Below are 114615 nucleotides of genomic sequence, written 5' to 3' on the forward strand. Positions count from 1 at the left end.
CTGATCCATCAGGCGTCTAGACGCCGCCACAGCGCGTGCCGACAGTGTATACTCGCCAATTAGCACAGGCAGGGCTCCTTGGCATCGCGTCAGGTCATGCCCATAAAACAGAAAAGCCCGGCGCGAAGCCGGGCTTTTCTGTATCCTGAGGAGCTAGGCCCAATCAGTGATCAAACGCCTTGACGATTTCCTCGGTCATCTTCTTGGCGTCGCCGAGCAGCATCATGGTGCCGTCCTTGTAGAACAGCGTGTTGTCGATGCCGGCATAGCCGGAGCCGAGCGAGCGCTTGACGAACAGGCAGGTGCGGGCCTTGTCGACGTCGAGGATCGGCATGCCGTAGATCGGCGAGGACTTGTCGTCGCGCGCGGACGGGTTGGTGACGTCGTTGGCGCCGATGACATAGGCGACGTCGGCCTGCGCGAATTCGGAGTTGATGTCCTCGAGCTCGAACACCTCGTCATAGGGCACGTTGGCCTCGGCGAGCAGCACGTTCATGTGGCCGGGCATGCGCCCGGCGACCGGGTGGATGGCGTATTTCACCTCGACGCCGTTGGCCTTGAGCTTGTCGGCCATCTCGCGCAGCGCGTGCTGCGCCTGGGCGACCGCCATGCCGTAGCCCGGCACGATGATGACCTTCTGCGCGTTCATCATCAGGTAAGCCGCGTCGTCGGCCGAGCCCTGCTTGACCGTGCGCTCGATGCCGTCGCTGGCCGCCGCGGCGGTCTCGCCGCCGAAGCCGCCGAGGATCACGGAGATGAAGGAGCGGTTCATGCCCTTGCACATGATGTAGGACAGGATCGCGCCGGACGAGCCGACCAGCGCGCCGGTGATGATCAGCGCCAGGTTGCCGAGGGTGAAGCCCAGCGCGGCAGCCGCCCAGCCGGAATAGGAATTCAGCATCGACACCACGACCGGCATGTCGGCGCCGCCGATCGGGATGATCAGGAGCACGCCGAGCACCAGCGAGGCGGCGACGATGAGCCAGAAGACAAGCTTGGATTCGGTGGTCACGAGCAGCACGATCAGCGCCACCAGGGCAACACCCAGCGCGATGTTGATCATGTGGCGGCCGCCGATCATGATCGGCTTGCCGGACATGCGGCCGTCGAGCTTGAGGAAGGCGATGACCGAGCCGGTGAAGGTGATGGCGCCGATGGCCACACCTAGGCTCATTTCGATCAGCGCCTGGGCGTGGATGTCGCCTGCCGTGCCGATGCCGAAGCTTTCCGGCGCGTAGATGGCGGCTGCCGCCACCATGACGGCGGCAAAGCCGACGAGCGAGTGGAAGGCGGCGACCAGCTGCGGCATCGAGGTCATGGCGATGCGCCGCGCCACATAGGCGCCGACGCCGCCGCCGATGGCTAGCCCCAGCACGATCAGGCCGAAGCGGCCCGCCGAGGGCAGCGCCAGCGCCAGCGTGGTGCAAAGAGCAATGCCCATGCCGATCATGCCGTAGAGATTGCCCTGCCGGCTGGTGGTCGGGTGCGAGAGACCGCGCAGCGCCAGGATGAAGAGGATGCCGGAGACCAGATAGAGGAAGGAAGCGAGATTGACGGTCACGTCACTTTTCCTTCTTCTTGTACATGGCGAGCATGCGCTGGGTGACGAGGAAGCCGCCGAAAATGTTGACCGAGACCAGGACCAGGGCGATGAAGCCGAAGCCCGCGGCAAGGCCGGAGGCCGCGATGCCGACGGCGAGCAGCGCGCCGACGACGATGACCGAGGAGATGGCGTTGGTGACGGCCATCAGCGGCGTGTGCAGCGCCGGCGTCACCGACCAGACGACATAGTAGCCGACGAAGATCGCCAGCACGAAGATGGCGAAGCGGAAGACGAAGGGATCGATGGCGCCGCCAGAGAGCGCATGTGCGGCGTTGCCGGCAGCCTCGGCACCGGCGGGCGCGTTGGCGAGGTCCTGCACGGCAAGGCGAACGGCGGCGGTCGCCTGATCGAGCTGGTCGAGGGCTTTCTGCAGCTGTTCCATCACGCGCTCCCCTTCGGATTGGCCGCGGCCTTCCTGTTGTTGGTTTTCCGGGGTGCCGGTTTGGTGTCGCCAGCGCCGGCAACCATGATCGTGGCCGGGATCGCAGCCGGCTCGGTGCGCGGCGCATCGGCGGCCTTGGCGAAATTGGGATGCACGACCTGGCCAGCGTCGGTCAGCATCGTCGCCTTGACCAGCTCGTCGTCGCGCTTGATGGCAAGCTGCTTCGCCGCCTTGTCGACCATCGTCTCGAGGAAGGCGTAGAGGTTCTTGGCGTAGAGCAGCGAAGCCGATGCCGCGACGCGACCCGGGACGTTGAGATGGCCGACGATCTTGACGCCGTTTTCGGTCGTGACGACCTTGCCGGGCACCGCGCCCTCGACATTGCCGCCGCGCTCGACCGCAAGGTCGACGATCACCGAGCCCGGCTTCATCGAGGCGACCATGGCGGCCGAGACCAGCTTCGGCGCCGGACGGCCGGGGATCAGCGCCGTGGTGATGACGATGTCCTGCTTGGCGATGTGCTCGGCCGTGAGCGCCGCCTGCTTGGCCTGGTATTCCTTCGACATTTCCTTGGCGTAGCCGCCGGCCGTCTCTGCGGCCTTGAACTCCTCGTCCTCGACGGCGAGGAATTTCGCGCCGAGCGACTGCACCTGCTCCTTCACCGCCGGACGCACGTCGGTGGCGGTGACGACGGCGCCAAGCCGGCGCGCGGTGGCGATCGCCTGCAGGCCGGCGACGCCGACGCCCATGATGAAGGCTTTCGCCGCCGGCACGGTGCCCGCCGCCGTCATCATCATCGGCAGCGCGCGGTCATATTCGGCGGCCGCATCGATCACCGCCTGGTAGCCGGCGAGATTGGCCTGCGAGGAAAGCACGTCCATCACCTGCGCGCGGGTGATGCGCGGCATGAACTCCATCGAGAAGGAGGTGATGCCGGCCTTGGCCATCGCCGCCACCGCCGCATCGTTGCCGTAGGGATCCATGATGGCGATGACAGCCGCGCCCGACTTGTAGCCCTTCAGCTCCGCGTCCGTCGGCCGGCGCACTTTCAGCACCACATCGGCCTTCGACGCGTCGGCAGCCTTGCCGATCGCGGCACCCGCCGCGGCAAACTCCTGATCGGTGATGCGCGAGCCGAGGCCCGCGCCCTTCTCCACGATCACCTCGAAGCCCAAGCCCACCAGCCGTTTCACCGTCTCAGGCGAGGCCGCGACACGCGGCTCGTTCGCATCAAGCTCACGAGGGATGAATACCGTCTGCCCCACCGCATGATCCTTTCGGCTGGAACCTCGATGCGCAAGGCCTCGGCCGGTATCTCCAGCGAGACGTCGAACGCAATCGCTTGGAAAGACTAACGCAGAATGAAATAGCCGACGGCCATGATCAGGATGAACAGGATGGTCGCCGAGAAGAAGCCACCCGCGAAGAAGCCAAAGGCCATGGCCAGCAGCAGGGCGGCGCAGATGAGCGAACCGTATTTGGCGAGCGCGAGGAATGCCTTGTAGGTGCGATCATGCTCGGCATAGTCCATCTGCGCACCCAGTTCGACAGGACCGGTCGGCGTGTGATCAGCCATTAGGAATACCCCTTCGAAAATGCCTTCGAGGCACATAGCGAAAAGCCAGGGCAAGAGCAATGGCGCTATTGACGCACGGCCGGCGACAACAGCCTCAAATGAAAGTTGAAATTGGAACGGGGCGCTCTCACCGCGACGGAGAGCGTTACCGACCTTCAGCCGGCGAGGTGCGGAAACAGCCCGAGCAAGCCGACGACGATCAGATAGAGCGCGACGATGTAGTTGAGCAGGCGCGGCATCACCAGGATCAATATGCCGGCGATCAGCGAGATCAGGGGCGTGAGCGCAAGCGAGTGGATGGTCACGATCGTACTCCTTCCCATGAACAACCCGACATGAGCCCGGGCGAAACGCCAGTTGGGCGGGACCGCAGCGACACTCGATCGCGACGCCGCTATTGATAACGGCGAAGCGGTTGGAAAGGTCCACTGGACGTGGAAGAGCGGCCCTTCAGGCGGCGTCGCGATAGTATTTCGCCGTCGGGACGATGGACAGCGGGGTCAGCCGGTTGATGGCCGGATTGGCAAACATCAGCCGCTGTTCCACCGGCGTCGACTTGAAGAACGGGAAGCGTTCGAGCGTCTGGCGCAGATTTTCGCCGCAGGGGATTTCGAACAAGGCGATCGGCGCGAGGACACCCGGGAACACCTTGCCCTCGGTCCTCTGGATGGCATGGAAGATGCGGGCGTAGTAAGCGGAATGCTCGACCTTGACCGGCGTGAGCACCGCGGTCTGGCCAAAGTAGCAGGAGGCCACCATGCCGAGCCTGAGCGTCAGGAAGGGCAGGACTCCGGGCGCGGGCGCGCTGTCCGGATCGGTTGCGAAGCGGGTTCCGTCAATGAAACTCTCTCCGCGGGCAAGCCGCTCGGCCAATATTTCCGGATAGGCGTCGACCGAGGGCGAATAGGGGTGCTCGCGGGAAATGTAGTGGAGCCGCAGCGTGCTGACCAAGTGGCCGTCGAAGTAGACGCCGAACCGATAGGAATTCGGCAGGTTGTCCCAGCGATCCTCGAACATTCCGCTGGCGATCGGACCGCACATGCCTGAGCGCAGGTAGGATTGATAGCGAAGGCGGTAGATCGCCTCCAGATCCTCGCCCCCCGTGATGAGACGATAATCGACATGCTCCAGCAACTGCATGATCGAACGATTCAGCGCCGACCCAGCATTTGCGCCGGCGCCAACCTGCGCATCGTTTCCCGAAGCGTCCATTCTCAAGTCCTCGTATCCGCCTGTGAACAGGCTATTCGAGTTGGAATGAGACACAAGCCGAAAATTCGATCCTGCTGATTTACCCTTCGTTAACCTTAACAATCTCGGGAACTGCCGCTGGCAGAGTTGCGCCGAAAAAGCGGTTGGACGCTCCTGATCTAAGCTAACCTTCGCTGTTAACGACGCCGCCAGTTCGGCAACGAGAAGCACATGATCGGATTCGTCTTCCAGTTCAACAGCAGACTCTCTGAAGATATACGGTTTCATTTGGTTTCGATCAGAATAATTTCCGATCGATTTGCCCATAATTATTTCAAAAAATGAATTCTAACTTGCATCAAGGCTTCAATCCCGTGCAAATAGCCGAACAGTACAACCAACGTGCATTATCAATATCGATCGTCGAAAGTTTGCGATTACAGCTATCTGGCTGTCCGCTTGGCGGCGAGACGCAGGTCCGCGGCGAACGGCCAGGTGACGTTCGACATCGTCTCGATGCCGGAGGCGCTGAGCGCGGCGCCGAAGAGGAAACCCTGCACGAGGTCCGGTTTGACCGAACGCACCAGTATCTTCAGCTGCTCGAAGGTCTCGACCCCTTCGATGGTGACGACCAGGCCCAGCGTCCGGGTCAAGCCGACGATACCCTTCAGGAGGTCGAGCGACTGGGGGCTCTGGGTTACGTCGATCAGGAAGGAACGGTCGATCTTGATCTTGTCGAGCGGCAGCTTGTGCAGATAGCTGAGGCTCGAATAGCCGGTGCCGAAGTCGTCGAGCGCGATGCGGACGCCCAGGGTCTTCAGCTCTTCGATCAATTCGCGCGTCAGCGATTTGTCGTCGAGCAAGGCGGTCTCCGTGACCTCGATTTCGAGCCGGTGCGGCGCGAGGCCCGATGCCGCCAGGGCATCGCGCACCTTCTGCACGACGTCGCGGTTACGGAAATCCTTGGCCGAGAGGTTGATCGAAACGCTGGTCTGCGCCGGCCATTTGGCGCATTCGGCGCAGGCTGCCTGCAGCACGAAGGTGCTGATGTCGGAGATGATGCCCATCTCCTCGGCCAGCGGAATGAAGATGCTCGGCGAGATCGGACCGAGATCGGGATGATCCCAGCGGCAGAGCGCCTCGCAGCTGGCGATGCGCATGGTGCTCATCGAAACGATCGGCTGATAGACGACGCGCAGCTCCTTGGCCTGCACGGCACTGCGCAGATCGGCCTTCATCAGCTGGCGGTTGCGGAAGGCGGCATCCATCGATGCCTCGAACAGCCGCCAGCTGTTCTTGCCGAGTTCCTTGGCCTTGTAGAGGGCGAGGTCCGCTTTGACGATCATGGTATCGACGTCGGTGTCCTTGACGACAGACAACACCGCGCCGCCGCTGGCCTGGATGCGCAGGCCGTGTCCGGCAACGTCGACTTCGCCCTGCAAGTCGGCGAAGATCTCGTCGAGCAAGCCGCCGAGATGGCTCTCATCCTCGATGCGGTCGAAATAGATCATGAACTCGTCGCCACCGAAGCGGCTGACATTGATGCCGGGCCCGGCAACCGCCGCCAGCCGCTCGGCCACGGCATAGATCAGCCCGTCGCCGACCGGATGGCCGAGCGTGTCGTTGACGCTCTTGAAATCATCGAGATCGAGCACCGCAAGGCCGCAGAGCCGGTCACGGTCGCCGGACGCCATGGCCTCGCCGGCCAGTTCGTGGAAATAGGCACGATTCGGCAGGCCGGTGAGGTTGTCGTAGCGCGCCATGAAACGGATCTTCTCCTCCGCCTCGACGCGGGCCGTGACGTCCTCGAAGGTGACGACGCCGAGTTCCTGGCTGCCTTCGCGCGCGGAGAATTCGTAGTGCTGGCCATTGGCGAGCGAAACCAGCACCTTGCGGTCGCGGCCCTCGCGCAGGGCGCGCGTCAGCTGCGCCTCGATATAGCGGCAGTCCTTCGGCGCCAGCATGCCGCCGGCGACGCCGCGCATCAGAAGGCCGTGGATCGAGCGCCCGAGCAGCGCGTCGGCCGATTTCAGCGACATCAGATGGGCGGCCTCGGCATTGGCGACCGCGACGCGCCCGTCCGGGCCGAGCATGACGAGGCCGTGCGACATGGTGTTGAGCGCGCGGTCGAACCTGCGCGTCAGGTTCCTCGCCTGCTTGTGGCCGATAACCGCCGAGAACAGCACGTTGCGGACATGGTCGGCGCCGGTGATGGTGATGAACGTCATCGGGATGATCATCAGGCCGAGGACGACGGAAGGCGCATCCATGCGCAGCAGGAGCGCAAGCGCCGCCGGGCCGATGAAGGTCACCGAGAAAATCCGCACCATGCGCGGCGAGCCGTAGTTGCGGGCGACAACCGTGACCAGGGTCGCCAGGGTCAGCGACATCGCCGCCAGCTCGGCGAAGGGATCGGGATACACGTAGATCGATACGAAGCACAGCGCGCCCAGGCCGAGGCCCTGCAGGCAGCCCTTGAGGATGTAGCTGCGCTCCAGCCGCTGCGCGTGCTCGACGTCGGCAATCACGCCGCCTGTCTTCAGGAAGCTGCGAATGCCGAAGTAACGGATGAGGCTGACGGAAAGCAGAGCAAAAGAAAACGCCAGGAACAAGGGATTGTGCGTGCGCAGATAAATCATGAATCCGAGGATCCAGTAGCACGCACCACCGATCAACAACATGTGCGCGTTGTCGAACAACGACCGCACAAATTGGATATAAACATCCGCGGGGATGCTTTCGGTCTTTGTTCTGCCCATAGGGTCGGCCCAACGCTAAGCCTTGTCATGACACAACCGCCTTAAGAAAGGCTTAGAACAGGGATGGCTTAAGCAGCGGCTTCGCCCCGGCCGCCAAGGCAAGAGGCCCTAAAGGCGCGTCGCGACGAAACAGATTCGGGCGACGCGCAGATCGGCGAGCCCTTCGGGCAAGCCGTCAGCACAATCACTCAGCGGCGCTGAGAACCGGCGCCGGCTTGGTTTGGGTCAGCCGCTGGAGCAGTCTGGAGCGTTCCTCCCCCGCCTTTGCGGCACTGGCCTGCCGGACATGGCCATAGCCGCGGACGAGCGCCGGCACGGAGGCGAGAGCTGCGGCGGCATCTATCCTGCCCGGCGCCAGTGCCGCGGCGATCAGATCGAGATCCGCCTCGTATTGCGCAAGCAAGCCTCGCTCGGCGCGCCGTTCGGCGGTATGGCCGAACGGATCGAATGGCGTGCCGCGCAGGCCTTTCATGGCCGATAAAAGGCGAAATGCCTTCATCATCCACGGGCCGAAGCTCGATTTCCTCGGCTTGCCGTCGTAGCCGCGCCGGCCGAGAATTGGCGGCGCAAGGTGGAATTCGAGCTTTTCGTAGCTCTGGAACTGCCTTGCGAGGTCGGCGGCGAAGGCGCCGTCGGTGTAGAGCCGCGCCACCTCATACTCGTCCTTGATCGCCATCAGCTTGAACAGGTTTTTCGCGGCGGCCTCCGTCACAGCCGCCGAGCCGGGAACCGCCCGTGCCTCGGCGGCACGCAGCGCGGCGATCCTGTCGGCATAACGCTTGCCATAGGCGGCGTTCTGATAAGCGGTGAGGAAGGCAACGCGGCGGGCGATGATGTCGTCGAGCGTTTCGGCGGGCGCGGACGCCGGCTTGCCGGTACGGCCGACCAGGCCGCGCACGAAATCCGGCTGGTGCGCGGCGCGACGGCCCCAGCGGAAGGCAGCGATGTTCATCGCCACCGCTTCACCGTTCAATTCTATAGCCTTTTCAACAGCTTCTGCCGACAGCGGCAGCCCTCCATGCTGGAAGGCGAAGCCTAGCATGAACATGTTGGCGCCGAGCGAATTGCCGAACAGCGCGGTCGCCGTGCGGGTGGCGTCGAAGAAGTGGGCCTTGTCGTCGCCGGCGGCGGCGCGGATCGCCTTCTTCAGCCGCTCGACCGGCAGCGAAAAATCGGCCGAACGCGTGAATTCGCCAGGCATGATCTCGGCGGTATTGGCCAGGAACGTGGTGTGTCCCTCGCGCACCGCGGCGAGCACTTTCTTGGCGCCGGAAACGACGAGGTCGCAGCCGAGCACGAGATCGGCCTTGCCGGCCGAAACGCGGATGGCGTGGATGTCCTCGGGCGTCGCGGCAATGCGGACATGGGTGAAGACCGAGCCGCCCTTCTGGGCGAGGCCCGCCATGTCGATCATGCCGCAGCCCTTGCCCTCGATATGGGCGGCCATGCCGAGCACCGCGCCGATGGTCACGACGCCGGTGCCGCCGACGCCGTCGATGATCGCCGCCCAGCCCTGGTCGCCAAGCGGGAATTCGGCGGGCGACGGCACGCCGTCCAGCGGATCGCTCTTGCCGGCAATGCCGTCGGCCTTCCTGATCTTGCCGCCATGCACCGTCACGAAGGAGGGGCAGAAGCCGTTGAGGCAGGAAAAATCCTTGTTGCAGCTCGACTGGTCGATGCGGCGCTTGCGGCCGAATTCGGTTTCGACCGGCTGGATCGAGACGCAGTTCGACTGCACGCCGCAATCGCCGCAGCCTTCGCAGACCAGCTCGTTGATGAAGACGCGCTTGTCGGGGTCGGGGAAGGTGCCGCGCTTGCGGCGGCGGCGCTTCTCGGCGGCGCAGGTCTGGTCGTAAAGCAGAACGGAGACGCCCTTGACCCCGCGCAACTCGCGCTGGACGAGGTCGAGATCGTCGCGGTGATGGATGGTGGCGCCGGCCGGGAAATCGGCCTTGCCGGCATATTTGTCCGGCTCGTCGGTGACGACGGCGATGCGGTCGACGCCTTCGGCGCGCACCTGCCTGGCGATCATGCCGACCGTCAGGCCGCCTTCATGCGGCTGGCCGCCGGTCATGGCGACCGCGTCGTTGTAGAGGATCTTGTAGGTGATGTTGGCGCCGGAGGACAGCGCGAAGCGGATCGCCAACGCGCCGGAATGGTTGTAGGTGCCGTCGCCGAGATTCTGGAAGATGTGGCCGCGCTTGGAGAACGGCGCCTGGCCGACCCATTGCGCGCCCTCGCCGCCCATGGCGGTGAAGCCGACGGTGTTCCTGTCCATCCATAGCGCCATGAAGTGGCAGCCGATGCCGGCGGCGGCGAGCGAGCCCTCCGGCACCTTGGTCGAGGAATTGTGCGGGCAGCCCGAACAGAAGAAGGGCGTGCGCGAGCCGATGTCGACGGTGTCGGCGAGCATGGCCTGGAACTGGCGCAGCTTCGCCACCCGGGCCGCGATCTCTTCCGAGGGGCCGACGGTGCGCAGGATCCGCTCGCCGAGCGCGATCGCGATCTCGTTGGGGTCGAGCGCGCCCTTGGCCGGAAACAGCCAGTCGCCGCGCTCGTCCTTCTTGCCGACGATGGCCGGCTGGATGGCGGAGCCGTAGAGGTTCTCGCGCAGTTGCACCTCGATCAACGAGCGCTTTTCCTCGACGACGACGATGGTGTCGAGGCCGCGGGCGAAGTCGGCGATATGCTGATAATCGAGCGGCCACGGACAGCCGACCTTGAACAGCCGGATGCCGATGCGGTTGGCGGCCCGCTCATCGATGCCGATGTCCTCCAGCGCCTGACGGACGTCGAGATAGCTCTTGCCGATGGTGATGACGCCGAGCTTGGGATTGCGGCCGCCGGAATAGACGATACGGTTCAGTCCGTTGGCCTGTATGAAGGCTGAAGCCGCGGCGCGCTTGTGTTCATGCAGCCGCTCCTCCTGCCCGAGCATGTCGATCTCGTGGCGGATGTTGAGGCCGCCGGGCGGCATGTCGAAGTCGGGAATGACGATGTTCAGCCGATCGATCGAGGCATCGACCGAGGCCGTCGATTCGATGTTGTCCTTGACGCATTTGATCGCCGCCCAGGTGCCGGCGAAGCGCGACATGGCAAAGCCGTAGAGGCCGTAGTCGATGATCTCCTGGACCCCGGCCGGGTTGAGGATCGGCACCATGGTGTCGACGAACAGGAATTCGGTGGCATGCGCGTTGGTCGAGGATTCGGCCATGTGGTCGTCGCCCATCAGGGCGAGAACCCCGCCATGCCTCGACGAACCGGCGAGGTTGGCGTGGCGGAACACGTCGCCGGAGCGGTCGACGCCCGGACCTTTTCCGTACCAGACCGCGAAGACGCCGTCATGCGTGCCCTCGCCGAGCAGCTCGGTCTGCTGCGAGCCCCAGCAAGCGGTGGCGGCCAGTTCCTCGTTGAGGCCCGGCTGGAAGACGATATCGGCTTGCGCAAGCTGCCGCTTCGCCCTCCAGAGTTGCATGTCGAGGCCGCCGAGCGGCGAGCCGCGGTAGCCGGAAACGAAGCCGGCGGTGTTGAGGCCGGCGCGGCGGTCGCGCTCGCGCTGCATAAGAAGCATGCGCACGACGGCCTGCGCCCCTGAAAGGAAAACGCGCTCCTTGCCAAGGTCGAACTTGTCGTCGAGCGCGACGTCATGCAGCGTCATCAGGCATTTCCTCTGCGGAGGCACGCCTTGGATCGGCGGCCAACGTCGGAGTGGGAGGCCGCAGTCTTTCTTCCCTTGCCGGAGAGGTCAAACAAAATCGCAGAGGCCAGGGCGGACGCAACAAATGGTCCGGGTGAAACTGCCCAGCGCATTTAAGAAGAAGCTAAGGGCCTCACAAAGCACGAAAATTTCGAGCGGCTCTCGCCTCCAGCTTGAGCACGATCATTTCCGTATCGAAGGCCGGCGAAGCAGAAATCGCTGCGCACCTTTCGAGATCATGCTTAAGCCCCTCGACACGGGGATTTTGAAAGGTTGCTGGCAGGTCAGCAGGCGAGATTTTCACCGTTCGTCTCGGTGGAATCAGCGCAGGCGCTGGAGATTAGCTGAAGCCGCCCCAACCTCGTCATCCCAGGGCGAAGCAGGAGCGTAAGCTCCGTTGCGGAGACCCTGGGATCCTGCCGTTACCTTGATCGAAGGGTGCAGCGGAGCAGAATTCTGCACCGCTGCAACGCTCGTATTTCACGGAATGGATCCTCGGGTCTGCGCCGCGTCGCTACGCTCCTTGCTCCGCCCGAGGATGACGATCGCGATGGGCGTTTCGGCCAATCGCAAAAGCATGCGACCTGCCGATGGAAACATAGCCGACCGGTCAAAAATTTCGTGCCAGGGGCTCAGGCCGCCTTCGAGCAATCCGGCTTCGGCTCGTCGGGCAGCTTGCCGTCGGGATGGCCGGCGAGGTCCGGGTTGAGCTCGTATTTCGGCCCGATAACCAGCGGCCGATCCGGCAGCATCGTCTGATCCTCCGTCGAGGTCATGGTCGTCTCGAGGCTCTGCAGCAGCGTGCCGCTCGAATCCTCGATGCGGATCGAGACGGAATAGGGCTTGTCCTTGACCACGCAGGTGAGCGGCGGGCTGGTGAGCGTGATGTGGGGAAGCTTCGGCCAGATCTTCTGGTTGACGATGAGCGGATCGCCGCCGGCCGGATTCTGGAAATTCACCACGGCAACCTGTCCCTCGGCCATGGGCCGCAGCGGCCTCAGCGTGACGACATAGGTGGCGATGCCGAGCCGGTAATTGAACTCGAACAGCTTGCCGGAGATGGCGAAGAGCTGCTCCTTGCCGGTGTCGCGGCAGGCGCCGAGCGCCGTTGCGGCAATCAGGGCCGCACCGAGAGCGATCGAACGGAATTTTCTAGAGCGTTTCACCGTTTCACGGAAATGGCGAACCGCTCTATCTCTTTGTTCTGACGCAGTTCCGAACGGAAAACCGTTACGCACTTTTCCTGGAATTGCTCTAAGCATTGGTGACCTCCCTGGCCGCCGTGCGGCGGCGATAATAGCGGTTCGCTTTCTGGCGGTTGCCGCAGACGGCCATGTCGCACCAGAGACGGCTGGCGTTGCGGCTGCGATCGACGAAGAGCCAGCTGCAGTTCGGACAGATCCTGAGCCTCGCGACGGTGTCGTCTCGCAACAGCGAAAGCGCCGAGACGGCCAAGGCCGCCTCGAAGGCGATCGGCGTCGCCGGATCGCCGAACGGCTGGCCCGGCGCGCCGATCTCGGTGGCGCTGCCGGAAAGGCCGCTGGCGCAGGCCGTCAGGAAATCCGGCAGATGGCCGGCGGCGATCGCGCCTTTCGTTATGGCATGGCGGAACAGGCGGTCAGTCGCCTCGCGGATCGACAGCACGACCGGGGCGATGTCGCCCGGTTCCGGCGCCTGCAGCCGCCGGCCGCCGAGCTCGGCGGCGCGGAAGCCGCTTGCCGCTTCGGCGAAGCGGGCGATCTCGGCGGGATCGTCGAAACGATCAAAAGTCTTTTCCGGATCGTTGCGCAGCACGACCGTGTTCGCCGTGTCGAGCGCAAGGATGCCGCCGGTAAAGCGGTGCGGGGTCCAGGATACCGTCATGGGAGAAATCTAACCGATAAAACGTATTTGACAAGTTAGATTCCTGATGCAAGGCTCGCCGCTAAATCAAAGTGCTCCAGCGTCCTTTGCGCGTCCCAAAGGACGTAGCGCCGCAGGGATGCTCGATGCTCTATTTCTACCAGCAGGTGCTCAACGGGCTGCATTCGGGCGCGCTCTATGCCTTGCTCGCCTTCGGCTATGTGTTGACCAATGGCATCCTGCATCGCACCAACCTCGCCTATGGCGCGCTGTTTGCCTTTTGCGGCCACACGATGATCCTGACCGCTGCCTTCGGCTACCAGGCGCTGTGGCTGACGCTGTTCGCCTCGGTCGCGCTCGGCATCGTTGCCGCCCTGCTCTATGCCGTGCTGATCAGCCAGGTGCTGTCGCGCAGCGTCTTCGAAAGGCTGGCCGACAGGTCGCCCAACGCCATCGTGGTGACGACGCTCGGCATCTTGCTGTTCCTGTCGGAAGCGAGCCGCATTGCTGCCGACACCCATGATCTCTGGCTGCCGCCGATGCTCGCCCAACCCATCATCTTCGCCCAGGATGCCGGCTTCAAGGTGACGCTCACCGTCATTCAGCTTTTGGACTGCGCGGCGGTGATAGCGGTGGTGGCGCTGGCGGCCTGGACGTTTTCGCATTCGCGCTTCGGCCGCGCCTGGCGGGCAGTGTCGGACGATCCGAAGGCGGCCGCGATGTGCGGCATCGACGTGCGCGCCGTGTTTCGCCGCGCGGTGCTCTATAGCGGCTTCTGCGCGGCTTTTGCCGGTGTTCTCGCCGGCCTCTATTACGGCAACATCAGCTTCGGCACCGGCCTCGTCTATGGCCTCAAGATCCTGTTCGTGACGGCGGTCGGCGGTTATCTGTCGCCGCTCAAGGCGGCTCTCGGCGCCGCGGCCTTCGGCATGGCCGAATCGCTGTGGGCCGGCTATTTCCCGATCGAATGGCGCGAAGGCTGGATATACCTCTTCCTCGTCGCCATGCTGGTGCTGATCGGCGCCAGCCGCGACCAGGCCAAGGTCGCCTGAAACCATCAGACTTTGGTTGCATGACGTTCCGTGAGGCGTCGGTACTCGCCGCCCGGCACGGTGCATCGGCGCACAGCCGGTGCTTTGTCATGTTGACCTGCCGGACCACGCACTGCATACCGTTGGGCCAGGCGACGCGCCACCGGAGGGGAATCGGGCGCGGCGGGCACTTTTTTAGTCTACGCATCGTGCCTTCCGAAAGTCGGCGACGATCTTCGGGCCGATGCGCGAGGGAGGAAAATGCATGGCAGGGCTGCTCGCTCTATCCAGGACGATCGACCGCATCAACGAGTTCATCGGCCGCTGGGTCTCGTGGCTGATCCTGCTTGCGATCCTGGTGAGCGCCGGCAACGCCGTCATCCGCAAGGTGTTGGACACCTCCTCCAACGCCTGGCTCGAACTGCAATGGTACCTGTTCGGCGCGGCCTTCATGCTGGCGGCCGCCTACACGCTGAAGCAGAACGACCATATCCGCATCGACGTCGTCTACGGCATGTTTTCCCGCCGCGTGCAGCACCGGATCGACCTCTTCGGCCACCTCTTCTTCCTGATGCCGTTCGTGGTCCTGATGGTGATCTATTTCGTGCCTTACGTGTCGCTGTCCTTCCACAGCGGCGAGATGTCGACCAATGCCGGCGGCCTGATCGTCTGGCCGGCCAAGGCCATCCTGCTCGTCGGCTTCTTCCTGCTGGCGTTGCAGGGCGTTTCCGAGATCATCAAGAAGATCGCCATCATGCGCGGCGACATGGACGATCCCAATCCCTTCATATCGGCGCACGAGCAGGCCGAGCTCGAGGCGAAGGCGCTCGCGGAAGAAGCCAAGGCGCTGTCCGGCGAGGTGCGCTCATGATCGAGTTCATCGCGCAGAACATGGCGCCGATCATGTTCGCATCGCTGATCATCTTCCTCTTGATCGGCTACCCCGTCGCCTTCTCGCTTGCCGCGAACGGCCTGTTGTTCTTCTTCATCGGCGTGCTGCTCTCGCCATATTCCGGCGGTTCGATCAACCTCGCCTGGCCGCTGCTGCACGCGCTGCCCGACAATTTCTACGGCACCAGGGTGATGTCGAACGACACGCTGCTGGCCATTCCGTTCTTCACCTTCATGGGCATCGTGCTCGAACGATCCGGCATGGCCGAGGATCTGCTCGACACGGTCGGCCAGCTGTTCGGCCCTATCCGGGGCGGGCTTGCCTATGCGGTGATCTTCGTCGGCGCGCTGCTTGCCGCGACCACCGGCGTGGTGGCGGCTTCGGTGATCGCCATGGGACTGATCTCGCTGCCGATCATGCTGCGCTACGGCTATGACCGTCGGCTCGCCTCAGGCGTTATCGCGGCGTCCGGGACGCTTGCCCAGATCATCCCGCCCTCGCTGGTGCTGATCGTGCTGGCCGACCAGCTCGGACGCTCGGTCGGCGACATGTATGCCGGCGCGCTGATCCCTGGCCTGGTGCTGACGGGTATCTACATGGCCTACATCCTGATCATGTCGATCATCCGGCCGAACTCGATGCCGGCGCTGCCCATCGAGGCGCGCACGCTCGGCCACGGCGTGATCTCGCTGATCGTGGCCCTGCTGGTCGCGGTCGCGGTCTCCTATGCGGCCTATCGCTACCTGGTGCCCGCCCATGGCGACAATGCCGACATACTGGGCGCCACCGTCGGCGTCATCGTGATCTACGTCGTGGCGGTTGCCGACCAGCAGCTCGGAATCAACATGATGTCGAAGCTGGCGCAGCAGGTGGTGATCGTGCTGATCCCGCCGCTCGCGCTGATCTTCCTGGTGCTCGGCACCATCTTTCTCGGCATCGCGACGCCGACCGAGGGCGGCGCCATGGGCGCCGTCGGCGCGCTCATCATGGCGGGGCTGAAAGGGCGACTGACGCTCGACGTCATCAAGCAGGCGCTGGCCTCGACGACGCGGCTCTCCTCCTTCGTGCTGTTCATCCTGATCGGCGCGCGCGTCTTCTCGCTCACCTTCTACGGGGTCAACGGGCATATCTGGGTCGAGCATCTGCTGACCTCGCTGCCGGGCGGCGAGACCGGCTTCCTGATCGGCGTCAACATCCTCGTCTTCGTGCTCGCCTTCTTCCTCGATTTCTTCGAGCTCGCCTTCATCATCGTGCCCTTGCTGGCACCGGCGGCCGACAAGCTCGGCATCGACCTGATCTGGTTCGGCGTGCTGCTCGGCGTCAACATGCAAACCAGCTTCATGCATCCGCCCTTCGGCTTCGCGTTGTTCTACCTGCGCTCGGTGGCGGCGCGCGTGCCCTATCTCGACCGCATCACCGGCAAGCAGATCGCGCCGGTCACCACTGGCCAGATCTATTGGGGCGCGGTGCCCTTCGTCTGCATCCAGGTGATCATGATCGGGCTCACCATCGCCTTCCCGCAAATGGTGATGCGCTACAAGGGCGCCGCGGTCGAACCCAGCACGATAGACCTGAAGCTGCCGGAGATGCCGGGACTGGCGCCGCTCGGCACGCCGCCGGCGGACAATGGCGCGGCGCCGGCCAATGGCGGTTCGGCGCCCGCGGCGCCTGGCACGCCCGACCTGTCACAGCCGCCGAATTTCGGCGACACGGCACCCACCAAGCCGGCGGCGCCGGCGCCCGACCTTTCGAAGCCGCCGAGTTTCAATTGAGGTGACCAAGTCATGAAAGCCGTACGGCTGGAAGCAATCGGCAGCACCGCGCTTCGCGAGGTCGACAAACCCGCGCCGGGGCCGGAGGATGTTCTTGTGCGGATCGAAGCCTGCGGCGTCTGCGGCACCGACCGCCACCTTTTCCATGGCGAGTTCCCGTCAAGGCCGCCGGTGACGCTCGGCCACGAATTCTGCGGCATCGTCGAGGCTGTCGGAGACGCCGTTGCCGATATCGCCGTCGGCGACCGGGTCACCGGCGACCCCAACATTTCCTGCGGGCGCTGCAGCCATTGCCGCGCCGGCCGCGTCAATCTGTGCAGCAATCTCAGGGCCATCGGCATCCACCGCGACGGCGGCTTTGCCGACTATGTCGTGATGCCGCAGAGCCAAGCCTTCCTTCTGCCCGCCGATCTCAAGCCGACGCATGGCGCCTTCTGCGAGCCACTGGCCTGCTGCCTGCATGGCGTCGACCTCGCCGCCATCAGACCCGGTGCCTCGGTGGTGGTGCTCGGCGGCGGCGTCATCGGCCTGCTCACGGTGCAATTGGCGAAGCTAGCCGGCGCTGCGACCATCATTCTGTCGACCAGACAGGCCTCGCGCCGGGCGCTTGCCGAGGAGCTCGGCGCAACGGCAACGGTCGACCCAAGCTCGGTCGATCCCATCGAGGCCATCGCCGGGAAGACCGGCCTGGTGCCCGGCGGTGTCGACGTGGTGCTCGAATGCGCGGGCGTCCCCGATACCGTCCAGCAATCCATGCGGCTGGCCAAGGCCGGCGGCACGGTGGTGATCGTCGGCGTTATGCCGCAAGGCGAGAAGGTGGCCTTCGAGCCCTTCGACATCCTGTTCCGCGAGTTGAAGGTCCTCGGCTCCTTCATCAACCCCTTCACGCATCGGCGCGCCGCGGACCTTGTGGCGTCGGGAGCGATAGAGGTCGACAAGCTGATTTCGAGGCAAGTGTCTCTCGAGGAGGCACCGCAGGTGATCTCGAACCCCGCGGCCCCGGGTGAGGTCAAGGTGCTGGTGGTGCCAGGCCGGGGCTGAGGGGCCGGCCTTTGCGCTCAGTTCTTCCCTTCTCCCCTTGTGGGAGAAGGTGTCGCCGAAGGCGACGGATGAGGGGTGCTCCAGCTTGGCGCCGACGGCACTCCGGCCAACACCCCTCATCCGTCTCGGCGCTGCGCGCCGATCCACCTTCTCCCACAAGGGGAGAAGGAGGGCCTCGCTTACAGCTTGCCGTTGCGCTGCTGCACCATCATGAAGGTGTCGTAGTTGTATTCGGCGACCTGGGCCCAGAGATAGTGCTCCTTGCGGAAGCCCTTGATCGATTCCCAGATCTTCTTGAACGGCGCGTTGTTGGCTTCCATTTCGGCGTAGACTTCGTTGGCCTTTTCGAAGCAAGCCGCCATGATCTCCTGGCTGAAAGGCGCCAGCTTGGCGCCGCCCGCGACCAGCCGCTTCACCGCGGCCGGATTGAGGTAGTCGTATTTCTGCAGCATGTTGGCGTCGGCAGCTTGCGCGGCCGTGTGCACCAGCGACTTGTAGGCCGGCGACAATTCCTCGTATTTGGCCTTGTTGAACATCAGATGCACGGTCGGACCGCCTTCCCACCAGCCGGGATAATAGTAATAAGGCGCGACCTTGTAGAAGCCGAGCTTCTCGTCGTCATAAGGGCCGACCCATTCGGCGGCGTCGATCGTGCCCTTTTCCAGCGCCGGATAGATGTCGCCGCCGGCGATCTGCTGCGGCACGACGCCGAGCTTCTGCACCACCTTGCCGGCGAAGCCGCCGATGCGCATCTTGAGGCCGGAAAGATCGGCGACCGTGTTGATCTGCTTGCGGAACCAGCCGCCCATCTGCACGCCGGTGTTGCCGCCCGGCAGGCCGAACAACCCTTGCGTGGCCAGGAATTCGTTGAACAGGTCGATGCCGCCGCCATGATAATGCCAGGCATTCATGCCGCGCGCGTTGAGCGAGAACGGCACCGCGGCGCCCAGCGCCCAGGTCGGGTCCTTGCCCCAGTAATAATATGCCACCGTGTGGCAGGCCTCGACGGTGCCGGCCGTGGTGGCGTCGGCGGCCTGCAGGCCGGGCACCAGCTCGCCCGAGGCGAAGACCTGGACCTGGAAATTGCCGTCGGTCGCTTCCGACAGCATCTTGGAAAAGACTTCGGCGCCGCCATAGATCGTGTCGAGCGATTTCGGGAAGGACGATGCCAGCCGCCACGTCACTTTCGGATTGGATTGGGCGATCGCCGGCGCGGCAAGCGCCGCGGCCGCCGCCGCGGCGCCGACACCGGACGCACCGGCCTTGCGGATGAATGAACGACGATCCATGCAGTTTCCTCCCGTTTTGGATCAACAGACCGACATTCGGACATCGTCGCTGCCCGGGTCGGCTGCGCGAAACAATACACGGGCAAGATGTCGAGTCCAGCATCGTGGGCAACGTGCAACTATAGTCTAACGCCAAGCGCCTTGGCCCATCCGGAGAGACGAAACTTGCCATGGCAAAATGCCGTCGGATCGCCTATTTTGTAGGCAGAATAATTCGTTAGCCCTCGATGGAACCCGTATCAAAAATGCAGCAGCCGCTCGTTGCCGTCTCGACCGATGTCCGCCAGTTCGACAACTACACCTGGCATGCCGCGCCGCAGCAATATCTCGAGGCGGCGGTCACCGGCGCCGCTGTGTTCCCGGTGCTGGTGCCGTCCTTCGGCGACCGGCTCGATCTCGACGAGCTGCTGTCCTCGGTCGACGGCGTCATGGTGACGGGATCGAAGTCCAACGTGCATCCCTCGCTCTATGGCGGTGATCCCAGCGAGGCCAACGGCCCCTACGATCCGGCGCGCGACGCCACGACCCTGCCGCTGATCCGCAAGGCGATCGAGCGCGGCGTACCGCTGCTTGCCATCTGCCGCGGCATCCAGGAACTGAACGTGGCGCTGGGCGGCACTTTGGCCACGGAGATCCAGGAGCGCGAGGGATCCCTCGACCATCGCGCGCCGGTGAGCGACAATCAGGACGAGCGTTTCATCATCCACCAGAAAATCTCGATCAAGCCCGGAAGCTGCCTCGCCGGAGTGTTCGGCGCCGGCGACATCAAGGTCAATTCGCTGCATCGTCAGGCGATCGACCGGCTCGGCACCAGGCTGCAAGTCGAGGCGCTCGCTGCCGACGGCACGATCGAGGCCGTCTCGGTCAAGGATGCCCGCGCCTTCGCGGTCGGCGTTCAGTGGCACCCCGAATATTGGGTGAAGTCGGACAGCAACTCGGCGAAGATCTTCCGTGCTTTCGGCGATGCCGTGCGCCTGCATGCGGCTGCGAAAGCCGGGGCGCGCGCGGCGGCGGAGTAAGCCCGCCTCTGGAATCCTGCCCGTTATTCGTCGTTGTCCAGCGCCAGCAGCGGCGCGGCCGGCGCGTAAGATTCGTAGCCGTCGCCATCGGCGACGCTGAACGTGACGACCGGATCGATGCCGTTCTCGCTGAAGGCGACCGTGCCGTCCGCCTGCTCGCGCCAGAATTTCACCCGCTCGATGCCGGGCATCAGCGCGCGGCAGTCCGGAGCAACGCTTAGCTGGGACAGGCCGTCCGACACCTCGGCGCCGCGTTGGACGGCGCATGCCGCTTCATCGCCATTGGCCGTCAATCTGTAGGTGCTTGATGCGGCCGGCTCGATGGCCGCGCTTTGGCCATCATCACCATGCAGGAGCTGCACGCCCCCGAACAACGCAACCGACGCAACCAATCCGGCCAACAGCTTCACTCTGCCTCTCCGCACCAAAGCGCGCCGCGCTTGCCTCTGGTCGATGTATGTCGCCGCCCTCGACCTCGCGCGACATGCATAACTGAGTATGCACAATGATTCCAAAGGGTTAAGCAGGCGTTAATAAATGTGGCCGATCAGGCGCGCGGCTTGACGTTGACCGTCTCCGGCACCGGGGTCAGCGGCCGGCGCTCGCCGAACCATGAGACCAGATTGTCGACGCAGAGATCGGCCATGGCCCGGCGGGTATGGTCCGACGCTGAGCCGACATGCGGCAGAAGCGAGGCGTTTGGCGCATCGAGCAGCGCCTTCGGCACATTCGGTTCGTCGGCAAAGACATCGAGCCCGGCGGCTGCGATGGCGCCACTCTCGAGAGCGGCGGCAAGAGCCGCCTCGTCCACCGTGCTGCCGCGGCCGATATTGACGAAGACGCCGTTCGGACCCAGCGCCGACAGGATTTCGGCATTGATGGCCTTTTCCGTGGCCGCACCGCCCGGCGCCACGCAGATCAGCGTATCGACCGCCTCGGCTAGACCCTTCAGCGTCGCATGGTATTCGTAGGACAGGCCCTCGACCTTGCGTCGGTTGTGGTAGGCGATCGGCATGCCGAAGGCTTCCAGGCGATGAGCAACGGCAAGGCCGATGCGGCCCATGCCGAAGATGCCGACGCGGCGGCCGCGCAAGGTGAGCCGGCTCAAGCGATAATTGCCCTTCCTCACCCAGTCGCCGTCGCGCAGCCATTTCTCGGCGGCGTACAGTTCGCGCACGGTGTTGATCAACAGACCGACCGTGGTGTCGGCGACCTCCTCGGTCAGCACGTCCGGCGTGTTGGTGACCATGACGCCGCGCCTGGCCGCGTGATCGGCATCGACCGAATCATAGCCGACGCCGAAATTGGCGATGATTTCGAGATTTGGCAGCGCGTCGATCATAGCCGCGCTGATGCCGCCGAAGGAGGCGATGCCACGCACGGCCTCACGCATCTCGCCGGTGACGAGTGCCGGATCGGCACGCTCGATCCGCACGCGCCGAAACGCCTTGTCGATGCGGCCTATCGCATGATCGTTGAAATGGCCCGGCACCAGAATGGCGACCGGAAACTCCGCTTCCGTCTTTGTCATTGACGCTCCACCGGCTTGCCGGTGGACTGGCGCACGTGCAGCTCCGGCTTGATCAGTTCCTGGGACGGCCGAACGGCTTGCCCGTTCAGCTTGTCGAGCAGCGCGCTGGCGGCGCGGCGGCCGACCTCGCGCTGGCCATTCCAGACCGTTGTCAATGCCGGAGTTGCGATTGCCGCCTCCTCGAGATCGTCATAGCCGGTGACCGAGATGTCGACGCCCGGCACGAGCCCAGCCCGCGCAATACCGTTCATCAGTCCGATGGCGACGAGATCATTCCAGCAGCAGGCGGCGGTCGGCTTGTCTTTCAGCGCCAAAAATTGTCCTGCGGCCTCGAATCCGGCCTGCTTGGTGCGCGGCCCGGGAATGCGCCAAGACGGCCTCACCTCCAGCCCGGCCGCTTCCATGGCGTTGAGATAGCCCTGATAGCGGTCGCGGCCGGTCGAGGTCTGGTCGGTGCCGCCGATCATGGCGATGCGCTTGTGGCCCAGCGAGATCAGGTGGTTGGTGGCGAGCGCCGTGCCATAGGCATCGTCGCCGCGGAAGACCGGCACATCGGCTCCGGCGACGGTGCGCGCGATCAGCACCGCAGGCAGGCCGTTCTCCTCGGCCATGATGATGTCCTCGGCCGGCGTGCCGATGGCCGGCGACATGATGACGCCGTCGGCGCCCAACTGCAGCAGCGTGTCGATGAAGGTGCGCTGCTTTTCGAGCTGATCGTAATGGTTGGACAGGATGAAGGTCTGGCGGCTGCGGTCGAGCTCGCTCTCGATCGAGCGCAGGATCTCGGCGAAGAACGGGTTCATGATGTCATGCACGACGACGCCGACAATGCCGGAGCGCGAGGTGCGCAGCGACGCGGCGCGGCGATTGTAGATATAGCCGATGGCGCGGGCATGCTCCTTGATGCGCTCGCGTGTGGAGCCTGCGACCAGCGGGCTGTCGCGCAGCGCCAGCGATACCGTTGCCGTGGACACGCCAAGCGCATCCGCGATCGTCGAAAGCTTGATCTTCTGTGCCAGTGCCCTTCGCTCCCCAGGGTCTTTAAATTGTTTAAATTCGGCCTTATGCCATCGTTCGAGGGCAATTCAAAGTTTTTTCGCCAAGGTCTCGGCCTCGGTGTCCAGCAAGGCGGAATTGCGCAGCCGCAGCCTGTGCTCGCGGTGGATGATGTAGAGACCGCTGGCGACGATGATGGCGGCCCCGAGCAGCGTCCAGCGGTCGGGAAACTGGTGGAAGATCAGCCAGCCGGAAATGATCATCCACACCATCTGCGAATAAGGGTATGGCGCCAGTGCCGTGGTCGTCGCCAGGCGATAGGCCTGGACCAGCAGCCAATGCCCGCCGGCGCCGAAGACACCCAGCATCAGCAGAATCACCCAGTGCCAGCCGTCCTGCGGCAGCGACGGTGAGAAGGGCAGCATGGGCAGGAGCAGCACCGCCGGTGCCAGCGCCGAGAACAGGATCAGGCTTTCGGACGTCTCCGTCGACGACATGCGCCGGGTCATGATGACGTAGAAGGAGTTCGACAGCATCGAGCCGAGCGCGAAGAGATGACCGATGCCGAACACGCCGACGCCGGGCCGGGTGATGATCAAAACGCCGACGAAGCCGGTGAGGATCGCCAGCCAGCGCCGCCAGCCCGCCCATTCGCCGAGCAGCGGCCCGGCCAAGGCGGTGATCACCATCGGGCCGAAGAAATAGATAGAGGTGGTTTCGGCGAGCTGCAGGGTCCTGAGCGCCAGGATGTTGAACATGGTCGAGCCGAAAAGCAGGCATCCGCGCAGAATGTGCGCGGGCAGGTTGTTGGCGCGGAAGCGCCAGGGCTCGCGCCAGCCGCGCAAAAAGACGCCGACAAGCAGGACATGGACGGTGAAGCGCATCCAGGCGACGATCAGCGCCGAGACGCCGGCGAGCACCAGATATTTGCTCGAGGTGTCGAGAAAGGTGAAGCAGACATAGACGCAAAGCATCAACAGCATCGCCGCGGGCGGCGTTGCGCTGTCGTCGTTGTTTTTGGGAACGTTCAAAGTCGGGCCGGGGGAAAGTAGACGCCACCCTTTTGCGGCAATCGCCGCTGGCCAGCAAGCCAAAAGCGACTGGCCCAACAAGCGCTTTGGACAGGCTCAGAGCACTTTGCCGTTGGGTGATTGGCTTGAACGCTCCTCGCAGTCGTCATCCACGGGCGAAGCAAGGAGCGAAGCGACGCGCCGCAGACCCCGTCCATGCCGTTACATTGACGCTCTGCCAACAGTGCAGAATTCTGCTCCGTTGCACACTTGGGCGAAGGTCACGGCATGGATCCCTTGGGTCTTCGCTCCGCTTCGCGTCGCTACGCCCAAGGATGACGAAGTTGGCGAGGTTGCTGCCAATCTCGAACGTTCGAGATGGCATAAAATCAAGCATGCATGCGGGCGCCCTTGGTAATCTTGTCGACCAGCTTCTTTTCGGCACGCAGCGCGATGCCGACCATCTTGGCGTCGTCGGGCGCGAATTCGGCGAAGGCGGCACGGTTGGCCACGTCATGGCCGGTCGAGAACATCTCCTCGACATAGGCAGATGTCGTCACGCCGCGCTCCAAGGCCCGGCGATGGATCGCGGCGAGCGTCGGCCCGTCCGCCGACAGCACGATGACGGGCTGGATCGAGAGCGGATTGAAGAGATTGCCGGCGCGGTCGCGGTAAGGCTCGCCGATGATCTCAGGGAATTGCGCGACGATGCCGCTGGTGAGGAACGCGGTGACGTTGAGCTTCTGCCAGACGGCGAGGTCTTCCTTGAGTACGATTGCAAATTTCGTGTCGAACAGCAAAATGTCTCTCCGAAAGAAGGCCCCTGACGGGCGTTGATGAAGGCGATGGCGCACGGTCTAGGCGGTGAGGCGCTGGAAGGTCTTGAACGTTCGTGCGCGGCGGACGACCGGATCGTTTCGGCGCCGGGCGCCGCCGGCCTCGAGCGCATCGAGGCGCGCTTCCACGGCAATGCCTTCGAACTGCACCGCCACGATACCTATGCCATCGGCGTGACGCTCGACGGCGTGCAGCGCTTCCACTATCGCGGCGCCGTGCGGCACAGCCTGCCCGGCCAGGTGATCGTGCTGCACCCCGACGAATTGCACGACGGCGGCGCCGGCACCGAGGACGGCTTGCGCTACCGGATCCTCTATCTGGAGCCGTCGCTGCTGCTCGATTGCCTGGGTGGCGCGCCGCTGCCTTTCGTACGGGATGCCGTGGTGAGCGATCCTCGGCTGCGCGGCACGCTGCTGTCGGCTCTGGCGCCGCTCACTGAGGAACTCGACGACCTGTTCGTGGCGGACTTCGTCGCGCAGCTGGCGCAGCAATTGAAACGTCATGCCGGACAGCCGGCAAAACCGATGGGAAAGACGGCATGGCGCGCCGCCACGCTGGCCCGCGACTATCTCGAGGAGAACATGGAGCGACCGGTGCGCTCAGACGAGCTGGAGGCGATCACCGGCCTCGACCGCTACGCCCTGTCACGCCATTTCCGTGCGACCTACTCGACCAGCCCGCATCGTTTCCTTTTGATGCGCCGGCTGCAGCGGGCACGGCGCATGATCGAGGCGGGGGAACCACTGGCCGAAATCGCGGCCGGCGCCGGTTTCAGCGACCAGAGCCATTTCAACCGGCATTTCAAGAAGGCATTCGGGCTGACGCCCGGGCGCTGGGCGGCACTGGTAAGCGCGACGCGTTAGCGTCGTCGCTCAGGCGCGAGACGTCCGGTGATAGCTGAGGCGCGACGCGCAGCGTCGTCGCCCTTTCCGCTAAGCCGCCGATGGGTGGTGTGTGGAGCGACGACGCTGCGCCTCACGCCTGCCGGGCAACATTGGCGCGGTGCCTGAAGCGACGACGCTGACGCGTCGCGCCTGCGCGTCGCGCTTAATCATCCAGTTCGGCGTCGTCGTCGATGAGGACCAGATCTTCGTTCGACAGGTTGGCCTCGATGCGGGCGAGCAGCTTGAACAGCGCCTTCTGATCCTTCTTGTCCAGGCCCTTCAGCGCCTGCTTCTCGGTCTTCTTGACCGACTTCTCGATGGCGCGGATGGTTTCGCGGCCGCTATCGGTCAGGAAGATGTGCGCCTGGCGGGCATCGGCGTTGGAGGCGCGCTTTTCGAGAAAACCCTGCGCCTGCAGCCTATTGATGGTCTTGGTGATGGTCGGCGGACGCACGCCCAGCCTGCCGGCGAGATTGCCCGGGGTCTGGCCATCCTCACGGTCGAGCGCCAGCATGATCTGGTCCTGGCCGGCGTAGAAGCCATGCGCCAGAAGCCGTGCCGCGAGCGCTGTTCGCGCCAGCCGCGCCGCCGAATGCAGCCGGCTCATTGTCGCTGTTTTGTCCGCCTTGGCCATGGTCATTCCCTCTTCGGCCGAACCGGTGCGGTCAGCATAAAGGCTGTCCGGCGGCCGGCAAATGACGATTTCAAGAGTCCGGCTTGCAGAACGCTTTGCCGGCAAGCATTGCGGTGCCCGCGCAGGTGATGCCAGATGTTTATTTCAGTTAGATGACAAACGACTTTCGAACCGGCGAGATTCAGGGTGGAAAGCCCGCGGGGTCGAGGTGACGCCCGTGCGGCTGCCCCATTTGGCCAACTTGATCGCCGCCATTCCGTCCGCGGCGCCGGCTTCGATCGACGGATCGGCTGGCCCATTGGTTTGGCGCGTGCAAAAGCGTGGTTCACACCCTATATGAGGCCGACAAATTCTCCAGGACACAGATTTTCGAGGCAAGCCATGAGCGATGCACAGACGCAGATCCCCGTAACCGTTCTCACCGGCTATCTCGGCGCGGGCAAGACGACGCTGCTCAACCGCATCCTGTCGGAGAACCACGGCAGGCGTTACGCCGTCATCGTCAACGAGTTCGGCGAGATCGGCATCGACAACGACCTGATCGTCGAATCCGACGAGGAAATCTATGAGATGAACAATGGCTGCGTGTGCTGCACGGTGCGCGGCGACCTGATCCGCGTCGTCGAGGGCCTGATGCGCCGGCCCGGCCGCTTCGACGCCATCGTGGTCGAGACCACGGGCCTCGCCGATCCGGTGCCGGTGGCGCAGACCTTCTTCATGGATGACGACGTACGCTCCAAGACCAAGCTCGACGCGGTGGTGGCGCTGGTCGACGCCAAGCACCTGCCGCTGCGGCTGAAGGACTCCAAGGAGGCCGAGGACCAGATCGCCTTCGCAGACGTGGTGGTGCTGAACAAGACCGATCTCGTCACGCCCGAAGAGCTGGAAAAAGTCGAGGCGACGATCCGCGCCATCAATCCGGCAGCCAGGATCCATCGCACGGAGCGCGCCGGGGTGGCGCTGGGCGAAGTGCTCGATCGCGGCGCCTTCGACCTGTCCCGCGCGCTGGAGAACGATCCGCATTTCCTCGAGGCGCACGATCATGATCATGACCACGACCACCATCACCACGATCATGACGGGCACGATCATCACCATCACGACCATGCTTCGGATATCCACGACGTGACGGTCAAGTCGGTGTCGCTGCGCGGCGGCGAGATGGACCCGAAGAAGTTCTTCCCCTGGATCGAGAAGGTGACGCAGATGGAAGGGCCGAACATCCTCAGGCTAAAGGGCATCATCGCGCTCAAGGGCGACGACGACCGCTATGTGCTGCAAGGCGTGCACATGATCCTCGAAGGCGACCATCAGCGCGCCTGGAAGGACGGCGAGAAGCACGAGAGCCGGCTGGTGTTCATCGGCCGCGATCTCGACGCCGAGCGGCTCAGGAAGAGCTTTGAGGCCTGCCAGGCGGCTTGATTTCTTAACTTTGCAACGTTAGCGCTGCCCCTCATCCGCCTGCCGGCACCTTCTCCCCGTAAAGAACGGGGAGAAGGGACGCGCTGCAACGCAGGCGATCCCCTCTCCCCGTCCTTACGGGGAGAGGGTAAGGGTGAGGGGCAGCGCCAACTTGGATAATGTCTCCCATGCCCACAGTCGCCCCGCTTGATCTCGAAAGCCATTGCGTCGCCGCCGTCTTCCTCAACGACGTGCCGCATTTCGCGCTTGCCGACGGGACGATCCACCGGTTGGACAATGGGCACAAGACGACGCAGGCCAATGACGGGCTGCTCGCAGCGTTCCACGACGCGGCCAACGACCGGCTGATCACCGGTGGCGAGGACGGCAAGGTGTTTGCCGTCAAGGCAGGCGGCGAGGCGAGCGAGCTCGCCAGCGCCGGCAAAAAGTGGATCACCAGCGTCGCCGCCGGTCCACAGGGCGCGATCGCCTTTGCCTCCGGCAAGAGCGCGTTCGCGCGCTTTGCCGACGGCAAGGTCAAGGAATTCGCCCATCCGCGCTCGGTAGAAGGCCTGGCCTTCTCGCCGAAAGGCATGCGCTTCGGCGTCGCCCGCTACAATGGCGCGACGCTGCATTTCCCGGCCGCCGAGGGCAAGCCGGTGGAGCTCGAATGGGCCGGCGCCCATACCGGCATCAGCTTTTCGCCGGACGGCGCCTTCGTCATCACCACCATGCAGGAGAACGCGCTGCATGGCTGGAAGCTTGCCGACGGCAAGCACATGCGCATGAGCGGCTATCCCGGCAAGGTGAAGAGCCTGTCCTGGAGCGTGAAGGGCAAATGGCTGGCGAGCTCGGGCGCGCCGGCGGCGATCGTGTGGCCATTCGCGAGCAAGGACGGCCCGATGGGCAAGGCGCCGCTGGAGCTCGGCACGCGCGGCAACACCATGGTGACCTGCGTTGCCTGCCATCCGAGCCAAGAGGTCACGGCCATCGGCTATGAGGACGGCATGGTGATAGCGGCGCGCTTTGCCGACGCCAAGGAGGTGCTGCTGCGCCGCCCCGGCAAAGGCGCCATCACCTCGATGATGTGGGATAAGGAGGAGCGCCGCATCGTGTTCGGAAGCGCTGCAGGCGATTGCGGCGTCATCGATATCACTGCGTAAGGGAGTAGGGGAGTAAGGCAGTAAGGGAGTAGGGAAAAGACTGCAGTTGAACGCCTCCCCTACTCCCCTACTCCCCTACTCCCCTACTCCCCTACTCCCCTACTCCCCTACTCCCCTACTCCCCTACTCCCCTACTCCCCTACTCCCCTACCTGAGCCAACGCCCGGCCCCTGCGCGGCCAATTGCGGTTTTGCCGACCGGTTGGCAGAGTGCCGCGCGAGAAAGTGGGGCCTTCATGCATTCAATCGACCGGACTTCCATCGGCGGCATCGCTGTCGCCCGCATCGCCGAATTGCGCGAGGCGGAAGCGGCCGCCTTCCGCAAGGCGCGGCCGAAATCGGAAGCCAAGGTGGGCAACGGTATCGCCGGCTTCCTCGGCGGCGTGCCGATGCACTGGATGACCGATTGGCCGACGCCGTTCCCGATCCTGGTCGACGGCGCGAAAGGCGCCACGATCACCGACGTCGACAGCAACAAGCTCGACGATTTCTGCCTTGGCGACACCGGCTCGATGCTCGGCCATTCGCCGCCGCCGGTCGCCCGCGCCATCCGCCGGCAGGCCGGGCGCGGACTCACCTACATGCTGCCCAGCGAGGATGCGCTGGCTATCGGTCCGCTCCTGCAACAGCGCTTCGGCCTGCCTTACTGGCAGATCGCAACCACCGCCACCGACGCCAACCGCTTCGCGCTGCGCGTCGCCCGCGCGGTGACAGGACGCGAAAAGATCCTGGTCTTCAACGGCTGCTATCACGGCTCGGTCGACGAGACGATGGTGCGGCTGATCGACGGCAAGCCGGTCAATCGGCCCGGGCTGGCCGGCGAGTTCCGCGACCTGACCCGGGCAACGAAGATCGTCGAGTTCAACGATGTCGCGGCGCTGGAAGGGGCGCTGGCAGATCGGGACGTCGCCTGCGTGATCACCGAACCGGTGCTGACCAATTCCTGCATGGTGCTGCCGGAGCCCGGCTTCCACGACGCCCTGCGGCGCCTGACCCGCGCCGCCGGCACGCTGCTTCTGATCGACGAGACGCACACCATTTCCACCGGCCCCGGCGGCTTTACGAAGAAGCACGGGCTGGAGCCGGACCTGTTCGTGCTCGGCAAGCCGGTGGCCGGCGGCGTTCCGGCCAGCATCTGGGGCATGAGCGAGGAGGTCGCCACCCGCTACGGCGCCTATAACAGGGCGAAGGAGCCCGGCTATTCCGGCATGGGCACGACGCTGTCGGCCAACCCGCTGCAATTCGCGGCGATGCGGGCGACGCTGGAAGAGGTGATGACCGAGGAGGCTTATGCCCATATGGACCGGCTGGCGCGCCGGCTCGACGCCGGGCTCACCGCCGTCATCGACCGCTGTCATTTGCCCTGGCATGTCGCGCGGGTCGGCGCCCGCGTCGAGTTCATCTGCGCGCCCGGCCCGCTCAGGAATGGCGGCGCAGCGGAGAAAGCGCATGCGCCGGAGCTCGAGGCCGCCATCCATGTCGCGCTGGTCAATCGCGGCGTGCTGATCGCGCCGTTCCACAACATGATGCTGATCTCGCCGGCGACGACGTCCGCGCAGGTGAGCCGGCTGATCGCCGCCTTCGCCGCGGTTGCGGCAAGGCTCACGGCGTGAGACAAGCAGTTGGAAGATTGGCGGCCATGGACAATCCGAACACAGTAGCGACCTCGCCTTCCGGCTCGACGCCCGCCGAGGCGAAAGCCTTTCTCGATGCCCATCCCGACATCGAGGCCTTCGACATCGTGCTCACCGATGCCAACGGCATCGGCCGCGGCAAGATCGTGCGGCGGCACGAGCTGATGAGCATTTTCGAGGGCGGCCGGCACATGCCGATCTCGATCCTCGGCCTGGACATCACCGGCGAGGACGTCCACGACACCGGGCTGATCTGGGACACAGGCGACGGCGACCTCAGGGCATGGCCGATTCCCGGCACGCTGGTGCCGCTCTACGGCACCAAGCCGCCGCGGGGCCAGGTGCTGATGGCGATGTACCACCTCGATGGCCAGCCGATGTCGTCCGACCCGCGCCTGGTGCTGGCAAGACAGGTAGAACTGCTGGCGGCGCGCGGCCTGCATCCGGCGGGCGCCTTCGAGCTGGAATTTTTCCTTCTGGCCAACGAGCGCGACGCGGACGGCAAGGTGCAGGCGGCGCGCGCGGTGCTCGACGGCCGCCGCTCGGCCAAGACCGAGGTCTACTCGGTCGACCATCTGCACGGCATGGAGCCGCTGTTTTCCGACATCTACGCCGCTGCCAGAGAGCAAGGCATTCCGGCCGAGACGGTGATTTCCGAATATGCGCCCGGCCAGTACGAACTGACGCTCAACTACCGCAAGGACGTTATGCGGGCGGCGGACGACCTGGTCATGCTGAAACGGCTGGTGAGGGCGCAGGCGCGCCGGCACGGCGTCACCGCCTGTTTCATGGCGAAACCTATCGAGACTTATGCCGGCTCGGGCATGCATTTCCACGTCTCGCTGCAGGACGACGCCGGCAAAAACGTCTTCACCGAATCTGCCGGCGAGAAATGGTCGCCAAAGCTGCTCAACGCGCTTGGCGGGCTTATCCACACCATGGCGGAATCGATGCTGGTGTTTGCGCCGCATGCCAATTCGTGGCGGCGCTTCGTCTCGCAATCCTATGCGCCGGTGGCGCCGAGCTGGGGCGTCAACAACCGGTCCGTGGCGCTGCGCGTGCCGGCGGGCGACGCCAAGAACCGCCGCATCGAACATCGTCCGTCCGGCGTCGACGCCAACCCCTATCTGGTGGCGGCGACGGTGCTGGCCGGCATCGTCAAGGGCCTCGACGAGGGCCTGGACCCCGGCCCGGAGACGACCGGCAACGGTTATGAGCAGGCAACGGATGCGTCGATCATGCCGGCGGACTGGCGCGCCGCGATCGAGGCTGCACGGGCATCCAGCTTCCTGAAATCGGCGCTCGGCCCCGACCTGCATCGGACCTTCGTGGCGATCAAGCAGGCGGAATATCTGCGCGTGGCTCGCACCGTCAGCGAGCTGGATTACCACCTCTACCTGCACGAGGTGTGAGGATCGGGAACCATCGCCGGGCTCGCCCATTTCAAGTTTGAAAGCGGGCGAGACAGAACCATGGCGACAACACCGTCAACAACGGCCTTGCAGCGCGAAGCGAGGCGCACGGCCAGGCGCATCCATGCGTCCGAGGCAGAGCCGGCACTCGGGGAAAATGCCGCCTCCATCGGCGAGGCGCGCGAAGCGGCAAAAGCCTGCCGTCGCTGCCCGCTTTGGCATGACGCTACGCAGACCGTGTTCGGCGAAGGACCGGAAACCGCGGATGTGATCTTCGTCGGCGAACAGCCCGGCGATCAGGAGGATCTGGCCGGCAAGCCGTTCGTCGGCCCGGCCGGCAGGATATTCGACAGCATCCTGGACGATGCCGAAGTCGACCGCCGCAAGGTCTATGTGACCAACGCCGTGAAACACTTCAAGTTCGAGCCGCGCGGCAAGCGGCGCATCCATTCGAAACCCAATGCCGGCGAGATCCAGGCCTGCCGCTGGTGGCTGGACAAGGAGCTCGATTTCATCAAGCCGAACCTTGCGGTGGCGCTTGGCGCGACAGCGGCGCAGTCGCTGCTCGGCAAGGCGGTGCCGGTGTTGAAGAGGCGCGGCGACGTGATCGAACGCAGTGACGGGCTGCGCGTCTTCATCACCATCCACCCTTCGCTTATCCTGCGCATTCGCGAACCGGAGGACAAGGCTGCCGAGCGCGATCGGTTTTTGAAGGATATGCGGAAGGTGAAGCAGCTGATGGCGGCTTGAGGTTCTACGCGCCCTAACGGGACCCCCAAGCAGACATACCATGAATGCTGTTGCACAGGGTTAGCGCGGCCTTGGAGATTGGCCGAAACGCCCGTCGCTTCGTCATCCACGGGCGGAGCAAGGAGCGAAGCGACGCGCGCAGACCCGAGGATCCATTCCGTGACTTCGACGCCGCCGCAACGGTGCAGAATTCTGCGCCGTTTGCATCCTTCGGCCAGGGTAACGGAATGGATTCTAGGGTCTGCGCGCGTCGCTTCGCTCCTTGCTCCGCCCTAGAATGACGACCTCTGTGGGGCTCCGCGCTACCTAACCAGTATCGCCCTTAGATCATTCACATTCGTGCCCGTCGGACCCGGCACGAACAAATCCTCGACAGCATTGAATGCCGTCCAGGCATTATTGCCGGCAAGCATCGCCTTGGCGTCGACGCCCGCGGCGCGCATGCGCGCAACCGTCGAGCCGTCGGCGAAGGCGCCGGCATTGTTCTCCGACCCGTCGATGCCGTCCGTGTCGGCGGCCAAAGCATGGATGCCGTCCACGCCATCGATGCCGATGGCGAAGGCGAGCAGGAATTCGGAATTGCGGCCGCCCTTGCCCTTTATGCCGTCAATGGGGGCCCGCAAAGTGACCGTGGTCTCGCCGCCGGAGAGGATCAGCACCGGCTTGGCGAAAGGCCGGTTGCGGGTCGCCACCTCGCGCGCAATCGCGGCATGGACACCGCCGACCTCGCGCGCCTCGCCCTCGATCGAATCCGAAAGGATGACGGCCTCGATGCCTTGACGCCTCGCTTCGGCGGCCGCCGCTTCCAGCGAGACTCCTGCCGAGGCGATCAGATGCACTTCATTGCCGGCAAAGCGCGGATCGTCTGGACGAGGTGCGTCGGCGGCAGGCGACTGGATGTGCGCCATCACCGAAGCCGGCAGCTTCATGCTGTAGGCCGCAATCGACGCAAGTGCATCCTCGCGGCTGCCGGTATCGGGAACGGTCGGCCCCGAGGCGACCAGCGCCGGATTGTCGCCGGGGATGTCGGAGACGACCAGCGACACCACCCTGGCCGGATGAGCGGCGGCGGCCAAGCGGCCGCCCTTGATGGTCGAAACGTGCTTGCGGATGGTGTTCATCGCCGCGATCGGCGCGCCGGAGGCGAGCAGCGCCTCGTTGACGGCGATCTCGTCGGCCAAGGTCAGGCCAGGGGCGGGCGACGGCAGCAGCGCCGAGCCGCCTCCCGAAATCAGCGCCACGACCAGATCGTCGCGCGTCAGGCCGCGCACCTTCTCCAGCAGCCGGCGCGAGGCCTCGAGACCGGCCGCATCAGGGACAGGATGCGCCGCCTCGATGATCTCGGTGCGCTCGCATTTTGCGCCATAGCCGTAGCGGGTGACGACCAGCCCGTCGATCGGACCATCCCAGACCTTCTCGAAGGCCGCCGCCATCTGCGCGGAGCCTTTGCCGGCGCCGATGACGATCGTGCGGCCCTTCGGCTTTGCCGGCAAATGGTTGCGGATCGTCCTTTCCGGGTCGGCGGCAGAGACGGCCGCGTTGAAGATCGCGGTAAGGAAGGTTTTTGGGTCGAGCACGGTCATCCTTGGCTGCCATCGGCATTGCGCAGATTTTTCCGACGCCGGCGCCGCCCCTCACCCTTACCCTCTCCCCGTGAAGAACGGGGAGAGGGGGTCGCCAGCGTTGCGGCAATCTCCCTTCTCCCCGTCACTATACGGGGAGAAGGTGCCGGCCCACCTTCCGCAGCTGCAGCGCAGCTGCTGCGGAGGATGGGCAGGCGGATGAGGGGCGGCGCCGGCGTCACGATTTCTCTTCCGGCGGCAGCGCCAGTTGCTTCCGATCGACGCCAAGATGCGCGCAGAGCGCATCGACCACGACGCCATGGTCCTCGCGCTCCGGCAGACCGGAGACGGCAATGACGCCGATGACGCCGGCGCCCTTGACCGTGACGGGAAAGCCGCCGCCGGCGAGCACATAGTCGGCAATGTCCAGCGCCTCGCCAACCTTGAAGGTGCGGTCCGGCCGCTGCTGCTCCAGTACCATGCGGTAGGTGCTTCTCAGATAACGCTTCACGACATTGATCTTGCGCCGTGCCCAGTCGGGATTGGAGGCGTTGGAGCCCGGCATCGCGGCATAGAACAGCGGCCGGTCAAAGGTCCTGATGTCGACGATGATCGGCAGGTTTTCCTTGAGCGCCTGGGCCCTGATCGCCGAGCCGATCTCGAAGGCCACGGCCTCGTCGAAGGCCGGAAAGACCAGCGTGGCTTCCTGTTTCTTGATCAGAGCGATGTCGGCGGCGGCAGCCATGGCGTTTCCCCTGTCAATGTCGTCGCACGCTTTGGCCGATGGCTGACGTGGGGTCAAGCGACGAGCGCATTTAATCTATGCGACAATCGCGCTCTTCGCTGGCCGTCCCGCCACATAGACCTCACGCACGGCGCGATCGTCGCCCAGCGTCTGCAGCAGGAAAAGTTCTTCCGCCAGCGTCTCCACCGTCTCCATCCTGAGCCGCATCGCCGGCGTGGCATGGGCGTCGAGCACGACGATGTCGGCGTCCGTGCCTTCTTCCAGCGTGCCGACCTTGTCGGCGACAGACAGCGCCTCGGCATTGCCGCGCGTCAATTGCCAGTAGGACTGGAACGGGTTCAGCTTCTCGCCGTTCAGCGCAATGACCTTGTAGCCCTCGTCCATGGTGCGCAGCATGGAATAGTTGGTGCCGCCGCCGACATCGGTGGCTGCCGCGATCCTGAGCGGCTTCTCGCGCCGGCTATAGCGCTGGTAGTCGAACAGGCCGGAGCCGAGGAATAGGTTGGAGGTCGGGCAGAACACCGCCACCGAGCCCGACTGCGACATCGCATCCGCCTCGCGTTCCGACAGGTGGATGCAGTGGCCGAACAGACTCTTTTTCCCCAGCAGGCCGTAGTGCTCATAGATATCGGTGTAATCGCGCGACCAGGGATAAAGCTCCTGGGTGAAGGCGATCTCGGCGTGGTTCTCCGACAGATGCGTCTGCATGTGGAGATCGGGATGTTCGCGGCAGAGCGCGCCGGCCATCTCCATCTGCTCGGGCGACGAGGTGATGGCGAAGCGCGGCGTGATCGCATAGAGCTGGCGACCCTTGCCGTGCCATTCGACAATCAGCGCCTTGGTGTCGTCGTAGCCGGACTGTGGGGTATCGAGCACGCCGTCCGGCGCGTTGCGGTCCATCATCACCTTGCCGGCAATGTTGAGCATATTGCGGTCATGCGACTCCGTGAAGAAGGCTTCGGCGGAAGATTTGTGCACCGAGCAATACGCAGCAACCGTCGTCGTGCCATGGCGCAGCATCTCGTCAAGGAACAGCCGAGCGATGCGGCGGCCGTGCTGCGCGTTGCGGAACTTCGTCTCCTCCGGAAAGGTGTATTTGTTCAGCCAGTCGAGCAGCTCGGCGCCGTAGGACGCGATGACCTGCATCTGCGGAAAATGCACATGGGCGTCGATGAAGCCCGGCAGGACGAGATGCGGACGATGATCGATCGTCTCAACGCCGGCTCCCGCACGCTTCGCGACCTCGGCATAGGGACCGGCGGTAACGATCCTGCCGCTGTCGATCAGCAGCCCGCCATCCTCCTCGTAGCGCCAGGCGGAATGGTCGTCGATCGCTTCGGGCCAGCGCAGGAAAGAGAGCGTGCGGCCGCGCAGGAGTTTCGATGTCATGCTTACTTTCCGGCGCCTTCGAACCAGGCCACCAAAAGGGCACGTTCCTGGTCGGTTATCTGGGTGACGTTGGCGGGCGGCATGGCATGCGCCCGGCCGGCCTGCAAATAGATCTCGTGGGCATGCTCGGCAATGCGCGTGTCGGTGTCGAGCATCACGCCCTTGGGCGCATGATAGATGCCCTCGTAGACGGGCTCCTCGGCATGGCACATCGAGCAGCGGCCGAGCACGGTGTCGCGCACGGCAGGGAAGTGCGCCGAGGCCATATAGATCCGCGCCGCAGAGGATGCGGCGGATGTCTTCGGCTCGCCGGTGAGTACCTTCGGCACGGTCGACAGCCAGATGATGATCATGAACAGGACGGCGGCGCCGAGCCAGGTCCAGGTCGGGTTGCCCTTCCGCGCATGCACGGTGTTGAAATAGTGCCGGATCAGCACGCCGATGATGAAGACCAGCGAGGCGATGACCCAGTTGAACTCAGTGCCGAAGGCCAGCGGATAGTGGTTCGACAGCATCAGGAACAGGACCGGCAAGGTCAGGTAGTTGTTGTGCAGCGAGCGCTGCTTGGCGATCTTGCCGTATTTCGGGTCCGGCTTGCGGCCGGCGATCAGGTCGGCGACGACGATCTTCTGGTTGGGGATGATGACCATGAAGACGTTGGCCGACATGATCGTGGCGGTGATGGCGCCGAGATGCAGGAAGGCTGCGCGGCCGGTGAAGAGGTGCGTCAGCCCCCAGGCGATGAATACCAGCACGCCGTAGAGCACCAGCATCAGGCCGGTATCGCTTCTGCCGAGCGGCGAGCGGCACAGAAGATCGTAGACGATCCAGCCGACGCCGATGGTGGCGAGCGACAGCAGGATGCCGACCGGCACCGAGACGTCGAGCACGTTGGGGTCGATCAGGAACAGGTCGGCGCCGGCGTAATAGACCACGCACAGCATGGCGAAGCCCGACAGCCAGGTGGCGTAGGATTCCCATTTGAACCAGGTCAGGTGCTCCGGCATCTCGGCCGGCGCCACCAGATATTTCTGAATGTGGTAGAAGCCGCCGCCATGCACCTGCCACTCTTCGCCGAAGGCGCCGGCGGGCAGGCCGGGACGCTGGCGCAGCCCGAGATCGAGCGCGACGAAATAGAAGGACGAACCGATCCAGGCGATGCCGGTGATGACATGCAGCCAGCGGACCGCAAAACTCAGCCAGTCCCAGAAAATCGCAAAATCCGTCATCCGTGTCGCCCCTGGGAAATCGTCCCTGCCGATCAGGTGACTTTACGGTCTGAGGCGCAAACGAAAAGAGGCGAGGCCCGCGATGACTTTCAAAAAAAAATGGAAAATACTAGTTTCACTGCACATAGACGTTTGAGAGCCACGAAAGCCGCATGGCCTATCTCGACAACATCGCCGTCTTCGTCCGTGTCGTCGAACTCGGCAATCTGTCGGCGGCCGGGCGCGACATGCGCATCTCGCCGGCAGTGGCCTCCAACCGCATCAAGGAGCTGGAGAAGCATCTGGGCGTGCGGCTGTTCAACCGCACGACGAGGCAGTTGATGCCGACCGAACATGGCACGGTGTTCTACACCGGCGCCAAGCATGTGCTGGACGCCATCACCGAGGCGGAAGCGGCGGTTGCAGCGCTTTCCGGCCAGCCGCGCGGCACGATCAAGGTGACGGCGCCGCTCGGCCTCGGCCGGCGGCTGATCGCCTCCGGCATTCCGGACTTTCACGACAAATACCCCGATATCGAGGTGCGGCTCAGGCTCTCCGACCACAATGTCGACATCATGAAGGAAGGCATCGACGTCGCCTTCCGCCTCGGCATCATCGAGGATTCGAGTCTCAGGATGCGCGGCATCATGGACTGCGAGCGCGTGCTGGTCGCAGCGCCTAAATATCTCGAGGCGCGCGGCGAGCCGGTCGAGCCGCAGGAATTGATCGGCAAGAAGCACGACTGCCTGATGCTGCGCTATGCCGGCACGCGCGAATATGTCTGGACGCTGCAGACGCCGAACGGCGTGCAGAAATTCGAGGTGCATGGACCTTACGACACCGACGACGGCGACGTTTTGACCGGCTGGGCGCTGTCGGGGCGCGGCATCATCAACAAGCCGCGTTTCGAGGTCGAGCCGTTCATCCGCGACCAGCGGCTGAAGGTGATCCTGGCCAAGACCCCGCCGACACCGGTGCAGCTTGCCGCCGTCTATCCGCACAAGAAGCTGCAGGACCCGAAGGTGCGGCTGCTGCTCGACTTCATGGCCGACCGCTGCCAGCGGCTGATCAAGGACATTTTGGCTGGGAAGTAGGTATCAGTAGCGTTTCACAGCTTCGGGATTGGCCGAAGCCTCCCCGACGTCGTCATCCACGGGCGGAGCGACGCGAAGCGGCGCGCAGACCCGAGGATCCATTCCGCGACCTTCGCCGAAGAGCGCAGCGGAGCAGAATTCTGAACCGTCGCAACGCTTTGACGTCACGGCATGGATCCTATGGTCTGCGCTGCGTCGCTTCGCTCCTTGCTCCGCCATAGGATGACGACGGGATAGGCGCCTCAGCCAACCACCGAGGTATGCGCCACGCAACATTGGTTCGGCAGGACTTCTACCTCGCCGCTAATACGGTGACTGGTCGGCAAGTGGGTTGTGTGCGTCAAGTTCTGCAAAAAGGGGCGGCCATGAGGCTGGTCATGCGGCTTGGCGCAGAGCGAGCTTCTTGTGCTCGCGCAGGTCGTCCATGTTGATGTAGCGGTTGGCCTCCATCCAGTTTTCGTTGGTTTCGACGGCCAGCGCCCTGACCAGGCGCAGGCAGCTTTCGGCGTTGGGAAAGATGCGCACGACATAGGTGCGGCGCCTGATCTCTTCGTTGAGGCGTTCCAGCATGTTGGTCGACTTCAGGTGCTTGTGGTGCTGGCGCGGCAGGCGAAAGAAGGTCAGCGTGCGCTCGATGGTCTCCTCCACCCACGTCGTCAGCCGCGGATAGCGGCCCGACCATTTGGCCAGCCACGCGGCGAGATCGGCCTTGGCCTCGGCGAGATCGCGCCGGTCGTAGAGCCATCTGAGCTCCTGCAGGCAGTCGTCGCCGTGCTTGCGCGGCAGGTGATCGAGCGCGTTCCTGAGGAAGTGCACGTAGCAGCGTTGCCAGGCCGCTTCCGGAATCACCTCGCCGATCGCCGCGACCAGACCGGCATGGTCGTCGGACACGACCAGTTCGACGCCCCTGAGACCGCGCGCCTTGAGCGCCACGAGGAAGTCCTTCCAGGCCGAGCGGCTCTCGCGATTGGCCATCTCCACGGCCAGGATCTGGCGCCGCCCGTCCCAGTCGATGCCGACCGCGATCAGCACCGCCTGGCTCATGACGATGCCGGCCTCGCGCACCTTCTCGTAGCGGGCATCGAGCACGAGGTAAGCAAAGGGCTCTTGAAGCGGGCGCTCGGCAAAGGCCTTCAGGCTCTCGTCCAGGCGCTTGTTGATGGCCGAGATCGACGAGGCCGAGAAGGCATGCCCGCACAGCTCCTCGGTGATCGCCTTGACCTTGCGGGTCGACACGCCTTGCACGTACATCTCGGCAAGCGTCGCCACCAAGGCCCGCTCGGAGCGCTGGTAGCGCTCGAACAGCTCGGTGGAGAAGCGCCCCTGCCGGTCCTGCGGAACCCGCAGCTCCAGCTTGCCGACACGGGTGACAAGCGTGCGGCCGTAATACCCAGAGCGATAGCCGAGCCGCTCCGGTGTCCGTTCGCTCTTCGAAGCGCCCAGCGCCTCGTCCATCTCGGCCTCGAGGACCTCCTGCATCACTGCGCGGATCACTTCGTGCAGCCCATCCGGGTTCGAAAGCAGAATGTCTTTGACGGCAGCTATGGCGGATTTATCTTCGATCTTGGTCATGGTGGCGTTCCTTCGCGGGAATCAGGTGACGTGAACAATCACCAGCCTGCCATGACCGCCCTCTCTCAGCGAATTTGCAGAACTCTCAGCACACTACCGGCAAGTGACAGCTTGGTGACCCACTCGCCTCCCGTTGCCTTGCACAAAAGCGAGCCTAGGTTGGTAGCGACATCGCTGGCAGCCAATGAGCACACAATGCATCTCGCCGTTTCGCTCAACATCGCTTCCGCTACCGGGCAGGCCGGCCTGACATTTGCAGAGATCGCCGGCTTCGCGCGGAAGGCGGAGGCGGCCGGGATCGATATGGTCGTCATCTGCGATACGACGGAGGAGCGATCGAGCAGCCCTTTCGAGGCGACCACGCTTCTGGCGGCACTCGCCACCGTGACCGAAAGGATCGGGCTGGTCGCCGGCGCCTCGACGCTCGCGCACCAGCCTTACAATCTGGCACGCCGGTTCGCGTCGCTCGACATCATCAGCCATGGCCGCATCGGCTGGAACGCAACGTTGAGACAGAATTCGCGCGAAGCGGCGAATTTCAGCCGGCCGGAAGGTTTCTCGGACGACGACTTTCGCCGCCGCGCCAAGGAATTCATCGGCATCGTGCAAGATCTGTGGCGAGGCTGGGATGCGGACGCTTTGCTGTTCGACAAAGCCGGCGGCCGGTTCCACGATCCCGACAAGATGCATTTCCTCGACCACAAGGGCGTGTTCTTCTCCGTGCGGGGGCCGCTCAACGTCGCCCGCTCGCCGCAGGACACGCCGGTGCTGGTCATGTCGGGCCTGGGGGAGGCCGATCTCGATTTCGGCGCCAAAGTCGCCGATGTCGTGCTGATCGAGGCGGAGGGCGCCAAGGCAGCCTATGACGATCTCAAGCGCCGCGCGGTTGCCGCCGGACGCGAGCCGGAAACCATGAAGGTGTTGATGACGGTTGGCGTGGACGAGCATGCGGCTGGCGGGATGGAGGCTTGGCTCGACGGCAAAAGCTGCGATGGTTTCAATTTCGCTTTGCAGGCCGATCTTTCGACGCTCGATGACTTCACCGACCGCATCCTGCCGGAGCTTCGCCATCGCGGCATGGCCCGATCGGCTGATGCCGGGGCAACACTGCGCGGACATCTCAGGCTTGGCGCGGGAGGCGCAAAATGAGCGCGCGTTAGATGAAGCTCGGCTTGTTCCTGTGGGCGACAGGCCACCATATCGCCGCCTGGCGCCATCCGGATTCGCATGTGACGGCCGGCATCGACATCGATCATTACATCGAGCTGGCGCGGACTGCGGAAGCGGCGAAATTCGACATGGTCTTCTGTGAGGACGCCGCCGGCCTGCGCGAAGCCAATATCAACATCGCCAGCCAGACCTCGCGCTCGATCGGCTTCGAGCCGATCAGCCTGCTTTCAGCCCTTGCCGTGCAGACCGAGCGCATCGGCCTCGTGTCGACGGCCTCGACCAGCTACAACGAGCCTTACGGGCTGGCGAGGGCCTTCGCCTCGCTCGACAATCTGAGCGGCGGCCGCGCGGGCTGGAACCTCGTCACCTCCGCCAACCCCATCGAGGCGGCGAATTTCGGCGCGACAGGTCTCAGGCCGCATGCCGACCGCTACGAACGCGCCCGTGAATTCGCCACCGTCGTCACCGGCCTGTGGCGCCGCAAGGCGGCCGGCCATGACGGCCAGAGCTTTTCGGTGCGCGACCCGCTCGACATCCCGCCCTCGCCGCAGGCCGCGCCGGTGATGGTGCAGGCCGGCGCTTCCGACGACGGCAAGGATCTTGCCGCGCGGACCGCCGATGTCGTGTTCAGCGCGGCGCAGACCCTAGAGGAGGCCAAGGCCTTTTACGACGACCTCAAGGGACGGCTGGCCGCCTATGGCCGCCAGCCGGACGACGTGAAGATCATGCCCGGCGTGGCGCCGATCGTCGCGGCAACCAAAGTCGAGGCTCAGGCCAAATACGATGCGCTGCAGGAACTGATCCCCGACGATGTCGGCGTCGCTCTGCTTTCCAGCTATCTCAGCATCTCCGACCTCTGGCGCTATCCGATCGACGGGCCGTTGCCGGAACTGCCGGAGAGCCAAGGCATGAAAAGCCGGCAGGCGCTGGTCATCGAGCAGGCGCGGCGCGACGGTCTTTCAATCCGCGAATTGGCGCGCTATTTCGCCGGCGCGCGCGGGCATTGGCGCGTCGTCGGCACGGCGGCGCAGATCGCCGATGCGCTGCAAGAGCGGTTCGAAGGCGGAGCGGCCGACGGCTTCAACGTCATGCCGTCCTGGTTTCCGGGCGAATTGGACGCCTTCGCGACAATGGTCGTTCCGGAGCTGCAGCGGCGCGGCCTGTTCCGCAAGGACTATGAGGGCCGCACACTGCGTGAGCACCTTGGCCTCAAGCGGCCGATGCAAGGCGATTAGTCCATCTGGCGAGCCGTCCAGCATAGCCATGGGGCGCGACTGGCCAAGGACCACCTCAACCGGCCATCGCCTTTTCGGGCGCGGCCGATGCCTCGGCGGAGTGCGACGCCAGCGCCGTCATGATCTCGGCCGCGGCGAGCGCGGCGATCACCGGCGGGCGCTTGTCTTTCACGGCATTGCCGCCGATCGGCGAAATGAGGCGGTCGAACTCTGCCTCACTGCCCTCGGCCGACTTCAGGAACCAGTTCTTGAAGGTCGCCTTCTTGGTCTTCGAGCCGATCATGCCGACATAGGCGGTGTCGTCGCGCTTCAGCGCCTCGGCAACGATCAGGAAATCGAGCGCATGGTCGTGTGTGAGTATGGCGAAGGCCGATCCCGCCGGCGCCTCACGCACGACGCTTTCGGGCATCGGCGTCAGCCGCGTCTCGACCGTTTCCGGCATGCCCTCCAGCGCATCCGCCCGCGTCTCGACGACGACAGCATGGACGGGCAGGAGCGCGAGCGACGCGGCCAGCGCCTGGCCGACATGGCCGCCGCCGAACACATAGACATGCGGCAGATGCGCATCCTCGGCCTCGGCCTTGCTGATGAGCTGTTGTTCGAGCGCTGCATCGACCGGCCGGATCAGCACCTCGACTCGCCCGCCGCAGCATTGGCCGATCTCAGGACCTAACGGCACATCGAGTGTAGCGACAACTTTGTCAGCGTCGCGCTGCCCCTCACCCTTACCCTCTCCCCGTAAGAACGGGGAGAGGGGGTCGCCAGCGTTGCGACTAGCCCCCTTCTCCCCGTCACTATACGGGGAGAAGGTGCCGGCAGGCGGATGAGGGGCTGCGCTGACGTCTGCAATTTCCAGGGAACTGCACTTTGATGAGGCAAGTCGACACAACATCTGCCGCGCCTTGTCGATCGCCATGAACTCGAGCTGGCCGCCGCCGATGGTGCCAAAAATCGCCGATGCCGAGACGAGCATGAAGGCGCCGGCCTCGCGCGGCGTCGAGCCTTTCGTCGCCGCGACCTCGACGAGAGCGACCCGGCCGGCACGGCCGAGAAAGTCCTTGAGGCTTTGCGCTTTCGAGTTCATCGACTGCATGTCCTGCACGGGAATGTAGGCCTTTCCGGCCGGATTTGCACCTTTTGGCTCGTTCAGGCCGGTTTTGCGGCCTTTAGCCGCTCGATCGCCATCAGCACGCGCTCTGGCGTCGCCGGCGCGTCGAGACGCGGGCAGACCTTGTGGTCCGCGACACTCGCCACGGCATCGGAAAGCGCATGCAGCACCGACATGCCGAGCGGGAACGGCGGCTCTCCGACCGCCTTGGAGCGATGCACGGTAGGCTCGTTCGCCTCGGACCAGTCGGCGAGCGTCACGTTGAAGATCTTCGGCCGGTCGGAGGCGAGCGGAATCTTGTAGGTCGACGGCGCATGCGTGCGCAGCCGGCCCTTGTCGTCCCACCAGAGTTCCTCGGTGGTGAGCCAGCCCATGCCTTGGATGAAGCCGCCCTCGATCTGGCCGAGATCGATGGCGCAGTTCAGCGAGCGGCCAGTCTCGTGCACTATGTCGGTGCGCTCGACCACATATTCGCCGGTCAGCATGTCGACCGACACCTCGGAGCAGGAGGCGCCATAGGCGAAGTAGTAGAAGGGTCGGCCCTCGCCTTTGTCGCGGTTCCAGTGAATCTTCGGCGTCTTGTAGAAGCCCGCCGCCGAAAGCTGGATACGGGCCATGTAGGCCTGCTTGACGAGGTCGGCGAAGGGGATCTCCTGATTTCCGATGCGCACCCGGTTGGGCAGGAACAGCACCTGGTCGCGCGGCACCTGGTATTTCTCGCAAGCGAAATTGATCAGCCGGTCCTTGATCTGGCGGGCGCCGTTCTGCGCCGCCATGCCGTTGAGATCGGAGCCGGACGATGCCGCGGTCGCCGAGGTGTTCGGCACCTTGCCGGTCGTGGTGGCGGTGATCTTCACCTGGTCGAGATCGATCTGGAACTCCTCGGCCACCACTTGCGCCACCTTGAGGTAGAGGCCCTGCCCCATCTCGGTGCCGCCATGGTTCAGATGCACCGAGCCGTCGGTATAGACATGCACCAGCGCGCCAGCCTGGTTGTAATGGGTGGCGGTGAACGAGATGCCGAACTTGACCGGCGTCAGCGCCAGGCCGCGCTTGACGAAGCGGCTGTTGTTGTTGAAGGCGCTGATCTCGCGCCGGCGCCGCTCATAGTTCGAGCTCGCCTCCAACTCGGCGACGATGCGTTGGATGATGTTGTCCTCGACCGTCTGGTGGTAGGGCGTGATGTTCCTGTCGGACGTGCCGTAGAAATTCTTCTTGCGGATCTCGAGCGGATCCTTGCCAACGGCGAATGCGACCTCGTCGATGACGCGCTCGGCGCCGACCATGCCTTGCGGTCCGCCGAAACCGCGGAAGGCGGTGTTCGACACGGTGTTGGTGTAGAGCGGCGCCGACTGCGCGTGCACGGTCGGCCAGAAATAGGTGTTGTCGCAATGGAACAGCGCGCGATCGGTGACCGGACCGGAGAGGTCCGAGGAAAAGCCGCAGCGCGCCGCGAACAAGAAGTCGACGCCGAGGATATTGCCGTCGTCGTCGAAACCGACCTCGTAGTCGATGAGGAAGTCGTGGCGCTTGCCGGTGGCGGTCATGTCGTCGTCCCGGTCGGGCCGAATCTTGACGGCGCGGTGGTGCCGCTTGGCGGCAATCGCCGCGAGCGCGGCGAACTGGTTGCCCTGCGTTTCCTTGCCGCCGAAGCCGCCGCCCATGCGGCGGATTTCCACCGTGACGGAATGGCTGGGCACGCCGAGCGCATGGCTCACCATATGTTGGACTTCGCTCGGATGCTGGGTCGAGGAATAGATGGCGACATCTTCATCCTCGCCGGGAATGGCCATGGCAATATGGCCTTCCAGGTAAAAATGCTCCTGGCCGCCGACCCGCATCTTTCCCTTGAGCCTGCGGGGTGCCGCCTTGATCGCCGCCGCCGCATCGCCGCGCCTTAGCGTCAGCGGCGGGGTGACGAGCTTATCCTTCCTCGGGTCGAGTTCGCCGATGTCGGTGACGAAAGGCAGTTGCTCGTATTCGACCTTGGCCAGCCTGGTGGCGCGCCGCGCCTCCTCGCGCGTCCCGGCGATGACGCAGAAGATCGGCTGCCCATAGAACTCAACCTTGCCGTCCGCCAGCACCGGCTCGTCGTGTCGGCCGGTCGGCGAAATGTCGTTCTCGCCGGGAATATCCTTTGCCGTCAGCACGTCCACGACGCCCGGCGCAGCGCGCACCGCCGACAGGTCCATCTTGGTGATGGTGGCATGCGTTGCCGTGGACAGGCCGAGGCAGCCATGCAGCGTACCCGCCGGTTCCGGCATGTCGTCGATATAGATCGCCGTGCCGCTGACATGCTTGTGCGCGGAATCGTGGCGCTGGTCGCTGGCAACGCCGCCCTTGATCTTCTGTGCCTTGAGGTTGGGGACGTGCTTGGTCATCAGGCGGCCTCGTACCGAGAGACCTGGAACGGCGCCCTGGTTCCGGTGGTCTCGACAAAGAAGCGCAGGAGAAGGTTCTTCGCCGCCAGCGCCCGATATTCGGCGGTCGCGCGCATGTCGGTGATCGGCGCGAAGTCGCCGGCATATTCGGCCATCGCGGCCTCCACCGACGCTTCCGTCCAGGCTTTTCCGATCAGCGCCTTTTCGACCGCAGCCGCGCGCTTCGGCGTCGGCGCCATGCCGCCATAGGCGATGCGGATATCCGCCACCGTGCCGTCCTTGGCGAGCGTCAGATAGAAAGCGCCGAGCGTCGCGGTGATGTCCTCGTCGCGGCGCTTGGTGACCTTGTAGACGGCAAATCTCGTTCCCTTTGCCGGCACGGGCACATGCACGGCCTCGACGAATTCGCCGGGCTGGCGGTCCTGCTTGCCGTAGGCGACGAAGAATGTTTCGAGCGGGATCGTGCGGCGCGCTCCACCCTTGCGCAGCGTCAGTTGCGCGCCGAGCGCGATCAGCGGCGGCGGCGTGTCGCCGATCGGCGAGCCGTTGGCGATGTTACCGCCGATGGTGCCCATGTTGCGCACCTGCTCGCCGCCGACGCGGTCGACCAGCGGCCCCAATGCCGGGATGCGCTTCGACAGCGTCTCGAAGGCCTCGGTGTAGGTCACGCCGGCGCCGATGGTGATGACCCCATCAGCCTCCGAGATCGTGCGCAGGCCGTCGAGACCGCCGATGAAGATCGCCGGCGAGATGTCGCGCATATGCTTGGTGACCCACAGGCCGACATCGGTCGAGCCGGCAACGATGGTGGCGCCCGGCTCCTTCTCGAGCACGGCGGCGAAATCGTCGACGTTGGCCGGCACGATCAGACGCTGCTTACCTGAACCGACCTCGACCCTGGCGCCGTCGCGCAACGCTTCCAGCCGCGCGGCAATATCCTCGCGCTCCAGCGCCAGCGGGTCCTTCGCCGCCTTGCCGTAGCTCGATATGGCGCGAGCGGCGCGCATGATCGCCTCGTAGCCGGTGCAGCGGCAGAGATTGCCCTGCAGCGCCTTTTCGATCGCCGCATCGGAGGGGTTGGGCGTCTTCATCCAGAGCGCATAGAGCGACATGATGAAACCCGGCGTGCAGAAGCCGCATTGCGAGCCGTGGAAATCGACCATCGCCTGCTGAACCGGGTGCAGCTTCTCGCCGTTGCCGCGCAGATGCTCGATGCTGACGACATGGGTGCCGTCGAGCGATCCCATGAAGCGGATGCAGGCATTGACGCTTTCATAGACGAGACCTTCGGCGGAAAGCTTGCCGACCAGCACCGTGCAGGCGCCGCAGTCACCCTCGGCGCAGCCTTCCTTGGTGCCGCGCAGCGACCGGTTGAGCCGCAGCCAGTCGAGCAGCGTCATGTCGGGCGCGATGTCGGCGAGCGCGACGTCGGCACCGTTCAGGATGAAGCGTATCTCGTTGCGGGTCTTGATCTCTGCCATGGCTCAACTCCCGCGATAGGTCGAGTAGCCGTAAGGCGAAATCAAGAGGGGGACATGATAATGCCGCTCCTCCGCCAGGCCGAAGCGGATCGGCACGATGTCGAGGAAGGCGGGCTCTGGCAGGCTGATGCCCTGCCTACGCAGATAGTCGCCGGCGGCGAAAACCAGCTCATATTCGCCGGTGCGGAAATCGGCGCCGGCAAGCAGCGGCGCATCGCAGCGGCCGTCATCGTTGGTGGTGACGGTTTTCAGATGCGTGCGGCCCTGCCGCTCGATGCGGAAAAGCTCGATCGAAAGGCCCTTTGCCGGCCTGCCGGTCGCGGTGTCGAGCACATGGGTCGTCAGACGCCCGCCATCGGCTTTCGTTTCTGCCACTGGCCGCCTCCCATTTCCAGTACGGCCGATTGGCCGGTACAGTCGAACGTTTTCAGGTCAATTGTGCGCCAATTAAAGGCGATGCATAAGTCCCGGTCGAGCGGAGTGCGGCAAAAAGCACTTTCAAAAATTTTCGGGGGAATGCTGAAGCACTCCTTTCGATATCTTCATCTCATCCATCGGGCAGGAGCGACCATGCGTTACGAACGGGACATGCGCGGTTACGGGGCCAATCCACCGGACCCGAAATGGCCCGGCGGCGCCTATGTCGCGGTGCAATTCGTCGTCAACTACGAGGAAGGCGGCGAGAATTGCGTGCTGCACGGCGACAAGGCGTCCGAGGCGTTCCTGTCAGAGATAGTCGGCGCTGCCCCCTGGGTCGGCCAGCGCCACTGGAACATGGAATCGATCTACGAATATGGGGCCAGGGCCGGCTTCTGGCGGCTCCACCGGCTGTTCACCGAAGCTGAGGTGCCGGTGACCTGCTACGGCGTCGCCACCGCGCTCGCCCGCTCGCCCGACCAGGTCGTGGCGATGCAGGAGGCGGGCTGGGAGATTGCCTCGCATGGGCTGAAATGGATCGACTATCGCGACCACAGCGCGGAGGACGAGCGGCGCGACCTCGAAGAGACGATCAGGCTGCATCACGAGGTGACCGGCGCGCGGCCGACCGGCTGGTACACCGGCCGCACCTCGGTCAACACCGTGCGGCTCGTCGCCGAGGAAGGCGGCTTCGACTATGTCTCCGACACCTATGACGACGAACTGCCTTACTGGTTCGATCGCGGCGGGCTGGAGAAGCCACAGCTCGTCATCCCCTACACGCTCGACGCCAACGACATGCGTTTCGCGACGCCTCAAGGGTTCAACTCGGGCGATCAGTTCTTCGCCTATCTGAAGGACAGCTTCGACACGCTCTATGCCGAGGGCAAGGCGGGGCGGCCGCGCATGATGAATATCGGCCTGCATTGCCGGCTGGTCGGCCGTCCGGGCCGCGTGGCGGCGCTGAAGCGCTTCGTAGACTATGTGAAGTCGCACGACAAGGTGTGGCTGACACGGCGCATTGATATCGCAAAACACTGGCGCGAGACGCATCCCTACCAGGCGCCGGCTTTGCGCCCATCGCGGATGGAGTTCGAGGAATTCGTCTACGCCTTCGGCGGCGTCTTCGAGCATTCGCCCTGGATAGCCGAGCGCGCCTACGAGCTGGAGCTTGGACCCGCGCATGACAGCGCCGGCGGCCTGCACAACGCGCTCTGCCGCGTCTTCCGCGCGGCGACCGAGGCCGAACGGCTCTCCGTGCTCAACGCCCACCCCGACCTCGCCGGCAAGCTGGCGGCGGCCAGGCGGCTGACCCCGGAATCGGCCAAGGAACAGGCCTCCGCCGGGCTCGACGCGCTGACCGACAAGGAGCGCGAGCTGTTCTCGAAGCTCAACGCCGCCTACGTCACCACCTTCGGCTTCCCCTTCATCATCGCGGTCAAGGGCAAGACCAAGGACGAGATCCTGGCGGAGTTCGAGGCGCGCATCGGCAACGGCCGCAGCAATGAGTTCGATACCGCCTGCAAACAAGTCGAGCGCATCGCCCTGCTTCGGCTGAAAGACATGCTCCCGTTATAGGCTTCAAGACATGGATATGATGAAAATGGCCGAGCGAACCTATTACGCGCCGCAAGGCGGCCATCCCGGCCAGCACGAGCTGCTGACCGGCCGCGCGGTCTTCACCGAGGCCTATGCGGTCATTCCCAAGGGTGTGATGCAGGACATCGTCACCAGCCCGCTGCCGTTCTGGGACAAGACGAGGGCATGGATCATCGCAAGGCCGCTCTCGGGCTTCGCCGAGACGTTTTCGCAATACATCGTCGAGGTCCTGCCCGGCGGCGGCAGCGATCGGCCGGAGCTCGACGCCGAGGCCGAGGGCGTGCTGTTCGTGGTGGAGGGCGAGCTCACCGTCTCGCTTGCCGGCAAGAAGAATGTGCTTGCCCCCGGCGGTTTCGCCTTCCTGCCGCCGGCGAGCGCCTGGACGGTGCGCAACGAGAGCGGCGATGCCGTCCGCTTCCACTGGATCCGCAAGGCCTATGAGGCGGTCGACGGCCTCGACGCGCCGGAAGCCTTCTTCACCAACGAGCAGCAGATCGAGCCGAGCCCGATGCCCGGCACCGAGGGACGCTGGGCGACGACGCGCTTCGTCGATCCGGCCGACATGCGCCACGACATGCATGTCACCATCGTCACGCTCAAACCCGGCGCGGTCATCCCCTTTGCCGAGACGCATGTCATGGAGCACGGGCTCTACGTTCTCGAAGGCAAGGCCGTCTACCGCCTCAATCAGGACTGGGTCGAGGTCGAGGCCGGCGACTTCATGTGGCTGCGCGCCTTCTGCCCGCAGGCCTGTTATGCCGGTGGCCCGGGCAACTTCCGCTACCTGCTCTACAAGGACGTCAACCGGCATGCCAAGCTCGGCGGCGCTGGTATCGGGGGTCGTGCGCGGTGACCCGCATCGTCGCCCAGAAGCTAACCCGCGATAACTTCGCTCCGTTCGGCGATGTCATCGACATGAGCGGCGACAACCGCTACCCGATCAATGGCGGCAAGGCGATGCGCTACCACGACCTCGCCACGGCGGAAGCCGCCGGGCCGAATGCGCGCGTGCTGATCTCGATGGTGCGCGGCACGCCCTACGAGATGCCGTTGAAGCTGACCATGGTCGAGCGCCATCCGCTCGGCAGCCAGGCTTTCATCCCGCTGTCGCCGCGCCCGTTCCTGGTGGTCGTCTGCCATGACACCAAGGACGGCCCCGGCGAGCCGCATGCCTTCATGACCGCGCCCGGGCAGGGCATCAACTATCGCCGCAACCTCTGGCACGGCGTGCTGACGCCGATCGGCGAGGAACAGGATTTTCTCATCGTCGACCGCGGCGGCGACGGCTCCAACCTCGAAGAGTGCCATTTCTCGCACCCTTACGAGATCCATCTTCCCTGAACACTGCCGATTTTTTTCCGATGACAGAGATTTCGCTGATCGACCGCCTGCTCGACGTGATCGAGCAAGACATCGTGCCGAAGACCGCCGAGGGCGTTGCCCACGGCAACAAGCTGTTCGGCGCCGCGATCCTAAGGAAGGACGACCGCACGCTGGTTCTCGCCGAGACCAACAACGAGATCGAGAATCCGCTCTGGCACGGCGAGGTGCATTGCCTGAAGCGCTTCTACGAGATGCCCAAGGCCGAGCGTGTCGACACCAAGGACGCGCTGTTCCTGGCCACGCACGAGCCATGCTCGCTCTGCCTGTCGGCGATCACCTGGACCGGCTTCGACAATTTCTACTACCTCTTCAGCCATGAGGACTCGCGCGACAGCTTCGCGATCCCGCATGACCTCAAGATCCTGAAGGAGGTCTTCACCCTCGATCCCGGCGGCTATAACGCCGAGAACGCCTATTGGAAGAGCTTTTCCATCCGAAAGCTGGTGCGCGCCTTGCCGGAAGCCGAGCGCAAGCGGCTGGAGGCAAGAATCGGAAAAATCTCCGCGCGCTACGATGAGCTGTCCAACGCTTACCAGGCCAGCAAGGCTGAGAATGACATTCCGCTGAACTGACGCGGCTTTTGCCTAGCCTACCTTCGCCTTCTTCAGAACCTCATTTATCCTGGCCTGCCAGCCCTTGCCCGTCGCCTTGAACTTGCTGATGACATCCTGATCAAGGCGGATGGACACGATCTGCTTGGGTTTCTCCGCGGCTGGCCGGCCACGAGCGCGCCTTATGCTCTCGAAAAGCTCCGGAACCGCTTTCGCGAAAGGCGCGGCTTGCGCCAGTTGTTCATCGGTTGCCTCCGCATCGTCAGGGTCAGCAGCAATCTGTTTTTGAATTTCCGCCTCGTCCTCGTCGGTAAGCGGTCGAATGCGTCGTTTATGGGTGCTCATACGCTGACCTTTCCTTTCGGCTGGCACGACGCATCGAGATTACCGAAATCGCTTCGGAACCAAGCGGCTTGAAGATAACGGCGAGAATGGTCTGCCTGAACTCGCCAATCGCCATTAACCGGCCAGCCTTGGCTGGTAGAACGATTGAAGTCGCAAAAAAAATCGAGATCGAGATCGGCGAAGTCTAGACGCCGGTTTTCGAGGTTCGTCACACGCTTCGGCTCATCCCAAACGATTTTCAGGCGAGATCATCCAGTGCGTCTGCGTCGGGCCAAAGTGAATAAACGTAATACATAAATTAGTGCAGCAGCGCAAGTTCAGAGTTAAATGATCGGGGCCGGTCTCAGCATCGTGACAGGTCGCATATTTCGCTGCGCCAGTCGCGAATAGCGTTGAAAGTCGTCGCCAGGCAAGGCGTTATGCGGCCCATGAAAACCGTCACCGATTTCCCCCGCAAGGTCGTCGAATTTCCCGATATGGGTATCGTCATGCCGGACGGCTGCCGGCTGTCGGCGCGCATCTGGATGCCTGAGGATGCGGCCGACAATCCCGTGCCGGCGATCCTCGAGCACCTGCCCTACCGCAAGCGCGACGGAACCATCTTCCGCGATGAGCTGACGCATCCCTATTTCGCCGGCCATGGCTACGCCTCGATCCGCGTCGACATGCGCGGCAACGGCGATTCCGAAGGGCTGATGGACGACGAATATTCCGAGCAGGAATTGCAGGACGCCTGCGACGTCATCGCCTGGGCGGCCGCGCAGCCGTGGTGCAACGGCAATGTCGGCATGATGGGCATCTCCTGGGGCGGCTTCAACTGCCTGCAGGTGGCGGCCAAACAGCCGCCGGCGCTGAAGGCGGTGATCAGCCTGTGCTCGACCGTCGACCGCTATGCCGACGACATCCACTACAAGGGTGGCTGCCTGCTGCTCGAAAATTTCGGCTGGGCCTCGACGATGCTCTCCTACTCGTCGCGGCCGCCGGATCCGGAAATCGCCGGCGGCAACCGCTGGCGCGACCTTTGGCTCAGCCGGCTGGAGAACCAGCCCTTCCTTCTGCCGCTCTGGCTCAGCCACCAGCATCGCGACGGCTACTGGAAACGCGGCTCGATCTGCGAGGATTTTTCGGCCGTTCATGCGGCGGTGCTGTCGATCGGCGGCTGGCATGACGGGTACCGCAACACGATCTCCAACCTCGTCACCAACATCCAGTCGCCGGTCAAAGGCATCGTCGGTCCCTGGATCCACAAATACCCGCATTACGCGGGACCCAATCCGGCCATCGGCTTCCTGCAGGAGGCATTGCGCTGGTGGGATCGCTGGCTGAAGGGTGCGGCGACCGGCGTCGAGGCGGACCCGGACTACCGCGCCTATGTGATGGACAGCGTGCGGCCGGCCCGCTGGCACCCGGAGCGGCCGGGCCGCTGGATTGCGGAACAGGAATGGCCGTCGTCCAACATCAAGGTGCAGGCGATCGGGCTCATTGCCGACGGCGCCAAGCCGGCAATCGTCGCCACGCCACAAAACTGCGGACTGGCCGGCGGCGAGTATTTTCCCTTCACCTTCGGTCCCGAGCTGCCGGGCGACCAGCGCCCCGACGACGCGCTTTCGGTGTGTTTCGACGAGCCGGAACTCGCCGAGGCGATCGACATCGTCGGCGCGCCGGAGCTTGACGTCAGGGTTGCCGCGGACCGCCGTCAGGCCAACATCGCGGTGCGGCTCTGCGACGTGCATCCCGACGGCGCCTCGGAACTGATTTCCTATGGCGTGCTCAATCTCACCCATCGCAACTCGCATGAATTCCCGGAAGCGCTGGTGCCGGGCGAGGCGGTCTCGGCGCGCGTCGTGCTCGACCAGTGCGCCTACCGGGTGCCGGCGGGCCACAAACTGCGCATTGCCGTCTCAAATGCCTACTGGCCGATGATCTGGCCGTCGCCTGAGCCGGTGAGGCTCGAATTGGCGGCGGCAACGCTCAAGCTGCCGTTGCGCCCGCTGGCGAAAGGCGACGAGGTTTCCTTCGCCGAACCGGAAGGCGCGACACCCTGGGCGACCGAGACGATCAGGCCCGCCAATTCGGAACGGCACATCGACCGCAACGAGAAGACCGGGGTCGTCACGCTTTCCATAACCGACGATTTCGGCGAGGTGCGCGACCTTGCGCATGGGCTCGTCCATGGCAGCATCGTCCGGGAGATTTGGGCGATCCATCCCGACGATCCGGAATCCGCCACCGGCAGCACGCACTGGACGCAGACCTTCTCGCGAAATGAGTGGTCGGTGCGCACCGAAACTTTTGCCGACATGCGCTGCGACGCGCAAAACTTCGTTCTCAGCGCCAGGATCGAGGCCTATGAGGGCAACAAACTGGTGTTCGAGCGCGATTTCGAGCAGGCGATTCCACGCGCCCTCGTCTGACCGCTGACAAGATTGGGCCAATTGCGACGCGCCATTTACGCCACGGCATGTCGCATTCGGTCTTGCCTGCTGCTTTCCGTTGCGGTCATTATCTCCTCCAACAAGTAGAAACGACCATAAGGTCGGACCATCAGAGTGAGGAACCCATAATGACAAACGAACTCGACTATCTCAGCCGTCGCGTCGCCGCCGGCAAGCTCAGCCGTCGCGACTTCCTTGGCCGTGCCGCCGCGCTCGGCGTCGCGGCACCCTTCGCCAATTCGCTGCTTTCGAGCGCGGCCCGCGCCGCCGGCCCGGTCAAGGGCGGCACGCTGAAGGCCGGCCTGGTCGGCGGTGAATCCACCAACAGCCTCGATCCGGCGCTGATGATGACGCAGGTGCCCTTCGCCTTCGGCAAGTGCTGGGGCGAAATGATCGTCGAGCTTTCCCCCGACGGCAAGCTCGAGAACCGCATCGCCGAGGAGATCGGCTCTTCGGACGACGCCAAAGTCTGGACGCTGAAGATCCGCGACGGCGTCGAATTCCACAACGGCAAGACCGTGACTGCCGAGGACGTCGCCGCGACGCTCGAACGTCATTCGGACGAGAAGTCGAAGTCCGGCGCGCTGGGCTACATGAAAGGCATCGAGACCATCAAGGCCAGCGGCAAGGAAGTGGTGCTGACGCTCAAGGAGCCGAATGCCGACCTTCCGTATCTGCTCAGCGACTATCACCTGATCGTCCAGCCGAATGGCGGCAAGGACAAGCCCGATGCCGGCATCGGAGCCGGTCCCTACAAGGTCAAGGTCAACGAGCCCGGCGTGCGCCATGTCGGCGAGCGGTTCGCCAATTACTGGCAGGGCGACAAGATGGGCCATGCCGACCAGGTCGAAGTCGTCGTCATCAACGACGCAACGGCGCGCACGGCGGCCCTGCAGGGCGGCCAGGTTAACATGATCAACCGCGTCGAGCCGAAGATCGTCGACCTGATCAAGCGCGTGCCGGGCGTCACTATCCGCAACCACTCCGGTCCCGGCCACTACGTGTTCATCATGCACTGCAACACGGCGCCGTTCGACAACAACGACCTCAGGATGGCGCTGAAACTGGCGATCGACCGCGAGGAGATGCTGAACAAGGTGCTGCGCGGCTACGGCTCGGTCGGCAACGACTTCCCGATCAATGCATCCTATCCGTTGTTCACCGAGATCGAGCAGCGCAAATACGATCCGGACAAGGCCAAGTTCCACTACAAGAAGTCGGGCCATGACGGCTCCATCCTGCTCCGGACCTCGGACGTGGCGTTCCCGGGCGCCGTCGACGCGGCACAGCTTTACCAGCAGAGCGCGGCCAAGGCCGGCATCAAGCTCGAGATCAAGCGCGAGCCGGGCGACGGCTACTGGAACGAGGTCTGGAACAAGCAGCCCTTCTGCGCCTCCTATTGGGGCGGCCGCTCGACCCAGGACCAGATGTACTCGACAGCCTACCTGTCGTCGGCCGACTGGAACGACACGCGTTTCAAGCGTCCGGACTTCGACAAGATGGTGCTTGCGGCGCGCGCAGAGCTCGATGAGGCCAAGCGCAAGCAGATGTACCACGACATGGCCGTCATGGTGCGCGACGAGGGCGGCCTGATCCTGCCGATGTTCAATCAGTTCATCGACGCCACGGGGCCGAAAGTCGCGGGCTGGGTGGAGGATCCGCATCAGGAGCTTTGCAACGGCTACGCTTTGGCGAAGTGCTGGCTCGAAGCCTGAGCACGGCCTTGCGGAGATGTCCTCACCCATCGTGAAACTGGTGGCCCAGCGCATTGCGCTGGGCATCCTCCTTCTGCTGGCCGTTTCGGTCCTGATCTTCGCCGGTACGCAGATCCTGCCCGGCGATGTCGCGCAAGCTATTCTCGGACAATCGGCGACGCCGGAGTCGCTGGCCAACCTGCGCGAGCAGCTCGGGCTCAACCAGCCCGCCTATATCCGCTACTTCCACTGGCTGGGCGGGGTGCTCACCGGCGACCTCGGCACGGCCATGTCGAGCGGGCAGGACATCGCGACATCGATCAAGGAACGGCTGTGGAACACGCTGTTCCTGGCCTTCTGGGCGGCGATCGTCGCCATTCCGCTGGCGATCACGCTGGGCCTTATCGCGGTTCGCTATCGCAATGGCTGGGTCGATAAGCTGATCTCAGGCGTGGCGCTCGCCTCGACCTCCTTCCCGGAGTTCTTCATCGGCTATCTGCTGGTCTTCTATTTCGCGGTCCAGCACCAGTGGTTCCCCGCGATCTCCACCGTCTACGACGGAATGTCTCTCGGCGAACGCCTGCAGGCGATCGCGCTGCCGGCGGCGGCTCTGACGCTTGTGGTGCTCGCCCACATGATGCGCATGACGCGCGCGGCGATCCTCAACGTCATGCAGTCGGCCTATGTCGAGACGGCGGAGCTCAAGGGGCTCTCGGCCTTCGCGGTCATCCGCAAGCACGCGTTCCCGAATGCGATCGCGCCGATCATCAACGTCGTGATGCTGAACCTCGCCTATCTGGTGGTCGGCGTCGTCGTGGTCGAGGTGATTTTCGTATATCCGGGCATGGGCCAGTATCTCGTCGACCACGTCACCAAACGCGACGTTCCCGTCGTGCAGGCGGTCGGCCTGATTTTCGCGGCCGTCTATATCAGCCTCAACATCATCGCGGACATCGCGGCGATCGTCGCCAATCCGCGGCTCAGGCATCCGAAGTAAAGGGAGGCGGCGGATATGCTCGACATCAGACGCATTCCCCTGCCTTCGCTGATCGGCCTGGTGCTGACGGCGCTGTTCGTGCTGGCGGCAATCTTCGCGCCGCTGATCGCGCCGCACGGCAACGGCGAGATCGTCGGCGATGTCTGGGAGACGATGTCGTCGGCGCATTGGCTGGGCACCGACAATCTCGGCCGCGATCTCTTGTCCCGCATGATCTATGGCGCACGCATCACGCTGTTCATCGCGGTGCTGGCGACGGCGCTGTCCTTTTCGCTCGGCGCCATCCTCGGCTTTTCGGCGGCGGTGTTCGGCGGCTGGTACGACACCGTCCTGTCGCGTCTCGTCGACCTCTTGATGTCGATCCCGACCCTGATCATGGGCCTCGTCGTGCTGTCGGTGCTGCCGTCCAACCTGGTGACGCTGATCCTGGTCATGGGCATCCTCGACTCGACCCGCGTCTATCGCCTGTCGCGCGCGGTGGCGGTCGACATCAACGTCATGGACTATGTCGAAGCCGCCAAGCTGCGCGGCGAAGGCAGCGGCTGGATCATCTTCCGCGAGATCCTGCCCAATGCGCTATCGCCGCTGGTCTCGGAACTCGGCCTGCGCTTCATCTATGCCGTGCTTTTCCTGTCGACGCTCTCCTTCCTCGGCCTCGGCGTGCAGCCGCCGGACGCCGACTGGGGCGGCATGGTGAAGGAAAACAAAGACGGCATCGTTTTCGGCATTCCGGCGGCGCTCATCCCGGCGGCAGCGATCGCGGCGCTGGCGATCTCCGTCAACCTCGTCGCCGACTGGGTGCTCAACCGCACGACCAGCCTGAAGGGAGGGCGCGGGTAATGGCTGACAGCAAAGCGAATTCCGGCCGGCTCCTCGACATCCGCAATCTGCGCATCGAGGCGACCGTCTATCCGCCCGGCGAGGCGCCGAAGACGATCACCCTGGTCCACGACGTCTCGCTGACGCTGGAGAAGGGCAAGGTGCTCGGCCTGATCGGCGAGTCCGGCGCCGGCAAGTCGACCATCGGCCTGTCGTCGATGGGCTACGGCCGTGGCGGCGTACGCATCACCGGCGGCGAGGTCATCCTCAACGGCCGCGATATCCTGAAGGGCGGCAAGGACGGCTTGCGCAAGCTTCGCGGCCGCGAAGTGTGCTATGTCGCGCAGTCGGCGGCGGCGGCCTTCAATCCGGCCCACCGGCTGATGGATCAGGTGGTGGAGGCCGCGCTCCTGCACGGTACGGCGACCCGGGCGGAGGCCGAGAAACGCGCCGTCGCGCTGTTCAACAAGCTCAGCCTGCCCAACCCCGAAACCATTGGCGAGCGCTTCCCGCATCAGGTCTCCGGCGGCCAGTTGCAGCGCGTGATGACGGCGATGGCGCTCTGCTCCGAGCCTGACCTGATCGTCTTCGACGAGCCGACCACGGCGCTCGACGTGACGACGCAGATCGACGTGCTGGCGGCGATCAAGGACGCCATCCGCGACACTCATGTCGCGGCTCTATACATCACCCACGACCTCGCCGTCGTCGCGCAGGTGTCGGACGAGATCATGGTGCTGCGCCATGGCCGGCTGGTCGAGTGGGGCGGCACGCGACAGATCATCAAGGAGCCGCGCCAGGAATACACCAACGCGCTCGTCTCCGTGCATGAGATCGAGCACCAGGAGCAACAGCCCGGCACAGCGCCGGTGCTGTCGGTGAAGAACGTGACGGCCGCCTATGGCGGCGGCCACGTCAAGGTGCTGAAGAACGTCTCGGTCGATATCCATCCGGGCCAGACGCTGGCCGTCGTCGGCGAGAGCGGTTCCGGCAAATCGACGCTGGCGCGCGCCATTACCGGACTGCTGCCGCCGGAGCAAGGCAGCGTCGTCTTCGACGGCCGCACGCTCGCCAACCGGCTGGCCGACCGGCCGAAGGAAGACCTGCGCCAATTGCAGATGATCTACCAGATGGCCGACGTGGCGATGAACCCGCGCCAGACCGTGGGCACCATCATCGGCCGGCCGCTGGAGTTCTATTTCGGCATGAAAGGCCGCGAACGCGACAAGCGCGTCGCCGAGCTGCTCGACGAGATCGAGATGGGCAAGGGCTTCGTCGACCGCTATCCGGCCGAGCTTTCCGGTGGTCAGAAGCAGCGCGTCTGCATCGCCCGCTCGCTCGCCGCCAAGCCGAAGCTGATCATCTGCGACGAGGTGACGTCGGCGCTCGACCCGCTGGTCGCGCACGGCATCCTCAAGCTGCTCCTCAATTTGCAGCAGATCGAGAAGGTGGCCTATCTCTTCATCACCCATGATCTCGCGACGGTGAAGTCGATCGCCGACTCCATCGCGGTGATGTATCGCGGCGAGGTAGTGCGCTACGGTTCCAAGAGCAAGGTGCTGACGCCGCCCTTCGACGCCTATACCGACCTTCTGTTGTCCTCCGTCCCCGAAATGGAGATCGGCTGGCTGGAAAAGGCGATCGCGGGCCGGCGCATGGAGAGCGCGGGCAACTAAGCTGGCTCCTCTTATGCGCGCTTCTGAGCCTTGGTCGGATCGGCCAAGGCTCCGATGCTGATCTCTCCCGCAAGACCGCATGGAATTGCCTGTGGCGCTCACATCCAAACTGCTGCTCATCATCCTCGACGGCGTGCCGTACCGGAACTGGCGCCGGCTGATGGGCAATCTCGAAGGCTGGGTGCAGTCCGGCGAGGCGCAGGTGTGGAAGATGCGCTCCGTGCTGCCGTCAACCTCGGCCTGCTGCTACGCCTCGATCCATACCGGGGTCACGCCGCAGGTGCATGGCATCCTGTCCAACGAGAACCGGTTCCGCGTCAAGCAGCCGGACATCTTCTCTGAGGTCAGCAAGGCCGGCGGCAAGACGGGCGCGGTAACGCATTCCTACTGGTCGGAATTCTTCCGCTCCCATCCGTTCGACCTCGTCGAGGACATGGAATTCGACGAGCCCGGCGGGCCGATCACGCATGGCCGCTTCCACAGCATGACCGGCTACAATCTCAAGAACCAGATGACGCCGAGCGATGTCGACCTGTTCGCGACGCTGACGATGCTGACCCGCCGCCACGGCATCGACTACGGCATCCTGCACAGCTGCACGCTGGACTCGATGGGCCATCGCTTCGGCCATGATTGCCACGAGATGGACCATGCCTGCTACGCGATGGACGGCATGCTCGCCGCCTTCCTGCCCGGCTGGCGCGAAGCCGGCTACGAAGTGATCGTCACCGCCGACCACGGCCAGACGGACCGCGGCCATCACGGCGGCCACGACGACGAGATGCAGGATTTCGCGCTCTATTATTTCGGCCCGGCGAAAGGCCCCGAGGCCGGCATGCTGCTCGACCAACTGCAGCTCGCGCCGACGGTGCTGAGCCGGCTCGGTGTCGACATACCGGCGACGATGAAGGGGAAGGTGTTTTTGGTTTAGCTCCCCCTTTTCCGCCCGCAAGGGCGAAGATTGGCAGCTTCGATGTCGGCGTTCTTGCAACATTGGAGATTGGCGAAGGCCAAGCAACTTCGTCATCCACGGGCGGAGCGGGAGCGAAGCGGACGCGCAGACCCGAGGATCCATTCCGTGACCTCGCGCGAAGGGTGCAACGGAGAAAGATTCTGCAACGAGATCAACGCCTTGACGTCACGGAATGGATCCTAGGGTCTGCGCCGCGTCGCTTCGCTCCTTGCTTCGCCCTAGGATGACGACGCGATAGGCGTCTCGGCTTGTCCCCTCACAAGGGGAGAAGGAAAGGCGCCCCACTGGCAACACTCCCTTTCTTCGGTTAGCCTCCGAAAAATCCTTGGCGGAGGGTGAACCTTTTTGGACCGAGCAGCGACAGAGCCACGAGGAGCCAGGCGGCTCGACCGGCCATGAACGCGGCGACCGAAACCGATCGCGTGCTTGTCGACCGGGTCGCGAAGGGCGACCGGGCCGCCGTGCGGCTCCTGTTCATGCGTCACCACGCGCGGATCTACCGCTTCGTGGCGCGCCAGACGGGATCGGAAATGATGGCCGACGATATTACCAACGAGGTCTTTCTCGAGCTGTGGCGCCAGGCGCCGGGCTTCGAAGGCCGCTCCGAAGTCTCGACCTGGCTGCTCGGCATCGCGCGTTTCAAGGCACTGTCGTCGCTGCGCAAGAAGAAGGAAGACTGGATCGACGACGATGACGCGGCGCAGGTCCCCGACAGCGCCGACACGCCGGAAGTCGTCACCATGAAGGAGGACAAGGCCGCCGCCTTGCGCCGCTTCGTCGATGCCTTGCCGGAAGAACACCGCACGGTGATCGATCTCGCCTATTACCATGGCCAGTCGGTGACCGAGATCGGCGAAGTGCTCGACATCCCGGTCGCGACCGTCAAGACCAGGATGTTCTACGCCCGCAAGAAACTCGGCGAGGCGCTCAAGGCCGCCGGTTACGACAGGGGGTGGCCATGAGCGCCGCTGAAAAGATGTCGCGCCGCGACGAGATGGAGACGCTGCTGCCGTTCTACCTGAACGGCTCGCTGGAAGGCGCCGAGTTGGAAGCCGTCGAGGAATGGCTGGCCTCCGATCCGGCGGCGATGGCAGCCCTTGGCGAGGCGGAGGCCGAATTCTCCGGCACCGCCGCCGCCAACGAGGCGATCCGGCCGCCCGCCGATGCGCTCTCCCGCTTTGCCAAGGCGCTCGACGCCGAGGCCGGCCCGGTGCGCGCGCCCGCCGGCCAATCGTGGCTCGCCTGGGTTTTCGGCAAGGTCACGGCGATACCCGCCGGCGTCGCCTGGGCGGCGGCCGCGGCGCTGCTTGCGCTGGTCGTGGTGCAGTCCTTCGAGCAGCCGGGCGGCAAGGGCAATGACTTCGAGGTGGCCGGCGCCCAGGACGACCTCGCGAAGCTGCCCTTCGCCCTGGTGAAGTTCAAGCCGGACGCCAGGATGTCGGACATCGCCGTCTTCCTCGGCCAGAACGGGCTGAAGATCGCCGGCGGGCCGACTGCCGACGGCGTGTTCCGCGTGACAATTCCGGCCAGCACCGCAGCCGACTACGACAAGCTCGTCGGCCTCATTGCCGCCCAGCCTTTCGCGGAGGCTGTGGTGCAGGGAAGGAAACCGGCCGATGGCGGCTAAGGCGGTCGTTCTTCATGCGGCGCTCCTGGCGGCGGCATTTGTCGCCGCGCCTGCCGTTGCACAGACCAACGACCCGAATCTTTCGCAGAAGCAGATCGACTGCCTCAATGGCAAGACTGCGGCCGGCGCCGATTGCGACAAGGACGGCGGCGGCAGAGACGATGGCGGCAAGCCCGGCGCGGGCACGACGACCGGTGCCGTATTCTTGCCGGCGCTGATCGTCGACCTGTTCCCGAATCCGCCGGCCGGTCCGGCAACGCCCAATCCCCCGAATGGGACGTCGCCGTCGGCCGGTCCCGCCAACACGCCGACACCGGCTCCCGCGCCGAGCGGACCTGTCACGCCGCCCACCGGGCTCAATGTCGCCGCGCCGCCGCGTGCGGTCAGCGGCGAATTCGTGCCCGACGAGGTGCTGGTGACGGTCGCCGGCGATGCCGGCGCGGTGCAGCAGATCGCCACCGCCTTCGGCCTGCAGGTGCGCTCTCAGCGCCAGTCGCGGCTGCTGGGCGGCACGCTGGTACGCTTCGGCATTCCCGACGGGCGCCCGGTCGGCGTGGTGCTGGCGCAGCTTGCCGCCGACGGCCGCACGCAGCGGCGCGAGCCCAACCACATCTATTCGCTGCAGCAGGCTGCCGGGATCGTGAACTACGCCTTTGAGCGCATCGCGCTCGATTCAAAACAGGCGAGCGGCGAGAATGTGCGCATCGCCGTCATCGACACCGGCATAGACGACAGCAACCCGGCGCTGAAGGGCGTGATCGCCGACCAGTTCGACGCCATGCCGAACGTGCCGATCGAGAAGCGCGACCACGGCACCTCGGTCGACGGGCTGATCGCCGGCGTCGGCGCGCTGGAAGGCATGGCGCCGGGCGCCAGGATCTACCACGCGCGCGCCTTCGAGGGCGGCAAGTCGACCATGGACGTCATCCTGTCGGCGCTCGACTGGGCGGCGAGCCAGGACGTGCGCATCATCAATATGAGCTTCGTCGGCCCGAAGAACGACCTGCTCGGCACCGCCTGCCGCAATGCGCGGGCGCTCGGCATGGTGCTGGTCGCGGCGGCCGGCAACAACGGGCCGAAGGCGCCCTACGGCTATCCGGCGGCCTTCGACGGCGTCATCGCCGTGACCGCCACCGACGCCAAGGACGGGCTGATGCCGCAGGCCAATCGCGGTGCCTACGTCTTCATCTCGGCGCCGGGCGTGGAAATGGTGGCGCCGAGCGGCGCCGGCTCCGACGTGGTGACCGGCACCTCCTTCGCCGCCGCGATCGTGTCCGGCGCCATCGCCAATCTCATTCATGCCGCGCCCGGCCGCTCGGCCGACGAAATCGAGAGGGCGCTTGCCGCCACCGCGAAGGATCTCGGCCCGAAGGGGCGGGACAATGACTTCGGCTATGGGCTGCTGGATATCAAGGCGGCTGGCGCAGCGAAGGAATAAGGGCCAACGGCGCTGCGCTGTCGCGGGTGGCCGCAGGCAGCTTCCGTGTCAGATCATGCTGTTGCCATGTAGATCGCTTTCAGCAATCGGCTGCCGGACCTCCCAATGCTCGACGAGCTTGTCGGCAGCCAGGCGGAAGATGTCCACGATGGCAAGGCCCGCCTCCTTCGCATCCCTCTTGGCCAGCATGTGGACGACAACATAGTCTCCCTCCGCGACGATCCGCTTCACCTCGCCGCGGACGTCAGGGAACGTCTGGCGAAGCTGCCGGACATAGCTGCAGAAACCGTCGACCCCGTCGGCGATATTCGGATTGTGCTGGATGTAGGCATCGCCGAAATGTGCGGAGGCGGCATCGATATTTCCTCGATTGACTGCCTGCTCGATGAAGTCGAGTACGATAGCCTTGTTGCGGGCGAGGATGCTGCCGGTGGAACTGTGTGAAGGTGTCTTTTCCTGATCGTTCATGGTTCGAGCGTCCTTTGGGCTTCCTGTATCCGGCCGGAGCTGAAATGTGGCGCCGTGCCGTCGCTGGATGAACCTAGGTGCGTCGCATGAGACATTCGATGGTCTATACTTGCAATTCCCTATCCGCACGTCTCACATGTCCCCTGGGTGGGAAACGAAAATAAGAGTATGGACGCTTTATCGGAGATTCTGTCCTCGGTCCGGCTCGGTAGCGCAGTGATCGGTTACGCGCGCCTTGCGCCGCCTTGGGGTATCGCGGTGGATCCGGCTCGCGGCGCGGCTATCCATCTCGTGCAGAACGGCGATTGCTGGCTGCGCCTGCCCGACGCGGAAGCGCCGATCAATGTGTCCGAGGGCGACATCATCCTCGTTGCCAGCGGTGTAGCGCATGCCCTTAGCAACCCGGTCGATGCGCCCCTCGCTCCGATCGCCGCCATGCTGTCGAAGGCGGCCGCCGGCACGGGCAACTCTCACGATAGCGAAGCGACGACGCTCCTCTGCGCGAAGTTCTCGCTGGACGAGGGGACACCGCATCCGATGATCTCGCTGCTGCCACCACTGATTCATCTGACCCGCGCGCAGATCGAGGCAAATCCATCCTTGCATCTGGTGGTCGAGCTTTTGCGCCTGGAGGCCGTCAGCGACATGACGGGGCATGACATCGCGGCGCCACGGCTCCTCGATAGCGCGCTTGTCTTCCTCCTGCGCGCCTGGGTTGACAGCCGGCCCCTGGGGGGAGGTGGATGGTTTGATGCCTTGCGTGACAAGGGTATCGCACGGGCGCTCCGCCTCATCCATGAAGCCCCGACGGAGCCCTGGACCGTCAACGAGTTAGCCAAGCGTGCGTTGCAGTCCCGGGCGACCTTCGCCCGGCGGTTCACCCGTCTCATGGGAGTGCCGCCGCTGACCTATGTTGCGCGATGGCGAATGAACCTCGCCGCCCGGGCATTGCGGGAGACGAACCAGACGGTTGAGAAGATCGCCCACACCGTCGGCTATGATTCAGCACCGTCATTTTCGCAGGCCTTCAACCGGATTGTCGGTCAGGCGCCGGGCGCATACAGAAATAGCTTCAGAATGGTGGAAAGGGACGCGACGCGACCACGTCGATCTGATCTTGCTCCTTATCGTTGACTTCAACGCGATAGGAACCTTTCTCGAATTGAAAGGTAATCGAGCGCTGTCCGAACCCGGCCAACTCATGGTCCCAAATCGTCGTCCATTCTTCCATCCCTAATCGCCACCAAGTCTACTAACGCGGCAGCATGCATCGAACTCGATCACTTAAAGTATTGAGTCAACTTCTACCCCGGCGCCCCCGCGACCGATCCCCTTATCACCAGATCGACCGGCCAGACTTCGCCTCGCTTCCCCTCTTCCAGCCCGGAGATGCGCGCCGCGAGGCGCTCGGCGACGCGGGCGCCGGCGAGGCGGATCGAGGAGCGCGTGGTCGACAGCGGCACCGGGAAATTTTCGGGCCGCAGCCAGGGGAAGACGTCGTCGTGAGCGACCAGCGACAGATCCCCCGGAATGGCGAGGCCGAGATCGCGCACGGCGCGCACGACGCCCAGCGCCATGATCAGGCTGGAGCAGACGATCGCCGTCGGCGGCTCGCTTTGCTCGAGCAGGCGGCGGGCGGCGTGATAGCCGTTTTCTTCGGTCATAGTCAGCGAGCAGATGTGGCGTTCGCCAAGTGTAAGCCCGCTCGCGGCAAGCGCCCGGCGCACGCCGCGCTCGCGATGGATGGCGAAAGTCTCGCGGTCGTCGCCATTGATCAGCGCCAGCCGCTTGTGACCGAGCTGGACGAGAAGCCTCGCCGCCTCGTGGAAGGCGCCCTCATTGTCGATGTCGAGATACGGGTAGTCGAAATCGAAACCCTCGCTGCGACCGTGGACGATGAAGGGGATGCCCAGCGTGTTGACCAGCGCCAGCCGCCGGTCGGCGGGGCGCGGCGAGGAGATGTAGACGGCATCGACCTGACGGTTGGCGACGATACGCCGGTAGGTGGTCTCCTGGTCGTCGGCATCGGCGGGCGAGAGCACGAGGTCGAGTTCGTGCGAGCGGGCATAGTCGCCGAGGCCGGAGAGGAACTCGACGAAATGCGGATCGATGTCGACGGTGTTGCCGGTCGGCAGCACATAGCCGATCATTCCCGATTTGCCGGTGGCCAGCCGCCGCGCGCTGGGGTTCGGCCGGTAGCCATGGCGCTTGGCGGCATCCATCACGCGGCGCCGCGTCTCCTCGTTGACCTCCGGGTAGCCGTTCAGCGCGCGGCTTACCGTGGTCTGCGAAAGCGACAGCATGTGCGAGAGTTGCTTGAGGTTCATCGGAGGCCTCCAGCCTCAAAGCGCTTTAAATTTGAATCGATCCGATGACGACTGGCGATGCCGCCAGACGGAATGACCTTAGTGTCGGGAAAAGGCAGTTTGAAGCAAAAATTGCTGCTGCAGCGCCAAAAAAGCATGCTGCAATGCACTTTCTCGCCAGTCGCGAAGAAATTTAAATCGATTAGTGCCGCAACCCTCTTGACTTCCGGCCAATTCAATGGCGAGATCGACAAAGCCAAAGCGCTTTGGAAGACTCTCCGAAAGGTTGCGGTTGCCTTCTCGCTGAGTCACAGTTCCGCGGGCGTCGGCGGACGAGATGGAGGTTTCGTCCGAACTGTTTGACCACTGGGAGGAATTGCGATGAAGAAAATGCTTCTCTTGGGCGCCGCGTTCGCCGCGCTCGCTTTCAGCCTGCCGGCGCAAGCCGAACTGAAGTTCAAGCCGGGCGAGGACCCGCGTTTCCACTGGGCGAACTACGACGAGCTCAAGAAAGTCGATCTCAAGGGCGAGACGCTGACCATCTTCGGGCCGTGGCGCGGCGAGGACGAGGGCCTGGTGCGCACCGTTCTGGAATATTTCCAGGAAGCCACCGGCGCCGAGATCAAATACTCCTCGTCGGAGAATTACGAACAGCAGATCGTCATCGACACCCAGGCCGGCAGCCCGCCCAACATCGCCGTGCTGCCGCAGCCAGGCCTCATCCAGGACCTCGCTTCCAAGGGCCTGCTCACTCCGCTCGGCGACGACACCGCCAAATGGGTGAAGGACAATTACGGCGCCGGCCAGTCATGGGTCGACCTCGGCACCTTCAAGGACAAGGACGGCAAGCCAGGCTTCTTCGCCTTCCCCTACAAGGCCGACGTGAAGTCGCTGGTCTGGTACTCGCCGGACAATTTCGAGGAAGCCGGCTACAAGGTGCCGAAGACGCAGGAAGAACTCGCCGACCTCGAGAAGAAGATCATCGCCGACGGCGGCAAGCCCTGGTGCATCGGCCTCGGCTCCGGCGGCGCCACCGGCTGGCCGGCGACCGACTGGGTCGAAGACATCATGCTGCGCACGCAGACCCCCGACGTCTACGACAAGTGGGTGAAGAACGAGATCCCGTTCAACGACCCGGCCGTGGTCAACGCCATCGACGTCTTCGGCAAGATCGCCACCGACGACAAGATGGTCGACGGCGGCGCCAAGGCGGTCGCGGCGACCGACTTCCGCGACAGCCCGAAGGGGCTCTTCTCGGTGCCGCCGAAATGCTACATGCACAAGCAGGCCTCGTTTATTCCGACCTTCTTCCCGCAGGGCACCAAGATCGGCCAGGACGCCGACTTCTTCTACTATCCGCCCTATGCCTCCAAGCCCGATCTCGGCACGCCCGTGCTCGGCGCCGGCACGCTGGTCATGATCACCAAGGACTCCAAGGGCGCGCGTGCCTTCATCGACTTCCTGAAGATGCCGCTGGCGCATGAGATCTGGATGGCGCAGGGCGGCTTCGTGACGCCGTACAAGGCGGTGAACAAGGAAGCCTATGCCAGCGAGGCGCTGAAGAAACAGGGCGACATCCTGGCCAACGCCTCGACGTTCCGCTTCGACGGCTCGGACCTGATGCCCGGCAAGATCGGCGCGGGCTCCTTCTGGACCGGCATGATCGACCTGGTCGGCGGCAAGTCCGCCCAGGACGTCGCCACCGACATCCAGAAGAGCTGGGATGCCATCAAGTAAGCCGCCGGACGCGGCTGAACTCAGACCTTACTGATCCTCCTACTGGATCCGGGCCACGGCCCGGATCCGACCGGCGGTCCACGCCGGAAGCCTTCGCGTTCGATTGTTCCGGATAGTGCATGTCGCCCAAAAGTGCGCAGCGGTTTTGGGGAGACGACATGCATCAAAACAGCGACTTAAAGCGCATGGAGCGAACTTGAAAGATCGCGGCGCGCTTTAAGTACAATCGGTGCACCCAATCGCCAGGACTTGCCTGGCCGGTCATGCGCAGGGAGAGGGACCTATGGCGGCTCAGATTTTCTCGGCCATATTCGTCATCATCATCGGCGTCGGCGGCTGTGTCGCCTATTTCTGGGGCGCCAACAAACTGCTCGACGTCGTCTTCCCGTCGCGCGGCGTCTCCGGCACTGCCGCCGTCGACAATCTGCGCCGGCAGGGGCTGGTCCGGCCGTGGCTTTTCGTCGGGCCGGCGATGATCATCCTCACCATCTACCTGATCTATCCGGTCGTCGAGACGCTGAGGCTATCCTTCCTCGACCGCGGCGGTGCGAGCTTCGTCGGCCTCGCCAACTACGAATGGGCGTTCGGCGATCGCGAGTTTCGCAACTCGATCCTCAACAACATCATCTGGCTCGCCGTGGTGCCTGCCGCATGCACCTTCCTCGGGCTTATCATCGCCGTGCTCACCGACAAGATCTGGTGGGGCACGATCGCCAAGAGCCTGATCTTCCTGCCGCTGGCGATCTCCTTCGTCGGCGCCAGCGTGATCTGGAAATTCATCTATGAGTATCGCGGTGAAGGCCAGGTCCAGATCGGCCTGCTCAATTCCATCATCCAGTATTTCGGCGGCCAGCCGCAGGTATGGATATCGCTGCCATTCTGGAACAACTTCTTCCTGATGGTCATCCTGATCTGGATCCAGACCGGCTTCGCCATGGTGATCCTATCCTCGGCGCTGCGCGGCATTCCTGAGGAGACGATCGAAGCCGCGGTCATCGACGGCGCCAACCCGTTCCAGATCTTCTGGAAGATCATGGTGCCGCAGATCTGGGGCACGATCGCCGTTGTCTGGACCACCATCACCATCCTGGTGCTGAAGGTGTTCGACATCGTGCTGACGATGACCAACGGCCAGTGGAACAGCCAGGTGCTCGCCAACCTGATGTTCGACTGGATGTTCCGCGGCGGCGGCGACTTCGGCCGCGGCGCGACCATCGCCATCATCATCATGATCGCGGTCATTCCGATCATGGTCTGGAACATCCGTCAGGCCAACAAAGAGACGGGAGGGCACTGAGATGACCGCCAAGACCGGAAAGTCCTTTGCCAGCCGCTTCGGCGTCCACATCGCGGTGCTCGTCTTCGTGGCGATCTGGACCGTGCCGACGCTCGGCATCCTCGTCTCGTCGCTGCGCGACAAGGACCAGATCATCGCCTCAGGCTGGTGGAATTCCTTCGCCAGCTCCAGCCAGACCGAAGCCGGACGGCTGCCGGCCGCTTCGGCGCAGGCGCAGAAGGACGGCAAATATGTCATCGAGGGCAATATCTTCGGCGACGGCGCCAAGCGCAACATCAGCGCCTTCGGCGTCAAGTCGTCGGCGCCGACACAATACGCGGCCGGAACGGCCGCCGATCTCGGCGACGGCGTCACCTTGCAGATGAATGCCGACGGCAGCTTCGTTCTTTCCTCGCCTAAGGCCTTCGAGGGCGAGCGCGGCCAGCGCGTCTATTTCGCCTCGTCGGCACCGCCGAAGTTCACCACCGACAATTACAAAACCGTGCTGTTCTCGGAAGGCATCGGCCGCTCCTTCATGAACTCGCTGACGGTGACCATTCCCTCGACGGTCATCCCGATCCTGATCGCCGCATTCGCGGCCTATGCGCTGGCCTGGATGCGCTTTCCCGGCCGGGCGCTCTTGATCGCCGTCATCATCGGTCTGCTGGTGGTGCCGCTGCAGATGTCGCTGATCCCGCTGTTGAAACTCTACAATGGCGTCGGCAGCTTCTTCGGCGTGCCGTCGAAGACCTATCTCGGCATCTGGCTGGCGCATACCGGCTTCGGCCTTCCCTTCGCCATCTATCTGCTCAGGAGCTACATCGCCGGCCTGCCGCGCGAGATCATGGAATCGGCGCGCATCGACGGCGCCAGCGACTTCGAGATCTTCGTCAAGATCGTGCTGCCGCTGTCCTTCCCGGTGCTCGCCTCTTTCGCCATCTTCCAATTCCTGTGGGTATGGAACGATCTTCTGGTGGCGATGGTTTTCCTCGGCACCGAGGCCGATCAGATCGTGCTGACGGCCAAGCTCAACGCGCTGCTCGGCTCGCGCGGCGGCGACTGGGAGATCCTGACGACGTCGGCCTTCGTGACCATCATCGTGCCGCTGATCGTCTTCTTCTCGCTGCAGCGCTATTTCGTCCGCGGGCTGCTTGCCGGCTCGGTGAAAGGAGGTTGAGACAATGCAATCGGCTTTGAAGGCGACTTCGAGACCAGACCCCGCCGTCGACCGCGACTGGTGGCGGGGCGCGGTGATCTACCAGATCTATCCGCGCTCCTATCAGGACTCGAATGGCGACGGCATCGGCGACCTGCAAGGCATTGTGCGGCGGCTGCCCTACATCGCCTCGCTGGGCGTCGACGCCATCTGGATCTCGCCCTTCTTCAAATCGCCGATGAAGGATTTCGGCTACGACGTGTCGGACTATTGCGACGTCGATCCGATGTTCGGCACGCTGGCCGATTTCGACGCGCTTGTCGCGGAAGCCCATCGCCTGGGTCTCAAGGTGATGATCGACGAGGTCCTGTCGCACACCGCCGACATCCACCCCTGGTTCAAGGAAAGCCGCTCCAGCCGGACCAATCCGAAAGCGGACTGGTACGTGTGGGCGGACGCGAAGCCGGACGGCACGCCGCCCAACAACTGGCTGTCGATCTTCGGCGGCTCGGCCTGGCAGTGGGACACCAGCCGCCAGCAATACTACATGCACAATTTCCTGGCCGAGCAGCCCGACCTCAACTTCCACAACCGGCAAGTGCAGGACGCGCTGCTCGATGTTACCCGCTTCTGGCTGGAACGCGGCGTCGACGGTTTTCGGCTCGACACCATCAATTTCTACTTCCACAGCCAGGGCCTGGAGGACAACCCGCCGCTGCCGCCGGAAGAACGCAACGACCAGACGGCGCCGGCGGTGAACCCCTACAACTACCAGGACCATATCTACGACAAGAGCCGGCCGGAAAACCTCGGTTTCCTCGAGCGTTTCCGGGCCTTGCTCGACGAATATCCGGCGCAGGCCGCCGTCGGCGAGGTCGGCGATTCGCAGCGCGGGCTGGAAGTGGTGGCCGCCTACACCGCCGACGGCAAGCGCGTTCACATGTGCTATTCCTTCGACTTCCTGGCGCCGGAAAAGATCAGTGCCGCCAAGGTGCGCGCGGTGCTGGAGGCCTTCGGCCAGGTCGCCAGCGACGGCTGGTCCTGCTGGGCCTTCTCCAATCATGACGTGATGCGCGTGGCCTCGCGCTGGGCCGCCAACGAGGCGGATCCGACCGCCTATCTCAAAGTGATCTCGGCGCTCTTGATGTCGCTGCGCGGCTCGGTCTGCATCTACCAGGGCGAGGAGCTCGGCCTCGGCGAGGCCGAACTCAAGTTCGAGGACCTGCAGGACCCCTACGGCATCCGTTTCTGGCCGGAATTCAAGGGCCGCGACGGCTGCCGCACACCGATGGTGTGGGAGGCGGCGGCCAAGAATGGCGGCTTCTCGACCGCAAGACCCTGGCTGCCGGTGCCGGGCAAGCATCTTTCGCAGGCGGTCAACGTGCAGCAGGGCGATGCGAGCTCGCTGCTCGAGCACTATCGGCGCTTCCTCGCCTTCCGGCGCCAGCACCCCGCGCTGGGCAAGGGCGATATCGATTTCATCGAAAGCGATGGCGATACCGTCGCCTTCACGCGACGCGAAGGCAACGAGCGCATCGCCTGCGTCTTCAACCTCGGCAGCAAGCCGGCCGAGATCGATTTCGGCAATGGCTCGCTGCAGCCCTTGCCGGGACATGGCTTTTCGGGACAAGCTGGCACCGGGACCATCCGCCTCGGCGGCTATGGCGCCTGGTTCGGGCGGATCGACTGAGTTTGGCGACAGACAATCACTGGGAGGAAGAAAACATGGCCGATGTCACCCTGAACCAGGTGAAGAAATCATACGGCAATCTCAACATTCTCCACGGCATCGACCTCGACATCAAATCGGGCGAGTTCATCGTCTTCGTCGGACCGTCGGGCTGCGGCAAGTCGACCTTGCTGAGGTCGATAGCCGGCCTGGAGGAGATCACGTCCGGCGTACTCCAGATCGACGGCGAGGTGGTGAACGACGTGCCGCCGTCGAAGCGGGGCATAGCCATGGTGTTCCAGTCCTATGCGCTCTATCCGCATATGACCGTCTACGACAACATGGCCTTCTCGATGAAGATCGGCAAGGAAAGCAAGGCCGAGATCGACAAGCGCGTGCGCCAGGCGGCGGAAATCCTGCAGCTCACCAAATATCTCGACCGCCTGCCCAAGGCGATGTCGGGCGGCCAGCGCCAGCGCGTCGCCATCGGCCGCGCCATCGTGCGCAATCCGAAAGTGTTCCTGTTCGACGAGCCGCTGTCGAACCTCGACGCGGCGCTGCGCGTCGCCACCCGCATCGAGATCGCCAAGCTGAAGGAGCAGATGCCGAACACGACGATGATCTACGTCACCCACGACCAGGTCGAGGCGATGACGCTGGCGGACCGCATCGTGGTGCTGAAGGAAGGCGTTGTCGAGCAGGTCGGCACGCCGATGGAGCTCTACAAGCGGCCGGGCAACCTGTTCGTCGCCCAATTCATCGGCTCGCCCGCCATGAACATCCTGCCGGCGAAGATCGAGAAGGCCGGCAACCCGACCGTGGTCAGCCATGTCGGCGACCGCAAGGCGACCGTGCCGATCGCGACGCCCGCCTCGGCCAACGGCGCCGCGGTGAGCTTCGGCGTGCGGCCGGAGGATCTCGCGATCGCCACCGGCACGGATTACCTGTTCGAAGGCAAGGTGGACTATATCGAACAGCTCGGCGAGGTTCAGCTCGTCTATGTCGATATCGGCCGCGCCGACCTGCCGCTGGTGGCCAAGCTGCCCGGCAATGTCGAGGTCAAGCGCGGCGAAACCTTGCGGCTGAACGCCAGCGCCGGCGACCTGCACATCTTCGACGCCGACGGCCACTCCTTCACGCTGCATCGCGACGAGGCGAAGGCGGCCTGAAACCGGCTAAAGCAATTCCAGGAAAGATGTAAGCGGCTTTCCGTTCGGAATTGCGTAAAAACAAAGAGATAGAGCGGTTCGCCGTTTCCGTGAAACGGTGAAACGCTCTGGAGTGGAATTGCTTCAAGCAGCACCTGCCAAGAAAGAGCGGCGGGCATGGCCCGCCGCTCTTTTCTTACTTGGAATGCCGGCTTGGAATGCCGGAGGCTTAGCGGCCGAACAGGTTTCGGTCGCTGCCCTGCGGGGCCGACTTCTGCGCGTCATTCGACGAGTTCAGCAGCTTGCGGACCGGCGAGTCGGAGCCGACCGACGAGGTGCGGGTGGTGTCGACTGCAGCAGCCGGCTGGTTGGCGCCGTTGGAGCCGTAGTTGTCGCTGGCCGCAAAGGCAGCGCTGGACAGGGCCAGAACGGCCGCGGTGGCAAGAACAATCTTCTTCATTTTCAGTACTCCTGAATTCTTGGAGGCGGCGGGTGAACCCCGCCGTCTATCTCCTGTCGGCCGTGGCCCCTCATTTTCGGATCACGGCCGCGCTTCGGCAGTTAGTTGTTGCCGAAGAGGTTGCGGTCAGCACCCTGAGTGACCGGCTGCTGAGCGGCCGGGGCCGACTTGTGGGTCGAAGCCGTGTAGGACGTGTCGACCGCGGCAGCCGGCTGGTTGGCGCCGTTGGAACCATAGTTGTCGCTCGCGGCGAAGGCGCTGCCGGAAATGGCCAGAAGGGCGGCGGCAGTGAGAACAATCTTTTTCATTTTTGGTACTCCAGTATCTTTTTTCCGTCCGTCTAGCGGCGTGTCTTGGGAATGAAATCGCGTCGTTCGGACAGCCCCGATGTGGGTGAGCCGGCTGCCGGATTCCAATCACGAAGTTGTTCCGGCTGGACCATGAGTCCACATCTTGAAATTATGATGAGCATGCCTATCATCTATTTTTTTGCTTTTAAATCAGTGTGTTACCTGATCATGGCACTTGACTCACCAAGTGCATCGGAGTGCCAATGTTCACCCCTCCTGCACGCACCGTCAACAGAAACGAACCGTTCGGTTCGATTTTAGAATCTCCTAATAGTCACTTTTCGATACTGTTGACCCTTTCGAGGCTGATCAGGGACGCGATTCGGAGGCGGTGCCGGCCACAGGTCCGTGCCGCTTCAAACCCCGTAACGCTCCGTACGGATGAGCCCTGCCGGAACGCCGGCGTCGATGATGGCTGCAGCGGCGGCCGACACGAACGCATTCGAGCCGCAAACATAGGCGAGCCTGGGCGCCTTCGGCAGCCGTTCCATGGCCTGCGCCATCATATGGGCGTCGACACGCCGGGAATAGTCGGAGGGCCGCCGGGCTTGCTCGCGCGTCAGCGTCAGCACCAGATCGAAGCCGTCGCGGCGGTTGTCGAGGCCGATCAATTCATCGCGGAAGATCACTTCGTCCCAGGTCCGCGCCGAAAACACCAGCGCGACCGGCGCAGCCGATCTTTGCAGGGTGCGGTGGCGCACCATCGCCATCAGCGGCACCACGCCGGAACCGCCGCCGACCAGAAGGATCGGCCCGCCGTCGCTCACCTCCCAGATGAAGTGGCCGCCGAGCGGTCCACGCAATTCGATCTCGTCGCCGACCTCCGCCACGTCGTGGAAGAAAGGCGAAACCTCGCCATCGTCGAGCCGCTCGATCGCAAGCTCGATGGCGGCGCCTGCTTCAGGCGCCGAGGCGATGGAATAGGAACGGCGCGCCTGATAGCCGTCCGGCGCCGTCAGCCTGACATCGACATGCTGCCCCGCCAGATGGGTGAACGGACGCGACGGCTGGAACCAGAAGCTGGTGACGCGCGGCGTGCGCTTTTCGACGCGGCTGATCGTGGCCGTCTGCCACGGCGACTGCGGCTGCGGTTCGGCGCTCATGGGTCCCCCTTCACGGGGTCGCCCCTCACGGGGTCGCCCCTCATGGATCGCCCCTCATGGATCGCTTGAATAGCGCTGCTCGCGCCAGGGGTCGCCATACATGTGATAGCCGCGCAGCTCCCAAAAACCGGGCTCGTCGCGTTCGGTGAACTGCAGACCGTTCACCCATTTGGCCGACTTCCAGAAATAGAGGTGCGGCACCAGGAGCCGCGCGGGTCCGCCGTGGTCGGGAGCGATCGGCTTGCCCTCGTAAAACAGCGCCACCATCGCCTTGCCGGTAACGAGGTCCTTGGTCGGCACGTTGGTGGAATAGCCGTCGAAGGAATGCGCCAGCGTGAAGCCAGTCGGCGGCTCGATGCCAGCATCGGCGAGGATGTCGTCGATCAACACGCCCTGCCAGGGCGTGTTGAACTTGGTCCAGGCGGTCACGCAATGGATGTCGCGTGTCATCTTGTTTTGCGGCAGGGCGTTGAATTCGGCCCAGTTCCATTTCTTGATCGGCTTTGGCCCATGCTTGAGCGTGAAGGACCAGTCCTCGGTGCGCAAGCGCGGCGTCGGCCCTGCCGAGAGAACCGGAAAACCCTGTTCCAGATATTGCCCCCGCGGGATGCGCGCATCGGTGTCCGATGGAGGACGCCGTCCGGAAAAGAAGCCGCGGGTGACCATCGAGACGCCTCCTTCGATTGGGCAGGTTGTGCCGCAGTCTTCTCGAAGACGCCCCGACGGGCAACCGGTTTCTTGAAAGAGGACCTGCCGACTGGATATTTGTTTGACGCAATTTCGGACGGAAAACCGCGACGCACTTTTCCTGAAATTGCTCCCCGCCGGCAGGTCTTTATGGGTACTACCCAGCGGCGAAGGGCACGGCAACGAATATCTGCGCGTCGGCGCGGTCGACCAGAAGCAGCACCGACTTCTTGCCGGATTTGGCGGCCTCGGCGAGCGCCTGGTTCGCCTGCCTGGCACTCCTCACCGGCGTCTGGTCGACGGCGACGATGACGTCGCCGGGCTGCAGGCCGGCGACAGAGGCTGCCTTGTCCGGATTGACGCGCTCGATGACGGCGCCGCGCTGGTTGTCGGCGAGGTTGAGCTGCTGGCGGATGTCAGGCGTGAGATCGGTCAGGCCGAGGCCGAGCGACGGCACGCCCAGGCCCTGTTTGGCCGACGGCTTGCCCTCCTCGCCATTGGAAGCGGTCTGCGTATCCTCGGTGTTGCGACCGACATCGGCCGAGATCTGGAGCGCCTTGCCCTTGCGCCAGACGTTGAGCGTCTCCTTGGCGCCGGGCGCGACATCGGCGACGGCGCGCGACAGGTCCTTCGGATCCTTGATCTCCTGGCCGCCGAAACCGGTGATCACGTCGCCGGTCTCGATACCGGCCTTGGCCGCTGGCGACCCGTCGGTGACCTGGGCGACCAGCGCGCCGCCAGGATGATCGAGGCCGATGGCGCCGGCGACATCCGGCGTGACAGGCTGGATCTGCACGCCGAGATAGCCGTATTCGATATCGCCGCCCTTCATCAGCTTGGCGACGACCTTTTGCGCCTGATTCGATGGGATGGCGAAGCCGACGCCGACGCTGCCGCCGTTGGGCGAATAGATCGCGGTGTCGATGCCCACGACATTGCCGCTGACGTCGACCAGCGGACCGCCGGAATTGCCGTGATTGATCGGCGCGTCGATCTGGATGAAATCGTCGAACGGCCCGCTGTGCAGGTCGCGGCCGCGCGCCGAGACGATGCCGGCGGTGACCGTGGTGCCGATGCCGAAGGGGTTGCCGATCGCCAGCACCTGATCGCCGGTCATCAGCTTGTTGGAATCACCCCATTTGACGGTCGGCAGCGGCTTGCTCGCCTTGATCTTGAGCACCGCCAGATCGTTCTTGGCATCGTGGCCGACGAGCTTGGCGGGTAGCTCGGTGCCGTCGTCGAGCGTCACCTTGATCGAGGTCGCGCCGTCGACGACATGGTTGTTGGTGACGATGGTGCCGTCCGCGCCGACGATGAAGCCGGAGCCCAAAGCCTCCTGCCGCGGCGACTGCTGCGGCGGCGTCTTCGGCATCGGGATGCCCTGGTCGCCGAAGAACTGCTGGAAATACTGATCGAAGGGCGAATTGCCGTCGAAGGGCGAGCCATCGCCCATCGCTCCGGGCTGCGCCTTCATCATGGTCGTCACGGTCACGACAGCCGGCTTGGCGATGGCGACGACCGGCGCGAACGAGCCGTTGGGCGCTGTTATGCCGGCGACGGGGGTCTGGGTCGTCGCGGCCACATTGCTCAAGCCGCTGTTGCCCTCATTTTGCGCAAAGGAGACGACAACGGGGGTAATGATCAGCGCAGCGCCCAGCAGGGCCGCGACGCGATGTCTGCGAAGAATGCTGATGGGTGACATGGTCGTTTCTGTCCGGGCGAGAGTTGATCCGGCGCCGCGGGTGGTTCTCAGGGACGCGCCCGTCGGTGTGTCGGCGACCGGGATTGCCTGTCTCGCCATGCATGGCAGCCGGCCGGATCGACAGCCTTGCATCTAGGGCGTGGAATGGCCCGAATTAGGGTTTTGGCGCGACCTTACGAAGATTTAATTCAGAGAACGCTCACGAACCGCTCTCTCCGGCGCAGATAGGCGGATGCGATCTCGCGCATGCGCTGGCCGTTGAAACTCGGGCCATGACCGCCATGGCCGACGCGTATCGGCAGGTCGAGCAGCCGCTGCATGGTGCGGCAATAGGCAGCACGATCCGAATCCGGCAGATCGTCGATCAGCATGCCGTCATAGATCGCGTCGCCGGCGAAGAACAGGCCGTCGGCTTCGTCGAACAGCCCGATCGAATCCGGCGAATGTCCCGGCAGGTGCAGCACGCGGAATTTCCGGTCGCCGAGATCGACGATATCGCCTTCGTCGAGCGCTCGTGTGAGCGGCGCCGACGGGATTCGATAGTCGGCCGCCTTCCAGGCGGGCGCCGGCAGCTTTGATACCGCGCCGTCGAGATTGTGGAACATGTAAGCATAGGTGACGGCATCATCCATGTCGTCGAACTGCGCCGCGCTGACTTTTGGCCCCATACGCAGCGGGAATTCGTGCAGCGAGCCGACATGGTCGAGATGTATGTGGGTGGCGACGACGATCAGCGGTTTGCCAGCCGGCGTTTCGATCTCGGGCGCCAGCGGCCAGATGCCCATGCCGGTGTCGACCAGCAGGTCGGCATCACGGCCCTCGAGATGCCAGATGTTGGCGCGCACGAAATCATGCACGAACGGCTCGGTCAGCATCGTCGTCCCGGCATCGACAATCGCCTTGCCGAACCAGTCGCCCACAACGAGGTCGCCCATCAGACGAACGGCTTCCCGACCTTGTATTTTTCCGGCACCAGCCGCTTGAGATAGGCCATGCCGGCCTCGGACAACTGGTTGACGTCCGGCTTCATAAAGTTGTCCGGCATGTGGCGCGTCTTGCCGGCAACCGCCTTCAGCGGCACCTTCTTCAGCACGGTCTTTTTGCCATCATATTGCAGCGCCACCGAGCCGCCGCCCTCCTCGGCGACGGCAACCGCGAATGCGCCGGCATCGAAGGCCTCCTTGGCGTCGACGGGGCTGATCGCGCCGACATAGCCGCGCGGCATGTAGCCCAACGCGTCGACGCGGGCCCGCTTGCCCGGCAGGCCCTCGGCCAGCGCGCGCTCGAGCGCCGCCGGCAGGTCGCTGCCCGACAGTTTGACGTTGCCGTGCTGGTCGCGCTCGAGCTTTTCCGGCGGCACCAGGCTTTCGACCAGCGCCTTGCCGTCAGCGGTGCTGACGCCCTCCGAAACGGCGACGATGCAGCGCTTGTGGCGGTCGAGCGTCTTGCGCACATCGTCGATGAAACGCTCGGCGGAGAAGGCGCGCTCCGGCACATAGACGAGATGCGGACCGCTGTCCGGATCGAGCTGCCACGCGGCAGCAGCGGCGGTCAGGAAGCCGGCATGCCGGCCCATGACGATGCCGACATAGATGCCGGGCAGCGCGCGGAAATCGAGATCGACGGAGAGGAAGGCGCCGGCGACGAATTCGGCAGCCGAAATGAAGCCAGGCGTGTGATCGTTCTCCTCGAGATCGTTGTCGATGGTTTTCGGAGCATGCACGAAGGCCATCGTGCCGCCGGCGGCATCGGTCAGGATCTGCTGGGTGCCCGAGGTGTCGTTGCCGCCGATATAGATGAAGGCATCGGCGCCGGCCTTCTTCAGGCCGTTGAGGATGACCTCGCAATAGGCAGCATCGGGCTTGTCGCGGGTCGAGCCGAGGGCGGCGCTCGGCGTGCCGGCAATCAGCCGCAGCCGGTCCTCCGGAATGGCGGAAAGGTCGACATAGTTGCCGTCGCGGATGCCGCGCACGCCATGGATCGAGCCCAGCACCTTGGCGCCGGGATGCCGTTTGCGGATCTCCAGCGTGGCGCCGACGACCGTCTGGTTGATGACGGCGGTGGGGCCGCCGCCCTGCGCGATGACGAAAGTTCCGGCCATGATCTTCTTCTCCCGAGACGAAGGTTTTCAGGGCACCTTCGCCTGTCTTGCGGCATCGCGCAACGGAAGAAAACTCACTGATGGCGGATCAGACGACGACGACCGGGTTCCTCTTGGACACGCGGTTGTAGAGGTCGATGATGTCCTGGTTGATCAGCCGCACGCAGCCCGACGACATCGCCTGGCCGATGCTCCACCATTCCGGCGAGCCGTGGATGCGGTAGCCGGTGTCCTTGCCGTTCTGGTAGATGTAGAGCGCGCGGGCGCCGAGCGGATTGGTGAGGCCGCCGGGCTGGCCGCCCTGCCACTTCACCAGCTCCGGCTTGCGCTGGATCATCTCCGGCGGCGGCGTCCAGACCGGCCACTCCTTGCCGTACTGGATGTTGGCGCGGCCCGACCAGCGGAAGCCGTCCTTGCCGATGCCGACGCCGTAGCGGATGGCGTCGCCGCCCGGCTGGACCAGATAGAGCATGCGCTCCTGCAGGTGGACGACGATGGTGCCGGGCGCCTCGCCGGTCTTGTCGACGACGATCTGGCGGCGGAATTCCGGCTTGACCTTCTGCCATGGCACGGCGGGCACCTGGAAGCCGCCATCGGTGAGCGAAGCATACATCACGTCCGGGCCGGTGATGTTCTTGTCGACGCTGATCGCCGGTCGCATCGGATGCACCGAGCCGGTGGTCGTGTCGTCGAGCTGCAATTGCGGCAGATCGAGCGTCTCGGTGGTGCTGCAGCCGGCGATGCCGAGCAGCGCCACGGCGCCCATGCCGGAAAGCATGGCGCGGCGGGAAAGCGGAATTTCGGTTTCGACGGTTTCGCCGTTCGAAGGCGGCGTCAGACTTTGCGGCAACTCGCGCATACACCAAACCCTACGCTGTCGGCGGGAAGCACGGTCCGGCCGAATGGCTGGCATTTTCATCATTCATGGTTGAGAAAGCGTGAAAGGCGCGAGGCCGGGCTTAACCCTAATGGCCCGTCACATCGCCGGAGGAGCCAGGCAAGCCAGTACCGAAGATTTTGTCCATGACCTCTTTACAATCGCGAAGACCCCAGGATTTATCCTGTTCTTTGCGCTCAAGGAGTGAGGAAATGTCCTTCGAAAACTGGGCTGCGTTCGCCGCCGCCTCCACCATCCTTCTCGTCATCCCGGGCCCGACGATCCTCTTGGTCGTCTCCTATGCGCTGGGCCAGGGCTGGCGCACAGCGCTGCCGATGGCGGTCGGCGTCGCGCTCGGCGACTTCACCGCCATGACGCTGTCGATGCTGGGTATCGGCGCGCTGCTTGCGGCATCGGCAACCGTGTTCACCGTGCTCAAAATTATCGGCGCGGGCTATCTGGTCTATCTCGGCATCAAGCTCTTCCGCGCCGGCGGCGCGCTGAAGGCCGAGCCGCGCACCGACGCGGTGTCGGCGGCAAGGATGATGGCGCATGCCTGGCTGGTGACGGCGCTCAACCCGAAGAGCATCACCTTCTTCGTCGCCTTCCTGCCGCAGTTCCTCGACCGGCATGCCGATTTCTGGACGCAGATGCTGATCTTCGAAACGACCTTCCTGGCGCTCGCCTTCACCAACGCCCTGGGCTACGCCCTGGTCGCCTCGCGGGCACGCGCCATCGTGCGCAATCCGAAGGCGATCCGCATCTTCAACCGCACCGGCGGAACGTTGCTGGTTGGCGCCGGCATCGCCACGGTGGCGATGCGCTCGGGGAATTGAGGGCAGGCCCGGCGGCGCCTCTCGATGGGATGCTGCCGTCTTGGTTGGCGGACCAGCTTTTGATGCTCTAGGATCGGATACCGATCAGCAGAGCACCGAAGGACAACTCAATGGCGCTGAAGGACGCATTCGGCCTGGCTTATTCAGGCGCGACCGAAGCGGGGTTTTCGTCCTACGCCAGAGCCGTCCATGAACTGCAATGCTTCATCGGCGACCCGGTCGGCACGATCGACCGCGCCATCGCCGACGATCCTGGTTTCATGATGGCGCATGTGTTCAAGGGCTACCTGTTCGGGCTGGCCACCGAGCGGGAGGCCATGGCAGTCGCGCGATCCTGCCATGCGGCGGCGCTGCCGCTTGCCGGCACCACGCACGAGCAGGCGCATGTCGCGGCGCTTGGCCGTCTCGCGGAGGGCCGCTGGCACGACGCCGCCCGCGTCCTGGAGGATGTCGCGATCGACAATCCGCTCGACGCGCTGGCGCTGCAGGTGGGACATCAGATCGACTTCTTCACCGGCAATGCGCGCATGCTGCGCGACCGGATCGGCCGGGCGCTGCCGGCCTGGCAGAAGGGCATGCCGGGCTACCATGCCATCCTCGGCATGCAGGCCTTCGGACTGGAGGAAATGGGCGACTATGCCCGCGCCGAAAGTTTTGGCCGGCAGGCGATCGAGATCGAGCCGCGCGACGGCTGGGCGCAGCACGCGGTCGCGCATGTCATGGAAATGCAGAGCCGGCAAAGGGACGGCATCGCCTGGATGCGCGCCAACCCCGATGCTTGGTCGAAGGACAGCTTTCTGAAAATCCACAATTGGTGGCACCTGGCGCTGTTCCACTATGACCTCGGCGAGACGGACGCGGTTCTGACGCTTTATGACGGGCCGATCTATGGCGACCGCTCGACGCTGGCGCTCAACATGGTCGATGCCTCCGCGATCCTGTGGCGCCTCCATCTAGGCGGCGTCGACGTCGGCGACCGCTGGGCCGCACTTGCCGCCAACTGGGCGCCGAAGGCCGCCGCCGGCAATTATGCCTTCAACGACGCGCATGCGATGATGGCCTTTGTCGGGGCCGGATTGGACGCGCCGGCGCAGACCTTGCTGGAAGCGCAGCGCGAGGCGATGCGCGAAAATGACGACAACGCCGCCTTCACGCGCGACGTCGGCCACCCGCTGACGCTTGCCATCAAGGTGTTCGGCGAGGGCAACTATGGCGAAGCCGCGCGCCTGATCCGGCCGATCCGGTCGATTGCCCACCGCTTCGGCGGCAGTCACGCGCAGCGCGACGTGATCGACCTGACCCTGATCGAGGCCGCACTTCGGGCCGGTGACGGTGCGTTGGCGCGGGCATTGACCGCCGAGCGCCGGCTGGCGCGGCCGGACAGCCCACTGTCGGCGCTGTTCTCGCGCCGCGCGGCCGATTTGTCAGAGAATTGACCCGAGGCGGATCTTGGCATAAGAACTGGCCAAGCCAGATTTTTTCGAGATCCGAAAAAATTAATGGCAATGGGAGGACATCATGTATCTCGGCCTCGACCTGGGCACATCGGGCGTCAAGGCGCTGCTGATCGATGATCGCCAGAAGGCCATCGGCTCGGGCCATGGCTCGCTCGAGGTCTCGCGGCCGCATCCCGGTTGGTCGGAGCAGGACCCGGCGCACTGGATCGAGGCCTGCGAGGCGGCGATCGCCGAGCTCAAGGCTTCCCATCCAACCGAGCTTGCCGCGGTCAAGGGCATCGGCCTCTCCGGCCAGATGCATGGCGCAACCCTTCTCGACGCCTCGGACAAGGTGCTTCGCCCCTGCATCCTGTGGAACGACACGCGCAGCCATGTCGAGGCTGCCGCGCTCGATGCCGACCCGCGCTTCCGCAAGCTAACCGGCAACATCGTCTTTCCGGGCTTCACCGCGCCGAAGCTCGCCTGGGTGAAGAACAACGAACCGGCTGTCTTTGCCAAGGTTGCCAGGGTGCTCCTGCCCAAGGATTTCTTGAGGCTCTGGCTTACCGGCGAGCACATTTCCGAAATGTCGGATTCGGCCGGTACCTCCTGGCTCGATGTCGGCAAGCGCCGCTGGTCGTCCGAATTGCTCGCTGCGACGTCGCTCGACGAGAAACATATGCCGTCGCTTGTCGAAGGCACGGCGAAGGCCGGCGCCTTGCGCGGCGACCTCGCCTCGAAATGGGGCATTGCTTCAGGCATTCCGGTTGCCGGCGGCGCCGGCGACAATGCGGCCTCGGCCTGCGGCATGGGCACGGTCGGCGCCGGTAACGCTTTCGTCTCGCTCGGCACGTCGGGCGTGCTGTTCGCGGCGAACGCCTCCTACCTGCCCAATCCGGAAAGCGCGGTGCACACATTCTGCCATGCGCTGCCAAACACCTGGCACCAGATGGGCGTCATCCTGTCGGCCACCGATTCGCTCAACTGGCTGTCGGAGATCACCGGAAAGAGCGCCGGCGACCTGACCGGCGAGCTCGGCGACAAGCTCAAGGCGCCGACGGGCGTTTCCTTCCTGCCCTATCTCTCCGGCGAGCGGACGCCGCACAATGATTCCGTTATCCGCGGATCATTTACGGGCCTCGCGCATCAATCGAGCCGGGCCGCGCTGACGCAGGCCGTGCTCGAAGGCGTGGCGTTTGCCTTCCGCGACAGTCTCGAAGCGCTGAAGACGGCCGGCACGACCCTGACCCGGGTGACCGCGATCGGCGGCGGCTCGCGCTCGCGCTACTGGCTGAAGGCGATCGCCACGGCCCTACAGGTGCCGGTCGACATCCCGGCCGATGGCGATTTCGGCGCCGCTTTCGGCGCGGCGCGGCTCGGCCTGATCGCCGCGACGGACGCTGATCCGCTTGTCGTCTGCACCGCGCCGGCTACCGATGCCACGATCGAACCGGATGCCAGCCTCGACGGTGCCTTCGCGGACGCCTATCAGCGTTATCGCGCGCTCTACCCGGCGATCCGGGGCGTAACCGCGTGAGCGGGCGCTTACCCCCCTCTGCCCTACCGGGCATCTCCCCCGCAAGCGGGGAGATTGGCATCTCGGGCGCCTCGCTCACTATTGCAGCGTTGGAGATTGGCGAAATCCTAGATGACAGCCAATCTCCCCCCTTGAGGGGGAGATGGCCGGCAGGCCAGAGGGGGGTGCTTCGCGCCTCCCCTCCCCGGTTGGCCTCACTGGGCCGGCACCTTGTCGAGGAAGCCGGTGACGCTCTTCAGGCGGCCGTTCTCGATGACGCCGATATCGGTGCCTTCGATGACGGACTCAGCGCCCTCCGGCCCGAGGTTCCACGAGAAGCGGATGCGGTCGGCGAAACCGTCCGGCTCACCTTTCAGCGAGAAACGAAAGCCGGCAAAGCGCTGCTGGACGCCATCGATCAGCGCGGCGATGCCATCACGGCCATCGCCCTGCATGACCGGGTCGCGGTAGCTGACGTCGCTGGTGAAGGCAGCCTCCAGCAAAGCCTTGCGGCGCGTCGCGTCGCTCTCGTTCCAGGCGGTGATGTAGTTGCGGGCGATCGTGTTGAGGTCGGTCATCGTCTTCATCCTTCGTTGGATCGTTTCGACATGACCCTTTTCGCCCGACGAAAGAGCGAAACCAATTACGCCTGAGGTAATCGGGCGAAGCATTCGGAGAGGAAGGAAACCATGAGCAGCGGATTTTTCGGCGACATCAAGAAGATCAAGTATGAGGGGCCGGATTCGACCAATCCGCTGGCCTACCGGTACTACAACCCGGACGAGGTCGTGGCCGGCAAGCGGCTGGAGGACCATCTGCGCTTCGCCGTCGCTTATTGGCATTCCTTCGCCTGGCAGGGCGGCGACCCGTTCGGCGGCCAGACCTTCGACCGGCCGTGGTTCGCCAAGCCCGGCGGCGTCGACACGATGGAGCTGGCGAAGCTGAAGGCCGACGTCGCCTTCGAAATGTTGTCGCTGCTCGGCGCGCCCTATTTCTGCTTCCACGACGCCGACGTGCGCCCGGAAGGCAAGGATTTCTCCGAAAGCGCTGCGCGCCTCGACGAGATCGCCGATTACTTTGCCGACAAGATGAAAAAGACCGGCGTCAAGCTGCTCTGGGGCACGGCGAACCTCTTCTCGCACCGCCGCTTCATGTCAGGTGCGGCCACCAATCCCGACCCGGACGTGTTCGCCTATGCGGCGGCGACGGTGAAGAAGTGCATCGACGTCACCAAGAAGCTCAAGGGCGAGAACTACGTGCTGTGGGGCGGGCGCGAGGGCTATGAGACGCTGCTCAACACCGACCTCGCCCGCGAGCAGGAACAGGCCGGCCGCTTCCTCAACCTCGTCGTCGACTACAAGCACAGAATAGGCTTCAAGGGCACGATCCTGATCGAGCCGAAGCCGCAGGAGCCGACAAAGCATCAGTACGATTACGATGTCGCGACCGTCTATGGCTTCCTCAAGCGCTTCGGGCTGGAGAAGGAGGTCAAGCTCAACATCGAGCAGGGCCACGCCATCCTCGCCGGCCATTCCTTCGAGCATGAGCTGGCTTTGGCCAACGCGCTCGGCATCTTCGGCTCCATCGACATGAACCGCAACGACTACCAGTCGGGCTGGGATACCGATCAGTTCCCCAACAATGTGCCGGAAATGGCTTTGGCCTATTACCAGATCCTGCAGGGCGGCGGCTTCAAGAGCGGCGGCACCAATTTCGACGCCAAGCTCAGGCGCCAGTCGCTCGACCCGGAGGATCTTTTGATCGGCCATATCGGCGGCATGGATTCTTGCGCGCGCGGCCTCAAGGCTGCAGCCAAAATGATCGAGGACAAGGCGCTGTCCGCACCGCTCGCCGAGCGCTATGCCGGCTGGAACACCGCCGAAGGCAAGGCGATGCTGTCCGGCAAGCGCACGCTGGAAGAGATCGCCGAGCGGGTGGTGAAGAAGAAGATCGAGCCGCAGCCGCGCTCCGGCCGGCAGGAGCTGCTGGAAAACATCGTCAACAGATACGTGTGATATCGGCGGGAGCGCTTTTGCATTTGGCCAAGAGCTCAGGGCAGCGCCTTGAGCGCGGCAGCGATTGCCGCCAGATTGGCGTCGGTCTCGGCTATGTCGGCGCCGGCGCCTTTCCTTGCGTTGACTGAATCCTCGCAAAGTTGCCTGGCCTCCAGGAGGAGAGAGCGGTCCTTGCTTCGATCGCCTATGTCCAGCAGCGCGCGGCATAGGCTGTCGGACGTGAACGCGACACTCATAGTTGCTTGCAGCTTCTGTTGAACTGCGAGTGCCTGACGTAGGACCGGGACCGCTTCTGCGAATCGGGCACCATCGTTTTCCCATTCGCCAATAATAACCAACCCGTACCCGATCGAATTTTGCGTATTCGCCCACCGCTCCGGTTGATGCTCGCGGGTGAACACCAATTGACTATTTCGCCAAGCCTCGAGTGCCGCTTTTCCGCGCTCGAGACTTTCTGGTCCCTTCGTCCGCTTTGCATACATCCAAAGTGCATCGCCAAGAGCCGCCTGTGCTAGCGCCCATTCGAACGGCGCCCGTTCGCGGGTTGCTTCCTCCGACGCCGATTGGTATGCGGCGATCGCCTCCTGCAGCAGGGCTGTACCATTTCCGTGCGCATCGAAAATGGCGAGCGCTCCGCCGAGACCAGTTTGGGCCCGAGCCCAGTCGAGCGGTACGCGTTCTCGCGTCCACTCCTCCAGAACCTCGCGGAATATCGGGATCGCCTCCTCAACATGCGCCATGTCTTGTTGGCGTCGGCCCAAAGCCACCAGCGCGTTTGCGATGTTGAACCGAGCCATTGCCCATCGCAGGGGTTCCCGCTCCCGGGTCCACTCTTCCAGCGATGCGTTAAAGGCGGTGATAGCCTCATCGAGTCGAGATGTGCCGGCTTCGTGATTGCTGAGTGACAAAAGCGCGCTGCCAAGGTTGTTCTGTGTGGTCGCCCAGTCGAACGGCGCTCGTTCTCGGGTCAACTCCTGCAGCGCCGCCCGGTAGGCACTGACCGCCGCCTCGAGGCTTGCTGCGTTGTCGTCCACCTGACCTAGCGCTCGAAGCGCATTGCCGAGGCTACTCTGCGCGGCACCCCAGCGGATGGGAACGCGTTCAGGTGTCCATTCCCCTAACACTTCATTGAACGCCGAGATCGCTTCTTTAAGACGAACCGCATCGTTCTCGCGTTCACCGAGCACCCAATACGTCAATGCGAGATTGTCCTCGGCCCTCGCCCAGTCCAGAGGCGTCCGCTCGCGGGTCCATTCCTGCAGCGCCGCGCGGGAGGCAGCAACTGCCTGTTCCAAGTTCGCCGTACCGCTTTCGCGCGCACCAAGGCTTCGAAGCACAACGCTGAGATTGTTTTGTGTCTGCGCCCAGGCAAATGGCGCCCGCTCCCGCGTTTGCACCTCCAGCGCTGCCCGGAATGCAACAACCGCTTCCTCTAGACGGTCTGTCCCGCCGCTGTGCTCGCCGATCGCCCAGGATGCGATCCCGAGATTGCTCTGCGTCTGTGCCCAGTCAAACGGAACGCGTTCGCGGGTCCTTTCTTCCAGCGCCGCCCGGTAGGCAACCACGGCCTCCTCCAGGTGTGCGGTATCACCCTCCCGTTCGGCAAGGGCGAATAGCGACGCCCCAAGATCGTTCTGCGTTGTTGCCCAGTCGAGCGGCAATTCCGATCTTGGAGTGATGTCTAGTAGACGCCTTTCTCGTGCAACAGCCGTCTCAGCCGCCGAGTTGTCTCCATACTCGTCGCCCTGGTGATACCACGCCGAAGCTTCTTGCCGAAGATATTCACGCCGGAGTTCTGAATAAGCTTCTCCCTTTGGAACTGTGTTCGCCGCATTCGCGAAGTGCTTCGCCGCATCGGGGTAGCGCAGACGACCAAGTGCCAGGTCGCCTCGGTTGGCAAGCGTGGCTGCTCGGTTTGTAGCAAGCTTGTCTTGAGCCAAAGCTTGCTTGTTGTCGATCTCGGCAAGCAGGGCGTCTGCTTTGTCGAGTTCGCCTGCCTTGGTCGCAGCCTCGGCCCGCCCCTTAAGCGAGATGATTTCAGCAGTGTCGCCCGGCTGCGCTGCCGCTATCGATTGGAGGTCTTTGAACTTTGTTGCGATCTCGACCAATTTGCCCGCCAGCTGCTCGGAAGGGACGTTCGTCTCCCCCAGGATTTCGAAAGCGGCCCGTATCTGGCCGTTCGTCAGATCGAGCGCTTGCCGGACATTGTCGACAGTCTGCCTGCGCTCGTCGGCCAGTTCCTGAAGCGTCTTGTTCGTATCCTGATAGGCCTTCCTGGCTTCCGAGAACTCGTTGACGATCGCCGCCAAGACTTCCGGCGGGACACCGCAGACATTGGAAATCTGGCTGGTGTTGACCGAACCGGCAATCGCGACTGCGCAGTTCTGAGCCTCCGTGTCGCCGAGCGCCTCAGCCGAGGTCGGCATCCACCCCTCGACTGAGAATGCCAGGGCGACAGTAATGGCTGTGACGGTGATCCGCATGGCGATGCCCTACTTTGTCGTGTCGCCGCTACCCTTATTTTCAACCGTGGATCCAGATACATCACCGCCTATGGCAACGCTGCCGTGATCAGCAGACGCTGCTTTTGCCAATCCTTGGCTGGAGTAGACCCAAGCAGCGACGCCCACAACAGCCACCGACCACACCGCGATAACGATCAGCCTCAGAAGCCTATAGGCTTCGGCAGGTGGGAGCTTGGGGAAGATTTTCTTACGGATAATCTCGCGGAAAAGGATAAGGAATACCCCCAAAGCGAGACCGCCGATTCCGGCTACTTGCCCAACAGCCTTCAGCACTGCGGCATCCATAGTCCGCTCCTATGTCAACCCCAATAGGCTCCGCTATGCGAAGAATACACTGGGGGTCTGTGAAGCACATTACAAAATATCAGAAATTTCGGCGATCAAGCCGGGTTGTCGCGGCGCGAAGTATTGCACACGATCTTGCTGCACATGGCTGAAGATTGCCGCCTCTGCCTTCCACTGGTCTGTCCAGCCTAAGCATACAGGTGACAACAGAGGGCAGAATCACCATGAGCGCCGCACCGCTGTCCAGTTAAGAAGCGACTAGTGGCACCGTCAGCTTTGACACAGTCGGTGCACGAAGCGCCTTTCCACGCGGGGCAAGCCTAGACGACAAGGTCTTGCCCCGCACTGCCTCTCAATCGCCCCGCTCTTGCCTTCAAACAGCCGTCACGGACTTCCTATATTGTGGGGACGTGGCGGGAAGGAAAGAAGGAGGCGAAACGTATGCAGCACGAACGCGAAATCGACGCCCTGCTCTCTCCCAGCGAGGCTGGCTCGATCATCGATCGGCTGATGGCGCTGCCGCATTCGAAGGACGGCGCCCGCAAGACAAATGAATGGGATCGCGCGGTCGCCGCGCGGCTCGAAACGGCGCTGGCCAAGAGCATGCGCTCGCGCATTGTCCGCGAAGGCCGCGACGCAGCCTGATTCTTCGGTGACTGATTCTTCAGTGACCTCATTCTTCCGCAATTTGACGAACGGAGACGGTTTCTCCATCCTGCATCGATGATACGCGCGGTGCTGCTCGATCTTCTGGGTGTCGTCTATGATGGCGACACCCCGATTACGGGCGCTGTCGCGGCCATCGGGCGTCTGCGCGACGCTCAATTGCCGCTCCGCTTCGTCAGCAACACGACACGCTCGCCCCGCAGCGCAATCATCGCGCAGCTTGCAGCCATGGGCATCGAGGTAGCCGACGAAGAATTGCTGACGCCGGCGCGCGCGGCGGTCGAATGGCTGCGCGAGCATGGCCGCCAGCCGCACCTGCTCGTCCATCCCGACCTCGAGGTCGAGTTTTCCCGGCTGAAGGCCGGGAGCGGACGCGCTGTCGTCATCGGCGATGCCGGCGAGGCCTTCGACCATGCCAGCCTCAACCGGGCTTTCCGCGAGCTGGTCGCCGGCGCCGATTTTCTTGCGCTTGCCATCAACCGCACCTTCAAGGATGCCGACGGCCTGCTCAGCCTCGATACCGGCGCCTTCGTCGCGGCGCTGGAATTCGCCAGCGGCCGAAGCCCCGTCGTGCTCGGCAAGCCGTCAGCGGATTTCTTCCACTCGGCGCTCGCCGGTCTGAACTGTCCGGCTGCCGATGCGGTGATGGTCGGCGACGATGCCGAAAGCGATGTCGCCGGCGCGCTCAGCGCGGGGCTTGGCGCGGCGCTGCTCGTGCGGACGGGCAAGTTCCGCCCAGGCGATGAAACGCGCTTCGATCCAGCACCGACGGCGCTGGTAGACGATCTCACCGCTGCAACCGAATGGATACTTAAAGGCGCGCCGGGCTGAAACGGATCCGCTCGGCGCGCTTTGAGTTTCGTCTGATGGGTGCTGTGGCCTGATGGACCGGCGGTTGATTCCCGTTCAGGGTTCCTCAGCGGGCTCGCGGGGAGCGAACCTGCGCAATCGGCTTTCCTTTTTCCGTTATGTCCGGCGAGCGCGCCCTCCGCGCTCGCATCGGCGGCGGCATGGGAACCGCCACAATAGTCGAAAGGAAGTGAGATCATGCCGAAGATCAACGTCAACGCTCTGCCGTTCGTCGCGCGCGGCAGTTACCCGCCGCCGTACGACAAGCTGGTCGCAGGTCGTTCGCGCAAGCGTCTCGGCGATGAAGCCGGCCTGACCCAGTTCGGCGTCAACCTGGCGAAGCTCGCACCCGGCGCCTACTCATCGCTGCGCCATTGGCACGAGAATCAGGACGAGTTCGTCTTTGTCATGGAAGGGGAACTGACGCTGGTGGAGGACGAAGGCGAGACCGTGCTGCGGCCGGGCGACGCGGGCGGCTTCAAGGCGGGCGTCGCCAACGGCCACCATTTGGTCAACCGCTCCGGCAACGACGCTATCTATCTTGAAGTGGGGACGCGCACACAGCGGGAACGCGCGCACTTTTCCGACGTCGATCTTGTCGCCGTTGCCGACGAGACCGGCGTCCACTACAGCCGTAAGGACGGAGCGCGCTTGTGAATGCTTTCACGCTGGAATTGCCCTAGAGCGGTTCACCGTTTCACGGAAACGGCGAACCACTCTATCTCTTTGTTTTCACGCAATTCCGGACGGAAAACCGCTTCACACTTTTCCTGGAATTGCTCTAGCCGCGCCGCAGCCTGACCGGCGCCTCGCCGAATGCCTTGGAAAATGCCCTGGAAAATGCCGCGGCGGAAGAGAAGCCGGTACGCCCGGCAATGTCGGCCATCGCGATGCGGGTGTCGACGACCAGCCGGCGGGCTGCGCTGAGGCGCAGCCGCAGATAGTAGGCGCCGGGCGTCTCGCCGATCGACTTGCGAAAGATGCTTTCCAGCGTCCGCGCCGTTACGCCGGCGCGCTTCGCCACCGCGTCGATGGTCAGCGGCTGGTCGACATGCGCTTCCATCAGGCGGATCGCCTGCGCCAGGCGCGGATCGTAGCCGTCGAGCCGGCCGAGCGAGACCAGCGGCTGCGCGTCGGTCGCGGCGCGCGCCTGGTCGTAGATGAAGACGCTTGCCACATCGAGCGCGGCGGCCATGCCGAGCCGGGTGCGGACGAGATGCAGCATCAGGTCGAAGGTCGGCGAGGCGCCGCCCGAGGTGAAGACCGGACCGTCGATGACATAGCGGTCCGGCCGCACGTCGACGCCGGGAAAGGCGGCGGAGAAATCCTCCATGTCTTCCCAATGGGTGGTGGCGCTGCGGCCTTCGAGCAGCCCGGCGCGCGCCACCAGCCAGGTGCCGGCCTCGACGCCGCCGCAGGCGCGGGCCGCACGCGCTGCCCTGCGCAAACCGGCAAGCAGCGCCGACGTCGCGTAGTTCTGCGTGCCGAAGCCGGCGACGACGACCAGCATGTCGGTCGGCTCGGCCGCGTCGAAGCGGCCGCTGACGGCGACCGGCAGGCCGCAGGTGGTCACCGGGGCCTCGCCGGTGACCGAGACCAGCTTGAAGTCGAACAATGTCTCGCCGGAAATGCGGTTGGCGGCGCGCAGCGGGTCGACCGCCGAGGCCACGCACATGATGGACGATCCCGAGAACACCAGGAACGTCACCTTCAGCGTTTCGCGTTCGGAGCGAAAGATGCTCGGCTTTTCGCTTTTGATCATGAGAGCTTCGTAAAACGCAAAACAGTTTCCGGCAAGTCGGTCATTCTTGGCGAGCTTCGGCCATGTCGTCACAGCAAAGCCGGTTTCCGACTTTTTGCTCGGCATGGATGGCTGATCGAATTTGGGAGGAAAGACGATGCCACTCGCGATGAACCGTGAGGTCTTCATTACCTGTGCCGTGACCGGTTCCGGCGGCACGCAGGATCGCAGCCCGAATGTGCCGCGCTCGCCCAAGCAGATCGCCGATTCGGCCATCGAAGCCGCCAAGGCGGGCGCCGCCATCGTCCACTGCCATGTCCGCGACCCGGAGACCGGCAAGCCCAGGCGCGACGTGCATCTCTATCGCGAAGTGACGGAGCGCATCCGCGAGGCGAATGTCGACGTCGTGCTGAACCTCACCGCCGGCATGGGCGGCGATATGGTGTTCGGCTCGCCCGAGGCGCCGCTGCCGCTCAACGAGAAAGGCACCGACATGGGCGGCGCCACCAACCGCATGGAACATGTGCGTCAGTGCCTGCCGGAGATCTGCACGCTGGATTGCGGCACGATGAACTTCGCCGAGGCCGACTATGTCATGACCAACACGCCCGGCATGCTGCGCGCCATGGGCGGCATGATGACGGCGCTGGGCGTCAAGCCGGAGATCGAGGCCTTCGACACCGGCCATCTGTGGTTCGCCAAACAGCTTGTCGAGGAGCAGGTGCTGAAGCCCGACGCGCTGGTGCAGCTCTGCATGGGCGTGCCGTGGGGCGCGCCGGACGACCTCAACACCTTCATGGCGATGGTCAACAATGTGCCGTCGACCTGGAACTGGTCCGCCTTCTCGATCGGCCGCAACCAGATGGCCTATGTGGCAGCCGCGGTGCTTGCCGGCGGCAATGTCCGCGTCGGGCTGGAAGACAATCTCTGGCTGGACAAGGGCGTGCTCGCGACCAACGCGCAGCTGGTCGAGCGCGCCGTGAGCATCGTCTCCAATCTCGGCGCGCGCGTGCTCGGGCCGGAGGAAGTGCGCAAGAAGCTCAACCTCACCAAGCGGGCGCCGATCGCCGCGTGATTTGAGGGGCTCTGAAATGGCTACCGTCAAATTCACCGCGATGAAGGACGGCGACAAGGAAGATTATGAATTCCTGACCGCGCACGAGATCGACTATGCCGCCAAGACCGGCGACCGGCTGCTCGATGCGCTCGTGCAGCTCGACGAGGGCCTGTCCGGCTACAAGATCACCCGGCTCGGCCATTCGCTGCAGGCGGCGACGCGCGCCTGGCGCGACGGCGCCGACATAGACTGGATCGTCGCCGCACTTCTGCATGACATCGGCGACATCTATGCGCCCTACAATCACGACGAATATGCCGCGACGATCCTGAAGCCGTTCGTGCGCGAGCAATGCACCTGGGTGGTGGAAAAGCACGGCGATTTCCAGCGCCTCTATTACGCGCATCATCTCGGCGGCAACCGGCATGCGCGCGACCGCTTTGCCGGCCACCTCTATTTCGACGACTGCGACCAGTTCTGCGAGCGCTGGGACCAGTCGAGCTTCGATCCCGACTACGACACGCTGCCGATCAGTTTCTTCCGGCCCTTCGTGCTCGAAGTCTTCGCGCGCAAGGCCTACGACCCGGTGGTGATCCGCGCCGGCGAGCGCGTGCCGCTTACCGATCCCGAAACAGCCAAGACGAGAACCGGAGCCTGAGCATGAGCATCATCAACAAGGCGGCAGCCATCGGCGGCGGCGTCATCGGCGCCGGATGGGTGGCGCGGCTGCTCTTGAACGGCATCGACGTCGCGATCTTCGACCCCGATCCCGAGGCTTCGCGCAAAGTGAGCGAGGTGATGAAAGGCGCGCGCCGCGCCTACAAGCAGATGCTGCCCGGCGGCCTGCCCAAGGAAGGCAAGCTCACCTTCGCCAAGACGATCGCCGAGGCGGTCGCCGACGCCGACTTCATCCAGGAAAGCGTGCCGGAGCGGCTCGACCTCAAGCACAAGGTGCTGGCCGAGATCGACCAGCATGCGCCGGCCAACGCCATCGTTGGTTCCTCGACGTCCGGCATCAAGCCGACCGACATGCAGGTGGCGATGAAGAAGCATCCGGAGCGGCTGGTCGTCGGCCATCCGTTCAATCCGGTCTATCTGCTGCCGCTGGTCGAGATCGTCGGCGGCCAGCAGACTTTCCCGGAGGCGATCGAGGTCGCCAAGGAGCTCTACGCCTCGATCGGCATGAAGCCGGTGGTGGTGCGCAAGGAGATCGAGGCCTTCGTCGGCGACCGCCTGCTCGAGGCCGCCTGGCGCGAGGCGTTGTGGCTGGTCAAGGACGGCATCTGCACCGTCGAGGAACTCGACGACATCATGCGCTATTCCTTCGGCCTGCGCTGGGCGCAGATGGGCATGTTCCAGGTTTACCGCGTCGCCGGCGGCGAGGCCGGCATGCGCCACTTCATGGCGCAGTTCGGGCCCTGCCTGAAATGGCCGTGGACCAAGCTGATGGACGTGCCGGAATTCAACGACGAATTGGTCGATCTCATCGCCACGCAGTCGGACGAGCAGGCCAACGGCCTGTCGATCCGCGAGCTGGAGAAGATCCGCGACGACAATCTGGTCGCGATCATGGAAGCGCTGTCGAAGCAGAACAAGGGCAAGGGCTGGGGTGCCGGCGCGCTGCACAAGGACTATACCAGGCAGCTCGCCAAGCTGGCGGCGAAGCCGGTTGCCAAGGCCGCCGACAAGGCAAAGACCGCCAAGCCGGCGAAGAAGGCGGCGAAGCCGGCAAAGGCTGAAAAGCCGGCCAAGGCCGAAAAGCCTAAGAAGAAGAGCAAGAAGAAGGGCTGAGGCGATGCATTTCGGTCTTTCGGAAGAACAGAAGCTCATCGTCGAAACGACGCGCGCCTTCGTCGAGAACGAGCTTTACCCGCATGAGCGCGAGGTGGAGCGCACCGGCGTGCTGCGCCGCGAACTCATCGACGAGCTGAAGGCCAAGGCGATCGCGGCCGGGCTCTACGCCGCCAACATGCCGGCCGATGTCGGCGGCGCCGGCCTCGATACGGTGAGCTGGCTGCTCTACGAAAAGGAGCTCGGCCGCGCCAATTACGCGCTGCACTGGACCTGCGTGGCGCGGCCGTCCAACATCCTGCTCGCCGGCACGCCGGAGCAGCGCGAGAAATATCTCTTCCCCTGCATCCGCGGCGAGAAGTGGGACTGCCTGGCGATGACCGAGCCCGGCGCCGGCTCCGACCTGCGCGGCATGAAGGCGACCGCGGTGCAGGACGGCTCGGACTGGGTGCTCAACGGCACCAAGCACTTCATCAGCCATGCCGACATCGCCGACTTCGCGATTTGTTTCATGGCCTCGGGCGAGGAGGATTCGCCGCGCGGCAAGCGCAAGAAGATCACCGCCTTCTTCGTCGACAAGGGCACCAAGGGTTTCACGGTGCGCGACGGCTACCGCAACGTCTCGCATCGTGGCTACACCAACTCGATCCTCGAATTCGACGATTGCCGGCTGCCGGCGAGCCAGATTCTCGGCGAGGTGCACAAGGGCTTCGAGGTGGCGAACTCCTGGCTCGGAGCCACGCGGCTCCAGGTCGGAGCCACCTGCCTCGGCCGCGCCGAGCGCGCGCTTTCGCACGCCATCGAATATGCCGCGCAGCGCCAGCAGTTCGGCCAGCAGATCGGCAAGTTCCAGGGCGTCTCGTTCAAGCTCGCCGACATGGCGACGGAACTGAAGGCCGCCGATCTGATGGTGTTCGAAGCCGGCTGGAAGTACGATCAGGGCACCGTCACCGATCAGGACATGGCGATGGCCAAGCTGAAGGCCACCGAGATGCTGGCTTTCGTTGCCGACGAGGCGATCCAGATCCATGGCGGCATGGGGCTGATGGACGACCTGCCGCTCGAGCGCATCTGGCGCGACGCCCGCGTCGAGCGCATCTGGGAAGGCACGTCGGAGATTCAGCGACATATTATTTCGCGGGCGTTGCTGCGTCCGTTCGGTGCTTAGAGCATGATCGCCCCAAGCCGGAACCCGGTTTGGGAAAGATCGCGCTCAAACGAAAAGATGACCATGCATAAACTCGAACGTCTCCTGCGCCCGAAATCGATCGCCGTGTTCGGCGGGGCGCAGGCCGCCGCCGTCGTGGCGCAGTCGATCAAGATGGGCTTTGCCGGCGAGATCTGGCCTGTGCATCCGACCAAGGACGAGGTCGCCGGCCGCAAGGCCTACCGCTCCGTCGCCGACCTGCCCGGCGCGCCGGACGCCGCCTTTGTCGGCGTCAACCGCCATCTCACCATCGAGGTCGTCAAGGCGCTGGCCGAGCGCGGCGCAGGCGGCGCTGTATGCTTCGCGGCGGGCTTCCTCGAGACCGAAGCCTATGACGAGGACGGCGAGCGGCTGCAGGCGGAGCTCGTTGCCGCCGCAGGCCAGATGCCGATCATCGGCCCGAACTGCTACGGCCTGATCAACTATGCCGACGGCGCGCTTTTGTGGCCCGACCAGCATGGCGGCATCAGGCTGCCTAAGGGCGGCAGGGGTGTCGCCATCATCACGCAGTCGTCCAACATCGCCATCAACATGACGATGCAGAAACGCGGCCTGCCGATCGCCTTCCTGATGACGGCCGGCAACCAGGCGCAGACCGGCCTCTCCGAAATGGCGCTCGGCCTGATCGAGGACGAGCGCGTCACCTCGCTTGGCCTGCATATCGAGGCTTTCGACTCGGTCGCCGGCTTCGAGCGGCTGGCGGCGAGAGCCCGCGAGCTGAAAAAGCCGATCATCGCCATGAAGGTCGGCCGTTCCGAACAGGCCAGGCAGGCGACGGTGTCGCACACCGCCTCGCTCGCCGGTTCCGACGCCGCCTCCGGCGCCTTCCTGAAGCGTCTGGGCATCGCGCGCGTCGATTCCATTCCGGCCTTCATCGAGGCGCTGAAGCTCTTGCACATCACCGGACCTTTGCCCGGTTACAGACTGTCGTCGATGAGCTGCTCGGGCGGCGAGGCATCGGTGATGGCCGACAGCGCGGAAGGGCGCTGGGTGCATTTCCCGGCGATGACGGCCGAGCACCGCGCCCATGTCAAATCGACGCTCGGGCCGCTGGTCGCGGTCGCCAACCCGCTCGACTACCACACCTTCATCTGGAACAACGAGCCGGCGATGACGGCCACCTTCACCGCCATGGTGTCGGGCGGCTTCGACCTCAACATGCTGGTGCTCGACTTCCCGCGCCCCGACCGCTGCTCCGACACCGACTGGTGGGCGACGCTGCGCGCCTTCGAGGCGGCGCTGAAGACCAACAGGGCGCAAGGCGCGATAGTCTCCTCATTGCCGGAGAACCTGCCGGAGGAATATACCGCCGGGCTGATGGCGCGCGGCATGGTGCCCTTGTTCGGCATTTCCGAGGCGATGGATGCCGCGCAGGCGGCAGCCTTCATCGGCTGGGCGTGGCGTGAGCCACAGGCGCAGCCGGTCGACACCACGGCGGCCGGCGCGACCGATGGCAAGCATATCGCCCCCGACGAGGCCGAAGCCAAGGCACGCCTGATCGAGGCCGGCCTGCCGGTGCCTAGGGGCGAGCGCGCTTCCAACGCGGTCGAGGCCGTGATCTCGTCGATGGCGCTCGGCTTCCCGGTGGCGCTGAAGGCGCTGGGCGTGACCCACAAATCGGAACTCGGCGCGGTGCGGCTCAACCTCAAGGACGCGGAATCCGTCAGCAATGCGGCGCATGACCTCCTGCCGCTCGGCACGGGGCTCTATGCCGAACGCATGGTGCGCGACGGCGTCGCCGAGCTGATTGTCGGCTTCACCCGCGACCCGATGTTCGGTGCGGTGATGACGCTGGGCACCGGCGGCGTGCTGGTCGAGCTGTTGCGCGACAGCGTGACCCTGATGCTGCCGGCGACGCGCGACGACATCGAGGCGGCATTGCGGGGGCTCAAGCTCTATCCCCTGCTCGAAGGCTATCGCGGTCGACCCAAGGCCGATGTCCAGGCCGCCATCGACGCCATCGCCGGCATTGCCGACTTCGTGCAGAAGAATGAAGGCGAGATCGAAGAGCTCGACATCAATCCGCTGATCGTCTGCGCCGAAGGCAAGGGCGCCTGGATCGCCGATGCGCTATTGGTGCTTGGAGAAAAGAAGAATGGCTGACGTCATCACCACTCGCCGCGAAGGCACCATCCTCGAAGTGACGCTCGACCGGCCGAAGGCCAATGCCATCGACCTCAAGACGTCGCGGCTGATGGGCGAGACGTTCAAGGCGTTCCGCGACGATGCCAGCTTGCGCGTCGCCATCGTCAAGACTGCCGGCGACAAGTTCTTCAGCGCCGGCTGGGACCTGAAGGCGGCCGCCGCCGGCGACGCGGTCGACGGCGACTACGGCGTCGGCGGCTTTGCCGGGCTGCAGGAACTGCGCGACCTGAACAAGCCGGTCATCGCCTGCGTCAACGGCATGGCGGTGGGCGGCGGCTTCGAGCTGGCGCTGTCCTGCGACCTGATCTATGCCTCGGACCACTCTTCCTTCGCGCTGCCCGAGATCCGCGCCGGCACGCTGGCCGACGCAGCCACCATCAAGCTGCCGAAGCGCATCCCCTACCATATCGCCATGGACCTTTTGTTCACCGGCCGCTGGATGGATGTGGCGGAAGCGCATCGCTGGGGCCTGGTCAACGAGGTGCTGCCCAAGGAGAAGCTCGAGGACCGCGTCTGGGAGATCGCCAGGCTGCTCGCCAGCGGTCCGCCGCTGGTCTTCGCCGCGATCAAGGAGACGGCGCGCGTGGCCGAGGCGCTGACCTTCCAGGATGCGATGAACAAGGTGACGCGCAGGCAGTTGCCGACGGTCGATACCCTCTATGGTTCGGAAGACAACATGGAGGGTTTCCGGGCGTTCGCGGAGAAGCGCGACCCGGTGTGGAAGGGACGATAACGGCGGAGATGACGGCGCGAGGCACCCCCCTCTGCCCTGCCGGGCATCTCCCCCTCAAGGGGGGAGATTGGCAGCTTCGCCCGCATCGCCCTTTCTGCAATGTTGGAGATTGGCGAAAGCCTTCGCGACATCCAATCTCCCCCCTTGCGGGGGAGATGGCCGGCAGGCCAGAGGGGGGTGCCCGGGCTCGACCTCTCCAATCGATGCGGCCGGCATGACCGATTACAGAAAACTCATCGACGCCGAGACCTGGGCCTTCATCGAGAAGACCAATTCCTATTACCCCCCGGACACGATCGACTACACGATCGCCGAACAGCGGGCGATCTACGACCGGATGTGCCGGGAGTTTTTCGCCGGCTACCCGCATGGCGTGACGACGGAAACGACCGCCATCCCCACGCCGACCAACAGCATCCCGATCCGCATCTATCGCAACGCGGAACCGGACAAGGCCGCGATGGTGCTCTATGCCCATGGCGGCGGCTTCATTCTCGGCGGATTGGACAGCCATGACGATGTCTGCGCCGAACTCTGCGCCCGCACCGGCTACGAGGTGGTCTCGGTCGATTACCGTCTGGCGCCGGAACATCTCCACCCCGCCGCCTTCGACGACGTGCTTAGCGCCTTCGAATGGGCTGCCAGGACCTATGACTGCCCGGTCCTGCTCTGCGGCGACAGCGCCGGCGGCAATCTCTGCGCCGCCATTGCCCACGCGACGCGCGGTCATGTGAAGAAGCCGGCGGCCCAGCTGCTGATCTATCCCAGCCTCGGCGGCGACCACTCCAAGGGGTCCTACGTCACGCATGCCGAGGCGCCGATGCTGACCGCACGCGATATCGAATTCTACAAGCATATTCGCACCGGCGGCGTCGACCGGACCGGCGACATCACGCTGTATCCGCTCGCCGACGCCAATTTTGCCTACCTGCCTCCGACCGTGCTGATCACCGCACAATGCGACCCGCTGTCGTCCGACGGCGAGGCTTATCGCGACCGCGTCGTCGCGGCGGGCGGCCATGCCTACTGGTTCGAGGAGCCGCGGCTGGTGCACGGCTATCTCCGGGCCCGCCATACGGTCGGCCGGGCACGCGCCAGCTTCACGCGTATCGTCGAGGCGGTCTCCACGCTCGGCAAAGGCGAATGGATCTGGTGACTTTCCCGAGCGGCGAGGACAGACCTTCCGCCTCGCCCTATTCCTCGCATTGAACCTTTCCGTCTCGGGCCGCGACTGACGGCCAGGCACACCGCAACCGTGCGGACTGGAAAGGAACCCCAATGACCAGAAGCCCAGAGACTCGGCGGTCTCCGGGAACAACAGGAGCCCATCGCGACCATCGCTTTGGGGAGCGGGTCGATACGCTCGGCTTCCGGCTGCTTCCGTTGACCCTGCCGGGGAGCCGGCGTATCGTGACCAAGCGGAAAACAGACAATTCTATCAGGGACGAACGAGCCGGAACGCTGCGACTTGCTTTGACTTGCGCGGCGAAAATCGGGGGTTCTTCCGACGACTTCGGGGGGAGCTCAATGTCTTGCGACCGCGGCTCGTTCGTGGCTTCTCGCGCCAGCGGTTTGCGCCGCGCCATAGTGACGGCCAGCGGAATCCTGGCGCTGGCGCTGTCCGCCAGCCTCTGGCTAAGCAGCGCAGCGAAAGCCCAGGAAACGCAGATCATCTATCCCGGCTCGATGGCGGTGACCGGCTTTCCCGGCACCGTCATTCCAGATTTCGACTCCTCCGATTCGGGAAAAGGGGGCCTGTCGCCCGGCGTCGACCCGGTCGACGAAACCTTCATCGACACTTCGCAAGCCTCGTTGCGGATTTTCAATGTCTCGCGTCTCGGTGGCGCGGCCTCCGGCCAACTCGTCTACACGCCGCCGCCTTTCGAGGTGACGGCAGGCCAGGTCGGCGAGGTGTTTGGCCTCACCTATGACGACGGCGTGCGCGATGGCGTGCCATCGGGCATCCCCGATCTCTATGCCGCGGCGACCTCGCTGCACGGCATCGAGATCGTCACGCCGGACGCCGACGACGACGGCCGCCCCGAGCGGCAGCGCCGCGGCACCGCGGGCGCAGTCTTCATGGACGGCCAGTTCGGCACCGAAGACGGCGGCGGACCGGGCACGATCTGGAAGATCGACGGCATTTCGGGCGCAGTATCGAAATTCGCCGACATCGACACCAATAGCGGGCCTGGCATCGGCAACCTTGCCTTCGACCCGACCCATCGCGAGTTCTTCGCTTCGGATCTCGACACCGGCCTGATCCATCGCATCGACGTCGACGGCAATCTGATTGACACGTTCGACCATGGCGTTGCCGGGCGTCCGGCGCATGGGCTGGCCCCGGTCGCCGACGACGGCGCCGTGATGGACATCCAGGCCGCCGCCTTCGACAGCGAAGACCCCGAGACCTGGGGTTATACGCAGGATGCGCGCCGCGTCTGGGCTATCGCCTATCATGGCGGCCGACTTTACTATTCCGTCGGCGAGAAAGCCGAAATCTGGTCGGTCGGCATTGCGAGCGACGGAAGTTTTGCCGTCGATCCGCGCTGGGAGCTGACGGTCAAGGCCGACCAGGACTACGCCGTCACCGACATCGCCTTCGACAACAAGGGCTTCATGTACCTCGCCCAGCGCGGCCCGGCGGAAAACCGCTACGACTACGGCCGCTTCGCCGATTCCGGCAAAGGCGAGGTCATCCGCTACCAGCGCGAGGATCCGGACGATCCGGCGACGGAATCGGTCTGGGTGGAAGTGCCGCAGGAATATGCGATCGGCTTCCCGCAAGGCAATCGCCAGTCGGCCGGGGGCGTCGACCTGCAATACCGCTACGATGCCGAAGGCAATCTCGACACCTCGGTTTGCACCGACACGGTCGTCAACACCGGCGACAAACTGCGCGACAATCCCGAACTTGCCGAGCGGCTCGCCGCCGGCGGGCCGCTTGCCGTGCATGGCGTGCAACTGACGCCGAGCGCGCTGGTCAAGCCGGCTAACGTGCCGCCTTTCGGCTCATGGTTCGTCGACTTCGACGGCTATTTCGAAGACCCCGACGTCCAGGGTCATGTCGGCGACGTCAGGGTCTGGCGCCCCTGCGAAGGCCGCGCCGGCTACTACGAGGAAATCCCGGGCGGCTATCTGCCCCCGTTCTATCCGCCGGACTTCCTACCGCCCGGCAACCTGCCGCCATGTCTCGATGTTGCGGACGTGCAGTATTTCTGCACACCACGCGGCCTCCAGGCGGATCTCTATCTCCATGACCATGCCGGCTTAGGCGGCGATTCGATCAAGGCTTTGTCCAAAACGCCCGGCGTCGCGGTGACCTCACCCATCTCGCACGCTCCGGGCAAGCCCTACACGATCGACATCACAGGCCATAATCCGGGCGAGACCGTCAATGTCGGGCTCTGCTTCTACCGGAAGTCCGACCAGGACAAGGGCGGCTACTATCCTTGCTGCAAGATGACGCTGCCGCTCAGAACGCCGGACGTCAGTTGCGAAGGGAGGGAAAGATGAACAGTCCCGTCCTTTCCCGCCTTGCTTGGCGCAGAACCCTCATGGAGACGATCACGAAACCCCTGTCATACGCCAGGCGCGGCGCGCGCTGGCTGATGGCGGCCGGTGTCGCCGTCGCCATGATGCCGGCATTGCCGGCGCTCGCCCAAGACAAGGCTCCTGCCGCCAATCCAGAACCCGCCCTTGCACAGCACGGCATCAATCCGGAGCTCGCACGAATCGTGCCGTTCTTCACCAAGAGAGGCGGCCAGAGAGGCTGTGATTCCGTCGAATATGTCCTGAGCTTCGGCATCCACGGTGATCCGCAGGACTTCGACCGACCAAGCGTGGCGGCGCTGCTGAAAGCGACGCGGCTCGACTTCAAGGACCAGCTTCCGCACGGCTTGCAGATCGTCAGCGTCGATGTCGCCGGCGACGGCACCAGCGCCTCCGGCGGGCCGCTGCCCGCTGCTGCGATCAGCACATCGGCCGACCCGAACGATACGGCGAGCGTCACCAACTTCCGGATCAGCGCTTCCAACCTCGACGGCGCCGGCGCCGCAAATGAACGCGTCATCACCTTCCGGATCACGGCCAAGATAGACCATGCCGCCTTTCCCGCGCCGGCGACGGCCGACAACCAGGGCCTGATCGAAGCGGCCTTCAGGGGCGGCCCGGCAACCACGATCCCGTCGCAGGATCCGGACAAGCCCGACGACGGCGATTTCCTCACCGGCGTCAAGACCTCGATCAAGATCGACCTGACCAAGTGCAACCCGCCGCCTCCGGCCAAGGAATGCTTCAAGGTCGAGCGCGGCACGGTCGACTGCGTGCCCGGCGGCGGCGCCTTCATCTACCACATGCCGGTCGGGCCGGAGATGGGCGGCAAATGGGTGCAGGCGTCGACGACGACACCAGGCATCACCATCGTGCCCGACACGCAGCAGGTGCCTGCCGGCGGCGGCGTGCTGAACTGGAAGATCATCGGCGCTTCGCCGGGCGAGGCCATCCATCTCGTCGTCACCGGCATCGACAGCCATGCCGGGCCGAAGGAAGGCTGGGGACTTTGCTGCACGCAGGAGATCGACATCGTCATTCCGCGCGATCTCAAGTGCCCGCCTGAAAAGCGGCCCGATCTCAAGGTGGAGAAGTGGGCAGGGGTGCCGCGCTGCACGATGGCCGGCGGCTGCGACTTCACCATCACGGTCACCAATGTCGGCGATGGGCCCTACAACGGCAAGATCGTGCTCGACGAGGTGACGTTGCCGGCCGGTTCGATGCTGTCCTCGGGGCCGAACCCGCCCTGGGTCTGCGTGCCCGGAACGACGCCGATGACCTGCACACATCCGGTCACGACACTCAATCCCGGCGCCTCCGTCGTCCTCAAGCTCGGCTTCAAGCCGGCCGGCGGCTGGCAAGGCAGCGTGCTGCGCAACTGCGCCGCCTATGACTACCAGGCCAGCGGCAAGCCGCTGTTCGGCAGCCAGCAGAACGACCGCGGCTGCGCCTCGATCCCGATCTGCCGCCGCGGCGATCGCGACCCGCAGTGCCAGCCTCCGGTCGAGAAGAAGGTTGACCTGATCCTGAAGAAGCGCGCCCGCATCCCGGTCTGCACGTCGGACGAGATCTGCACTTTCGTGATCGACATCATCAACAACGGCACCGGCACCTATCACGGGCCGCTGACGGTGATCGACACCTATCCAGGCGGCGCGCCGACCTCATCGACCTTCGGGCCGAGCCCGCCTTGGACCTGCGGGCCGAACGGCCCCGGCCAGTTCCGCTGCGACAATGCCGGCATCTCCCTACCTCCCGGCGCCTCGACGCCGATCGTGGTCAAGGCGGTGATACCGGCAAACTACCGGCCGGACATGGTCGAGAACTGCGCCGAGGTGAAGGCCATTCCCGGCGAAGCCGACCTCGCCAACAACAAGGCCTGCGCGACCGAGCGCATCCGCCATCCGAATGGCGGCCAGCCCGGCCTGCGCATCACCAAGACGTGCGGCGCCTCGCTTGCCGGCGCGGCTTCGGTTTCCTGCCGCATCACCGTCAGCAACGCCGGCACGGCTGCTCCCACCGGCTTGGTGCGGGTCGATGATACCGCAACGCTGGCATCAGGCGGCGCGCCGGTCGCTATCCAGACCATCACCGCGGACGGCGCGGAATGGGCCTGCGGGCCGGTGCCCGCCAACACGCTGTCGTGCCAGTTTCCCGGCGCCGTCATGACGCCCGGAACCAGCCGGCACTTCGACGTGACGGTGAGCGGCAATGGCGAATTCGAGAACTGCGCGCGCGGCTCCTATGGGCCGGCGCCGGGTGACGACATCGTCTATCCGATCGGCCAGGCCTGCGCCAAGGGCGGCGGTACCTCGACGCTGCGTGTCGAGAAGACCGGCGACAGCGAATGCCAGCCGGGCCAACACTGCTCGTTCGAGATCACCATCACGAATGACGGGCCGAACGCCTTCTCCGGCCCGGTTCGCATTGGCGATGCGATCGGCCTGGACGGCATCGGCCGCCTGGAAGGTCTCCAGATTACCTCTGTCGACCCGCCCTTCGGCTGCTCGCCGGAGCCGGTGACGCTGCCGGCATCCTGCATCGCCAACCTGACGCTCAGCGCCGGCGAAAGCCACACGCACCATGTCATCGTGGTGCTTCCCGACGATGCGCGGCTTGCCAATCTGCAGGGCACGGTCAGCGGACAGAACTGCGTCGGCGTGCTGTCGCCGAACACGCCGGTGCAAAGCGGCGGCGACGTGCTGTCGCCTGCCCCAACCAACGGGCAGGTCGGCCGCGGCAAGGCCTATGCCTGCCACCCCTTCACCATCAAGCGTGAGGTGAAGAACCAGTGCTCGAACGGCATGGTGCTGAACGCGGCTGGCCGCTGCGCCTGCCCGGACGGCACGACCTTCCGCAACGGCCAGTGCAGTTCCGGCGGCGGCAAGCTGCAGCCGCTGCCGGTGCCGCCGCGCTGCGTCCTGCTCAAGGGCCAGATCCGCACCGAGGACGGGCGCTGCGTCTGCCCGCGCGGCACGGAGCTGGAAAACGGCAAGTGCGTGCAAAGCGAGCAGCCGCAGGAGCCGCAATGCACGCTGCGTCCCGGCCAATACCGCGACCAGGACGGCAATTGCGTGTGCCGGCGCGGCGAGCTGGTGAACGGCGTCTGCCAGGTCACGCCGCCGAAATGCACGATCCGCGGTGCGGTGCCGACGGCGAACGGCTGCGTCTGCCCCGACGGCACGCATCTCGACCGGGCGGCCAAGGCCTGTATGCCCGACCGGCAGCCGCCCAGCCAGTGCCGCATCCGCGGCCAGGTGCGCAATGCCGACGGCGACTGCGTCTGCCCGAAGGGGACGGAGGTGCGGGGCAAGGTCTGTGCGCCGGTCAGGAAGCCGCAGGCATGCTCCATCCGCGGCCAGGTCCTCAACAAACGCGGCGCCTGTGTATGCCCGCGTGGCACCGAGGTGATAGAAGGCAGGTGCGGCACGTTCGAAGACGCTGAATGCGCACCGGGCTCGCAGATGATCGACGGCATTTGCCAGCCGATCATCAGGCGGCGCTGCCCGGTCGGGACGACCGGACGGTATCCGGACTGCTTCCCGATCCGCAGGCGGCCGGGCGTGGAGATCGGTCCGGACCTGCTGCTCAATCCGAACATCCTGCAGCAGCTGGTTCCGCAGCGCCAGCCGAGGCGGGTGCTGCAGGACCCGGCAGGCGCAAACATCCAGAATTTCAAGCCGTAGCTTCCGATGGCTGAAGACAAAGACCCGCCGGAGCAATCCGGCGGGTCCTTCTTTCCCGCGCCGGAGCTGCGTTCCCGTACGCCCGCCGACCGATGCGGAAAACATGCTTCCCCTTGACCAGACGATGGTCTAGGCAGACGCGCAAGGAAGGCGCGCAACCCAGCGCGCCGACGTGGATGCCGGGAGAGGCCTTTCATGAGCAAGAAGACCCTGATCGCGCCATCGGTGCTGGCGTCGGATTTCTCCAAGCTCGGCGATGAGGTCGAGGCGGTCGCGGCGGCCGGGGCCGACTGGATCCATCTCGATGTCATGGACGGTCACTTCGTGCCCAACATCACCTTCGGCCCGCCGGTGATCAAGGCGATCCGCAATCGCACGAAGGCCTTTTTCGACTGCCATCTGATGATTGCGCCGGCCGATCCCTACCTGGCCGCCTTCGCCGAGGCCGGCTGCGACGGCCTGACCGTGCACGCCGAGGCCGGCCCGCATCTCGATCGCTCGCTGCAGACGATAAAAGGCCTCGGCAAGAAGGCCGGCGTCTCGCTCAACCCGGCGACCCCGGAAACGGCGATCGAATATGTGCTCGACCGGCTCGACCTCATCCTGATCATGACCGTCAATCCAGGCTTCGGCGGACAGGCGTTCATCCCGGCGATCGTCGACAAGGTGAGACGGGTGAAGGCGTTGATCGGCAACCGCCCGATCCGCGTCGAGATCGACGGCGGCGTCTCGCCGGAGACAGCACCGCTGGTGACGGCCGCCGGCGCCGACGTGCTGGTGGCGGGGGCGGCGATCTTCAAGGGCGGCACGGTCGAAGCCTATCGGGCAAATATCGAGGCAATCCGTTCAGCAGCTGACAAAGCCGCCAATTGAAGACATCGACAGCTTATTTCCAGCAAAAGCCGCAGCGCTGCTGAACGCCTGTTCAATATACCGAGTTATATCAAGCCGCCCAACAACGTCAGCTTTTTCCGGCTGATTTTTATTTCTTAAAGTCGAATATCGCCACCTTCCGCTTTTAGGCGGCAGTGCCCGGCTGTATGATACATGTACGGAGATTGCTTCGCCGATGGGCCCTGACAAAACAGGGGCAAGCAATGGGAGTTCGATTGACATACGGAAACGCCGATACGGGCGAAGGCAAGGGTGCCAAGAGCACGCTGGCCAGCTCGGTGTATCATCAACTCCGCGAGGACCTGCTGCGCGGAGCCCTGGAGGCCGAGGGCAAGCTGCGCGTCGAATGGGTCGTTTCCCGCTATGGTGCCGGCGCGTCGCCGGTGCGCGAGGCGCTCAACCGCCTTGCCGCCGAAGGCTTGCTTGGCCGCCATGACCAGCGCGGCTTCTTCCTGATGCCGGTGAGCGCGGCCGAGCTGGAGGAGCTCACCCGCACCCGCTGCTGGCTGGAAGAACGCGCCTTGCGCGAATCCATCGCCCATCGCACGGCCGAATGGGAAGAGCAGCTGGTATTGGCCCTGCACCGCCTGGCGCGCGCCGAGCGCCGCCAGCCCGACGATCCGGCAACCAACAATCCAGAATGGGAGACGCTGCACCGCGCCTTCCATCGCGCGCTGATTTCGGCATGCCGGTCGCATTGGCTGATCGGCTTTTGCGATCAGCTTTCCGACCAGGCCTCCCGCTACCGGCTGATCTCGCAGCGCGGCCCCGGCTCCGAACGCGACGACCTTGGCGAACACCGCACGATTGCCGAGCGGACGCTGGACGGCGATGCCGACGGCGCGGTCGAGGCCCTGCTCAATCACTACCGGCTGACGGCCGAGATGTGCATGGCGCGCCTCAACCGGGGCTACGATCAGAGAGCCGGTTCAGCCAAGGCCTCACGCGGCCGCAGATAGCTGCCCGTGCGGGCGGCCGTTACGCACTCTTCCTGGAATTGCTCTGGCCGGCAAATCTGATATTCGCTCCGGCGAGCATTCGACGCCAGAGGACGACATGGCCAACCATCTGTTCGACGCCTTTCGGGCCAGCATGCCGGCACCCGGTCGCCTGCTGATGGAGACGGACGACGGGCGTTCGATCTCTTATGGCGACATGCTGGCACGGTCCGCGCAATTGGCGCACGCGCTGGTGCAGGCGGGCGTCCAGCCTGGCGATCGGGTCGCCGTGCAGGTGGAGAAGACGCCGGAAGCCTTGCTCCTCTATCTCGCGTCCTTACGCACCGGCGCCGTCTTCCTGCCGCTCAACACCGCCTACACGCTGCCGGAGCTCGACTATTTCTTCCGCGACGCGGAACCGCGGCTGGTCGTCTGCGATCCCGAAAAAGCGTCGGATATCGAGGCGCTTGCCGCGGCGGCGGGAGCCGCAACGCTGACGCTTGGCCGCGACGGGCGGGGCACGCTCGCGGATCGCGCCGCGCGGCAGCCGACGGATTTCGCGGATGTGGCGCGCGGTCCGGACGATCTTGCCGCCATCCTTTACACCTCCGGCACGACCGGCCGCTCCAAGGGCGCCATGCTCAGCCACGAGAACCTCGCGTCCAACGCGCGCGTGCTGGTGGAGCACTGGCGCTTCGGCGCCGACGACGTGCTGATCCACGCGCTGCCGATCTTCCACACGCATGGCCTGTTCGTTGCCACCAACGTCATCCTTATGGCGGGCGCCAGGATGCTGTTCGAACGGAGGTTCGATCCGGGGCGTGTCATTTCGCTTTTGCCTCGCGCCACCGCGCTGATGGGCGTGCCGACTTTCTATGTGCGTCTCCTGCAGCAGGACGGGCTGACGAGAGATGCGGCGAGCCATATGCGGCTGTTCATCTCCGGCTCGGCGCCGCTGCTTGCCGAAACGCACAACGCCTGGCGAGAGCACACCGGGCACGCCATCCTCGAACGCTACGGCATGACCGAGACCAACATGAACACGTCCAACCCCTATGACGGCGAGCGGCGCGCCGGCACGGTCGGTTTTCCCTTGCCCGGCGTATCCTTGCGCATCACCGATCCCGAGACGGCCGAGCCGCTGGCCCAGGGCGCGATCGGAATGATCGAGGTGAAGGGGCCGAACGTCTTTGCCGGCTATTGGCGGATGCCGGAGAAGACCAAGGCCGAGTTCCGCAGCGACGGTTTCTTCATCACCGGCGATCTCGGGCTGATCGATGCCGACGGCTATGTCCACATCGTCGGCCGCGGCAAGGACCTGATCATCTCGGGCGGCTACAACGTCTACCCGAAGGAGATCGAGAGCGAGATCGACGCGCTTGCCGGCGTCAGCGAAAGCGCCGTGATCGGCGTCGCCCATCCGGATTTCGGCGAAGGAGTCACGGCAGTGGTGGTACGCAAGCCGGGATCGGCGATCAGCGCCGCCGATATCGCCGCCGCTATCGCCGGGCGGCTGGCGAAATACAAGCATCCGAAGCAGGTGATCTTCGTCGACGAATTGCCCCGCAACACGATGGGCAAGGTGCAGAAGAATGTTTTGCGCGAGGCCTATAAGGATATCTATGCCAAAGCCGGCTAATAATACTGCGTCGTCATCCTAGGGCGAAGCAAGGAGCGAAGCGACGCGCGCAGACCCTAGGATCCATGCCGTTACGCTAAGGCGTTGTAGCGGTTGCAGAATTCTGCACCGTTGCGCTCTACGGCAGAGGTTGCGGCATGGATCCTCGGGTCAAGCCCGAGGATGACGAAGGAATAGGCCTATGCTGCGAAAACCTTCTCGCCGCCGATCCAGACATTCCTGACATCCAGCTCCGCCGACAGACCAACAATGTCTGCCGCCGTGCCGTTGGCGAAGCGGCCGAGGCGGTGCGCTTGGCCGATCGCTTCGGCGGGATAGAGCGAGGCCATGCGCAGGGCCTCGTCGAGATCGAGCCCGACGACGCGATGGACGAAGCGCACGGCCGAAATCATGTCGAGGTCGGCGCCGGCCAGCGTGCCGTCGGCGAGCCTGAGACTCCCGTCCTTGCGGTAGATGGTGCGACCGTTGAGGGTGAAGGAGGTCATGTCGGTGCCGATCGTCGCCATGGCGTCGGTGACCAAAAGGATCTTACCCGGCCCCTTTTTGGCATTGAGCGCTAGCATCATCGTGCCCGGATGGACATGGATGCCGTCGGCGATGATGCCGGCGTAGAGACCGCCTGTGTCGATGGCCGCTCCGGCCAGTCCGGGCTCGCGATTGCCGATCTGGCTCATGGCGTTGAAGAGATGGGTGACGACCGAGGCACCCGCTTCGGCGAAGGCCGTTGCCGTGGCGTAGTCGGTGTCGGAATGGCCGAGGCTGACGATGATGCCGGCCCCGGCGAGCGCCGTGACGCGGGCCGGCTCGACCGATTCCGGCGCAATCGTGGTGAGCAGCACCGGCAGATCCCGGCGCGCGGCGATCAGCGCCGCCTGGTCGGCATCCGTCATCGGCCGGATGAGGGCCGGATCATGCGCGCCCTTGCGCGCTATGGACAGATGCGGGCCTTCGAGGTGCAGGCCGAGGAAGCCCTGAACTTTCTTTCGCGCAGCCTCGGCGCCAGCGGCGACGGCCGCGGCGGTGATCGCCGGCGTGTCGGTGATCAGCGTCGGCAGCAGCGCCGTGGTGCCGAACGGCGCATGCGCCCGGCAGATGGTCTCGATCGAGGCGACATCGGGATGATCGTTGAGCATGACGCCGCCGCCGCCATTGACCTGGATGTCGACGAAGCCGGGAGCCAGCAGGCCGCCGCCAGTCTCGACCAAGGATACGCCGGACGGAATGGCGCCAGTGGGCAGAATGGCCTCGACCAAGCCGTCCTTGACGACGAGCGCCGCATCGTCATGCCAGTCGGCGCCATCAAAGATGCGGGCGCCAGTGAGGGCGAAACGGTCGCTCATACGGTTTCCGTCACCTTGCGCAGGTTACGCGGCATGTCCGGGTCGAGGCCGCGATGGCGCGCGAAGGCCTCGACGAAGCCGTAGAAAGACACGATCAGCGGCAGCGGGTCGGTCAGCGGGTGGCCTGTCGCCACATGCGGCAGCAGCCTGGCGCTCTTTGCCTTGTCGGAAGTCACGAAAGCAGCGGCGCCCTTGGCCGCCACGCTGTCGGCGGCCTCGGCCACCGAAGGCTCCGAGGCGTCACGGGCGGCGAGCGCCAGGACCGGGAAACCCGGTCCGACCAGCGCCAGCGGCCCATGCATGACCTCGGCTGCGCTGTAGGCCTCGGCGTGCATGGCGCAGGTCTCCTTGAACTTCAGCGCCGCCTCGCTGGCGATTGCGAGGGACGGGCCACGGCCGAGGATGAACAGCGACTGCGGGGCCTCGAGTGCCGAGGCGAGCGCCATCCAGTCGCAAGCTATGGCCTTTTCGAAATGTTCGGGCAGGCGGGCAAGCGCTGAAAGCAGCGCCTGATCGCCAGTGCTGTGCGCCATCAGCGCCAGGGCGGCCACGGCCGAATTGACGAAGGTCTTGGTGGCCGCGACACTGCGCTCCGGCCCGGCGAGAATGTCGATGGCGTAGTCCGAGGCGCGCGCCAGCGGCGAGTCGGCCGTGTTGGTGATGGCGACGGTCAGCGCACCGCCGGCCCTCGCCGTTTCGGCCATGGCGACGATGTCCGGGCTTTTGCCCGACTGCGAGATCGCCAGGCAAGCCGAGCCGCGGAGTCTGAGCTTCGCGCCGTAGATGGAAGCGATCGACGGGCCGACCGAGGCGACTGCGAGGCCGGCCGTCAGTTCCACGGCATATTTCGTGAACGTGGCCGCGTGGTCGGACGAGCCGCGCGCCACGGTGACGACGAAATTCGGATCGCGCTCGCGAAGGCCGCGGCCGGCCTCGGCCAGCGCCTTGGCCGAGCCATCCAGCAGGCGGGCGGTGGCCGCCGGGATCTCCTCGATCTCGCGCCGCATGTGAGTGGTGGCTGCGCTCATGGCCGGATCTCCTCTCCCGGCCCGGTCAGCCGGAGTTCCGCGACAAAGTCATAGGCGTCGCCCCGATAGATCGAGCGGGTGAACTCGATCACCTTGCCGCTCGCCAGATAGGAAATACGTTCGATGTGCAGGCCGGCAACCCCCGGCGGCACTTCGAGCAGGCGCGCGTCGGCGTCGCCGAGATTGGCGGCCGAGATGCGCTGCACCGCCCGCACCGGGCGGTTGCCGGTCAGTTCCAGCGCCGCGTAGAGCGAGGAGCCTATCGCCTCGGGATCGGGAAGGACGCTGGCCGAGAGCGCGGCGCGCTCGATCGCCAGCGGCGTGTCGTTGGCGATGCGCAGGCGCGCCACACGCGCCACCAGCTCGTTCGACGACAGACCGAGCACCATCATCTCGTCCGGAGAAGGCGCATAGAGGCCGCGGTCGAGCCAGGCCGAGCGCACGACCATGCCGCGGCGCGCCATGTCCTCGGTGAAGGAGGTGAGCCTCGACAGCGACTGCTCGACACGCTCCATGCGCGGCGCGACGAAGGTGCCGGAGCCATGGCGCTGGACGAGGATGCCGCCCTTGACCAGATCCTGCACCGCCTTGCGCACGGTGACGCGCGAGATGTCGGCCTTGCTGGCGATGTCGCGCTCGGAGGGCAGCGCGTCGCCAGGGCCGATCAGTCCGCGATTGACCGCTTCCTCGATGCTCTTTCTGAGCTGCAAATAGAGCGGCGCGCCGCTCTGCGAGGATTCCTTCAGCATGGCGAAGATCTGGTCAGCGGCGCTCATCGGCCGTCCCCCGATTTGCCGGCGAAGATGCGTATGGCCATCTGCACCGCGCCGCCGAGCGCGTCGTCGAGCGGGGCCTTCAGCAGCGCCTGATAGCGCGCCGACAGGCGCGGCGCATAAAGCGGCGCCAGGCCGCCGAGCAGGCACAGCGGCGCGTCATCGGCGAGATCGAGCGCGCCGAGCGAGGCTTCGACATCGGCAACCGCCTTGTCGAGGATAAAGTTGGCGACGAGGTCGCCCTTGGCGGCATGCTCGAAGACCTTGGGCGCGAAACCGCCGAAGTCGCCGGGCTTGGCATTGGTGGTGAACTCGACCACGTCCTCGGGATTGTTGCGGAACACGGCGAGCATGGCGTCTGTCAAAGGTGAGCCGGGGCGAATGCCGTCATAGGCAAGCAGCGTCTGCTCGAGCAGATCGCGGCCGATGCGCGCGCCGCTGCCCTGGTCGCCGACCTGGAAGCCCCAGCCGCCGATGGCGCGCGACTTGCCGTTCTTGCGCGCCATATAGGCGGTGCCGGTGCCGAGGATCGCCATGGCGCCGTCACCGGACCCGACAGCGCCTTCGAGCGCGATCTCGGCATCGGTCTCGACGCGGCTCTTGCTGAAGGGCAGGATCGCTTCCAGCTGCTGCCTGTAGGTGCCGACGTTGGCGCCGGCGAGGCCGAGAATGGCAGGCGTCTCGGGGATCAGCTCCGGATCCTGGCCGGCGGCGAGAAAAGCCTGCCTTGCCGCCTCGACGATGTTGGCGCGCGCGCCGGTGAGGTCGGTGCGGATGTTGGCCGCACCGCTTTTTGCGCGCCCGACGACGTTGCCGTCGACGGTCGCAAGGGCCGCCCTGCAGCTGGTGCCGCCGCCATCGATGCCAAGCACGAATTTCACACGATTTCTCCTCGCGCCGAATAATACCAATAAAATACCAATAGCCAAGCGTTAATTTCGGTTCAAAAAAGATTATGGCGTATTAAATTGAAAAATCACAGAAATTTGCCAGCTAGGCAGTTCCGATGCACGAAATCCGTTAATGGATGTGGACAAGTGGTATTTTTTTGGTATTGTTCGCTCAGTTGGAGGAAAGCGGATGGCCGAGACGCGCACGGAAGCGCTTCATCAGAACGCCGAGGGGCTGGATGTCCAGGCCCCGGAAGCCATCCTGGCGTTCCTTGCCAACGCCCAGATCGAGGCCGCGAAGGCCGTTCACGGCGCCATTCCGGCGATCGCCGAGGCCGCCGAATTGATCGCAAGACAACTGAAGGCCGGCGGCAGGCTCGCCTATGCCGCGGCCGGCAGCTCCGGCCTGATGGCCGTTGCCGACGCGCTCGAGCTGCCCGGCACGTTCGGCATCGCGCGTGACCGCATCGCCATCCTGATCGCCGGCGGCGACGAGGCGTTCCATACGCTTGCCGGCGGGCCGGAAGATGATACCGAGGAAGCCGCCGCAGCGGTCGCGAACGCCAAAATCGGCAAGGGCGATTGTCTGATCGCCGTCTCCGCCAGCGGTTCGACGCCTTATGCCGTCCAGACTATCGGCGATGCCAAGCGGCGCGGCGCGGCAACGATCGCCATCGCCAACAACAAGGGCGCGCCGCTGTTCGGCGAGGCGGACGTCGCCATCCTGCTCGAAACGCCGCCGGAGCTGATCGCCGGCTCCACCCGCATGGGCGCCGGCACGGCGCAAAA

At 64.6% G+C, this 114615-nt stretch carries 100 protein-coding genes and 1 pseudogene (2 of these 101 only partly in view); 55 read left to right on the forward strand and 46 right to left on the reverse strand.

The features are described 5' to 3' along the window. Nucleotides 1-20: the 3' portion of a hypothetical protein gene (locus QAZ22_RS01560; protein ID WP_278205223.1), read on the forward strand. The gene continues 781 nt to the left of window position 1, outside the view; 20 of the gene's 801 nt are visible here — the last part of the coding sequence; its start codon lies off the left edge, out of view; its stop codon occupies nucleotides 18-20. A 143-nt stretch (nucleotides 21-163) separates the two neighbouring features. Here the strand turns inward: QAZ22_RS01560 and QAZ22_RS01565 are convergent, their stop codons facing one another. From QAZ22_RS01565 to QAZ22_RS01610, 10 genes are all read right to left on the reverse strand, one after another. Further along, entirely contained in the window at nucleotides 164-1561 is a 1398-nt protein-coding gene (locus QAZ22_RS01565; RefSeq protein ID WP_278205224.1) for an NAD(P)(+) transhydrogenase (Re/Si-specific) subunit beta, read from the reverse strand. A 1-nt stretch (nucleotide 1562) separates the two neighbouring features. Next, entirely contained in the window at nucleotides 1563-1985 is a 423-nt protein-coding gene (locus tag QAZ22_RS01570) for a proton-translocating transhydrogenase family protein (RefSeq protein WP_067003367.1), read from the reverse strand. Further along, entirely contained in the window at nucleotides 1985-3250 is a 1266-nt protein-coding gene (locus QAZ22_RS01575) for a Re/Si-specific NAD(P)(+) transhydrogenase subunit alpha (protein WP_278205226.1), read from the reverse strand. Before QAZ22_RS01575 ends, QAZ22_RS01570 begins: the two co-directional genes overlap by 1 nt. 86 nt (nucleotides 3251-3336) lie before the next feature. Beyond that, nucleotides 3337-3561, reverse strand: a complete 225-nt coding sequence (locus tag QAZ22_RS01580) for an aa3-type cytochrome c oxidase subunit IV (protein ID WP_278205227.1) — start codon at nucleotides 3559-3561, stop codon at nucleotides 3337-3339. A 155-nt stretch (nucleotides 3562-3716) separates the two neighbouring features. Beyond that, nucleotides 3717-3866, reverse strand: a complete 150-nt coding sequence (locus QAZ22_RS01585) for a DUF3096 domain-containing protein (RefSeq protein WP_082296269.1) — start codon at nucleotides 3864-3866, stop codon at nucleotides 3717-3719. A gap of 145 nt (nucleotides 3867-4011) precedes the next feature. Beyond that, nucleotides 4012-5079, reverse strand: a complete 1068-nt coding sequence (locus tag QAZ22_RS01590; protein ID WP_278205229.1) for a hypothetical protein — start codon at nucleotides 5077-5079, stop codon at nucleotides 4012-4014. A gap of 116 nt (nucleotides 5080-5195) precedes the next feature. Further along, nucleotides 5196-7511 carry an EAL domain-containing protein gene (locus tag QAZ22_RS01595; RefSeq protein ID WP_278205230.1) on the reverse strand — a complete coding sequence of 772 codons (2316 nt, stop codon included), beginning with the start codon at nucleotides 7509-7511 and terminating at the stop codon, nucleotides 5196-5198. A gap of 184 nt (nucleotides 7512-7695) precedes the next feature. Beyond that, complete coding sequence (locus tag QAZ22_RS01600) at nucleotides 7696-11169, reverse strand: indolepyruvate ferredoxin oxidoreductase family protein (protein WP_278205231.1); 3474 nt, start codon at nucleotides 11167-11169, stop codon at nucleotides 7696-7698. A gap of 671 nt (nucleotides 11170-11840) precedes the next feature. Next, nucleotides 11841-12374 (reverse strand): hypothetical protein, encoded by a 534-nt coding sequence (locus QAZ22_RS01605; protein ID WP_278075162.1) that lies wholly within the window; start codon nucleotides 12372-12374, stop codon nucleotides 11841-11843. A gap of 88 nt (nucleotides 12375-12462) precedes the next feature. Then, nucleotides 12463-13071: a CGNR zinc finger domain-containing protein gene (locus QAZ22_RS01610; protein WP_278075161.1), complete on the reverse strand. Its 609-nt coding sequence runs from the start codon at nucleotides 13069-13071 to the stop codon at nucleotides 12463-12465. A gap of 125 nt (nucleotides 13072-13196) precedes the next feature. On the opposite strand from QAZ22_RS01610, the gene QAZ22_RS01615 reads away from it, so the two are divergent. The 4 genes from QAZ22_RS01615 (at nucleotide 13197) to QAZ22_RS01630 (ending at nucleotide 17786) form a co-directional block, all read left to right on the forward strand. Continuing rightward, a complete protein-coding gene (locus tag QAZ22_RS01615) occupies nucleotides 13197-14102 on the forward strand; it encodes a branched-chain amino acid ABC transporter permease (RefSeq protein ID WP_278205232.1) in 906 nt (301 codons plus the stop codon). 244 nt (nucleotides 14103-14346) lie between these two features. Further along, the gene (locus tag QAZ22_RS01620) at nucleotides 14347-14952 is read left to right on the forward strand and encodes a TRAP transporter small permease subunit (RefSeq protein ID WP_278205233.1); all 606 of its coding nucleotides are present in this window, start codon (nucleotides 14347-14349) and stop codon (nucleotides 14950-14952) included. Then, a complete protein-coding gene (locus QAZ22_RS01625) occupies nucleotides 14949-16745 on the forward strand; it encodes a TRAP transporter large permease subunit (RefSeq protein WP_278205234.1) in 1797 nt (598 codons plus the stop codon). Before QAZ22_RS01620 ends, QAZ22_RS01625 begins: the two co-directional genes overlap by 4 nt. 12 nt (nucleotides 16746-16757) lie before the next feature. After that, nucleotides 16758-17786: a zinc-dependent alcohol dehydrogenase family protein gene (locus tag QAZ22_RS01630; RefSeq protein ID WP_278205235.1), complete on the forward strand. Its 1029-nt coding sequence runs from the start codon at nucleotides 16758-16760 to the stop codon at nucleotides 17784-17786. Between the two features lie 179 nt (nucleotides 17787-17965). On the opposite strand, the gene QAZ22_RS01635 is transcribed toward QAZ22_RS01630, so the two are convergent. Then, nucleotides 17966-19075, reverse strand: a complete 1110-nt coding sequence (locus QAZ22_RS01635) for a TRAP transporter substrate-binding protein (protein ID WP_278205237.1) — start codon at nucleotides 19073-19075, stop codon at nucleotides 17966-17968. 245 nt (nucleotides 19076-19320) lie between these two features. On the opposite strand from QAZ22_RS01635, the gene QAZ22_RS01640 reads away from it, so the two are divergent. Next, on the forward strand, nucleotides 19321-20094 hold the full coding sequence (locus tag QAZ22_RS01640) for a gamma-glutamyl-gamma-aminobutyrate hydrolase family protein (protein ID WP_278205238.1): 774 nt from the start codon (nucleotides 19321-19323) through the stop codon (nucleotides 20092-20094). Between the two features lie 23 nt (nucleotides 20095-20117). Here QAZ22_RS01640 and QAZ22_RS01645 read toward each other — a convergent pair whose 3' ends face one another. The 5 genes from QAZ22_RS01645 to QAZ22_RS01665 all read right to left on the reverse strand — a co-directional run bounded on the left by QAZ22_RS01645 (nucleotide 20118) and on the right by QAZ22_RS01665 (nucleotide 24428). Further along, the gene (locus QAZ22_RS01645; protein ID WP_278205239.1) at nucleotides 20118-20504 is read right to left on the reverse strand and encodes a hypothetical protein; all 387 of its coding nucleotides are present in this window, start codon (nucleotides 20502-20504) and stop codon (nucleotides 20118-20120) included. A gap of 137 nt (nucleotides 20505-20641) precedes the next feature. Next, a complete protein-coding gene (locus QAZ22_RS01650) occupies nucleotides 20642-21625 on the reverse strand; it encodes a 2-hydroxyacid dehydrogenase (protein ID WP_278205241.1) in 984 nt (327 codons plus the stop codon). Continuing rightward, nucleotides 21622-22644, reverse strand: coding sequence for a LacI family DNA-binding transcriptional regulator (locus tag QAZ22_RS01655; RefSeq protein WP_278075301.1), 1023 nt, complete (start codon nucleotides 22642-22644; stop codon nucleotides 21622-21624). Before QAZ22_RS01655 ends, QAZ22_RS01650 begins: the two co-directional genes overlap by 4 nt. Nucleotides 22645-22710: 66 nt before the next feature. After that, nucleotides 22711-23595, reverse strand: coding sequence for a DMT family transporter (locus QAZ22_RS01660; protein ID WP_278207764.1), 885 nt, complete (start codon nucleotides 23593-23595; stop codon nucleotides 22711-22713). A gap of 425 nt (nucleotides 23596-24020) precedes the next feature. Continuing rightward, nucleotides 24021-24428 (reverse strand): DUF2000 family protein, encoded by a 408-nt coding sequence (locus QAZ22_RS01665; protein ID WP_278207765.1) that lies wholly within the window; start codon nucleotides 24426-24428, stop codon nucleotides 24021-24023. Between the two features lie 48 nt (nucleotides 24429-24476). Here QAZ22_RS01665 and QAZ22_RS01670 point away from each other — a divergent pair, with 48 nt between their 5' ends. Continuing rightward, the gene (locus QAZ22_RS01670; protein WP_278205242.1) at nucleotides 24477-25331 is read left to right on the forward strand and encodes an AraC family transcriptional regulator; all 855 of its coding nucleotides are present in this window, start codon (nucleotides 24477-24479) and stop codon (nucleotides 25329-25331) included. Between the two features lie 184 nt (nucleotides 25332-25515). Here QAZ22_RS01670 and QAZ22_RS01675 read toward each other — a convergent pair whose 3' ends face one another. After that, nucleotides 25516-25986, reverse strand: coding sequence for a MarR family transcriptional regulator (locus tag QAZ22_RS01675; protein WP_278205243.1), 471 nt, complete (start codon nucleotides 25984-25986; stop codon nucleotides 25516-25518). 381 nt (nucleotides 25987-26367) lie between these two features. On the opposite strand from QAZ22_RS01675, the gene QAZ22_RS01680 reads away from it, so the two are divergent. From QAZ22_RS01680 to QAZ22_RS01700, 5 genes are all read left to right on the forward strand, one after another. Next, nucleotides 26368-27408, forward strand: a complete 1041-nt coding sequence (locus QAZ22_RS01680; protein WP_278205245.1) for a GTP-binding protein — start codon at nucleotides 26368-26370, stop codon at nucleotides 27406-27408. Nucleotides 27409-27575: 167 nt separating this feature from the next. After that, nucleotides 27576-28550, forward strand: coding sequence for a WD40 repeat domain-containing protein (locus QAZ22_RS01685; RefSeq protein ID WP_278205246.1), 975 nt, complete (start codon nucleotides 27576-27578; stop codon nucleotides 28548-28550). Between the two features lie 235 nt (nucleotides 28551-28785). After that, nucleotides 28786-30162, forward strand: a complete 1377-nt coding sequence (locus QAZ22_RS01690) for an aspartate aminotransferase family protein (protein ID WP_278205247.1) — start codon at nucleotides 28786-28788, stop codon at nucleotides 30160-30162. A 26-nt stretch (nucleotides 30163-30188) separates the two neighbouring features. Continuing rightward, nucleotides 30189-31595 (forward strand): glutamine synthetase family protein, encoded by a 1407-nt coding sequence (locus QAZ22_RS01695; protein ID WP_278205248.1) that lies wholly within the window; start codon nucleotides 30189-30191, stop codon nucleotides 31593-31595. A gap of 60 nt (nucleotides 31596-31655) precedes the next feature. Next, entirely contained in the window at nucleotides 31656-32345 is a 690-nt protein-coding gene (locus QAZ22_RS01700) for a UdgX family uracil-DNA binding protein (RefSeq protein WP_278205249.1), read from the forward strand. A gap of 302 nt (nucleotides 32346-32647) precedes the next feature. Here QAZ22_RS01700 and QAZ22_RS01705 read toward each other — a convergent pair whose 3' ends face one another. The 4 genes from QAZ22_RS01705 to QAZ22_RS01720 all read right to left on the reverse strand — a co-directional run bounded on the left by QAZ22_RS01705 (nucleotide 32648) and on the right by QAZ22_RS01720 (nucleotide 37270). Then, nucleotides 32648-33928, reverse strand: coding sequence for a glycerate kinase (locus QAZ22_RS01705; protein ID WP_278205251.1), 1281 nt, complete (start codon nucleotides 33926-33928; stop codon nucleotides 32648-32650). A gap of 217 nt (nucleotides 33929-34145) precedes the next feature. Next, nucleotides 34146-34652 carry a heme-degrading domain-containing protein gene (locus tag QAZ22_RS01710; RefSeq protein WP_278205252.1) on the reverse strand — a complete coding sequence of 169 codons (507 nt, stop codon included), beginning with the start codon at nucleotides 34650-34652 and terminating at the stop codon, nucleotides 34146-34148. A 75-nt stretch (nucleotides 34653-34727) separates the two neighbouring features. After that, complete coding sequence (gene guaD, locus QAZ22_RS01715; RefSeq protein ID WP_278205253.1) at nucleotides 34728-36041, reverse strand: guanine deaminase; 1314 nt, start codon at nucleotides 36039-36041, stop codon at nucleotides 34728-34730. 2 nt (nucleotides 36042-36043) lie between these two features. Next, entirely contained in the window at nucleotides 36044-37270 is a 1227-nt protein-coding gene (locus tag QAZ22_RS01720; protein WP_278205254.1) for a urate hydroxylase PuuD, read from the reverse strand. A gap of 152 nt (nucleotides 37271-37422) precedes the next feature. On the opposite strand from QAZ22_RS01720, the gene QAZ22_RS01725 reads away from it, so the two are divergent. Next, on the forward strand, nucleotides 37423-38343 hold the full coding sequence (locus QAZ22_RS01725) for a LysR family transcriptional regulator (RefSeq protein ID WP_278205255.1): 921 nt from the start codon (nucleotides 37423-37425) through the stop codon (nucleotides 38341-38343). Nucleotides 38344-38718: 375 nt separating this feature from the next. Here the strand turns inward: QAZ22_RS01725 and QAZ22_RS01730 are convergent, their stop codons facing one another. Beyond that, on the reverse strand, nucleotides 38719-39915 hold the full coding sequence (locus QAZ22_RS01730; RefSeq protein WP_278203348.1) for an IS256 family transposase: 1197 nt from the start codon (nucleotides 39913-39915) through the stop codon (nucleotides 38719-38721). 195 nt (nucleotides 39916-40110) lie between these two features. Between QAZ22_RS01730 and QAZ22_RS01735 the strand changes: the two genes are divergently transcribed. Both QAZ22_RS01735 and QAZ22_RS01740 read left to right on the forward strand, forming a co-directional pair. After that, the gene (locus QAZ22_RS01735; protein WP_278205256.1) at nucleotides 40111-41064 is read left to right on the forward strand and encodes an LLM class flavin-dependent oxidoreductase; all 954 of its coding nucleotides are present in this window, start codon (nucleotides 40111-40113) and stop codon (nucleotides 41062-41064) included. A gap of 11 nt (nucleotides 41065-41075) precedes the next feature. Then, on the forward strand, nucleotides 41076-42320 hold the full coding sequence (locus tag QAZ22_RS01740) for an LLM class flavin-dependent oxidoreductase (RefSeq protein WP_278205257.1): 1245 nt from the start codon (nucleotides 41076-41078) through the stop codon (nucleotides 42318-42320). 55 nt (nucleotides 42321-42375) lie between these two features. Here QAZ22_RS01740 and xdhC read toward each other — a convergent pair whose 3' ends face one another. The 4 genes from xdhC to uraH all read right to left on the reverse strand — a co-directional run bounded on the left by xdhC (nucleotide 42376) and on the right by uraH (nucleotide 47665). Beyond that, the gene (xdhC, locus tag QAZ22_RS01745; RefSeq protein ID WP_278205258.1) at nucleotides 42376-43404 is read right to left on the reverse strand and encodes a xanthine dehydrogenase accessory protein XdhC; all 1029 of its coding nucleotides are present in this window, start codon (nucleotides 43402-43404) and stop codon (nucleotides 42376-42378) included. A 62-nt stretch (nucleotides 43405-43466) separates the two neighbouring features. Beyond that, nucleotides 43467-45809 (reverse strand): xanthine dehydrogenase molybdopterin binding subunit, encoded by a 2343-nt coding sequence (xdhB, locus tag QAZ22_RS01750; protein WP_278205259.1) that lies wholly within the window; start codon nucleotides 45807-45809, stop codon nucleotides 43467-43469. Continuing rightward, nucleotides 45809-47290 carry a xanthine dehydrogenase small subunit gene (xdhA, locus tag QAZ22_RS01755; RefSeq protein WP_278205260.1) on the reverse strand — a complete coding sequence of 494 codons (1482 nt, stop codon included), beginning with the start codon at nucleotides 47288-47290 and terminating at the stop codon, nucleotides 45809-45811. The genes xdhB and xdhA overlap by 1 nt, the downstream gene beginning before the upstream one ends. Nucleotides 47291-47293: 3 nt before the next feature. Beyond that, entirely contained in the window at nucleotides 47294-47665 is a 372-nt protein-coding gene (uraH, locus tag QAZ22_RS01760) for a hydroxyisourate hydrolase (RefSeq protein ID WP_278205261.1), read from the reverse strand. 195 nt (nucleotides 47666-47860) lie between these two features. Between uraH and puuE the strand changes: the two genes are divergently transcribed. The 4 genes from puuE to QAZ22_RS01780 are packed head-to-tail and all read left to right on the forward strand — an operon-like array spanning nucleotide 47861 to nucleotide 51261. Next, a complete protein-coding gene (gene puuE / locus QAZ22_RS01765) occupies nucleotides 47861-49285 on the forward strand; it encodes an allantoinase PuuE (RefSeq protein WP_278205263.1) in 1425 nt (474 codons plus the stop codon). Between the two features lie 10 nt (nucleotides 49286-49295). Next, entirely contained in the window at nucleotides 49296-50159 is an 864-nt protein-coding gene (locus QAZ22_RS01770; protein ID WP_278205264.1) for a bifunctional allantoicase/(S)-ureidoglycine aminohydrolase, read from the forward strand. Next, a complete protein-coding gene (locus QAZ22_RS01775; protein WP_278205266.1) occupies nucleotides 50156-50647 on the forward strand; it encodes an ureidoglycolate lyase in 492 nt (163 codons plus the stop codon). Before QAZ22_RS01770 ends, QAZ22_RS01775 begins: the two co-directional genes overlap by 4 nt. A 20-nt stretch (nucleotides 50648-50667) precedes the next feature. Beyond that, nucleotides 50668-51261 carry a nucleoside deaminase gene (locus QAZ22_RS01780; protein ID WP_278205267.1) on the forward strand — a complete coding sequence of 198 codons (594 nt, stop codon included), beginning with the start codon at nucleotides 50668-50670 and terminating at the stop codon, nucleotides 51259-51261. A 12-nt stretch (nucleotides 51262-51273) separates the two neighbouring features. Here QAZ22_RS01780 and QAZ22_RS01785 read toward each other — a convergent pair whose 3' ends face one another. Next, complete coding sequence (locus tag QAZ22_RS01785; protein WP_278205268.1) at nucleotides 51274-51585, reverse strand: BrnA antitoxin family protein; 312 nt, start codon at nucleotides 51583-51585, stop codon at nucleotides 51274-51276. Next, nucleotides 51572-51827: pseudogene (locus tag QAZ22_RS01790) on the reverse strand (BrnT family toxin). The gene QAZ22_RS01785 and the pseudogene QAZ22_RS01790 overlap by 14 nt, the downstream one beginning before the upstream one ends. A 186-nt stretch (nucleotides 51828-52013) precedes the next feature. On the opposite strand from QAZ22_RS01790, the gene QAZ22_RS01795 reads away from it, so the two are divergent. The 9 genes from QAZ22_RS01795 (at nucleotide 52014) to QAZ22_RS01835 (ending at nucleotide 63244) form a co-directional block, all read left to right on the forward strand. Then, complete coding sequence (locus QAZ22_RS01795; protein ID WP_278205269.1) at nucleotides 52014-53999, forward strand: CocE/NonD family hydrolase; 1986 nt, start codon at nucleotides 52014-52016, stop codon at nucleotides 53997-53999. A gap of 149 nt (nucleotides 54000-54148) precedes the next feature. Continuing rightward, nucleotides 54149-55735 carry an ABC transporter substrate-binding protein gene (locus QAZ22_RS01800; protein ID WP_278205270.1) on the forward strand — a complete coding sequence of 529 codons (1587 nt, stop codon included), beginning with the start codon at nucleotides 54149-54151 and terminating at the stop codon, nucleotides 55733-55735. A 16-nt stretch (nucleotides 55736-55751) separates the two neighbouring features. Beyond that, on the forward strand, nucleotides 55752-56711 hold the full coding sequence (locus tag QAZ22_RS01805) for an ABC transporter permease (protein WP_278075125.1): 960 nt from the start codon (nucleotides 55752-55754) through the stop codon (nucleotides 56709-56711). 15 nt (nucleotides 56712-56726) lie between these two features. After that, nucleotides 56727-57551 (forward strand): ABC transporter permease, encoded by an 825-nt coding sequence (locus QAZ22_RS01810; RefSeq protein ID WP_278205271.1) that lies wholly within the window; start codon nucleotides 56727-56729, stop codon nucleotides 57549-57551. After that, a complete protein-coding gene (locus tag QAZ22_RS01815) occupies nucleotides 57551-59206 on the forward strand; it encodes an ABC transporter ATP-binding protein (protein WP_278205272.1) in 1656 nt (551 codons plus the stop codon). Before QAZ22_RS01810 ends, QAZ22_RS01815 begins: the two co-directional genes overlap by 1 nt. A gap of 91 nt (nucleotides 59207-59297) precedes the next feature. Further along, a complete protein-coding gene (locus QAZ22_RS01820) occupies nucleotides 59298-60137 on the forward strand; it encodes an alkaline phosphatase family protein (protein ID WP_278205273.1) in 840 nt (279 codons plus the stop codon). A gap of 437 nt (nucleotides 60138-60574) precedes the next feature. Next, nucleotides 60575-61141, forward strand: a complete 567-nt coding sequence (locus QAZ22_RS01825) for a sigma-70 family RNA polymerase sigma factor (RefSeq protein ID WP_278205274.1) — start codon at nucleotides 60575-60577, stop codon at nucleotides 61139-61141. Next, nucleotides 61138-61806, forward strand: a complete 669-nt coding sequence (locus QAZ22_RS01830; RefSeq protein WP_278205275.1) for an anti-sigma factor — start codon at nucleotides 61138-61140, stop codon at nucleotides 61804-61806. Before QAZ22_RS01825 ends, QAZ22_RS01830 begins: the two co-directional genes overlap by 4 nt. After that, nucleotides 61796-63244, forward strand: a complete 1449-nt coding sequence (locus QAZ22_RS01835) for a S8 family serine peptidase (RefSeq protein WP_278205276.1) — start codon at nucleotides 61796-61798, stop codon at nucleotides 63242-63244. The genes QAZ22_RS01830 and QAZ22_RS01835 overlap by 11 nt, the downstream gene beginning before the upstream one ends. A 48-nt stretch (nucleotides 63245-63292) precedes the next feature. Here the strand turns inward: QAZ22_RS01835 and QAZ22_RS01840 are convergent, their stop codons facing one another. Then, nucleotides 63293-63712, reverse strand: a complete 420-nt coding sequence (locus QAZ22_RS01840; RefSeq protein ID WP_278205277.1) for a nuclear transport factor 2 family protein — start codon at nucleotides 63710-63712, stop codon at nucleotides 63293-63295. Nucleotides 63713-63880: 168 nt separating this feature from the next. Here QAZ22_RS01840 and QAZ22_RS01845 point away from each other — a divergent pair, with 168 nt between their 5' ends. Continuing rightward, entirely contained in the window at nucleotides 63881-64846 is a 966-nt protein-coding gene (locus QAZ22_RS01845) for an AraC family transcriptional regulator (RefSeq protein ID WP_278205278.1), read from the forward strand. 170 nt (nucleotides 64847-65016) lie between these two features. Here QAZ22_RS01845 and QAZ22_RS01850 read toward each other — a convergent pair whose 3' ends face one another. Then, nucleotides 65017-66039 carry a substrate-binding domain-containing protein gene (locus tag QAZ22_RS01850; protein WP_278205279.1) on the reverse strand — a complete coding sequence of 341 codons (1023 nt, stop codon included), beginning with the start codon at nucleotides 66037-66039 and terminating at the stop codon, nucleotides 65017-65019. 99 nt (nucleotides 66040-66138) lie between these two features. On the opposite strand from QAZ22_RS01850, the gene QAZ22_RS01855 reads away from it, so the two are divergent. The 6 genes from QAZ22_RS01855 to ugpC all read left to right on the forward strand — a co-directional run bounded on the left by QAZ22_RS01855 (nucleotide 66139) and on the right by ugpC (nucleotide 73025). After that, a complete protein-coding gene (locus QAZ22_RS01855) occupies nucleotides 66139-66381 on the forward strand; it encodes a hypothetical protein (protein ID WP_278205281.1) in 243 nt (80 codons plus the stop codon). 18 nt (nucleotides 66382-66399) lie between these two features. Then, entirely contained in the window at nucleotides 66400-67755 is a 1356-nt protein-coding gene (locus QAZ22_RS01860) for an ABC transporter substrate-binding protein (protein ID WP_278205282.1), read from the forward strand. 283 nt (nucleotides 67756-68038) lie between these two features. Then, nucleotides 68039-69052, forward strand: coding sequence for a sugar ABC transporter permease (locus QAZ22_RS01865; protein ID WP_278205283.1), 1014 nt, complete (start codon nucleotides 68039-68041; stop codon nucleotides 69050-69052). A 1-nt stretch (nucleotide 69053) separates the two neighbouring features. Further along, complete coding sequence (locus QAZ22_RS01870) at nucleotides 69054-70208, forward strand: carbohydrate ABC transporter permease (RefSeq protein ID WP_278205284.1); 1155 nt, start codon at nucleotides 69054-69056, stop codon at nucleotides 70206-70208. Between the two features lie 4 nt (nucleotides 70209-70212). Further along, nucleotides 70213-71877 carry an alpha-glucosidase gene (locus tag QAZ22_RS01875; protein WP_278205285.1) on the forward strand — a complete coding sequence of 555 codons (1665 nt, stop codon included), beginning with the start codon at nucleotides 70213-70215 and terminating at the stop codon, nucleotides 71875-71877. Between the two features lie 35 nt (nucleotides 71878-71912). Continuing rightward, complete coding sequence (ugpC, locus tag QAZ22_RS01880; RefSeq protein WP_278205286.1) at nucleotides 71913-73025, forward strand: sn-glycerol-3-phosphate ABC transporter ATP-binding protein UgpC; 1113 nt, start codon at nucleotides 71913-71915, stop codon at nucleotides 73023-73025. 208 nt (nucleotides 73026-73233) lie between these two features. On the opposite strand, the gene QAZ22_RS01885 is transcribed toward ugpC, so the two are convergent. From QAZ22_RS01885 to QAZ22_RS01920, 8 genes are all read right to left on the reverse strand, one after another. Beyond that, on the reverse strand, nucleotides 73234-73464 hold the full coding sequence (locus QAZ22_RS01885; protein ID WP_278205287.1) for a DUF680 domain-containing protein: 231 nt from the start codon (nucleotides 73462-73464) through the stop codon (nucleotides 73234-73236). A 101-nt stretch (nucleotides 73465-73565) separates the two neighbouring features. Beyond that, nucleotides 73566-73772: a DUF680 domain-containing protein gene (locus QAZ22_RS01890; RefSeq protein ID WP_278205289.1), complete on the reverse strand. Its 207-nt coding sequence runs from the start codon at nucleotides 73770-73772 to the stop codon at nucleotides 73566-73568. A 398-nt stretch (nucleotides 73773-74170) separates the two neighbouring features. After that, nucleotides 74171-74917 carry a ferredoxin reductase gene (locus tag QAZ22_RS01895; RefSeq protein WP_278205290.1) on the reverse strand — a complete coding sequence of 249 codons (747 nt, stop codon included), beginning with the start codon at nucleotides 74915-74917 and terminating at the stop codon, nucleotides 74171-74173. Between the two features lie 54 nt (nucleotides 74918-74971). Continuing rightward, nucleotides 74972-75583, reverse strand: a complete 612-nt coding sequence (locus QAZ22_RS01900; protein ID WP_278205292.1) for a molybdopterin-dependent oxidoreductase — start codon at nucleotides 75581-75583, stop codon at nucleotides 74972-74974. Between the two features lie 178 nt (nucleotides 75584-75761). Next, nucleotides 75762-77306, reverse strand: a complete 1545-nt coding sequence (locus tag QAZ22_RS01905; RefSeq protein WP_278205293.1) for a DegQ family serine endoprotease — start codon at nucleotides 77304-77306, stop codon at nucleotides 75762-75764. Nucleotides 77307-77494: 188 nt separating this feature from the next. After that, on the reverse strand, nucleotides 77495-78241 hold the full coding sequence (locus tag QAZ22_RS01910) for an MBL fold metallo-hydrolase (RefSeq protein WP_278205294.1): 747 nt from the start codon (nucleotides 78239-78241) through the stop codon (nucleotides 77495-77497). Continuing rightward, on the reverse strand, nucleotides 78241-79407 hold the full coding sequence (locus tag QAZ22_RS01915) for a diphosphate--fructose-6-phosphate 1-phosphotransferase (protein WP_278205295.1): 1167 nt from the start codon (nucleotides 79405-79407) through the stop codon (nucleotides 78241-78243). Before QAZ22_RS01915 ends, QAZ22_RS01910 begins: the two co-directional genes overlap by 1 nt. 88 nt (nucleotides 79408-79495) lie before the next feature. Continuing rightward, nucleotides 79496-80185: a L,D-transpeptidase gene (locus QAZ22_RS01920; protein ID WP_278207766.1), complete on the reverse strand. Its 690-nt coding sequence runs from the start codon at nucleotides 80183-80185 to the stop codon at nucleotides 79496-79498. 311 nt (nucleotides 80186-80496) lie between these two features. Between QAZ22_RS01920 and QAZ22_RS01925 the strand changes: the two genes are divergently transcribed. The 3 genes from QAZ22_RS01925 to xylB all read left to right on the forward strand — a co-directional run bounded on the left by QAZ22_RS01925 (nucleotide 80497) and on the right by xylB (nucleotide 84093). Continuing rightward, nucleotides 80497-81120 (forward strand): LysE family translocator, encoded by a 624-nt coding sequence (locus QAZ22_RS01925; RefSeq protein ID WP_278205296.1) that lies wholly within the window; start codon nucleotides 80497-80499, stop codon nucleotides 81118-81120. A 110-nt stretch (nucleotides 81121-81230) separates the two neighbouring features. Next, nucleotides 81231-82556: a tetratricopeptide repeat protein gene (locus QAZ22_RS01930; protein ID WP_278205297.1), complete on the forward strand. Its 1326-nt coding sequence runs from the start codon at nucleotides 81231-81233 to the stop codon at nucleotides 82554-82556. Between the two features lie 82 nt (nucleotides 82557-82638). Further along, entirely contained in the window at nucleotides 82639-84093 is a 1455-nt protein-coding gene (gene xylB / locus QAZ22_RS01935; RefSeq protein WP_278205299.1) for a xylulokinase, read from the forward strand. Nucleotides 84094-84287: 194 nt separating this feature from the next. On the opposite strand, the gene QAZ22_RS01940 is transcribed toward xylB, so the two are convergent. Continuing rightward, entirely contained in the window at nucleotides 84288-84650 is a 363-nt protein-coding gene (locus QAZ22_RS01940; protein WP_278205302.1) for a nuclear transport factor 2 family protein, read from the reverse strand. Nucleotides 84651-84761: 111 nt separating this feature from the next. Between QAZ22_RS01940 and xylA the strand changes: the two genes are divergently transcribed. Next, entirely contained in the window at nucleotides 84762-86087 is a 1326-nt protein-coding gene (gene xylA / locus QAZ22_RS01945) for a xylose isomerase (RefSeq protein ID WP_278205303.1), read from the forward strand. 35 nt (nucleotides 86088-86122) lie between these two features. Here xylA and QAZ22_RS01950 read toward each other — a convergent pair whose 3' ends face one another. Together QAZ22_RS01950 and QAZ22_RS01955 are read right to left on the reverse strand one after the other, a co-directional pair. Next, nucleotides 86123-88570 (reverse strand): tetratricopeptide repeat protein, encoded by a 2448-nt coding sequence (locus tag QAZ22_RS01950; RefSeq protein WP_278205304.1) that lies wholly within the window; start codon nucleotides 88568-88570, stop codon nucleotides 86123-86125. A gap of 9 nt (nucleotides 88571-88579) precedes the next feature. Continuing rightward, a complete protein-coding gene (locus tag QAZ22_RS01955) occupies nucleotides 88580-88897 on the reverse strand; it encodes a hypothetical protein (RefSeq protein ID WP_278205305.1) in 318 nt (105 codons plus the stop codon). A gap of 441 nt (nucleotides 88898-89338) precedes the next feature. Here QAZ22_RS01955 and QAZ22_RS01960 point away from each other — a divergent pair, with 441 nt between their 5' ends. From QAZ22_RS01960 to QAZ22_RS01970, 3 genes are all read left to right on the forward strand, one after another. After that, nucleotides 89339-89542: a hypothetical protein gene (locus QAZ22_RS01960; protein ID WP_278075098.1), complete on the forward strand. Its 204-nt coding sequence runs from the start codon at nucleotides 89339-89341 to the stop codon at nucleotides 89540-89542. 90 nt (nucleotides 89543-89632) lie between these two features. Continuing rightward, complete coding sequence (locus tag QAZ22_RS01965; protein WP_347566932.1) at nucleotides 89633-90394, forward strand: TIGR01458 family HAD-type hydrolase; 762 nt, start codon at nucleotides 89633-89635, stop codon at nucleotides 90392-90394. Nucleotides 90395-90610: 216 nt separating this feature from the next. Beyond that, nucleotides 90611-91069 carry a cupin domain-containing protein gene (locus QAZ22_RS01970; protein ID WP_278205308.1) on the forward strand — a complete coding sequence of 153 codons (459 nt, stop codon included), beginning with the start codon at nucleotides 90611-90613 and terminating at the stop codon, nucleotides 91067-91069. A gap of 124 nt (nucleotides 91070-91193) precedes the next feature. Here the strand turns inward: QAZ22_RS01970 and QAZ22_RS01975 are convergent, their stop codons facing one another. Then, nucleotides 91194-92174, reverse strand: a complete 981-nt coding sequence (locus QAZ22_RS01975) for a GlxA family transcriptional regulator (protein ID WP_278205309.1) — start codon at nucleotides 92172-92174, stop codon at nucleotides 91194-91196. A 136-nt stretch (nucleotides 92175-92310) separates the two neighbouring features. Between QAZ22_RS01975 and QAZ22_RS01980 the strand changes: the two genes are divergently transcribed. From QAZ22_RS01980 to QAZ22_RS02035, 12 genes are all read left to right on the forward strand, one after another. Continuing rightward, a complete protein-coding gene (locus QAZ22_RS01980) occupies nucleotides 92311-93228 on the forward strand; it encodes a 3-keto-5-aminohexanoate cleavage protein (RefSeq protein ID WP_066996067.1) in 918 nt (305 codons plus the stop codon). Nucleotides 93229-93244: 16 nt separating this feature from the next. Next, nucleotides 93245-93868, forward strand: a complete 624-nt coding sequence (locus QAZ22_RS01985; RefSeq protein WP_278205310.1) for an HD domain-containing protein — start codon at nucleotides 93245-93247, stop codon at nucleotides 93866-93868. A gap of 2 nt (nucleotides 93869-93870) precedes the next feature. Next, entirely contained in the window at nucleotides 93871-95001 is a 1131-nt protein-coding gene (locus QAZ22_RS01990; protein WP_278205311.1) for a carnitine 3-dehydrogenase, read from the forward strand. Nucleotides 95002-95005: 4 nt separating this feature from the next. Then, nucleotides 95006-96169, forward strand: a complete 1164-nt coding sequence (locus QAZ22_RS01995) for an acyl-CoA dehydrogenase (protein ID WP_278075091.1) — start codon at nucleotides 95006-95008, stop codon at nucleotides 96167-96169. A 63-nt stretch (nucleotides 96170-96232) separates the two neighbouring features. Continuing rightward, nucleotides 96233-98311, forward strand: coding sequence for an acetate--CoA ligase family protein (locus QAZ22_RS02000; protein ID WP_278205312.1), 2079 nt, complete (start codon nucleotides 96233-96235; stop codon nucleotides 98309-98311). Beyond that, nucleotides 98304-99086 carry a carnitinyl-CoA dehydratase gene (locus QAZ22_RS02005; RefSeq protein WP_278205314.1) on the forward strand — a complete coding sequence of 261 codons (783 nt, stop codon included), beginning with the start codon at nucleotides 98304-98306 and terminating at the stop codon, nucleotides 99084-99086. The genes QAZ22_RS02000 and QAZ22_RS02005 overlap by 8 nt, the downstream gene beginning before the upstream one ends. Nucleotides 99087-99300: 214 nt before the next feature. Further along, nucleotides 99301-100242, forward strand: coding sequence for an alpha/beta hydrolase (locus tag QAZ22_RS02010; RefSeq protein WP_278205315.1), 942 nt, complete (start codon nucleotides 99301-99303; stop codon nucleotides 100240-100242). A gap of 371 nt (nucleotides 100243-100613) precedes the next feature. Continuing rightward, on the forward strand, nucleotides 100614-102602 hold the full coding sequence (locus QAZ22_RS02015) for a hypothetical protein (RefSeq protein ID WP_278205317.1): 1989 nt from the start codon (nucleotides 100614-100616) through the stop codon (nucleotides 102600-102602). Further along, nucleotides 102599-106324: a hypothetical protein gene (locus tag QAZ22_RS02020; RefSeq protein WP_278205318.1), complete on the forward strand. Its 3726-nt coding sequence runs from the start codon at nucleotides 102599-102601 to the stop codon at nucleotides 106322-106324. Before QAZ22_RS02015 ends, QAZ22_RS02020 begins: the two co-directional genes overlap by 4 nt. 195 nt (nucleotides 106325-106519) lie before the next feature. Continuing rightward, complete coding sequence (rpe, locus tag QAZ22_RS02025) at nucleotides 106520-107197, forward strand: ribulose-phosphate 3-epimerase (RefSeq protein WP_278205319.1); 678 nt, start codon at nucleotides 106520-106522, stop codon at nucleotides 107195-107197. A gap of 236 nt (nucleotides 107198-107433) precedes the next feature. Next, nucleotides 107434-108177 (forward strand): GntR family transcriptional regulator, encoded by a 744-nt coding sequence (locus QAZ22_RS02030; protein WP_278205320.1) that lies wholly within the window; start codon nucleotides 107434-107436, stop codon nucleotides 108175-108177. Between the two features lie 97 nt (nucleotides 108178-108274). Next, complete coding sequence (locus QAZ22_RS02035) at nucleotides 108275-109795, forward strand: malonyl-CoA synthase (protein WP_278205321.1); 1521 nt, start codon at nucleotides 108275-108277, stop codon at nucleotides 109793-109795. A gap of 179 nt (nucleotides 109796-109974) precedes the next feature. On the opposite strand, the gene nagA is transcribed toward QAZ22_RS02035, so the two are convergent. From nagA to QAZ22_RS02055, 4 genes are read right to left on the reverse strand one after another with little or no spacing between them, the layout of a single operon-like run. Next, on the reverse strand, nucleotides 109975-111135 hold the full coding sequence (nagA, locus tag QAZ22_RS02040; RefSeq protein ID WP_278205322.1) for an N-acetylglucosamine-6-phosphate deacetylase: 1161 nt from the start codon (nucleotides 111133-111135) through the stop codon (nucleotides 109975-109977). Next, the gene (locus QAZ22_RS02045; RefSeq protein ID WP_278205323.1) at nucleotides 111132-112163 is read right to left on the reverse strand and encodes an SIS domain-containing protein; all 1032 of its coding nucleotides are present in this window, start codon (nucleotides 112161-112163) and stop codon (nucleotides 111132-111134) included. Before QAZ22_RS02045 ends, nagA begins: the two co-directional genes overlap by 4 nt. Further along, complete coding sequence (locus tag QAZ22_RS02050) at nucleotides 112160-112939, reverse strand: GntR family transcriptional regulator (protein WP_278075080.1); 780 nt, start codon at nucleotides 112937-112939, stop codon at nucleotides 112160-112162. The genes QAZ22_RS02045 and QAZ22_RS02050 overlap by 4 nt, the downstream gene beginning before the upstream one ends. Next, nucleotides 112936-113817, reverse strand: coding sequence for an N-acetylglucosamine kinase (locus tag QAZ22_RS02055; RefSeq protein ID WP_278205324.1), 882 nt, complete (start codon nucleotides 113815-113817; stop codon nucleotides 112936-112938). The genes QAZ22_RS02050 and QAZ22_RS02055 overlap by 4 nt, the downstream gene beginning before the upstream one ends. A gap of 199 nt (nucleotides 113818-114016) precedes the next feature. Between QAZ22_RS02055 and QAZ22_RS02060 the strand changes: the two genes are divergently transcribed. Next, on the forward strand, nucleotides 114017-114615 hold the 5' portion of the coding sequence (locus QAZ22_RS02060; protein ID WP_278205325.1) for an N-acetylmuramic acid 6-phosphate etherase. Its footprint extends 310 nt past the window's final position; the window shows 599 of its 909 coding nt (coding positions 1-599); the start codon lies at nucleotides 114017-114019; its stop codon lies beyond the right edge, outside the window.

This window comes from Mesorhizobium sp. WSM4906 (genome assembly GCF_029674625.1).
In the GTDB taxonomy this organism is placed as follows: Bacteria; Pseudomonadota; Alphaproteobacteria; order Rhizobiales; family Rhizobiaceae; genus Mesorhizobium.

What these genes read in the sequence shown, in the direction of transcription:
- QAZ22_RS01770 (WP_278205264.1), top strand. Translation starts at nt 49,296, where the DNA reads ATGGATATGATGAAAATGGCCGAGCGAACCTATTACGCGCCGCAAGGC.
- QAZ22_RS02045 (WP_278205323.1), bottom strand. Translation starts at nt 112,163, where the DNA reads ATGAGCGCAGCCACCACTCACATGCGGCGCGAGATCGAGGAGATCCCG.
- QAZ22_RS01590 (WP_278205229.1), bottom strand. Translation starts at nt 5,079, where the DNA reads ATGGGCAAATCGATCGGAAATTATTCTGATCGAAACCAAATGAAACCG.
- guaD (WP_278205253.1), bottom strand. Translation starts at nt 36,041, where the DNA reads ATGACATCGAAACTCCTGCGCGGCCGCACGCTCTCTTTCCTGCGCTGG.
- QAZ22_RS01830 (WP_278205275.1), top strand. Translation starts at nt 61,138, where the DNA reads ATGAGCGCCGCTGAAAAGATGTCGCGCCGCGACGAGATGGAGACGCTG.
- QAZ22_RS01635 (WP_278205237.1), bottom strand. Translation starts at nt 19,075, where the DNA reads ATGGATCGTCGTTCATTCATCCGCAAGGCCGGTGCGTCCGGTGTCGGC.
- QAZ22_RS01610 (WP_278075161.1), bottom strand. Translation starts at nt 13,071, where the DNA reads ATGACGGTATCCTGGACCCCGCACCGCTTTACCGGCGGCATCCTTGCG.
- QAZ22_RS01735 (WP_278205256.1), top strand. Translation starts at nt 40,111, where the DNA reads ATGCATCTCGCCGTTTCGCTCAACATCGCTTCCGCTACCGGGCAGGCC.
- QAZ22_RS01660 (WP_278207764.1), bottom strand. Translation starts at nt 23,595, where the DNA reads ATGCTTTGCGTCTATGTCTGCTTCACCTTTCTCGACACCTCGAGCAAA.
- QAZ22_RS01570 (WP_067003367.1), bottom strand. Translation starts at nt 1,985, where the DNA reads ATGGAACAGCTGCAGAAAGCCCTCGACCAGCTCGATCAGGCGACCGCC.
- QAZ22_RS01960 (WP_278075098.1), top strand. Translation starts at nt 89,339, where the DNA reads ATGCAGCACGAACGCGAAATCGACGCCCTGCTCTCTCCCAGCGAGGCT.
- QAZ22_RS01615 (WP_278205232.1), top strand. Translation starts at nt 13,197, where the DNA reads ATGCTCTATTTCTACCAGCAGGTGCTCAACGGGCTGCATTCGGGCGCG.
- QAZ22_RS01925 (WP_278205296.1), top strand. Translation starts at nt 80,497, where the DNA reads ATGTCCTTCGAAAACTGGGCTGCGTTCGCCGCCGCCTCCACCATCCTT.
- QAZ22_RS01870 (WP_278205284.1), top strand. Translation starts at nt 69,054, where the DNA reads ATGACCGCCAAGACCGGAAAGTCCTTTGCCAGCCGCTTCGGCGTCCAC.
- QAZ22_RS01885 (WP_278205287.1), bottom strand. Translation starts at nt 73,464, where the DNA reads ATGAAGAAGATTGTTCTTGCCACCGCGGCCGTTCTGGCCCTGTCCAGC.
- QAZ22_RS01580 (WP_278205227.1), bottom strand. Translation starts at nt 3,561, where the DNA reads ATGGCTGATCACACGCCGACCGGTCCTGTCGAACTGGGTGCGCAGATG.
- puuE (WP_278205263.1), top strand. Translation starts at nt 47,861, where the DNA reads ATGCGTTACGAACGGGACATGCGCGGTTACGGGGCCAATCCACCGGAC.
- QAZ22_RS01865 (WP_278205283.1), top strand. Translation starts at nt 68,039, where the DNA reads ATGGCGGCTCAGATTTTCTCGGCCATATTCGTCATCATCATCGGCGTC.
- QAZ22_RS01825 (WP_278205274.1), top strand. Translation starts at nt 60,575, where the DNA reads ATGAACGCGGCGACCGAAACCGATCGCGTGCTTGTCGACCGGGTCGCG.
- QAZ22_RS01680 (WP_278205245.1), top strand. Translation starts at nt 26,368, where the DNA reads ATGAGCGATGCACAGACGCAGATCCCCGTAACCGTTCTCACCGGCTAT.
- QAZ22_RS01810 (WP_278205271.1), top strand. Translation starts at nt 56,727, where the DNA reads ATGCTCGACATCAGACGCATTCCCCTGCCTTCGCTGATCGGCCTGGTG.
- QAZ22_RS01650 (WP_278205241.1), bottom strand. Translation starts at nt 21,625, where the DNA reads ATGACAAAGACGGAAGCGGAGTTTCCGGTCGCCATTCTGGTGCCGGGC.
- QAZ22_RS01905 (WP_278205293.1), bottom strand. Translation starts at nt 77,306, where the DNA reads ATGTCACCCATCAGCATTCTTCGCAGACATCGCGTCGCGGCCCTGCTG.
- QAZ22_RS01990 (WP_278205311.1), top strand. Translation starts at nt 93,871, where the DNA reads ATGAGCATCATCAACAAGGCGGCAGCCATCGGCGGCGGCGTCATCGGC.
- nagA (WP_278205322.1), bottom strand. Translation starts at nt 111,135, where the DNA reads ATGAGCGACCGTTTCGCCCTCACTGGCGCCCGCATCTTTGATGGCGCC.
- QAZ22_RS01675 (WP_278205243.1), bottom strand. Translation starts at nt 25,986, where the DNA reads ATGGCCAAGGCGGACAAAACAGCGACAATGAGCCGGCTGCATTCGGCG.
- QAZ22_RS01700 (WP_278205249.1), top strand. Translation starts at nt 31,656, where the DNA reads ATGGCGACAACACCGTCAACAACGGCCTTGCAGCGCGAAGCGAGGCGC.
- QAZ22_RS01970 (WP_278205308.1), top strand. Translation starts at nt 90,611, where the DNA reads ATGCCGAAGATCAACGTCAACGCTCTGCCGTTCGTCGCGCGCGGCAGT.
- QAZ22_RS01705 (WP_278205251.1), bottom strand. Translation starts at nt 33,928, where the DNA reads ATGACCGTGCTCGACCCAAAAACCTTCCTTACCGCGATCTTCAACGCG.
- QAZ22_RS02000 (WP_278205312.1), top strand. Translation starts at nt 96,233, where the DNA reads ATGCATAAACTCGAACGTCTCCTGCGCCCGAAATCGATCGCCGTGTTC.
- QAZ22_RS01920 (WP_278207766.1), bottom strand. Translation starts at nt 80,185, where the DNA reads ATGCTTTCCGGCATGGGCGCCGTGGCGCTGCTCGGCATCGCCGGCTGC.
- QAZ22_RS01915 (WP_278205295.1), bottom strand. Translation starts at nt 79,407, where the DNA reads ATGGCCGGAACTTTCGTCATCGCGCAGGGCGGCGGCCCCACCGCCGTC.
- QAZ22_RS01725 (WP_278205255.1), top strand. Translation starts at nt 37,423, where the DNA reads ATGGCCTATCTCGACAACATCGCCGTCTTCGTCCGTGTCGTCGAACTC.
- QAZ22_RS01640 (WP_278205238.1), top strand. Translation starts at nt 19,321, where the DNA reads ATGCAGCAGCCGCTCGTTGCCGTCTCGACCGATGTCCGCCAGTTCGAC.
- QAZ22_RS01985 (WP_278205310.1), top strand. Translation starts at nt 93,245, where the DNA reads ATGGCTACCGTCAAATTCACCGCGATGAAGGACGGCGACAAGGAAGAT.
- QAZ22_RS01625 (WP_278205234.1), top strand. Translation starts at nt 14,949, where the DNA reads ATGATCGAGTTCATCGCGCAGAACATGGCGCCGATCATGTTCGCATCG.
- QAZ22_RS01805 (WP_278075125.1), top strand. Translation starts at nt 55,752, where the DNA reads ATGTCCTCACCCATCGTGAAACTGGTGGCCCAGCGCATTGCGCTGGGC.
- QAZ22_RS01900 (WP_278205292.1), bottom strand. Translation starts at nt 75,583, where the DNA reads ATGGTCACCCGCGGCTTCTTTTCCGGACGGCGTCCTCCATCGGACACC.
- xdhA (WP_278205260.1), bottom strand. Translation starts at nt 47,290, where the DNA reads ATGGCAGAGATCAAGACCCGCAACGAGATACGCTTCATCCTGAACGGT.
- QAZ22_RS01835 (WP_278205276.1), top strand. Translation starts at nt 61,796, where the DNA reads ATGGCGGCTAAGGCGGTCGTTCTTCATGCGGCGCTCCTGGCGGCGGCA.
- QAZ22_RS02050 (WP_278075080.1), bottom strand. Translation starts at nt 112,939, where the DNA reads ATGAGCGCCGCTGACCAGATCTTCGCCATGCTGAAGGAATCCTCGCAG.
- QAZ22_RS01730 (WP_278203348.1), bottom strand. Translation starts at nt 39,915, where the DNA reads ATGACCAAGATCGAAGATAAATCCGCCATAGCTGCCGTCAAAGACATT.
- QAZ22_RS01710 (WP_278205252.1), bottom strand. Translation starts at nt 34,652, where the DNA reads ATGGCTGCCGCCGCCGACATCGCTCTGATCAAGAAACAGGAAGCCACG.
- ugpC (WP_278205286.1), top strand. Translation starts at nt 71,913, where the DNA reads ATGGCCGATGTCACCCTGAACCAGGTGAAGAAATCATACGGCAATCTC.
- QAZ22_RS01795 (WP_278205269.1), top strand. Translation starts at nt 52,014, where the DNA reads ATGAAAACCGTCACCGATTTCCCCCGCAAGGTCGTCGAATTTCCCGAT.
- QAZ22_RS01950 (WP_278205304.1), bottom strand. Translation starts at nt 88,570, where the DNA reads ATGCGGATCACCGTCACAGCCATTACTGTCGCCCTGGCATTCTCAGTC.
- QAZ22_RS01600 (WP_278205231.1), bottom strand. Translation starts at nt 11,169, where the DNA reads ATGACGCTGCATGACGTCGCGCTCGACGACAAGTTCGACCTTGGCAAG.
- rpe (WP_278205319.1), top strand. Translation starts at nt 106,520, where the DNA reads ATGAGCAAGAAGACCCTGATCGCGCCATCGGTGCTGGCGTCGGATTTC.
- QAZ22_RS01685 (WP_278205246.1), top strand. Translation starts at nt 27,576, where the DNA reads ATGCCCACAGTCGCCCCGCTTGATCTCGAAAGCCATTGCGTCGCCGCC.
- QAZ22_RS01875 (WP_278205285.1), top strand. Translation starts at nt 70,213, where the DNA reads ATGCAATCGGCTTTGAAGGCGACTTCGAGACCAGACCCCGCCGTCGAC.
- xylA (WP_278205303.1), top strand. Translation starts at nt 84,762, where the DNA reads ATGAGCAGCGGATTTTTCGGCGACATCAAGAAGATCAAGTATGAGGGG.
- QAZ22_RS01785 (WP_278205268.1), bottom strand. Translation starts at nt 51,585, where the DNA reads ATGAGCACCCATAAACGACGCATTCGACCGCTTACCGACGAGGACGAG.
- QAZ22_RS02035 (WP_278205321.1), top strand. Translation starts at nt 108,275, where the DNA reads ATGGCCAACCATCTGTTCGACGCCTTTCGGGCCAGCATGCCGGCACCC.
- QAZ22_RS01800 (WP_278205270.1), top strand. Translation starts at nt 54,149, where the DNA reads ATGACAAACGAACTCGACTATCTCAGCCGTCGCGTCGCCGCCGGCAAG.
- xylB (WP_278205299.1), top strand. Translation starts at nt 82,639, where the DNA reads ATGTATCTCGGCCTCGACCTGGGCACATCGGGCGTCAAGGCGCTGCTG.
- QAZ22_RS01620 (WP_278205233.1), top strand. Translation starts at nt 14,347, where the DNA reads ATGGCAGGGCTGCTCGCTCTATCCAGGACGATCGACCGCATCAACGAG.
- QAZ22_RS02010 (WP_278205315.1), top strand. Translation starts at nt 99,301, where the DNA reads ATGACCGATTACAGAAAACTCATCGACGCCGAGACCTGGGCCTTCATC.
- QAZ22_RS01780 (WP_278205267.1), top strand. Translation starts at nt 50,668, where the DNA reads ATGACAGAGATTTCGCTGATCGACCGCCTGCTCGACGTGATCGAGCAA.
- QAZ22_RS02020 (WP_278205318.1), top strand. Translation starts at nt 102,599, where the DNA reads ATGAACAGTCCCGTCCTTTCCCGCCTTGCTTGGCGCAGAACCCTCATG.
- QAZ22_RS01890 (WP_278205289.1), bottom strand. Translation starts at nt 73,772, where the DNA reads ATGAAAAAGATTGTTCTCACTGCCGCCGCCCTTCTGGCCATTTCCGGC.
- QAZ22_RS01980 (WP_066996067.1), top strand. Translation starts at nt 92,311, where the DNA reads ATGCCACTCGCGATGAACCGTGAGGTCTTCATTACCTGTGCCGTGACC.
- xdhB (WP_278205259.1), bottom strand. Translation starts at nt 45,809, where the DNA reads ATGACCAAGCACGTCCCCAACCTCAAGGCACAGAAGATCAAGGGCGGC.
- QAZ22_RS01690 (WP_278205247.1), top strand. Translation starts at nt 28,786, where the DNA reads ATGCATTCAATCGACCGGACTTCCATCGGCGGCATCGCTGTCGCCCGC.
- QAZ22_RS01995 (WP_278075091.1), top strand. Translation starts at nt 95,006, where the DNA reads ATGCATTTCGGTCTTTCGGAAGAACAGAAGCTCATCGTCGAAACGACG.
- QAZ22_RS01860 (WP_278205282.1), top strand. Translation starts at nt 66,400, where the DNA reads ATGAAGAAAATGCTTCTCTTGGGCGCCGCGTTCGCCGCGCTCGCTTTC.
- QAZ22_RS01910 (WP_278205294.1), bottom strand. Translation starts at nt 78,241, where the DNA reads ATGGGCGACCTCGTTGTGGGCGACTGGTTCGGCAAGGCGATTGTCGAT.
- QAZ22_RS01670 (WP_278205242.1), top strand. Translation starts at nt 24,477, where the DNA reads ATGGCGCACGGTCTAGGCGGTGAGGCGCTGGAAGGTCTTGAACGTTCG.
- QAZ22_RS01975 (WP_278205309.1), bottom strand. Translation starts at nt 92,174, where the DNA reads ATGATCAAAAGCGAAAAGCCGAGCATCTTTCGCTCCGAACGCGAAACG.
- QAZ22_RS01940 (WP_278205302.1), bottom strand. Translation starts at nt 84,650, where the DNA reads ATGACCGACCTCAACACGATCGCCCGCAACTACATCACCGCCTGGAAC.
- QAZ22_RS01720 (WP_278205254.1), bottom strand. Translation starts at nt 37,270, where the DNA reads ATGACGGATTTTGCGATTTTCTGGGACTGGCTGAGTTTTGCGGTCCGC.
- QAZ22_RS02015 (WP_278205317.1), top strand. Translation starts at nt 100,614, where the DNA reads ATGTCTTGCGACCGCGGCTCGTTCGTGGCTTCTCGCGCCAGCGGTTTG.
- QAZ22_RS01595 (WP_278205230.1), bottom strand. Translation starts at nt 7,511, where the DNA reads ATGGGCAGAACAAAGACCGAAAGCATCCCCGCGGATGTTTATATCCAA.
- QAZ22_RS01740 (WP_278205257.1), top strand. Translation starts at nt 41,076, where the DNA reads ATGAAGCTCGGCTTGTTCCTGTGGGCGACAGGCCACCATATCGCCGCC.
- xdhC (WP_278205258.1), bottom strand. Translation starts at nt 43,404, where the DNA reads ATGAACTCGAAAGCGCAAAGCCTCAAGGACTTTCTCGGCCGTGCCGGC.
- QAZ22_RS01845 (WP_278205278.1), top strand. Translation starts at nt 63,881, where the DNA reads ATGGACGCTTTATCGGAGATTCTGTCCTCGGTCCGGCTCGGTAGCGCA.
- QAZ22_RS02005 (WP_278205314.1), top strand. Translation starts at nt 98,304, where the DNA reads ATGGCTGACGTCATCACCACTCGCCGCGAAGGCACCATCCTCGAAGTG.
- QAZ22_RS01895 (WP_278205290.1), bottom strand. Translation starts at nt 74,917, where the DNA reads ATGAGCGCCGAACCGCAGCCGCAGTCGCCGTGGCAGACGGCCACGATC.
- QAZ22_RS01630 (WP_278205235.1), top strand. Translation starts at nt 16,758, where the DNA reads ATGAAAGCCGTACGGCTGGAAGCAATCGGCAGCACCGCGCTTCGCGAG.
- QAZ22_RS01840 (WP_278205277.1), bottom strand. Translation starts at nt 63,712, where the DNA reads ATGAACGATCAGGAAAAGACACCTTCACACAGTTCCACCGGCAGCATC.
- QAZ22_RS01955 (WP_278205305.1), bottom strand. Translation starts at nt 88,897, where the DNA reads ATGGATGCCGCAGTGCTGAAGGCTGTTGGGCAAGTAGCCGGAATCGGC.
- QAZ22_RS01850 (WP_278205279.1), bottom strand. Translation starts at nt 66,039, where the DNA reads ATGAACCTCAAGCAACTCTCGCACATGCTGTCGCTTTCGCAGACCACG.
- QAZ22_RS01930 (WP_278205297.1), top strand. Translation starts at nt 81,231, where the DNA reads ATGGCGCTGAAGGACGCATTCGGCCTGGCTTATTCAGGCGCGACCGAA.
- QAZ22_RS01695 (WP_278205248.1), top strand. Translation starts at nt 30,189, where the DNA reads ATGGACAATCCGAACACAGTAGCGACCTCGCCTTCCGGCTCGACGCCC.
- QAZ22_RS01815 (WP_278205272.1), top strand. Translation starts at nt 57,551, where the DNA reads ATGGCTGACAGCAAAGCGAATTCCGGCCGGCTCCTCGACATCCGCAAT.